This is a genomic window from Sporosarcina sp. SAFN-015, assembly GCF_051966875.1.
Classification (GTDB): Bacteria; Bacillota; Bacilli; order Bacillales_A; family Planococcaceae; genus Sporosarcina.
The window spans coordinates 144488-255704 of the sequence record NZ_JBQCKP010000003.1 but is presented as its reverse complement, the minus strand read 5'-3'; the positions used below and the strand labels follow the sequence as shown (position 1 = coordinate 255704).

Here is a 111217-nt window from a genome sequence, read left to right as displayed (position 1 = left end):
TCGCCGTTTCGCAGATCTGCCTTATGCCTGTCGAAGCTAAACGCCGCCCTCCGCTTTTGTTTACGTCTAGACTCCGGGCGGCAGCTTCTCGGGTCATAATGCAGATCTGCTATACGGCAAAGATCGCCGTTTCGCAGATCTGCCTTATGCCTGTCGAAGCTAAACGCCGCCCTCCGCTTTTGTTTACAATCCTTGACATGGCAAATTTTCATAGATACAATTAGAATTGTATAATTTCACACCAATGAAATCATTATGGCAGTATGTTGAATGTTAATATACGAGCCGACTGAAAACGAAAAGAATAGCAGGAGGAGGTGACCTGGATGCCAGATGGAATCATCGGAAACATCATCTCCGCTTTGCTCGGTCTGTTCGTCGGTGCAGTTGTTATCTATTTAGTTATCAAAAAGGTGAATGATTCAAGAGTGACGGGTGCCAAAAACTCTGCAGAACAAATCGTCGAAGATGCGAAACGTGAAGCGGAGGCTATGAAAAAAGAGGCACTGTTAGAAGCGAAAGATGAAAATCACAAACTGAGAATTGAAGCGGAGTCAGAAGTCCGTGAACGAAGAGCGGAACTGCAAAAGCAGGAAAACCGCCTTTTACAACGGGAAGAAAATCTTGACCGCAAGGATGATGCTCTCAATAAAAGAGAAGCAGGACTGGAACGCAAAGATGATGCGCTTTCCAGTAGACAACAGCATATTGAACAAATGGAACGCAAGGCGGAAGATCTTGTTGCCATGCAACAGACGGAACTTGAAAGAATCTCGGCCCTCACACGGGATGAAGCGAAACGAATCATCTTGGATGACGTCGAGAAAGAGCTTTCTACAGATATCGCCGTAATGACAAAAGAATCAGAACAGCGTGCAAAAGAAGAATCCGAAAAGAAAGCGCGCGAAATCCTTTCCCTTGCATTACAACGTTTCGCTGCAGATCATGTTGCAGAAACAACCGTGTCTGTCGTAAACTTGCCGAACGATGAAATGAAAGGCCGAATCATCGGAAGGGAAGGTCGTAATATCAGGACATTGGAAACATTGACTGGTATTGATCTAATCATCGACGATACTCCAGAAGCGGTCATTCTATCAGGCTTCGATCCTGTCCGTCGTGAAACTGCACGTCTTGCACTTGAAAAACTTGTACAAGATGGCAGAATACACCCGGCACGTATTGAAGAGATGGTAGATAAGGCGCGCAGGGAAGTGGACGAACTAATCCGTGAAAAAGGGGAACAGACTACATTTGACGTAGGAGTTCATAACTTGCATCCGGATCTAATCAAAATCCTTGGAAGATTGCATTTCCGAACAAGCTACGGCCAAAACGTCCTGAAGCACTCCGTTGAAGTTGCTTATCTTGCAGGACTGTTGGCAGCCGAGGTTGGCGAGGATGTCACCCTTGCAAGACGTGCAGGTCTTCTCCACGATATCGGTAAGGCGATCGACCACGAAGTCGAAGGAAGCCACGTTCAAATCGGGGTAGAGCTTGCTACGAAGTACAAAGAGCACCCTGTTGTCATCAATAGTATCGCATCCCATCATGGTGATGAAGAAGCGACGTCTGTCATCGCAGTATTGGTTGCTGCAGCAGATGCATTATCAGCAGCAAGACCAGGTGCACGAAGTGAAACTTTAGAAAACTATATTCGCAGGTTACAAAAACTTGAAGAAATTTCGGAATCATACGAAGGCGTAGAAAAATCATTCGCCATCCAAGCGGGCCGCGAAGTCCGAATCATTGTTCGACCAGACCAGATTGATGATATTACTGCGCATCGACTGGCTAGAGATATTCGAAAACGGATCGAGGAAGAACTCGATTATCCGGGTCACATCAAAGTGACGGTCATTCGTGAAACGCGTGCAGTCGAATATGCAAAATGATAAAATGACTCCTGTCCAGCCATGGTTCAGGAGTCATTTTCTTATCGTTACATTTGAAGTTCGTATAAGTAGAAAGAGGTTACAATCATGAAGGTAATTTTTATTGGTGATATTGTAGGATCAATCGGCAGAGAGATGGTGTTCGATCATATCGCACGATTGAAAAGAAAATACAAAGCGGATGTCGTCATTGCCAACGGTGAAAATGCCGCTTCGGGCAGGGGAATTACAAAAGCAATTTTTGACGATCTTCTCCGTTCAGGCGTCGATGTCGTGACGATGGGCAATCATACGTGGGATCAAAAAGAAATATACGATTTTATCGATGATACCGATTATTTGATCCGTCCTGCAAATTTTTCAGATGAGGCTCCGGGAAAAGGCATGACGACGATTACTAAAAATGGAGTGACGTTATCAGTAATTAATTTGCATGGCCGAACATTCCTTCCGCCGCATGGCGATCCGTTTGAAAAGGCGGAGGAATTGATTGAAGAGGCAAGCGAAATTTCTCCACTTATTTTCGTTGATTTCCATGCTGAGGCGACAAGTGAGAAAATCGCTATGGGGTGGCATTTGGACGGAAAAGCATCTGTTGTCGTCGGGACGCATACACATGTTCAAACGGCAGATGACCGTATTTTGCCAGGCGGTACAGCCTATTTGACGGACGCCGGAATGACTGGCCCCTATGACGAAATATTAGGGATGAAGAAAGAGGATGTCATCTATCGATTCCGTACGAATTTGCCGACTCGCTTTGAAGTTCCGAAACGAGGCCGCGCCCAATTGAATGGGCTGTTTGTCGAGTTAAACGACCAAACAGGTAAAGCTGTCGCGATTGAACGTATTATGATCAATGAGGATCACCGATTCGAAGTATGAAGTGAGTCTATTCATCTCCTTCTTTTCATAAGATGACGTATGGATAAATACATTCCATAGACATCGTGAAAACAAGGAGGAAACATGGTGAGTCCATTGAAGGTATCATCCCGCTCTAATCCAAATTCCGTCGCAGGAGCACTCGTAGCGGTAATCAGGGATCAAGGGTATGCGGAAATGCAGGCGGTCGGCGCCGGCGCATTGAACCAGGCCATCAAAGCGGTCGCAATTGCACGCGGCTTTGTCGCTCCAAGCGGCAGCGACCTCGTTTGTGCCCCGGCATTTACCGATATTGAAATTAATGGTGAGGGACGAACAGCGTTGAAGCTGTTAGTTGAGAAGAGAAAAAGAAGTTAAAAACGTATTTGACAATAGCAATAAAATCCAAGGGGGCTATCCAGCAAGTCAGTGAAAACTGATTTTCTGCGATAGCCCCTTATTGTTGCAACGCCTATATAAGGTCTAATGTCCAAAGCAGATGGTTGCGCGTCCAAAGTAAGCCGTCTCGCGTCCAAAGCAGGTGGTCGCACGTCCAAAGCAAGCCGTCTCGCGTCCAAAGCAGGTGGTTGCGCGTTCAAAGCAAGCCGTCTCGCGTCCAAAGCAAGCCCACTCGCGTCCAAAGAAACCGCCAGTTGTCACACAGTTGCCTAAAACTGCTGAATTCCAGATGTGAAAAAAATCACACTACTTCAAAGTGGTAAGAAGTTCATGTATAATGGAATCGAATCTGTTCAATTCCCGCAAGGTTTGAAGAAAGGGGCTGTTTAAATGAATGAAGAACAACGCCTGGAAGCCGGGCTTGTCAAACCGGATACAGTGAAAACTGCATCTGCAACGGAAAAGGACTATAGTAAATATTTTGAAACAGTCTATACACCCCCATCCTTAAAGAATGCAAAAAAGCGCGGTAAAGAAGAAATCGCCTATCACGACGATTTCCAAATTGAAAAGCGTTTTATTGGCATGGGTGCTGGACGTAAATTTTATATCCGTACATATGGTTGTCAAATGAACGAGCATGATACTGAGGTAATGGCGGGCATCTTTACCGGTTTAGGATACGAAGCGACAAACATGGTGGACGATGCAGATGTCATTCTACTGAATACGTGCGCAATTCGAGAAAACGCCGAAAACAAGGTGTTTGGTGAATTGGGACATTTGAAGCCGTTAAAGCTTGAAAAACCTGATCTGCTCATAGGCGTTTGTGGCTGCATGTCACAAGAAGAGTCAGTCGTTAATAAAATCCTGAAAACATACGATCAAGTCGATATGATCTTCGGAACGCATAACATCCACAGATTGCCAAATATCCTTCATGAAGCATATATGTCCAAAGAAATGGTCGTCGAAGTTTGGTCTAAAGAAGGGGATATCATTGAAAACCTTCCAAAAGTCCGACATGGCAATATAAAAGCTTGGGTCAACATCATGTACGGCTGCGACAAGTTCTGCACATACTGCATCGTTCCGTATACCCGTGGAAAAGAGCGCAGTCGACGCCCACATGACATTATCCAAGAAGTTAGGCAGCTAGCCGCTCATGGATATAAAGAGATCATGCTGCTCGGCCAAAACGTTAATGCTTATGGAAAAGACTTCGATGATATTGAATATCGCCTAGGGGATTTAATGGATGACCTTCGTCAAATTGATATTCCGCGCATACGTTTTACAACGAGCCACCCAAGGGATTTCGATGATCATCTCATTGAAGTTCTTGCTAAAGGCGGGAACTTGCTCGATCACATACATTTACCTGTCCAATCAGGTTCAAGCGATATTTTGAAGATTATGGCGCGAAAATATTCCAGAGAACAGTTCTTGGAGCTTGTCGGTAAAATAAAAGCCGCCATTCCAAACGTCACGTTGACAACGGATATTATTGTCGGATTCCCGAATGAAACGGACGAGCAATTCGAAGAAACACTTTCTTTATATAAGGAAGTCGGCTTCGAAATGGCTTATACGTATATTTATTCTCCACGTGAAGGGACGCCAGCCGCCAAGATGGTGGACAATATCCCAATGGAAGTGAAAAAAGAACGTCTTCAACGTCTCAATAAGCTCGTAAATGATATGTCCGCAGAAGCGATGAAGCCTTATAAAGGTAAAATTGTAAAAGTGCTTGTAGAGGGAGAAAGTAAAAGGAATCCCGAAGTGCTTGCCGGTTATACAGAGAAGAATAAACTCGTTAATTTCAAAGCGCCGCGTTCAGTGATCGGCGAAATTGTGAATGTAAAAATTACAGAGGCCAAAACATGGTCGCTCGACGGAGAATTTATCGGTATCGTAAAAGAGGAAAAGGTGATGTCATAATGGAAAAGTTTTATACTAAAGAAGAGATCATTGCAAAAGCACGCGAAATTGCACATATGATTGCCAATACAGAGCAAGTTGAATTTTTCAAACGTGCTGAAGAACAAATTAATGAAAATCAAAAAATCCGTGAAAAGATTGCTAGCTTGAAATCATTGCAAACACAAGCTGTCAATTTTCAAATGTATGAAAAGGAAAGAGCCCTCCAAATTATTGAAGGGAAAATCGAGAAGATTCAATCTGAGATTGACGATGTTCCGATTGTACAGGAATTCAAACAATCACAGCTTGACGTGAATGAACTGCTTCAACTGGTCTCAAATACGATTTCCAACAGTGTTACAGACGAGATCATTGAATCGACTGGCGGGGATGTTCTACGCGGGGAAACTGGATCATACGTAAGAAGTACGAAACATAAGCCATTATCATAATCAAAACCGGTGAGGATAATTTCCTCATCGGTTTTTTCACTTTCTGGGCTTCTGGTGCATAGGATAAATAGACGTCAACGAAGGAGGAAACGAACTGAAGAATCTACGGCAAATTGTGACGAAGGCAGTCATTGCTAAAGGGAAACTAAGGACGGAATCGAATGTCTCTCTGAAGCCGCCGAATAATCCATCGAGCATTCTGGGCTGTTGGGTGATCAACCACACGCATCAAGCAAAAAAAGTGGGACGATACATTGAAGTGACAGGGAAATTTGATGTGAATGTCTGGTATTCGCATCACGATCACTCAAAGACTTCCGTCTATTCGGAATCGGTGCCGTATAAGGATAAGATACGGCTCCATTATCGGGATGAGCCGGTGTCCGGTCAGGAAGAAATTATCGTCAACGTCGTCCAGCATCCAAATTGCACCGAGGCACTCATCTCAGAATGCGGTGAAAAATTTATTATTAAAGTGGAAAGAGAATTGGTAGCGGAAGTTGTCGGGGAAACAAAAGTATGTATCACTGTTCATCCGCATCAATTTGAAGAGGAATGGTCATTCAATGATGAATCGTCTTCCCATCAAGAACATGACCATGACCATCACAAAGCAGATGAAGAGAAGCGTCATGACGATAGAGGAAAGGATTCACGTCCATTTTAAGCCGGATAAGCTTCCGGCTTTTTTTAAATTCGGGATTTTCCGCTTTGTACCTGTGAGGCTTCATGTTTTGATATAATAAAGAAAACGACAGATATTGCGAGGTTCTGGAATGACTACATATACACCAATGATTCAACAATATTTACAAGTGAAATCAGAATATGAGGATGCATTTCTATTTTTCCGTTTAGGAGACTTCTACGAAATGTTTTTCAACGATGCAATTGAAGCATCCAATATTCTTGAAATTACTTTGACGAGCAGGGACGGAGGAAGTACTGACAAAATCCCGATGTGCGGTGTGCCTTTTCATTCAGCTGAAGGATATATTGAGACGTTGGTCCAAAAAGGCCATAAAGTGGCAATCTGTGAACAAACGGAGGATCCACGGGCGGCTAAAGGGATTGTGAAACGGGAAGTCGTCAAAGTAGTAACACCGGGAACAATTATAGAAGGCAAATCTTTAGATGCCAATGCGAATCATTTCATCGGGGCTGCCGATCAGTTGGATGAACGACGGTATGCTTTGGCGTATGTCGATCTAGCAACGGGTGAAGGAAAGGCTGAAATTATTAAAGGTGATGAACGTACATTGATTGGCGAGATTGAAGCGCTCGGAATGAAGGAGATCGTCGTCCGGGAACGGTTGCATCTTACATTAAATGAATGGATGGCGAAAAGGGATATCGTCCTTTCGATGGAAAATGGGGAGGACATGCACTCTAAAACTGCTCAGCCGCATGTTCCAAGTGAATTGAATGAGGCATGCGATATTTTAGTTTCTTATTTGAAACGCACTCAAAAAACATCTTTGGATCACCTGCGTCCTTTTGAATATATCCAAAAATCCGGAAAGCTATCAATCGATGCCAATTCAATGCGCAATCTCGAGCTTGTCCAATCCATCCGGAGCGGAAGCAAAGAAGGAACGCTTTTCTGGCTGCTTGATGAAACATCGACAGCGATGGGTGCAAGGAAATTGAGAATTTGGATTCATCAGCCTCTGGCGGACAGGGTTGCGATAGAGGATAGATTAACGATTGTTTCCGACTTGATTGAAGATTACTTTCTTCGAGATGAATTAAAAACAGCTTTGAAGGAAGTTTATGACCTTGAACGGTTATCAGGAAGAATTTCCATGGGAAGTGCAAGTGGTAGAGATCTTGCACAACTTCGAAATTCCCTTCGACGGGTGCCGCATTTAAAAAATGCTTTACAACAATCTGGCCACGAACGACTCCAACGATTTTCTGAACAAATCGATCCGTGTCCGGAAGCGCTTGATCTTTTGGAAGTGTCTATTGCAGAAAATCCTCCGCTCTCTGTCAAGGAAGGCGGCATTATCAAAGATGGTTACCACGAAAAGCTGGACCAGTATAGAGATGCTTCGAGAAACGGCAAGGAATGGCTAGCTGGGCTCGAACGCGAAGAACGGGAACGTACGGGCATTAAAAACTTGAAAATCGGCTACAACCGCATTTTCGGCTATTTTATCGAAATTACTAAATCCAATATCCATCTTGCGGATTTGAGCCGTTATGAGCGCAAACAGACGCTTGCCAATGCGGAGCGCTATATCACTTCCGAACTGAAGGAAAAGGAAGACCTGATCCTGAATGCCGAAGCGGAAGGGCAAGAACTGGAATATACACTTTTTTGCACTGTGCGAGACGAAATGAAAAAATATATCCGCAAAGTTCAAAGGTTGGCTAGCGTCCTGTCCGAGTTGGACGTACTCTTATCATTCGCCGAAGTATCCGAGAAGCAAAGATTCGTCAGACCGCAATTCCATGACGGACGGGCCTTGGAAATTAAAAATGGAAGACATCCCGTCGTCGAGAAGATGATGGATCATTCATTATACGTGCCGAATAGCTGCAAACTGACCGAGGACGCAAACATGCTGCTCATAACAGGTCCGAACATGTCTGGTAAAAGTACATTTATGCGGCAAGTGGCATTGACAGTCATCATGGCTCAAATCGGCTGCTATGTGCCTTGCGAGTCCGCAACTCTTCCTGTGACAGATCAAATATTTACGAGAATCGGAGCGGCGGACGACCTGGCATCCGGTCAAAGTACGTTCATGATGGAAATGATGGAATCGAAATATGCAATTGCGAATGCAACTAGCAATAGCTTGCTCCTTTTCGATGAAATTGGAAGAGGAACGTCGACATACGACGGAATGTCACTTGCCCAGGCAATGATGGAATTCATCCATAATGAAATCGGTGCTAACACATTGTTTTCAACGCATTATCACGAGCTGACCAAATTGGACATCGAATTGGAAAGACTAGCGAATGTACATGTGGCTGCTATGGAGCAGGAAGGAAGAGTCGTCTTTCTCCATAAAGTGATGGCGGGTCCGGCGGATAAAAGTTATGGTATCCATGTTGCGCAGCTAGCAGGACTTCCGGACACAATCGTCGTCCGTGCTAAGGAGCTCCTTGACGCTTTTGAAAATGCAGAACAGGCGGCTGCCGCGCCTTCGGCATCCGAGCAATTGACGTTCTTTGATTTGCAGGAAGATCCTGACCCGGTGTCGGAAGTGGACAAGTCCGTTTTAGAGCAGATGAAACAGACAGACCTCTTGAACTTGACACCGATGCAGGCGATGAACTTGATCTTAGATTGGCAAAAACAATTAAGTACGGCTACGAAAGCGGATTGATGATTTACGACCAGCTTGCCTATTGCTATTCATTTTCATAACCAAAAGACATAAGGAGGGATTCAATGGATATCATTTCAGTCATGGATGATTCATTATCGAATAAAATCGCTGCAGGGGAAGTCGTTGAGCGACCAGCTTCGATTGTAAAGGAATTGGTCGAGAACTCGATTGACGCGGATAGCACATCGATTGAAATTGCGCTTGAAGAAGCGGGCCTTACATCCATTCGGGTGACCGATAACGGAAAAGGGATGTCACGTCACGATGCTGTCCTTGCGTTTGAGCGCCACGCAACGAGCAAAATATCGAATGAACATGATCTGTTCCGGATCAGGACTCTTGGATTCAGAGGGGAGGCGCTTGCCAGTATCGCTTCCGTATCCAAGGTCAGCCTCTTCACGTCTGATGGTGAAACGGAAGGGACGGAAGTGCAGCTTGACGGCGGCATCGTTCTGAAAGAATCCAACGCAGCATTCAGAAAAGGGACCGATATGACAGTATCGCAACTATTCTATAACACGCCGGCTAGGTTGAAATATATGAAAACAATCCAGACTGAGCTAGGACATACAATCGATCTCGTCAACCGTCTTGCGCTTAGCCATCCCCATATCTCTTTCAAGCTATCCCATCATAGCCAGACAATCCTGCATACATCAGGCAGCGGAGATCGGCGTAAAGTCCTTACAGATATTTACGGTATGGCGGTCGCGAAGAAAATGGTTCCGTTCAACGGGGAAAACTCCGATTTTAAAGTGGATGGATACGTTACTCTACCTGAAATGACAAGGGCATCCAAAAACTATATGACTCTTATCGTCAACGGAAGATGGGTGAAGAGCTACACAGCAAATCAAGCAGTGCTCGATGGATTGCACACCTATTTGCCGATCGGACGCTTCCCGATTGCAGTCATCAACGTTGAAACAGATCCGTTTTTAACAGATGTCAACGTGCACCCGTCCAAACAGCATATTCGCCTTAGTAAAGAGGGTGAACTGTTTGCCCTTATCAAATCATCAGTTCGCGAAGCGGTGAAAAGATCTATTATCGTTCCGGATGCTGTGAAACGTGAGCCTGTCAAAAGAATGCCTTCTGAGCAGGTAAGCATGTGGAATGAATTCCAGCCTTCAAATATTCGGAAGGAAACGACAGTTGAACGAGAGGAATTAGAAACGAAACAGGTAGTGGCTCAGTTTGAGAAGGAAAATTCTAAACCAGAAATGGAACTGTTCGAAAAGAAGCCAATCCAAACTGTTTACGAACCTATCGCCAAGCAGGAATATGTGCAAGCAGACTTGCCTGAGAAAGTGATGGAAGAACAAGAGGTATTGGATAATCTTGAAGTACCTGTTACCGAAACAATTGAAGTGAAGGAAAAAAGATTCCCTTCACTCGTTCCGGTCGGTCAAGTCCACGGCACGTATATCGTCGCTCAAAATGAAGACGGATTTTATATGATTGATCAGCATGCTGCTCAAGAACGCATCAAATATGAATTCTTTAGAGATAAATTGAGTAAAGTGGAACAGGATGAAAGGCAAATGTTGTTAATGCCGCTCATTTTCCATTATTCAGGCGATGAAATGGTGAAAATAGAAGAGAATCGGGAAGCGTTAAATGAGGTAGGCGTCTTTTTGGAGGAGTTCGGCCCTTCCTCTTATACAGTTAAGGAATATCCAGCGTGGTTTCCGGCAGGAGAAGCGTCGACGCTTATCGAAGAATTAATAGAGCAAGTGCTGACGAACCGGAAGACTGATATCGGCAAACTACGGGAAGAGACTGCAATTATGATGAGCTGTAAACGGTCCATTAAAGCGAATCATCATCTATCGATTGCAGATATGGAAAGATTGCTGAATGACCTGTCGCTTGCGGAAAATCCGTATACATGCCCTCATGGACGACCAGTCTTGGTACATTTTTCAACTTATGAAATTGAAAAGATGTTTAAGAGGGTAATGTAAAAAATGAATAGTCTCTTATATTGAACGAGGGGGAGGAATGAGGATGGGTGAGTTCATATTAACGATTGACCAAGGCACGACGAGTACGAGGGCAATACTGTTTAATCGGAAAGGCGAGATCGTTCATACGGCACAGCGGGAATTTAAGCAGATTTTTCCGAAGCCCGGCTGGGTCGAACATAATGCGAGTGAAATATGGGGTTCTGTCTTATCCGTCATCGCCTCAGTCTTGACTGAAAGCGGACATCAGCCAAAAGATATTGACGGAATTGGAATTACAAATCAACGAGAAACGACAGTTATATGGGATAAGAAGACTGGACAACCTGTCTACAACGCGATTGTTTGGCAATCAAGACAATCACAGCCGATTATCGATGAATTGAGGAATAGTGGTAAACAAGAAAGCGTCCGTCAAAAGACTGGGTTGCAACTTGATCCTTATTTCTCAGGTTCAAAAGTTAAATGGATTCTCGATGAAGTAGAAGGCGTTCGGGAGCGGGCGGAAAAAGGCGATCTGCTTTTTGGAACGATTGATTCGTTCTTAATTTGGAAGCTTTCGAATGGAGCCGTCCATGTCACCGACTATTCCAATGCATCAAGAACGATGCTTTTCAATATCCATGAGCTGCAGTGGGATAAAGATCTATGCGAAATGTTGGATGTCCCGATGAATATGTTGCCTGAGGTGAGAATGTCCTCTGAAATCTATGCTAATACCGACCCATCTGTTTTCTTTGGGGCTTCCATCCCGATTGCCGGGGCAGCGGGAGATCAACAATGCGCCTTGTTCGGGCAAACTTGTTTCCATAGAGGCATGGCAAAAAATACGTATGGCACTGGTTGCTTCATGTTGTTGAATACGGGCGAACAGCCGATGATTTCCGAAAATGGGCTTCTTACAACGATTGCATGGGGTCTGGACGGCAAGATTACATATGCACTAGAAGGAAGTGTGTTCGTCGTGGGCTCTGCCATACAATGGCTTAGAGATGGGTTGCGTATGATCAATAAGGCTGCGGATTCGGAAATGTACGCGAAGCGTATTGCATCCACGGATGGTGTGTACGTAGTTCCAGCGTTCGTCGGTCTAGGAACTCCGTATTGGGATTCGGATACGAGAGGGGCTGTATTTGGATTGACACGCGGAACGGAAAAAGAGCATTTCATCCGGGCTACAGTCGAATCGCTCGCCTACCAAACGAAAGATGTGCTTCTGACGATGGAAAAAGATGCAGGCATTGACATCGATATTTTGCGAGTTGACGGAGGGGCTGTCGCCAATACATTCCTTATGCAATTCCAAAGCGATTTGCTTCAAATCGAAGTGGAGCAATCGGCTTATTTAGAGACGACGGCACTTGGAGCGGCTTACCTTGCGGGACTTGCAACAGGCTTTTTCGAATCTTGCGAGTCTGTCGAAGCATTATGGGCAAAGGAAAAGACGTATTCACCAATAATGGAAGTGGAAGAGCGCGATGCCCTATACAACGGATGGATAAGGGCGGTTGAAGCGGCGCGGACTTTTAAATCTTGACTGGAGGAGAGCGAATGATGTTATCATCGATCACAAGGCCGAAAGTGAAACAGTTCATGCGCGACTATCAGTTTGACTTGCTCGTCATTGGCGGTGGAATCACCGGTGCAGGCATAGCATTGGATGCGGTTACAAGGGGATTGTCCGTTGCATTAATTGAGATGCAGGATTTTGCGGCAGGAACGTCGAGCCGCTCAACAAAGCTCATCCATGGCGGGTTGCGGTATTTGAAGCAGATGGAGTTAAAGATCGTTTCAGAAACTGGCAGGGAAAGAGATATCGTCTATCAGAATGCTCTTCATGTGACGGAGCCTGAGCGAATGCTGCTCCCTTTCCATAAAGGAGGCTCTTTTGGAAAGTTGTCAACTTCCGCAGGCCTCTTCGTCTATGATAAATTGGCAGGCGTCAAAAAAGAGGAGCGCCGTGAAATGCTATCCGCCGAAGAGACGCTAGCTATGGAGCCGTTATTGAAGGAAGATGGCCTGCTTGGCGGGGGACATTATGTGGAATACCGGACGGACGATGCGCGACTCACTATTGAAGTAATGAAAAAAGCTGCTCAAAAAGGTGCGCTCTGCTTAAATTACATGAAGGCAGAGCAATTTAACTATGATGACGGAAAAGTAAAAGGCGTGTTAGCTCGTGACATGCTCACTGGAGAAGAGATTGACATCAGTGCCTCAGTTGTCGTCAATGCGACGGGTCCTTGGGTAGATGAAATACGGGCGAAAGATGAATTGTCTAACGACAAACGATTACGGTTAACGAAAGGGATCCATATTGTCATCGATCAGTCGATTTTTCCTTTACGTCAAGCAATCTATTTTGATTCTCCCGACGAACGGATGATTTTTGCCATTCCAAGAGGCAACAAAACATATATAGGCACGACAGACACATTTTTTGATGGCGACCGTTCCAATCCGATTGCGAGCGAGGAGGACATTTCATACTTACTGGATGCCATTCATTACATGTTCCCGTCTGTTAAAGTCGAGCGAAAAGACGTTGAATCGACTTGGGCAGGTGTACGGCCGCTCATTTACGAGGAAGGGAAAGATGCATCCGAAATTTCGAGGAAAGATGAAATTTGGGAAGCGGGAAGTGGATTGATTACAATTGCAGGAGGCAAATTGACTGGATATCGTAAAATGGCCGAAACTGTCGTAGACCATGTAGTGAAGCGTCTACCAAAAACGTCGTTTGGTCCGTGTATAACGGAGCATCTACCGTTATCTGGCGGAGACTTTGGAAGTGAAGAGCAGTTCACTATTTTTACTGAAAGTAAATCGAATGAAGCGGAATTATACGGAATTTCGAAGCAAGAAGGTGAGATGCTCGCTTCCTTGTATGGCACGAATGTTGACCAAGTCTTTAATTATGTCAGTGCCGTTTCGACAGAGAATTCCATTTTACCAGCGATTTGGAAAGCGGAAATCCTCTATGCGATCCATTACGAAATGGCAATGACGCCTTCAGATTTTTTCATAAGAAGGAAGGGAGATTTATTCTTCAATATTTCGTATGTCAAGCTGTATAAAGAGGCGGCAACCGATTATATGGGAGCCATCCTATCCTATACAAAAGAAATGCGAGAGCGCTATCTTCACAAGTTGGAAGAACATATAAAAGAGGCTGAGGGGAAGGTTGGTGAACGAGTTTGAATGAACAAGCGTTGATGATGTCCGATCGTGTTTGCATCCATACGGTTTACGCGCAGCCTGATGTGAATCCAATCGCTCACATCCATATTATGCATGGGATGGCCGAGCATATAGGACGCTACGAACAGTTCATAGCATATCTCGTAAACGAAGGCTTCGCCGTATCCGGGCATGATCATCGAGGGCATGGCCAGACAGCCTCATTAAACGGGAAATTGGGACATTTCGGCGATTCGGTCGGCTTTGATCGGATTGTAGAAGATGCGCAAGAAATCATCGACTTTTACAAGGCTAAATTCCAAGCACCCCGAATGATACTGTTCGGCCATAGCATGGGCTCATTCGTAGCTAGAAGATATGCCCAGAAATTTGGCAGTGAACTTGATAAGCTTATTTGTTCGGGCACAGCAGGCGACCCTGGTGTAAGCAGAGTCGGAGGACAAGCGTTAGCGCATTTGAAGGGCAAAACAACGACATTCAGCGAGCCTGACTATTTTATTAATAAATTAGTATTCGGCGGTTTTAACAAAACAGTCGGCACGCAGAAAACACCATTCGATTGGTTATCGAGAGATAAAGAAGCCGTAGAAAAATATATTAATGATCCATTATGTGGATTCGTGCCGACTACCCGTTTTTTCATCGATCTGTTCGAAGGTCTTGAAAAAATAAATGATCATTACAACATAAGACAAATTCCTAACAGCTTGCCGATCCTTCTTCTTTCTGGATTAGATGACCCTGTTGGCAATAAAGGAAAAGGCGTCTGGCAGGCTGCAAGGCAATTTACCGATGTAGGCATCGAGGATGTAACGGTCATGCTATACGAAGGCGGACGGCACGAAATGTTGAATGAAGTGAATCGGGAACAAGTATTTAAGTTTATAAAGGATTGGATAATATAAGAATGAAACAAACAAATAAAGTCATTGCAATTGTCGGTCCGACTGCATCAGGTAAAACGGCATTAAGCATTGAACTTGCCAAAAGACTGAATGGAGAAATTATAAACGGGGATGCGATGCAAGTATATAAAGGCTTGAATATCGGTACTGCGAAAATCACCGAAGATGAAAAGGAAGGGATTCCCCATCATCTGTTCGACATTAAGGAACCGACCGATTCATTTTCCGTAGCGGAATACCAGTCTACTGTTAGAAATTGCATCGAAGAAATCCAAAATCGCGACAAACAACCGATCATCGTCGGAGGAACAGGATTATATATACAGTCAGTCCTATTCGATTTCAGATTTACCGATGAGGCAGGCGATGAAAAGATCAGAGCCGAGTTGGAAGAAGAACTGAAAACGGAAGGCGGGGCCGAGCGTCTATACAACCGTCTTCAGAAACTGGACCCTGCAAGTGCAGAAAAAATCCATCCAAACAACCATAGACGTTTAATACGCGCGCTTGAAATAATTGAAGTGACCGGTAAAACGAAAAACGAGCACGAGCAAGGGGCAGGTGCAGCGCCTAAATACGACCACCTCATTGTCGGTTTAGATTTGGAGAGGGAAGTCCTCTATGAAAGGATTAACCGAAGAGTGGATCTCATGATGGAGGAGGGTTTGCTTGAAGAAGCGAGAGGCCTATGGGAAAATGGCATCCGTGATGTCCAGTCAGTTCAAGCAATTGGATATAAGGAACTGTATCAACATTTTAAAGGCTTCCTCTCTTTGGAAGAAGCCATCGAGTTAATCAAAAAACATACTCGCCATTATGCGAAACGTCAAATGACATACTTTAGAAACAAGGTAGAGATTTCCTGGTTCGATGCACATTCAGACAAGGGAAAAATTATAGATGGAATTTTATCGATTTTAAAGGGTTTTGAAGAGGCTGAATCGAATAAGTAAAAAGGCAAGAGAAATATAGAAGCAATTGGAGGCTGGGGTGTATGTCACAAGGCAATATGCAAGAAACTTTTTTGAACTCATTACGGAAAAATAACACGTTTGTCACTGTATTTCTATTGAATGGTTTTCAGTTGAAAGGTCTTATCAAATCTTATGATAATTACACCGTTCTTTTGGAATCGGATGGCAAACAGCAATTAATTTACAAACACGCAATTTCCACATATGTACCTGCAAAACCAGTCGTGTTAAAGGACGAAGAATAACAAGCATATGTCCCAATGAAGGAACAGGTTCAACATACCTGTTCCTTTTTCTATTTGTTATATTCATTTTCGCCACGCGGCAATTCCCAGTGAAAACGATAAGAAAGAATACGTAAAGCCGCGACTACAACGAGCAGTGCGTATAATGCCCAATCGTAGCTATGAAGTCCGATGCCCACAAAAAAACCTGCTCCAGCCGCCCATATTGCATATATATCTTTCTTGAAGATAAGGGGGCGTCTGCCTGCAAGCAGATCCCTGATCACACCTCCGCCTGCACCGGTCAAAACGGCAGCAACCATAACCGCATAAAGTGACATATTCATATTGACTGCTAACATGGCCCCTTGAATTGCAAAAGCGGCTAGTCCGATGGCGTCAAAATAAGTGCCCCACCGATTCCAATGCCTAATAATAGATTTCGAAAAAAAGAAAATGAATGTAATTAATATCGAAGCGACGATGAAAAGAAAGTTCTGGTTCCATAATACAGTAGCCGGAATTCCGAGAAGAACATTTCGAACTGCACCTCCACCGAACGCCGTTACCATCCCTAATATATAGACACCGAATATATCATATTTTTCTTCTTGCGCAACTAATGCTCCGGAAACGGCGAAAGCTGCCGTACCGATAAAACTGAATACTTCCCAAGCCAATCATGTTCCTCCTAACTTCAAACAAAACAATTGTATATCAAAATACGTACTCCGCCAATACCAATCGTTTTTCATTGACCTATTCCATGAGACTGATAAGATATTATAGTGACTATTTGTAGGAATGAGGAAATTGAAATGATGATACATGAATTTGCTTCCGAAATCGAAAAGAAGGCGGAAGAAACGGAACAAACACTTGCCCCTTATTTTAAAGACGTGGAAAAGACAGCTTTTTTCAATCAAAGAAAAGTGCTGGCAGCATTCCGAAAAAATATGGTGAGCGATTTTCATCTAACCGGCTCGACAGGCTACGGATATGATGATAGCGGCAGGGATGTGCTTGAACAAGTATATGCAGACACTTTTGGCGCGGAAGCATGTCTCGTCCGCAATCAGATCATCTCAGGGACACACGCAATTTCTTTAAGCTTGTTCGGCGTATTAAGACCAGGTGATGAACTTCTCTATATAACAGGAAAACCATACGACACGTTGGAATCAATCGTATCCGGCAATGGTGAGGACACTGGGTCGCTCATTGATTACGGAATTACATACAAGCACATCGATTTGAAAGAAGACGGCACAGTAGATTTCGAAGAAGTAAAGAAGAATATCCATACCAAGACGAAAATGGTCGGTATACAACGTTCAAAAGGATATTCGGACCGTCCTTCTTTCCGTGTAGATGAAATCGGTGAAATGGTACAATTCATCAAATCGGTGAACCCTCACATTATTGTATTTGTAGACAATTGCTACGGTGAATTTGTCGAGACGAAAGAGCCGGTAGAAGTAGGGGCCGATTTAATGGCAGGATCGCTCATCAAAAATCCAGGAGGAGGTCTTGCAAGAACCGGTGGATACATTGCGGGACGTGCCGACCTTGTAAAAAAATGCGCTTATCGTATGACGTCGCCTGGAATTGGTGCGGAGGCAGGTGCATCACTTGATACGCTGCTGGAAATGTATCAAGGCTTCTTCCTTGCTCCCCACGTCGTTAGCCAAGCAGTGAAAGGCGCTCTTTTTACAGCTGGTTTCCTCGATAGCTATGGATTCGATACGACACCACATTATTCGGCTAAGCGAACAGATTTAATACAATCCGTAAATTTCGGCAACGCTGAGCAGATGATCGCTTTCTGTCGAACAATCCAAGAAAACTCGCCGATCAATGCGCATTACGCTCCCGAACCATCGTATATGCCGGGTTATTCCGATGACGTCATTATGGCTGCAGGAACATTCATACAAGGTTCCAGTATCGAGCTCACAGCAGACGGTCCGATCCGTCCGCCATACACGGCTTATGTACAAGGCGGTTTGACGTACGAACATGTGAAAGCGGCAGTCATGTCTTCTGTAGATAAGTTATTAAAAGATAAGATGATGTAAGGTAGTTAATGAAATAAGATAGGGCTGTCCGGACAGGTTAAGTATAATCTACCTTCTGGATAGCCTTTTGTATATTTGATTATAACAATCATCAAGCGCTCAACTATTCCGATAAGCGCTCAACAATTCGATAAAGCGCTCAACAAACGCGGCAAGCGCTCAACAATCCTGATAGTGCTCAAGAAACGCAGCAAGCGCTCAACAATTCGATAAAGCGCTCATAAGACGCAGCAAGCGCTCAACAATCCTGATAGCGCTCAAGAAACGCAGCAAGCGCTCAACAATCCTGAAAAGTGCTCATGAAACGCAGCAAGCGCTCAACAATCCTGAAAAGTGCTCATGATACGCAGCAAGCGCTCAACAATCCTTGAAAAGCGCTCATAAATCGCAGCAAGCGCTCAACAATCCGTAAAAGCGCTCAAGAAACGCAGCAAGCGCTCAACAATTTGATAAAGCGCTCAAGAAACGCAACAAGCGCTCAACAATCTAGAAAAGCGCTCAAGAAACGCAACAAGCGCTCAACAATCCAGAAAAGCGCTCAAGAAACGCAGCAAGCGCTCAACAATCCAGAAAAGCGCTCAAGAAACGCAACAAGCGCTCAACAATCCGTAAAAGCGCTCATGAAACTCAATAAGCGCTCAAAAGGCGCAACTCAATAGAAAAAAGACTGTCTCGCAAAGTCGAATCGACTTTCCAGACAGTCTTTATCAATTTATTTCATTAATGAATCTGACGATACACGCCTACGACTTTACCTAGAATGGAAACTGAATTGACGATGATCGGTTCCATCGATTCATTTTCCGGCTGCAAACGGAAATAATCCTTTTCTTTGAAGAAACGTTTCACTGTCGCCTCATCTTCTTCAGTCATTGCGACTACAATTTCTCCATTATTAGCTGTATGTGTCTGTTTTACGACGACATAATCCCCATTTAATATCCCAGCTTCTATCATACTATCTCCTACTATTTCAAGCATGAACAGCTTATCATCAGACGTGCCATATGTATCCGGCAACGGGAAATACTCCTCAATGTTCTCAATTGCAGTAATCGGCAATCCAGCGGTAACTTTTCCGACTAACGGAACATGCACAACACCAGATTTAAGCGCAGTCAAACCTTCCGGATCTAGTATCTCGATTGCTCTTGGTTTTGTCGGGTCTCTGCGGATATAACCTTTACTTTCTAATCTAGCTAGATGTCCATGCACGGTTGAACTTGAAGCTAGTCCGACAGCCTCTCCAATTTCACGAACGGAAGGCGGGTATCCTTTAAGTTTCACTTCATCTTTTATAAACGTTAGGATATCCTGCTGTCTTTTTGAGATTTTTTTCATTTTTCCACCCCTCCAATTAATAGAATCAATAATTAGCAAATGTGCGAACGAACGTCCGTATCCACAATTGTTTCTTACAAAGAGTATAACAGGTGTTCGGGCAATTGGCAAACAAAGGTTCGAAAGTTTTGTTGACTTCTAAAAATTCGTGTCCTATAATGGGAACAAGTATTCCGAACAAACATTCTTGGAGGGGTTTTTTTATGGCTTTCATTCAAAAATATGGCTTTATCCTTTTGATTCTACTTCTGTGCACTGCTTTTACAATTGCAGGCGTCATGAAAGAAACGAAGTCTGCTTCAGATTCGTTCATTGAAATTACAATATCGGAGGGCGATACTCTCTGGGGGTTAGCTAGAAATTATTCTGAACAAGATCACCCGAAAAAATGGATTGCAAAAGTAATGGAAATAAACGATATGGAATCCACGACGATCAAATCAGGAGAAACATTGAAATTGCCGCAATTGGATCCGCTCATGCATGATACAATGTTGACTGAATTGGCAGGAGAAGAATAAGGGGGGGAGAAAATGAAGACATGTGTCATTTATTGCCGTGTCAGCACGGAAAAAGATTCACAGGAAGTCTCACTAGCGAGACAAGAAGAGGAACTGAACCGGCTTGCGGACGAACTTAGTCTGAAGGTTGTACATATATTTAAGGAAAAGCATAGCGGCTATGATATGGAACGGGAAGGGCTGCTTGACTTATTAGATTGCATACGTGACGAAAAGATAGATGCAATTCTCATCCAGGACGAAACAAGACTGGGCAGAGGGAACGCTAGAGTCGCTATCTTGCATTTGCTTGCAAAGACAAACACCGAAGTCATTACAAACCACGATAACGGGGCATTGAAATTGAACGAAATGGACACAATGCTGCTAGAAATACTGGCGATCGTCGAAGAATATCAACGAAAATTACATAATGCCAAGATTCGCAGGGGGATGAAACGGGCGGTCCGCGATGGATACAGGCCAGAACGGAATTTAAAAAATAAAGGCAACCTAGAAGGACGCGAACGGAAAGAAGTTCCCGTTAGTGAAATCGTCTCATTACGGCAAAAAGGCCTCACTTTCGAAGAAATCGCAGGCGTATTAAGAGGCCTCGGCCATAACGTAAGCAAAGCAACGGTCCACCGCCGATATAAAGAATATGAACAAGAGCAGGAAGGCTGATTTGTTGCACTTCCTGCTCTTTTTGTATACCTTCAAAGTATAGTTTTAATGAGTTTCACTTCAATTGTTAATGGTATTATTGTTATTATTATTAAAGTTTTATTAGGATTGAAGCGGAAAGCGTCCGCCTGAAGCGTAAATCCGGTGTACAATTGCATGTGGACAACACAACTGGAGGAATTCGATGTTATCAAAAGATAAAATTAAACGTATCAACGAACTATCAAAAAAGTCGAAAACAATCGGCCTATCAATCGAAGAAGCAAAAGAACAAACACAACTGCGCAAAGAATACCTAGAAACATTCCGTTCATCCATGCGTGACACAATCGAAAACGTCAAAGTAATCGACCCCGAAGGCAACGACGTTACACCCGACAAAGTGAAAGACGCACGCAACAAGAAGTTCCTCAACTGAACATCTGGACATAGAATGGATTGTATTTCATCTATGAATTGACTACACTATAGATGGTATAACAATTGCAACTACAAGATAAAGCACGGGAAAGGATGTTCTGAATGACCGAAAAGATTGACCAATTAGCAATAAACACAATACGAACGTTATCCATCGATGCGATCGAAAAGGCGAATTCCGGCCACCCGGGATTGCCAATGGGCGCTGCTCCGATGGCTTACACATTATGGACGAAGCATATGCACCATAACCCTTCGAATCCTGAATGGTTCAACCGCGACCGTTTTGTCCTCTCGGCAGGTCACGGCTCCATGCTGTTATATAGCTTGCTCCACTTAAGCGGCTATGGATTGCCTATGGAGGAATTGAAATACTTCCGCCAATGGGGATCGAAAACACCTGGGCATCCTGAATACGGCCACACAGTAGGTGTTGAAGCGACAACAGGGCCGCTTGGTCAAGGAATCGGTATGGCAGTCGGTATGGCAATGGCTGAAAAGCATTTGGCAGCAACGTATAACCGTCCAGGTTTCGACGTCGTCGACCACCATACATTCGCTCTTTGCGGCGACGGAGACCTTATGGAAGGCGTGGCGGCAGAGGCGATTTCCCTTGCAGGTCATTTGCAATTGGAAAAACTAATCGTCCTTTACGACAGCAACGACATCTCCTTGGATGGAGATCTAGATATGTCATTCACGGAAAATATCCGTAAACGTTTCGAATCATACGGCTGGAACTATATCCGCGTGGAAGACGGCAATAATATCGGTCTGATTTCAAAAGCGATTGAAGAGGCTAAAGGTAATTCAGGAGGCCCGACAATCATCGAAGTGAAGACGGTTATCGGATACGGTGCGCCGAATAAATCCGGAAAAGCCGATGTTCATGGAGCTCCCCTTGGAGAAGACGAGATGAAGTTGACGAAGGAATACTACAAATGGACATACGAAGAAGATTTCTGTGTTCCTGAAGGCGTCTATGAGACGTTCAAAGAGGCGACTGATGAGTTGGGCGTTAAGAAGGAACAGCAGTGGAATGAGCTGTTTTCACAATATGAAAGCGAACATCCTGAGTTAGCTAATCAATTGAAAGCTGCCATCAAAGGTGAAATGCCTGAAGGACTTCAAGAAGCGCTTCCTACGTATGAAGCCGGATCATCCCATGCAACTCGATCAGCTTCAGGAGACGCAATCAATGCCATTGCTAACGTATTGCCTTCATTCTTCGGAGGCAGTGCAGACCTTGCTGGTTCAAACAAGACGACAATCAAAGGTGCAGGGGACTTCCTCCCAGGCGATTTCTCAGGCCGTAACATTTGGTTCGGCGTCCGTGAATTTGCGATGGGTACTGCTTTGAATGGTATGGCGCTTCATGGTGGTTTACACGTGTTTGGCGGAACGTTCTTCGTATTCAGTGACTATGTAAGACCTGCAATCAGGCTTTCTGCTCTTATGGGAATGCCTGTCACATACGTGTTTACACATGATAGCGTAGCAGTTGGTGAAGATGGTCCGACGCATGAGCCGATCGAACATCTGTCTTCCCTTCGTTCAATGCCAGGATTGACAGTCATCCGCCCAGCAGATGGCAATGAAACTTCAGCTGCATGGAATATTGCGGTTTCATCGAAAAACAGACCGACAGTTCTAGTGTTATCCCGTCAAAACTTGAAAGTATTGCCGAAATCGGGCGAACTTGCAATGGATGGCGTGAAACGCGGTGCTTATGTAATTTCTCCTTCCGAAAAGGAAGTGGCGGATGGGATCTTAATTGCTACAGGTTCAGAAGTGAATCTTGCTGTTGCAGCACAAACAAAACTACGGGCAGATGGAATCGACGTTGCAGTCGTTTCAATGCCTTCATGGGATTTGTTCGAGCAACAGGATGAGCAATATAAAGAAACTGTACTGCCGAAAGCAGTGAAAAAACGTCTATCTATTGAAATGGGTGCATCTTTAGGCTGGCATAAATATGTTGGCGATGAAGGTGGAGTCATAGCAATCGACACGTTTGGCGCAAGTGCTCCAGGGGAAAAGGTTATTGCGGAGTATGGCTTCACTGAAGAGAATGTAGTTCGTGAAATGAAAGAAATCCTAGGTCGTTAATTATTGCCGCTTCGAAATGTCATAAGACTACTATTTCGAAGCGGCATTTTTTTAATATCATTTAGACTCATTATTAAAAACCTTTCGACAACATTAGTGTCTTTCTTTACCGTGTTTTGACAAACTTTTTACTTTAGTTGGGATAGACTATGTAAAAGGAGGGAACAGTCGTGAGAACTTATGATATTTATAAAGTTAAGAAAAGATACCAATCATTTATTCTAGGCAGAGAAGGCCTTCTCTATGATTTGCTAAAGGATCATGCGCAAGAAGAGCCGATGCAGGAAGTTAAGTATTTATGTGATGAAATTGAAGAATCCGCGATTGACCAAGCAATCCTCAGCAATTTGGGAAAAAGCTTTACGACAGTCGAAAGTGATGATGGAGAATATAAATTATCTCATCCGATGAAAGGGTCGATCCATATCTCGCTGACCCCGTATTCTCTTCAAGCGTATTGCGATGGTTCACGCATGCTCGATCTAGACTTGTTCGTTGCATTATCTGGAGCGGATGATCGTTTTTTTGCCGTGATGGACGAGCATGGCGAATGGGGCTGGCTGAAGCCTATTAAACAAGAAGCTCAGCTCGGGAACAATCGAACATTCCTGTTTTAAGATTCAATTCGACATTATATATAATTATTTACTCCCAGTCATTGCTATCCTCCGTCCCTTTGTTGTATAATCCATCATGGTAGAGTATTCTCGAATCACGGTAGTGAAGGAGGTAAAGCGGATGAGCACGATTTGGGTAATCCTCATTGCCGTCGTCGCGTTAATCGCAGGTGTGGCCCTCGGATTTTTCATTGCACGTCAATATATGATGAAATATTTGAAGGAAAACCCGCCGATCAATGAACAAATGTTACGTATGATGATGATGCAAATGGGACAAAAACCTTCACAAAAGAAGATTAATCAAATGATGGCGCAAATGAACAAAGTAAGTGATAATGCAGGCAAGAAAAAATAAGCTAACTTATCTTCATTTGAAGTTTCGGACAAGCTATCGAAATCTCGATGTAATCGACAAAAACCACTTTTTACTGATCAGATCAGGAAAGTGGTTTTTTATATTGCCTTATTTTCTTCATTTGCTCTTTAAATAGCCAGTTGTACGTTCTGGTTGTGATGCAAATAGCTTTTATGTAATTGCGAATCCTGTTGATTGTGATGCGAAATGGTTAATTTTCGTTGCAGGCGGTTTTCTTTGTGTTGCAATCATTTCATTGTGTTATGGCACGCTTTCGTTTCATTGCACCATATGCAATCGGATAACCGGCTTTCTCAATACAATTTCCAACCACTCCTATCTATGAAAGGTACAGCGCAACTTTTTAAGATATGAAACGTATTACTAATAATCGGAAAATTATTATGTGCACTGTAAGAATCAGACCAGTTAGTAAAAAATAAAGGAGATGCAATATGAATAACTTTATGTATACATTATATGCCTTAATTTTAGGCATCATTTCTTTCTTTACTGGTGAAATTGTTACCTTTATAATGCTCGGGTTTATTTTAATCGCCCTGATTAATATCAATACAACTCTTAAAAAAATCACTACGAAAAAAGATGAATAGAAAAGTTAATGAAACCGCGGAAACGTTATATGCTCAGTTTACAAATCGCTCTACTAAAAATCGGCCTCTAATCGTCGGGATAGATGGACTAGGAGGCGCAGGTAAAACTAGTTTCATCGCAGAGTTGAGCCGAGAGTTAAAAGGTTATAACTGTGAAATCGATATGTTTCACCTGGATGATCACATTGTTGAAAGGAATAAACGTTATCAAACGGGTTACGAAGAGTGGTACGAATACTATTATTTGCAATGGGATATCGAAGGATTAAAATCGAATTTACTACAACCTTTGCATATTCGCGACCAACTCAATTTGCCACATTATGAAAAGTCTACTGACGTAATTTCCACTAGGCAGGTTGATGTGTTAAAGGACAGTATCGTACTAATTGAAGGTATATTTCTACAAAGGAAAGAATGGAAATGCTTTTTTGATTTTGTTATTTTCCTGAATTGTCCCTTTGAATTAAGGCGAGAAAGGGTATTGCGTCGTGATTCTTACTTAGGGGAATACCAAGCGAGATTGAAGAAGTACAAAGATAGATATTGGTTAGGAGAACAATACTACATGGAGACAGTCAACCCTCTCAGCACTGCGGATTTAGTAGTAAACTATTAAGGGGGAGAAAAGTGAATAAAAAGGAAGGTATTAACGGAAAAGCACTCGTATCTATAGTATTAGGGATTCTAGCATATGTAACGCCGTTAATTGGATTTGTTTTAGGGATTATTGGACTTTTTCTATCCATCGTAGTGATAAATGAGATCATTGGAACAAAAGTGAGTGGCGCTGGTATTGCAACAATGGGTTTAATTATTTGTATTGCAGGCATGGTACATCAATCACTTTCAGTCCTAAAATTAATTTGTTAAGTCGCTGATCGAATACAAGTCTAATGTAATAGGGAGGGGAACAAACTTTTGCTCCATAAAATCATTTATCCAATATTAATATTCCTTATTTCCATATTAGTGGTCCTTGTTATGTATTTGAATCACCGAGATATCCAAAATGACTATTATTACTTAAGACTCTCAGGAGAAAGCACACATTGGAAGCTAACTGATTATCAGATAGAAATAGATCCGAAAAACACATTTTCAGGAAACGGGATATTATATTTCAAATCAGAGAACGGTGATCATACTACCCAGTACTATAACTTGAGTATGCGCGCTATCATAAATAACGAAGAAACGTCATTACATGGTCAAATAGTATCAGGACCCGAATATTTTCAGAACGGAGTTAAAATAGGGAGTATCGAAGGTCCTTCTCCTATTACGAAAAGTGGAGATTCCTTAACGTTTAAAGATATAGATGAAATATACACAGTGATTCGATGGGATGAAACAGGTAGTGGAAATACGCAAGAAGAGACTATCCTATTATATTCTAAAGAAGTAAAAGAATAAGCGCGCGCAATATTAAACAATTTGACTGTCCATCAAATGAGTGCGATTTATTTCAGGCAATGCGGTAATTTAAATAGAGATGTAGAGAGGATGATTTAGATTCAGGGATTCCACCCTTGATACTGCGATAAATATTATATCTAAATGTTGCTTTACTCTAAGAGCATTCAGCTGCAAAGATGATTTTTTTCTTATTCATCTAACGGGGGAGTTTAGCAACTCATTTTTTATATCTAAAATATTTTTTCAATGGAAGGAAGAGTAGGGAAGATTACTAGAAAAAAACGCTCAAACATTAAATTTCTGAGCGTTTTTCTCTCTGTTTACCTAAACCGTTAAATGGACGACACAATCTTGTTATATCAGTACGCCAACCTAACTTCTAAATCCATTTCAATTTCACTCATAGAAAAGAAGGTTGTTAGTCTTCTTGTAATAGATTCAACCAACGCCTCCGCCATTTCATCTGGAATCGGCTTTTGATAAATCATCGTGAATCCGATAAAGCAGTCATCGATCGGATTAAAGGCCGTCCCACCTTCGCCTTCCCCTTTGCTAACGACTTCCACGAAGCCTGCGAGGACAATTGTATTCAGAATCCCTATATGCAGAATGTTTTTCTCCCGTTCAGTTAATCCTGTACGGTCTTTAATTCTAATGTGAATACCTTGTTTCAATTCTCCAACTCCCTTTGTTCGACTCTTCACAAGTTTACAATAGCATCTTTGGGAAGTACATACTTTTTCCAATTTTTCGCAACTATAGTCATACTGCCGCTTAACTTTTGAAGTTAAAATAAAAGCGGGGGAATGGGAGCATAAGTTTCGCAATGGAAATTTATTATGATTTCTAAAAACCTTTTTCCTAGTTGTAGGTCTAATAAATAGAGGCAAAGTAAAAGAGGTGACATTTTGAGTGAGGAAATACTAGTTCAGAAAGCAATTAAAGGCGACCAAGAAGCATTTCTTGCATTAATGCATTTATATGAAGAAGCATTATATCGAACAGCTATATCTTATATGAAAAATGAAGGAGATGCACTGGAGGCCATCCAAGAGGTGACCTATAGGGCCTATCGAAGTATAAAAACGGTAAAGCAGCCTGCCTATTTTAAAACTTGGCTGATCCGAATCATGATGAATTATTGTCAAGATATCCTCAAGAAAAGCAGGAGGGAAGTGTTGGAGGAAACACTACTTATGAAACATGGAATTATCGAAGACTTTACATTTTTGGAAGTTGAAGAGGCACTTTTAAACTTATCAGACTACGAGAGAGAGTTATTGCACTTGAAGTATTTCGAAGATGTAAAGATAAAAGATATAGCGATTATGTGGAATACCCCTGAAGGAACGATTAAAACACGTTTACATAAGGCATTGCGTGCTCTTCGGGCAGTATTTGAAGAGAAGGGGGAGATTAAGCGTGTTTGAGGAGGAAGAAAGGAAATTGGAGCAGAGAAGGAAATCCATTGAACAAATCGAAGTACCAAAGGACAAGCTGCATTCTGCCGTACAAAATGGATTCGAGAAAGCCAAAAAGGAACAGTTGTTAAAAAGAACGAAATTAAGGAAACGAAGTTCATGGTCAATCGTAATTGCTGCAATCCTTCTCGTCTCTTTTATTACAAGTATCTCTGTATCACCTGCATTCGCCAACAAGATCGCATCTATACCAGGGATGGAACGCATTGTTGGTTTAATATATCATGATAGGGGATTAACCGCTGCAGTTGAAAATGACTTTTATCAACCTTTGAATCTCTCTCAAGAAAAGAATGGTATTACAGTGACTCTTGATGGGGTAATTGCGGACAAAAAGGGTATGGTTATTTTTTACTCAGTCCGAACAGAAGATATGGACGTAGGCTCGCTCGAACTAACATACCAAAGGCTAAGGTCAAAAATGAATTTTTTATATAGTTATGAGTTTATAACTTCCACCTTTCCCTTAACCCCAAATACAGATGAAAAAGTTTTCAGCGGATCTGAATATATTGAGAAAATAGTACATGATAAAGACTTATCTTGGGCGATAGGATTAAAGAATGGAGAAAAAATTGAGCATTTCAATATTCCTTTCGCATATGAAAAGACGGAAGTTGACAGTAAGAATTTTATTGTGGATAAAGAGTTTGAAATTGAAGGTCAGCGTTTTAAAGTGAAAGAATTAATAGTAGATCCAATACGTACAGTTGTTCAAATAGAGGAAAATCCTAATAATACGAAGAAACTTCTTGCTCGTCCGTTTGATGAGTTAGAACTGGTGGACGAAAAGGGTAGGAAATGGTCTGCTCTTCCGGGAAATGCATATAAACCAATACCGACAAGTAATATCTGGGTAGTCCCATTAAAAGAAAGCTTTTACTTTTATGAACCACAAAAGTTATCATTATCGGTTGGGAAAGTATCAGCGATGGACAAAGAGGAAGCCCATATTTTAATTGACACGGAATCCGAAAAATTTATAGATCAACCTTCTCAATCGATATTTTCAAATTTACAGGTAAAGGATAATACTGTAAGTTTGTCAGTGAAAATCGATAAAGAGTACGATACGAATATGGTTAGGTTTATAAAATTTATAGATGCTAATGAAAAAGAATTTTATATACACTACGGTGGACGCACACCACCCCCTTCTAACTATGTAAAAGGTTCAAGAATGATCTCCCCGGGAGAAGTGAAAATCGAATTTGAGCTTCCAAACAAAGCGCTTTCTAATTTTGCAAGTCCAATCCGGTTGGAACTCGATTTTTACCCATCTTGGATAGAAGAGGACGTAAAAGTTGATATCAAACAGTGAAAAAATTCACGGAATCATAACAATACACCTTCCATGGGTAGAGGACGGCATCTAAGACTGGTGAAACGCCGTAATTGCAAACGGCAAAAAACCACTTTCAACTGATGTGAAAATCAGGAAAGTGGTTTTTATATTGATACGAAGGATATTAGCGACTATTTTCCCCATCCTATAAAAACACAATATTTAGGATGAAGGGATGGTGGAATTTTGAATTTCTATAAAAAGGTTTCTTTCCTGTTACTGATTTTTTTGGTTCTTGTAAATGTGAAGGGTAATGAAGGAATCGCTGCAAATGGTGAAGTTACGTTAAAAGAAGCGATTGACATTGGATTCCAGAGAGCAAAAGAATGGAATGTAAACGCCACTCTTACAGGAGCGAACAGTGTGGATGAAACGATGGGAGGATCCAGAGGCGAAACAGGAAAACGATTCAAATGGTTTGTAACCTTTATGGTTCCAGACACAGAGGATCATTTAATCATTGGTATCTCCGAAATGAAAATAACTGTGTTTGAACCAATTAAGCAATCTCCAAATCCGACAATACCTCACGGTGAGATAAAATTGGATAGCACTGATGCTCTCCAAATAGCAAAAGATAAATACAAATTAAAACAGGGAAAAGATTGGGCGACCGGTTATCATTTTACATTGGATAGTATCGAGGGTGAGCCTATTCTAACAGTGGTTGGAAATGATCGAGATAACCGTTTTACCCGGATTTCGATTAATGCTAAAAATGGAGATGTGGTCAGTGCCATTCATAAAGTACCGTACGGGGGAGGATTGCTATCCATACGTAATGGCTCGGAACATATTTCTAAAAAAGGGATGGCGATTACGGGAGTGGTTGCTGGAAATAACAAGTTAGTCGTATGGGGTGACAAAAAGCCAACACAATTTAGTACAACCAAGAAGCCATTTATTGAAATGAGTGATGGCAATGGAGAAACATGGAAAGTTCTGGAAGCTGGGGGGTATGTAACACATGCTTGGTTTGATAGGAATGATCGGTTATATGCAGCAACGGAAAAGGAGTTATGGACGGATATTACCTCAAAAAATAAAGGTTCGAAAATCCTTTCTTTAGACCAGGCGATTGAGCACGTAGATTATTCAAGTAATAACCATATAGCTGTGCTATCAAATGAAACTATTTATTATACAAAAAATCAAGGGGAGAGTTGGAAAGAGGCTCTTGTTCCTAAACCATTTTATGTAATTCAAATATCGGATAACGGTGATTTGATAGGACTCACCGAAGAAAGAAAGATCTTGCAAAAGAAAAAGGATGGGTGGAGCGAGATTCCCCTCCCGGATCTTAATGAAGCACCTTATGATATGAAGGTGATTCATAATAGGCTCTACATCACAACAAAGAGTGGAATTTGGTCCCGAAACTTAAAAGAGGAAACATGGAGTGAAATTCCAGCTGACGAAATGGTCGTTAAATTTATTAAAAAAGGTGAAAAACTATTCGGATACGGTCAGGGTGACGCAATTTATTCCATCGACACAAACGATGAAAGAAAACCTAAAAAAGTATTTGATGCGGTTGATCGTATCGTTTATGACATTGACTTCATGGGGGATACGTTATGGGTTGCAACCGTACCAAATTATTCGTGGGAAGAAATGACGGTGCCAAATGAATAAAACAATACTATGCATAACCATTCTTACTTTTCTTATCTTAAGTTTTAATGCAACACATTAAGAGTAATCGGTTTCGAAGGGGCACATAGCCCGCCATACCAGTTAATACGTATGACGATACTTATACCCGATGACAAAGGGAATGCCGGATATAGAGTTTTATCGTATTCTCATCGACATATCACGGATAAAGAATTTGAGGAGTTAACTAAATTTGCTAGGTATGACTAATGAAAAAGAAGAAACAGAGTTCAGGGACACAATTCTCATATGAATTGGTGTCCCTGTTTTGCTTGCTAATTGGATATTGGGTGGAAAAGTATAGATGGGAGATGAGAAATCTATAAACTGGTAAAAGGGGTTGAAGCGCAACCTATCGCTGAATAAGGAAATGGAGTAGACTAAATTATCAAGAACCTATAGAATACAACGGTTTTCTAAAAAATAAAAACTTTATTGAACGAAATGAAGAAACGCTGCGTCTAATGAAGGAAGGAGGCGAGAAGGATGGAATTTGAAATCGTGCAGCGTGCTATTCGTGGGAATCATCAAGCGATACTTTCACTTATTGAAATGGATGAAGAGATTTTATATCGCATGGCTTTTACATATATGAAAAATGAACAAGACACGTTGGACGTTATGCAGGAGCTTATTTACAAGGCACTAAAAAAAATGCATACCGTTAAAGAGCAAGAATATGCCAGAACATGGCTCGTCCGAGTTTTAATCAATTGTTGTAAAGATCATTTAAGAAAACGACAACCAACTGTTCCAATTGAGGAACATCACTTATCTGGATGGGCCATCTATTCTGATTTGGAGCGACTACTTGAACAATTATCTTTGTCGGAGCAGCAACTCGTCTATATGAAATATTTTCAGCAATTAAAAAACAAAGAAATTGCTGAGCTAAATCAAATTCCTGAAGGTACTGTAAAGTCTAAGCTTCACCACATATTAAAGAAGCTTAGAAATTACGCTGGAGAAAGGGAGGACTGGCTATGAGTAAACTACCGATTGACGTTCCAAAGGAGAAACTTCAACAAATCCGAATGAATACTTTTCGTAAAGTTCAGCGGGAAAAAAGAATAAAGAAGCGCATTGTACCAGTTGCAATTGTTGCTATGTTTTGCATAAGTATTTTATTTTCAATTCGTGTTTCTCCTACTTTTGCTGGTTATGTTGCAAAAATACCTGGCTTTTATGCACTTGTATCAGCGGTTAGACTCGATGCTGGGATAAAAGACATTGTGGATAATCAATACTTTGAAGAGATAAATGTAACGGAGTCTAAAAATGGCCTATCGTTAACATTACAAGGCGTTATTGCAGATCATTCGGGCTTTGTACTCTTTTATGACGCCGATGCTCTATTTGATATGGCAAAATTAGAGTTGAATGACGTTCAATTGTTCCAAGGAGACGACGAAATACCTGGTCCAAGTAGTTTTACCATGAATGCAGATAATCAAGAATACATTTCTTCTTTAGTAGAATATAGCTTTTCAGAACCAATCGTTTATACTTCGAAGGATTTTAAAGCTGTTTTTCATTTTAATGATATCGATAAGGGGAATATTGAAATTACGATACCGTTTACACTACAAAATGAAATAGCGCAGGAAAAAGTTATTGATACGAATCGTACTGTAGATGTTGACGGTCAGAAATTTACGATTACACAAATTCGCCGTTCTCCATTAAAAATGGCCATAGATATTGAAATAGAAGAAGCGAATACAATGCAAATATTAGCTTTTGATGATATTGCAGTCATGACGGATAGCGGTGAGCGTAGATACAGTATCATGAATGGCAGTGCACAACATGGGGACATTCGCGACGGCAAAATTACTCTCTATGTGCAAAGTAATTATTTTCATGAGGCAGATTCACTCATGATTAATATTGGTGGTGTTCAAGCCGTTCCGAAGGGCGAGGATTTTATTGAAGTTGATTTTGGCGCAAAAGAAGTACTCACGAAACCTGAGTTTTTCGATTGGGACATTTCCGTAACGTCTCAAGGTGTATCAGTTGCTATAAAGAAAGGGGATAATCAAGGTAGAGATCTAAGGCTATGGAATGCAGTAAAAGAAGATGGTACACCACTAGAATTTACACGCAGCACATTTTCACGAGATGGGCAGTACGAAATTGAGACGACGCAATTTCAAGATTATGATGGCAAAGCAAAAATATATTTCAGCTATTACTTCAATCCTATTGGAAAAGATATAGAACTGAGTATTCCATTGCAATAAAGTAGAGAATGTAATTTTATGGATGAATGAAGTGAAAACCGGAAGTCTACCAGTAGTTATCATGAAATACGATATAATTGAATTACGAGAAAGGGAAATCATCAATTGATGGTCTCCCTTTGTTTAACCAGAATAAAAGTGGATTCCTATTAATTATACTTGTAACCTTTATTCGTTCCGAACGTATGCAATAGTAAGGAACTAAGTCGTCTGTAGATCTAAATAAGACAACATTAAGGAGGGGTAGCTATTCCTAAGATTAATAAAAGGTTTTTACCTTATGTAATGTATTTTTCTTTGGTAACAATACTTTTGCTGGTAACAATGAAAACCAACTTCAATTTGACTGGTTATAATTACTACTTGTATTAGTTATTAAACCATTGATACCTCGAAAAAACATAAAATTGTATGTTGCAATATTCATTTTATTTCTTGCCGCCTTTATTATTTGGGATGTTTTTGTTCACATAGGAATTATAGAGGATATATCAAATGCTCTAAATAGTTGATAAAGTTAGAATGACCCATGCCCCTTGTTTTAGCTAACTTTTTTATGGGTATTTAGATCTATTTTAATTTATTGTCGATGTTGAGTATCCCTTTTGACCCCTCCCTTCTATATAGAGGGCAAAGGGGGAATTGTAAATGACACACTATCTGAAAGAATACTCACGATTTAACACGATCGAGGAAATGGACGCTGCAGCTGAACAACATGTGATGACCCACTGGGACGATTTAACGAAATCAGAACGCCTAGTGCTAGACGTCATCCGTCGATACTCTGTAAAGTATGGGGCTGCTCATTTGAAACATGGAACGATCGAAGAAGCGATTGGGAAATCCAACATAACGGTAAGACGCGCAATCCGAAAACTCGTCAACTTAGGCATCATTGAGAAAGTGCACTACATCCGCCCAGTAATGAGCGGGCTAGGCGCCAACATTTATATCATTTTACCTTTCGATGACCAGGGGAAAATGAACGGCCGGGATGATGACGAAAAACCGCATGAGGACGAGGAAAACGAGCAATTTCCAGCAGACGAAGCTCCTCTTTCTAAATCTCTATTAAAATCTAAAGATCTTAACTACACGTCTCCTACGGAATCGCCAAGGTTATCCACTAGTCTATTTAGTCGAATGAAAGATTTGCTTGCCACGACAATCGGCGAGATTAAACTAGCTCGTGAATTTTATGGAATTCATAGAGCCATATCGGGACGCATGTTGAAGTACGAAATCTACAAAGACGATCGTCATGTATTCGAGGATCTTGCATATCGTGCTTTGATGATCACTGTCATGGCCACAAAGAAGAAGGCAATACGTAATTTGCCGGGGTATTACAAGGGAGTGCTGGACAAGTTGGTTGATGAAACGTATTTCAAAGATATCTTCATGCTGTTTGATAAGCCGGTGGAAGGGTTTTATTGTCCTTGAGTATTATCCACTCAAAAAACACCTTTGTACAACAAAGTCACATTCGATGTGTCCATTTATTATACAAAGGTGTGAATTGCAACATACTTTATTTGGTTTCCGGGAAAAATGCTTGAGATGTCTGGATGTCCACGAGGGCCGGGGCTTTTGTTTTTAGAGCGGATTCTAGTACGGATTCAAGCTCCTGATCTGTTGCGACGTGGAATCCCTTCCATCCGCATGCTTCAGCGATTTTGATGAAATCAGGGTTTGTAAGATCAACTCCAACTTCTTTTTTGTCCATGACGTTGATCTTGTCCCTTTCCATTTGAAGTGAGCCATTATTTAATACAATGACGGTAATGTCAAGTCCATAGCGAGTCGCAGTCGTCAAATCGGCGAGCGTCATTTGAAGGCCGCCATCTCCAACGATTGCAACGACTTGTTTTTCCGGTTGTTCTAGCTTTGCCGCCATTGCTGCAGGAAGACCGAACCCCATCGTTCGCCAGTATCCGGAGAAAACTATTCTTTGCTGTTTTTGCCTAAAATTGCGATTCAACCACACTGTCCCGTCGCCTGTATCTACGCAAAGAACTGCATCTGCATCGACTGTTCTGTCAAGGGCACGCATAATACGGGAAGGATGCACGGGAGACCCCGCAGTATTGCCTTCCTGCTCATTTTGCTCAGCCCATTTCTGTTTAGCTTCCCGGCAACGGTCAACCCAGTCTTCAGCTCGGGTAAATCCTTGCAGGCTCTCCCTTAACAGTGGAAGAACTTCTTCTGTTGATCCTGTGATGCCAAGCTTCACAGGGATGCTCTTTTCAATTTTGTCGAAATGGGTGTCTATCTGGATAATTTGTGCGTCAGATGGGACATATCCTTCCGGCCACCATGCCGTACCTGCAAGAAGGACAACATCAGCTTCTTTCAAGACATCGGCGGCGTACGGATTGCCACCTTCGCCAATGCCTTGCAGCAGGAAAGGTGAAGATTCATCCAACAAACCTTTTCCGCCTAAACTAGTTAAGATGCCAGCTCCCCATACTTCAGCAAGTTTCTCAACCTCAACTGACGCAGCGGCTGCTCCGGATCCTGCAAGAATCATCGGACACTTTGCCGTCTTCATCATTGACGTTGCCTGTTTTAAGCTTTCCGTTGTGAAAGAAGAAAAGCCCTCTATCTGTTCAGGCAAAGCTCGCGGCACTGCAGAAGTCGATTCCATGAAAAGATCCTTTGGGATGGACAAATGAGTGACAACCCGCTGATCAAGTGATTTGCGCGCTGCTCTATGCAGAAGTTCGACTGTTGCATCCTGGTTGGCAAGAGTAGCGGAAAACGATGCGAAAGGTTTCATCAGCTCTTGCTGATCCACATATTGCGGAAAGTCTGTTCCGATTTTATCCGTCGGTGCTTGGCCAGTGATTGCAAAGACAGGTGCTTTGTCTGCATATGCGTCACCCAACCCATTAAGCAAGTTGGCTGCCCCGGGACCCATCGTTGCTGTACATACTGCAAGCCGACCTGTCAGCTTCGCTTCTGCAGAAGCCATGAAAGCAGCAGTCGATTCATGTTTAACTGCGATGAATTGAATTTGGTCTTGTTTTGCAAGTGCGTCAATGAGACCGATAATCGCATCACCAACTACTCCGTAAATCCGTTTAACACCGAATAACGACAGTTGATCGAGTACCAATTCTGCAACTGTCCGTTCACTTTTTTCCATGACTCAAACCTCCTCGATAGTTCTTATATGTGCTACTAGCTGTGTAGCAGTTAAGTTCACTCTTATAGTTCTTCCTCTATAAAGCAGTAGATAAACTTGAGGGGTAGACGCCTAAGAAAAGGACCTATTCAGGTCCTTTAGGTTTGCCATATCATTTTTAAGTAAACACACGTCCCTTAATACGTGTTTTTTGTGGAATCCCACCGTATCCATAATTGAAGACATCAACGAATGCTATTATTTGTTTTACCATTCTCCCCCTTTTTATTTGTTATCTTTTTAATGACATAAGTAGCAAACACACCCATTAGCCAAATTGCAATTACACTTCCTACCAACATTCCTATAAAAGCTAAAACTTGTTCTGGTGATCTAAAAAACATAAATACCAACCCCTTTTTCTTAGTTTTTTATCTCCTTCTCATTACGCATAACATATCTATTGGAATGTTTTTCAAATTAAGCTTTACCGTTAGTTGGGTAACAACAGCCTTAAACTTGATACGTTATTAATGGATGGAAAGTTTCAGTAATTTGTAATAAACAGAAAATGTCAACGCAGTGAAAGAAGGAGTTTTAGCGGGAAATATAGAAAAGGTTACGTATGATATTTCTTTTTGCGTATGTAATACTTGGATGAAATTTTAATAAAATATGGATAATAGGCATGTCAATTTTGGAAGGAGTGGATATAAATAAAGGATTTTCAGAAGCTATTGTTTGCTGCCTTGTTTGTAACTTCAACTGCTCTTCTTGTTATTATGTTATATCAGATTCAGAAACTGACTTCTAAAAAAGAAGAGGTTGAAAGTTTATTAATTCAAAAAGAATTATTTACAGCTGAAATAGAGAATCTACAGAAGGAAAATAAAGAGCTAGGTAAACGACTAGAAATGAATAATAAAAGTGGTTCTTCTCCGAAAATATCATATACTCAACCAGGATTTTTACAAGTTGAATGGGATGAAGTGATGCTTGAGGCTGAGGACGAAAAGGTAGTTATTGATTCAAAGCCAATCGTTGAGGCGTTTCGGGGGCAATTTATTGGTATTACACAAACAGAGAATCCTTATCCAGCAGGTTTTCCAATAGGTTTTACCTTTCACATCTTTTCAGGCGATCTTATGGAGACATATAACACGATATCTACTTAAAACTTAAATGAATTATTAGAAAAGTATAATTGTTTTCTGGTATAATCGCCTTGAGAGTACTAGATAAAATCAATAGAGAAAAGGGGAATTGAAAATGGATGTTACATTTCCGATTGGAGAATTACAAGTACCAGAAAAAACAACACTCGCAAATGTTCAAGAATGGCTTAAAGACATCGAAACGTACACGACTCGCTTACGACAAGTCGTTGACTCATTAACTGATGAAGAATTAAGCAAAACCTATCGGGATGGTGCGTGGACCGTCCTTCAACTTGTACATCATATTGCAGATTCCCAGTTGAACATGTACCAACGTTTGAAGCTGGCATTGACAGATGATACCCCTACAGTTCCTGCATTTGATCAAGATAAGTGGGCGGTTCAGCCTGATACACAACTTCCTGCGGAAAGCTCCATCAAAATGCTGGAAGGCATCAATGAGCGCATCGTATTTTTAGGAAACAATATCACTGAAGAGCAATTAGTTCGTACTTTTACACACGAGGAAATCGGAGCAATAACTGTAGCTGCAAAACTTGCAAAATTAGCTTGGCACGAAAATCATCATTTGGAACATATAAAGATTGCGTTAAAAACAGACATAAAATAAGATTGCTCTGTCTATGAAAAATGAATATAAGTAAAAGTTTTAATCTGATACACCTTCCTAAAGAGTAGGGGGTGTATTTTTTTGTTTGACTTGGATGAATAGTACGAAATTACATGCTGCCTTCATGATATAATTGACTTAGGTAGTACTAATACTTGCTAAGTAATATTTTTAGTAATACTTCTTTGTTGGAGTTGAGCATATTTGAAAAAACATTTAATAGTGAATAGCTTGTTAAAGAAGTTGATCGGCGCTAGCTTCTCTATATCCATATTTTTATCAGCATGTTCGTGGGGAGTGGCTTTAATTTATTTCAATTTCACCATACGGTGACAGAACCGGCAATATGGATCGTGTTTTTTGGTTATGGAATTGTTAGTTCTCTTATTATTGATGTTATCGGTAAAATCTTGCCTTCTTTTTCTTTGGCTAAACAGATAGTGTTTTATATATTGTTCGGCTACATTATTTTTCTTGTTTTTATGCCTATCGAATTTGCATTACTGGCGGGAACGATTGGCGCATTGTTCTCTCTCCTTTTTTTACTTGGGAAAGAAAAGTTAAAACCTTCGAAATGGTATAGCTGGATGGTACTTGCTGTTCCACTTGTTTGCTTAGGGATGATGCCTTTCGATCATACAAGTAAGGCCGGATGGCACGAGATGGTAGGTGATTCATCTGTGGAGGTAGAATACGAGTATTTTAATGGCGAGCACTTGATTCCCATTCATGGAGCGCAAGGTGAAAAGATTTACTTTGCTGTCGAGCATCTATTTAGTACCGGCGATAGCTATGGAATATCTGTTTATGATCAGGATGGAGATTTTGTAGGGATGAGTGAAGAAAGTAATGACGTATACAGCATGGAATTTGAAGAGGATTCAACAAAATATATTGTTATAGAAGCGATTGATGGAAAACGAGGGGGATTTCAGGTGAAATGGTGGAATGAGGAGTGATCAGCCTGGTTCTATTGGGCTCAACACATCGTCTTCCGTATTTTGGTTATTCACTAGTATTGCGAGTAAAATGTAGTGATCGTATTTTACGACTCATTATTTCTTTGATTTTTATTTCGCTGACAATACAAATCATTTTACTTTTTCGTAATCAAATGAAGGGAAAAACAATGTTCTCTGAGTAACAGGGAGGAGGAGTTTGAGGTGGGTTTATTAACTTTACTAGCCATTATAGCACTCGGATTTACAATCTTATTGTCATTTCTCTCACTATTCTATGCCGTGATTAAACAATCATGGAAAGCCATGTTAATTTGTTTTATCGCGAGTCTTCCTATTTGCATGTATTTCGTTGGTGGTAATTCGCCAATATCTTTTTTAGGTTTATTGCCTCTCTTCTTTTTATTGTTAACCGTTTATTTCCGCAAGCGTTCTAACAAAGCAATTATCCAATAAGATAATTGTTTAGGCACAAGAGTAGGAAATTAGTGTGCTAGTCAATCATGTAAGGAGTTGTTCGAAATAATAACGAAAGTCAATTATCCATTTGTTTATTTTTTTATAGAGCCTGAAGGAGTATTGGTTTATCAAATCAAAACACAAAAGTATGTAACTGTTTTAGATGTAAATGAAAATGGGGACTGGCAAACGTTTGAAGTGGAACATGAAGATGCTTTTGAAGCTTTTAATCACGAAACAGGCAATCTCCTCGAAGGCCAAGGATTTGTGATGGATCAAAACGATCTGAACCAAATAGTAGATATCATAAATGAATCTATTCAAAAGCACCGACAATCTTATTCACGAAGCCCGATCGACGAGTTTGAAGTTATGCCTGTACATATTGTTTCTTCAGAATCTGCAGCTGGCTCCTTACAAGTAGGGCTAGATAGGCCAAAGATTGTTATCGGTTTTCCCGATTCCTTTTCGATTGGTCCATTGTATAACTTACATGAAAAAGCGGGGCAAACGTTTCGCAATGAATGGATATATGAACATATTAATTATGAACAAGATGATTACATATATGAAAATAAATTTTCCAGTACAGTGCGGGAGATAGACGATATTCCTAGTCAATATCCTATCTACATTTGGTATGGCGATAATGTCGATGAACAAATCGCTCTTCGGTTTCTTCTTTTTTTACTGCGCGACAAGGCAAATGATATTTTTCTCTTGAACTCAACTGAACTCTACGCAAAATACATCACTTCCCAAGGTGAAAATCGAAAAATATCATATACAAGTCAAATCGAGTCAAACGATTTACGTATCCTTTTTGTTAAGGGAAAGAAGGACGCACCTCTATCCGAACAGTTAAGAAGTCAGCTACTAGAAGAGTGGCTGTTCTTGGCGCAAACGAAAGAAGACCTTCGTATATGGGAGAAGGATGAAATAAAGGGTGTCAATGAAGATTACTTCGACTCCCTGATCATAGATACCCTTGAAATGCTGCATCGCAAGCAGGAGAAAAAGGATTTTATCATGGCTGGAATGGTGATTGGGGAAGTCTTAGCAGAGACAAAAGAATTGATAAATGTTTTCTTCTTAGAATATAGAATCCGGAATTTACTATATAGCGGATTTCTTGAATTTAAAGGAATCCCCAAATCAATGAGACATTATAGTGTTAAATTGCGGTACTGACTTCAACAAATTCTGGAATAATTAATAGGATAGGTGCGTTGCATGAAGAGTTTTAAAAAGTTCATTGAACTCCTAAATAGACTAAAAAAAGTTGATATTTGGGGGGATAAATATGAAGGTCTTTCTGATAAAGAAAAAGAATATATGGACAAAGTTCCAACACAAAATCCCTATGGACTAATAGGATTGATATTTGGAGGAATTGCATTTACTTTCGGACCGAAATACGGAATTATCCCAGTGATGACTTTAACATTTTGCGTGGTGACACTATATACATTTGATAAAGAAAAAGAAGACAATCCTTGGCCATTTTACTTGGGTATCGCACTTTCCGTGATCGGTTTGGTTATGTTTATCATAGGAGAGGCGCACGATCTTATTTTCTAACTTAAGGGCAATGAATTTCTACAATCATGCAATTAATTGGAGAAAACGTTTTTTGGAGGAAGTCAACCATGCAAAAGAATAAATCCTTGAAAATAGTATGTTCAATAATTTTTATCAGTTTTCTCTTGGTCGGTTGTACAGCCGATCAAACAAACTTAAAAAAGACAAAAAGCGACGGTTTAACATTTAGTGAGTACTTTCGTGCATTCGATAGGCTGGATGAAAGACGAAACAGTAAATTTTATAAACCGCTTTCGATGGATGAAGTGCAGTCGACGTCCTTGCCTGATGAAATGAAAAAAGTTATACATCCAGTCGATTTGAAAGATCTGCCTTTTAAGGTTGATGAGGAGAATGTCTATTTCGTCACTTCGAAAAGTAAAGAAGGAAAAGATATTAACCAAGTCCAAGTCAGTTATCTTGGCAAAAACGAGTATGGCAGCATCGAACGGTTTTTTATCATTTCCGTTACCGAAAGCGATCGAAATCCACTGGAGGCTCATGACATTTCAGATGAAGTGGATTTGGTTGGAAACAAATTAAAGAAAGAACACCTGACGGATAACTTCCCGATCTACCAGCAGGTCCTCACAACAAATAGCGCCTTGCTGTATAGGTATTACAATTATGATGAATCGGATAACAAAATAACAATCGCCGGCACTTCTGCAAATGAGTTTTACGCTTACTATAATGGTTACATTTATCATGTCGGCTATTTGATAGACAGGGAAAAGAATGATGAAGAAATGCAAGAGAAGATGCTGCAAATTACAAGGGAATATATTTTGGGAAGTTCGCAAATTAGATGAAAAGATTTTCCTGTAAACAAGAAATAAGAATGCTGGGGGAATGGGCTAATGAAAAGCTGGACAGGTTCAGCGGGTATTTGTATTAATGAACAAATGGAAGTCTTGATGGTTAAAAGTTTCGATTCAGAGCAATGGGCAATACCTTCAGGTGGAGTTGAAGAAGGGGAGACTCCAGAAGAATGTTGCGTCAGGGAAGTGAAAGAAGAAACAGGTTATGATGTGAAAATCATTAAACAGCTAATGGTTAAAGAAACTGTCATCCAAGGTATTCAAGTAACAACCTATTATTATAGAGTAGACAAATTCGGCGAAAGCAGCGGAGTGAATGATCCAGATAACCTCATTGCTGAAGCTGCATGGAAGTCGATCACGGAATTAAAACAATTGAAACACGTCTATCCTGAAGATTTAGAACTTTTGCTAGAGCAATTAGATAACAGCCAGAATCAAATCGATACTAATACGAGGTGAACACATTATGAAACGATTGAAAAAAGGAGATGCGATTGGCATATTTACGCCATCCTCTCCCGCATCGGTTACGGCAAAACAGCGCTTTAAACGGGCAAAAACTTTTTTGGAAGAAAAGGGATTTGAGATTATCGAGGGTAAATTAACTGGACAAATGGATGGATATCGGTCGGGAACACCGAAGGAGCGCGCTGAAGAATTGAATGAATTGCTACGAAATCCAAATATCCAGATGATCATGTCCACGATTGGTGGGACAAATTCGAACAGCATGTTGCCCTATATTGATTATGAAGCATTTAAGAATAACCCTAAATTGGTAGTAGGCTATTCAGATGCAACTGCCATCTTGCTTGCCTTGTATGCAAAAACAGGCATTACAACATATTATGGCCCTGCGCTAATTCCTTCCTTTGGTGAATTTGAACCGTTAGTTAATGATACATACCGATATTTTGAACATTATTTTATGGACAATAATGAGCTCCCGTACGAAATTCCAATGCCGCCATACTGGTCTGACGAGCCGGTAAATTGGTTGGAAAAGACAACGGAGAAAAAACTGAATGAAAATGAATGGACGACTGGACATAGTGGGTTTGCTGAAGGAAGACTGATGGGCGGCAATGTGAATGCTATGTACGGATTCATCGGCTCACCTTACTATCCTGAAATTAAGAAAGGCGACATCTTATTATTGGAGGATTGTATGAAAACCGCTTCCGTTGTGGAAAAAAACTTTGCGATGTTAAATGTACACGGCGTTTTCGATAAGGTGGGGGGCATTATCTTAGGGAAGCATGAGCAATATGATGACTTGGGCACAGGCAAACAGCCTCTGGATTTATTGCTAGAACAATTGGATGGGAAGGAAATCCCGATCTTAGCTGAATTCGATACATGCCATACTCATCCGATGCACCCACTGGCGATTGGGAAAACAGTGAAGTTAGATGCCGACAGAAAAAAAGTATTTTGTACGGAAGATTGGATAGGGAAAATCTAACAATCATATTCGGGGGAAATCAACATTCCGTATTGCAGAATGCAATTCTTTGATAGATGCATCGCTTGAAATACAAGTTACTATTCTTCCACCACTTAGTAACAGTAATATGTTCGGCAAATGAGAAATGAAAATGACTAGTTGCAGTATAATACACCTTTCTTTGTTAGAAAGGTGTATTTATTTTTATTTAGAAGAATAGTTAGAAAACAACCTATGCCATCGTGTTATAATTGAGTGTATTGAACAAACACCATTAGAAGGAACAATTTATTTTATCGAGTTTATTAGGGAGAAGAGGGATGAACATCAGTATTTCAAAAATATACCCTAACTGTGAAACCACTACAAGGATAGTCGAGGTAGGGGGTCTTACCAAACCACAGCTTATCGATAAAATGCAGCAGGAAAATATCTTGCTGAATGAACTTGGTAAAAAACTATTCGCTGCTGATATTTTTACAACTTCTATTGATCCGTATGTATTGAAAACGGTTGAGCTTTCGATACAAGATCTAGGATTGTCAGAGGGAGGGACGATAACTGAGATTTATAGGAGGGCGGATCAACTTGGTTTGGAATTATGCCCATTGGAACTTGGTCCTTTTTTGAGACTTGGCTATCTGGATCAACCGGAAGGCTTCTTGGATAGTCAACAGCAAAACCAAGCTCCAAACGGATCTGTTTCTGTAGCATCAAAAATATTAACTGAGGATGATAACTTTCCCAAAGGTTTTTACTTAAGAAAGATCAATGGCGTACTTTGGCTTCGTGGTTATGTGTGTGACGATCAGCACGTTTGGGATTCTAGTGATCGCTTTATTTTTGTTAAGTAAGATTGAGATATTAGGGGAGGGATTGCATGAATTATATTCAAGATATGAGAAAGCTGATTGGTCACGAAACCCTCTTTACTGTGGGCTGTGGTGTAATTATAGAAAAAGAAGGCCGTATATTACTGCAGCATCGTACTGATGAGGATAATTGGTGTATTCCTGGCGGCGTAATGTAGATAGGAGAAACGTTTGAGCAGACAGCTAAGAGAGAAACTTACGAGGAAACGGGATTGGATGTTGGTGAGCTGAAGTTATTCGGTATGTATTCAGGAGAAAGCTGTTTTGTTCAATATCCAAATAACGATCAGGTGTATAGTGTTCAAATCATCCTTACGACATCTACATATAGCGGTGAACTGAAGCAGAAAGGAATCGAAAGTAAAGAGCATCGATTTTTCAAGAAAGAAGATTTACCCGAAAACTTAAACCAGCGCCAAGAACAGTTTATTCGTCATTGGGCTGAAAATAAAACTTTACCGGTAATTCGTTAAGTCTGCAATCGGGCGTACTCATAGATCGCCAACCGTTTGGGTTCATTTAATATTAAACTAACGGGGCAGTTTAGTACAACAAGAATGTTGGTTATTTGCCTGTTTAAACGAACATACTCTTTATCAGGAGAGGTGTTTGTATGAAAAAAAATGTTATTTACATCGTAGGCATTTCGATCCTTTCGTTGGCTTTTATGTTTAGTTATTTACAGGAATCTAAAGCAGATGAAAAACCTCAAATTTTAACTGAGGAGGAACAAAAGGAATTAGTTGAATTCAATAATTTTCTTTTTAAAGAGGGAGGATTCTTTTCCTCGGTAGGGGAAGAATTGAGCAAAGCAGGTTACAACTATCAATCTTTTGGAACTATTTATTCAATGGATGATATTAGGATTTATGTAATTGTGCCAAATAACGAAGTAATTACTGTTGAAAAACAAGCAGAAATAACTAATATATATCAAGACACGGTAAGTAAGCACAATCTTAATTGGGAAGCATTTATGATTGAAGTTGTCAATGAAATAGAGTAACTAACGGAGCGTTGGTCCAAAAGGATTAACGCTTTTTTTGTAGAACTTATTTAACTAACGGGGCAGGTTAGTTGAACAAGAAATATATGTATTGGAGGACGTCTGATGAAAAAGGTATTGATGTTGTTTTCCATATTAATATTTATGACTACTTCAGTACAGGCACTAGATTGGGCGTATTCTTTTGTTGTTTGGAAAGGGAATGTTTACGAAGTCACCAAGGAAAAGATATCGGAAAATGAAATTGGTCGTTTTTTAGGAAAAGTAAGGACGAAATCAAATGATATGACTGGCAGTTACTATGGAAACGCTTCAAATGCATATCCCATAGGAACAAAATATTTCGAGATAAATGGGGAGTTGCCTGAGAATTCAATTGCAGTCGAAATTGAAAATAACCAATGGTTAAAAGCTATCTATGTCCATAAAGCATCTTTTCATTGGATGAATTTATTTACGAAAATTCTGCCTGTATTAATTATCTTAGTAGCTGTCATAGCTTTAATTATGTATAGAAAGAATCGAAGAACTCAGTTTCACTAACGGGTAGCTTTAGTTCAATGAGAAAAGTAGAATATTTCGCCAAAAGTGCTCAAATTTTGTGAGCGCTTTTAATTTTTTTATATAGCTATTTCACTGTTGAATTATATACTGATTAAACTGTTATGTCGTTAATTGTACTTTTCTCCCCATAAACCGTACCTGTTAAGCTGCTTCGACGGCTCATTTTTCTTGTTCAATATAAAAGGCAGGATTATTGAATAAACAAGAGGTGGGATTTATTAAGGTAGATATTTCTACATCGTAAAGTTTTGGCAGGTCAAACAGGCTTTCTTGTCGAAACTTAGACATATGAAATTCATTGAATTGGAGGAAAAACGATGGCAGAAGTTTTGTTGTTACACCATGTTTTAGGAAGAACGAAAGGGATTGAAGCAATCGCTGATCAACTGAGAGATGCAGGGCATACTGTGCACGTGCCGGATTTATTTGACGGCCGCATGTTTTCCTCGCTGGAGGAAGGCTTGGTATTTGTTAAGGAAATCGGATTTGAAGAAGTGACGGCGCGCGGCGTTCGGGCGGCCAGCGAGCTTTCACACGATGTCGTCTATGCTGGTTTCTCACTCGGTGTCCCGGCAGCACAGGAGCTCGCCCAAACTCGTGAAGGCGCTAAAGGTGCCCTGTTTTTTCATGCCTGCCTCCCGACCTCGGTGTTTGAATCACAGTGGCCGGCGGACCTGCCTGTTCAAGTTCACGCTATGAGTGCAGATCCTTTTTTCGTTGAAGACGGCGACATCGACGCGGCCCGTGAGCTTGTGGCGACGGCCAATCAAGCTGAACTCTTTCTGTACGAAGGCAAGGAACATCTCTTTACCGACAGCAGTTTACCTTCTTACGATGCTGACGCTACGAAACTTGTGATCAAGCGGGTTCTCGACTTTCTCGCATAATTGTTAACGAATATTTTCTGCAGCTGGATCAAACCTGTCCAATTAAAGTCAATTGATTTTTGCAGAACTAGCCAGTCATTTAGTATATCTTGATAGACCACATACGGTAATAGATGCCATATCAAGAATGGATGATAAATGTAAAAGAGCAACCTAATTTAAGTATAATTCTCGTTGTAGAAACGGGTGCTTTAATTGAAGATCGTTGAGTTGCTTAAACGGCTTTTTTCCTTTTCAACTAACGCGGCAGGTTAGTTTTAGTAGAAAAGTGAAAGTATATAACGGGAACTAAATTGGTACTAACATTAGCGTGTGGAGGTGAAGAAAGAATGAAAGGAAAGGTCTTTTTTAAAAACGCCATTCTACTATTTACTTTTGGACTGATATTGCTAAGACAGTATCAGAAATCTTTAGGGTTCTAAAGCCAGAAGGAGTTGTAATCCTTATTTTTTCTGACGGGAAAGAAGAAGAAACTTGGGAAGAGATAAGAGGCATTACTGAAAATCAAGTACTTCCGTATATGAAGTATGCAGGATTTAAGCACGTTTCTTTATTTAAAGGCCCAGATTCAAGGGGATATCATACCGTTGCAGTGAAGGGGACTAAATAACCTTTTAGTCTTCAGCTAACGGGTACATTACTCAAGGATCAGAGCTGCTTAGACGGCACTTTAAAAGTCGGACATCAAAATAAAGGAGATTATCAATGGATGCTTTTCGTGGTTTTCATGTAGATATGTCAAATTATCCAAGTGTACTCGCAGCCTTTCTAATCGTGAGGTTGATCTTAACTGTATTACTGAATGACAAAAAACAACTAAAAGAAATAGTGACCGTAGTCTGGGACCTGCTATTATTTATATTTATTTGCTACTTTACGTTTAAATATCGTGAATATATGCTGGACGGTTTTGGTTACAAAGTACATTTTGTTTGGTTGCTTATGATAGGGCTGTTTGTACTTCATGTAAAAGATATTTATTCGCTAATCAAATCTAAAAGTACAAAAGAAGAAAAGCAAATACTATAATGCATTTTTTTTGCTTCGGGTGCTTTACTTGATGATCGTTGCACTGCTGGGGGCTCATTTCTTATTGGACTAACTCGGCAGGTTAGTTCAAGCGTAGAAAAACATTTCAGTCCTAAATAAGAATAGGCATTCTGTTTTAGCATAAAGGAGGATAATATGAGCGGAAAACGAAAATTGGTATTGTATATTGCCATGAGTTTAGATGGGTATATAGCTACAGAAGACGAGTCTTTAGATTGGTTATTTAATGTTGAGGGTGAAGGAGATAACGGATACTTAGAATTTTATGAAACAGTTGATACAATTTTAATGGGCAATAAAACGTATGAATGGATAAAAAAACATGAAACAAGAGAATTCCCCTACAAAAATAAAGATTGTTATGTATTTACAAGATCTTCACTTGAAGATACCGAAGACGTCAAATTCATTAATGATAATGTAGGTAGTGTAATTAATGAATTGAGGAATCAAGAGGGAAGAAACATTTGGATTGTTGGCGGAGGAGAGTTGTTGCAATTCTTGTTGAAAGCAAAATTGGTTGATGTAATTATTTTAATAGTCGCCCCAGCTATAATCGGGAAGGGAATTCCGCTATTTAAAAAAGGGGATTATCAATTAGATTTAACGCTGCAAGGAACGAGGAACTTCAATCAATTCGTGGAATTACGTTATAGCGTTAAAAAATAATAATAATATGTTAACTAAACATCTGGATGTCTCAAGTTGAGTTTGAGTGCTCTTTATTAACCTGAAAAGAAGACCTTCTTTCTGAATTCACAGAAATAGAAGGTCTTGTTTTATTCACGAAGTCGCAAAGCCGTAATGATGTAAGAAGTGCAACACTTCCTTTTCATATTCCACTGGGTTTTCATTGAACGACTTTGCATGGGCACCCTTTTCGAATAGCTTCAACATCTTCTTGTCTTCCTTCAGCTCATACAATTCCTTCGTCATCTGTGGCAAAATGAAATCATCTTCCATGCTATGAATGAACAGCATTGGTTTTTTGATATTCCCGATGGCCTCCCTTGGTGAAATGAGACCCGTTGTATAGCCGTCTCTTATTTTCAAGAACAGATTCGCCGCTCGTAATGTCATCGAAGAGCGAAGGGGTGTATTCGTCCGTAAAATATGAAGGATTTGCTCGGTAAAATCAGAGAAGGGGCAATCGACAATATAAAAATCAGCTTCGTCTTCAAACTCTCCCGCGTACAGGATCGTTGTCGCCGCTCCCATCGATTCGCCATGGATGCCAAGCAATGCGCGGCCGCCAATCCGGTCGCGTACAGCGGAGACTAACGCATTCAAGTCGATCTTTTCATAAAATCCGAAGCTCGTCGTCTTTCCGCCAGAATCGCCATGCCGCCGATGATCATAAATGACGGAATTGAATCCAAGTCGCTCGAATAATCGGGCATACTTGATCGAGTTGATCTTATTTTCTGTGACCCCGTGGCAAATGATCATCGTTCGCGTCGTTTCAAGTGGTTGCAAAAAAACGGCACGTAGTGGATAGCCATTTGGGGTATCGACCCAAAAATCCTCTTTCCGCACCGTTTCATACCAATGTTCATCGAATCGCTTTGCAATGATTTCACGCTTTACGATCAAATCATGGTCTTTCAGCTTCATAAACATTAACCGATTCGCCGCATAAAAACCGAGAATTGTAAGAATGGCGGTATATATGCTTCCAATAATGCCTGTAATGTATAGGAAGCGCCGTTTCAATCAACTTCAACTCCTTCAACAGCTGCGATTTTTGTACAATTTGTACATTCCTGTTTCAATAGGATGCGAAACATGAGGAGCTATCATTCCAACAGCTTCACAAATCTTTTCCACATCGATGCCTGTTTTAATTCCTAACGAATCCAGCATATGCACGACATCTTCTGTCGCTACATTTCCAGTCGCGCCGGGGGCAAAAGGGCATCCTCCTAGGCCGCCTGCAGACGTATCGAAACGATCGACGCCTGCCTGCATTGCCGCGAAAATGTTGGCGATTGCCATTTTACGTGTATCGTGGAAGTGGGCTGTCAATAACACTTCAGGGAATTGTTCTTTTAACAGCTTGAACAGCTCATAGCTTTCGACGGGATTTGCCATCCCAATCGTATCGGCTACACTTAACTCATCCACTCCCATTGAAACAAATCGGCTGCATAGATTACTAACTTCCTCTTTCTCTATCTTCCCTTCAAACGGACAATAAAACGCGGTTGAAATGCAAGCCCTTACGAAGATGCCTTCGCTTTTCAATTTTGCGATGACAGGTTCTAGTGCATCCATGCTTTCCGATGTCGTCCGATTGATATTTTTTTTATTGAAACTATTGCTGACTCCGACAAAGACGGCGATGTTTTCTGCGCCTGCTTCGATAGCAAGTTCTGCCCCTTTTTCATTCGGCGCTAATACGAATTGACGTCCAATTTTCTCTGTTTTTTCTACGATGTTTTTGGCATCCGCCATTTGCGGCACCCATTTTGGAGAAACGAAAGAAGTAAGCTCCATTTCCGTAATGCCTGCCCCTTGTAATAAATGGATGAATTCCAATTTTTCTTTCTCATCCACGTGGCTTTTTTCATTTTGAAGACCATCCCTCGGTCCTACCTCGATAATTGTGACGTTCTTTGGTAAAATGAACATATCATCCCTCCTGTATATATTGTACTGAAGGGGTGGGATAAAGGGAAACGCAGAATGCACAAATCTACGTAATTATGAAAATGCAAATAAGGGATAGGGGGAAACGACATGTCAAATGAAGTAGTGATCGTAAGTGCAGTACGTACGGCAATCGGATCTTTTTTAGGGTCTTTGAAAGATGTTTCTGCACCGGAACTTGGCGGAATCGTTATTAAGGAAGCTCTTTCGCGGTCTGGCGTAAAAGCGGAAGATGTTGATGAAGTAATCATGGGGAATGTGCTGCAAGCAGGGCTAGGTCAAAATCCGGCTCGACAAGCGGCAATAAAAGCTGGATTGCCCGAGACAGTTCCAGCGATGACGATTAATAAAGTATGTGGATCCGGTTTGAAGGCGGTTCACTTGGCGCGACAAGCGATCCTTGCAGGCGATGCGGATATCGTCGTTGCAGGCGGGATGGAAAATATGAGCCAAGCGCCATTTTTGCTTAAAAATGCAAGGGAAGGCTTCAAAATGGGGGATCAGAAAGTCGTCGACAGTATGATTTCTGATGGGCTTTGGTGTGCTTTCAATGATTACCATATGGGCATTACTGCAGAGAATCTTTGCGACCGCTATTCGATCACGCGAGAAGAGCAAGACGCATTTTCAGCGGCATCCCAAGAGAAGGCGGCAACTGCGATTGAAAAAGGAATGTTCAAAGATGAAATCGTCCCGGTTGAAATTCCACAACGTAAAGGCGATCCTATCGTGTTTGACACGGATGAGTATGTAAAAGCAGGAACAACTACCGATAAACTGGGTAAATTGCGTCCTGCGTTCAAGAAAGATGGCAGTGTCACTGCAGGAAACGCTTCAGGCATTAACGACGGTGCGGCTGCATTCGTCATTATGTCTCGTGCGAAAGCTGATGAGCTTGGCATTGAACCGTTAGCAATATTGACAGCAAACGCAAATGCTGGTGTCGATCCTGCTGTCATGGGAATCGGACCTGTCCAAGCAGTGAAAAACGTACTCGCGAAATCAGGAATGGAACTTGCGGATATTGATCTGATTGAAGCAAACGAAGCATTCGCGGCCCAATCCCTCGCTGTGGACCGTGAACTTAATTTCGATAAAGAGAAATTGAATGTCAACGGAGGAGCGATCGCTTTGGGTCACCCAATCGGTGCTAGCGGTGCGAGGATCCTTGTCACTTTATTGCATGAAATGAAGCGACGCGATGCAAAAACTGGCCTCGCTACATTATGCATTGGCGGCGGACAAGGTGTTGCGACAATCGTTCAACTTCCTTGATATGAAAGAAGGTGGATGGAATGGCAAAGAAAAAATCGAGAACAGCAACTCCTGTAAAACAGGAAAATGATAAAGCAACACTGTCTGAAGCACTTGATAATGATGTTTTATTAAAACTGAAAGCTGCCAAAAAGGAATTGACAGCAAAAATCGAAGCTGAAGAAGAGGAGCGTCAAGAAAAGCTCCGTCGTGAACGAATAGAACGTGAAAAGAACAAAAGCTTCGCAGAATTGCTTGATGAATATGGCGACAGCGGCAAGAAATATTGAAACGTTAACCGGATGGAATTTTTCATCCGGTTTTATAATGCATAAAAAATGAAACAAGTCGAATAGAAGAGGAAATGTTACACATCCTATCGATATCATAAAACAAGGAGTGAACATCAATGAAAAGATTATCGATCTTTCCGCTTGCGTTGTTGCTCATACTTTCTTTAGTAGGGTGTGCAAACAATAACGACACAAACAATGGGAATGGAAAAGGCACGAACGATCAAAACAATACATCTACTAATACAACAACCGGCGAATCAGCTAGCGGTACGAATGATGTCAATAACAATGACACAATGAATAACAATGGAGAATCGAAAGTAGAAGTGGCGGATGACGCAGCAGATAAAATTGCAGCTTTGGATGAGGTAGACAGTGCCAACGTTCTTGTGACAAATAATAATGCTTATGTCGGTGTTGTTTTGAATGAAGGCATCAAGGAAAATGACGAATTGAAAAATAAAATAGCGGATGAAGTGAGAAGTGTCCATTCCGAATTCAACAACGTTTATGTATCATTCAATCCAGATGTTGCCAACCGGTTCACAGAGTATGGCAATCAAATCCGTTCCGGAGAACCCGTTGAAGGATTTTTCGATGAATTTATGACGAGCATTAATCGTATGTTCCCAGAAGCGAAATAGTATAAAAAGTACGTAAATTTTAAATTTAGTGTTTATGTATGAAAGGGAAGGGGTATATATTTTTATCTCTTCCTTTCAATTGTGACGGATTTATGACAAGTGTGTTATTTTGCAAATTACACACACAATTCGACATTTTTTTCAAACGGTCTACATTATGATAGGCAAGGGTATAAAATTTGACGGAGGAAATGCGATGCGATTGATTGGCAAACAACTTTTATCTTTTAAGATCCATATGAAAAGATCTAAGATGGTCAAGATAGCAAAGGACCGGGGGTTTACTCATCCGGCAGTAGTAGCATGCAGCCAAGAATTAGATTCTCTATTGAATCGTTACCAAAATATAGCATAAAAAAGACATACCGAGCGACGGTATGTCTTTTCTAATTAAGCTAATTTCGCTAGTTCACTCTTCATTTCAACGACCCAATTGAAAGGATCTTCTACCTTACCGTTTTGGATGTTGCTAAGCGTGTCGAATAAACGTGTTGCCAATGGCCCAGTTTCGCAATTATTGACAACCATTTTATAGCCATCCCAATTTAATTCACCTACTGGAGAAATAACAGCTGCTGTGCCAGTTCCGAAAACTTCTTCAAGTTTTCCTTCATCATAGGCTGACCTTATTTCATCCATCGAAATTTTTCGTTCAGAGACGGGGATCTCCCAATGACGCAGCAACTGTAAAATCGATTTCCGCGTGATGCCTTCCAAGATACTGCCGTTGATAGCGGGGGTAATGACTTCACCATCTATTTTGAAGAAAATATTCATGCTTCCCACTTCTTCGACATATTTCCGTTCGACGCCGTCCAGCCATAGCACTTGCGAATATCCTCGCTGATCTGCAACTTCCTGTGCTTTCAAGCCCGCTGCATAATTGCCTGCAGTCTTTGCACCGCCCGTACCGCCTTTTACCGCTCTCACAAACTCGTTTTCGACAAGAATTTTTACTGGATGGATACCTTCTTTGTAATAGGAACCAACCGGTGAGAGGATGATGAAAAATTGATATTTTTTCGCGGGAGCAACACCTAAAAATGCTTCATTTGCTATAACGAAAGGCCTTATGTACAAAGAGGTGCCTTCCAAAGTAGGAATCCAGTCTTTTTCAATATGAATGAGCTGCGTCAAAGCATGCAAGGCTGTTTCTTCATCAATGCGAGGCATGCAAAGCCGGTCCAATGAATGGTTCATCCTTTTCATATTTTCCTCAGGGCGGAATAAACGAACAGTACCATCTTCAGCCGACCGATAAGCTTTCATTCCTTCAAAAACGGTTTGACCGTAGTGGAATACAATCGATGCAGGGTCCAAAGAGACTGGCGTGTAAGGGATAATTCGATGGCTATGCCAACCTTTTCCTTCGTCGTAATCTGCGACGAACATATGATCCGTGAAGGTTCTGCCAAATATGAGATTCTCGGGATTCGGTTTCTCTTTTTTCGAATCGCTTAGTTTAATCTGGATGGGTAGTCTTGTCATTCCGATCAATCTCCTCGTTAAATAGTCAAAAAGACCATGTAATATTGAATAAAATAATTATACTGCTTTTTTAGAAAAATGGAAGAGTTAAGTTGTTTCATTATTATTACGATTTTGAAAACGTTTACAACATGGCTATGTTTGTATGTATGATTTTTCGCTTGTACAATAGACCTAAAATGTAGAAAAGGTGTTTGATATGGAACCAATCATTATTATTGGTGCTGGAGTACTTGGCGCATCGGCAGCTTACCATTTGGCGAAACTAGAGACTGAAGTAATTGTCATCGATCGAAAAGATAAAGGGCAGGCAACTGATGCTGCAGCAGGAATCATTTGCCCTTGGATTTCCCAGCGTAGGAATAAAGCTTGGTACGCTTTGGCAAAAGGAGGAGCTTCCTATTATCCCGAATTGATACGACAATTAGAAGAAGACGGTGAGACTGACACGGGTTATCGGAAAGTTGGAGCGATTAGCTTGCAACGTGATGTGGACAAGCTTGAAAAGATGGAAGTTCGCGCTTTAGAAAGAAGAAAAGAAGCTCCGGAAATCGGACAAGTGAGTTTGCTTACTGAAGACGAAACTTCAGATCTTTTTCCACTGTTAGCTGAAGGTTTTTCATCAGTCCATGTAGAAGGCGCGGCAAGAGTAGATGGAAGAGCGTTGAGAGACGCTTTGCTCAATGCATCTGAAAAACATGGGGCGACGATTATGCATGGTTCCGCATCGCTTGTTATTGAAGAGGGTGAACTTTTAGGAATCCGTGTTGGTGAGGAATCGATTCAGGCATCGAAAGTGATTATCGCCGCTGGTGCGTGGGCACCGGAATTATTAGAGCCACTCGGTTTGCATATCCAAGTGACCGGGCAAAAAGCGCAAATTGTCCACTTGCATATGGATGGACATCATACAGAAAAGTGGCCTGTTGTCATGCCTCCGACAGATCAATATATTCTGCCTTCTGATAATGGCAAGGTCGTCATAGGAGCGACACACGAGGATGAGGCAGGCTTTACGCTGCACCCTACAGCGGGGGGAATCCATGAAGTGCTGGATAAAGCATTGAATATCGCGCCAGGTTTGGAGGTAGCCGAATTTCAAGAAATACGAGTTGGCTTTCGTCCGTTCACACCAGGATTTCTGCCTGTTATCGGAGAAGTGCCGGGACATCCTACGTTGCTTTTCGCAAACGGGTTAGGTTCTTCGGGGTTAACTGTCGGTCCATATCTCGGTAAACAATTGGCTAGTATGGCTCTTGGGTTAGAAGTCGACATTGATCTAACTTTATATGAAGTGAAAAAAGCGATTAGTTTGTAAAAAAAGATTGTTTTAAAGGATATATTTTTCTGTTGCAATCGGCAAAACAAAAGTTTACAATTAAAACAAATGTTTAAAGGGTGATGGAATTGAATGAAAAGGAAAGGGCTGTTCTTGAATTAATTCGAGCCAACCCTTATTTATCACAACAGGAAATGGCTGATGCCCTCCGGATTTCCAGACCCTCCTTGGCAAATATCATTTCCGGTTTGATTAAACAAGGAAAGATTCAAGGACGGGCATACATCCTTCCTGAGGAAAAGGAAATCATCTGTATTGGCGGAGCCAACATAGACCGGAAATTCCATCTGAATGAACAAACCCAACTTGGAACTTCCAATCCGGCTTCGATGTCCGTTTCTGTCGGAGGTGTTGCTCGGAATATAGGGGAAAACTTAGGTCGCCTCGATCATCATGTTCGACTATTGACAGTTGCGGGCAATGATAGTGATTGGGATGTGATCGTCAGGGAATCCTCATCATTTATGGATGTTTCGGACGTTGGCCAATTGATCGGAAAATCGACAGGTTCATACTCGGCTGTTTTGGATCCGACGGGTGAGCTTGTGATCGCGTTAGCGAATATGGAGATTTATGATTACTTGACTCCTGTCTATTTGGAGGAAAAGTCGAGAATCATTTCAAACGCATCTATGATTATCATCGATTTGAACTGCCCGAAGGAGTCTGTCGATTATATTAAAAACTTGGCAAACCAAAAAGGGAACCCACTCGTTATCATTCCTGTTTCTTCTCCGAAAATGAACAGGATGCCGACTGATTTGAAAGGCGTTACATGGTTCATCTGCAATCGCGATGAAGCGGAGACATATACCGGCCTGATAATCGACAATGAAGAGGACTGGAAGCAAGCTGTTCAAAAATTGCTTGCATTTGGTGCGGAAAATGTCGTCGTTACTTCCGGATCAAAAGGGATCATGGCAGCGACTGCTGGCGGGGAAGCGATCCGTTTCCCCGCAGTGCAAAATGTGCATGTCGAGGATGTAACAGGAGCAGGGGATGCATTTGTATCTGGATTGCTTCATGGCCATTTGATTGGCGAGCCATTTGAAGAGAATATCCGAATGGGATTATTGAATGCAGCAAAAACGTTGGAATGCTCTTCTACGGTAAGACCAGAATTGACACGAGATCTTCTTAAAAAAGAATTGGAGGAATTACAATGAAACAATACCTAACGTATTCACAAGAAGTACAAGAAGCAATGGCGGCAGGAAAACCAGTAGTCGCTTTAGAATCAACAATCATTTCTCACGGTATGCCTTATCCGCAAAACGTGCAAACTGCTCGCGAAGTAGAGCAAATCATCCGTGATAACGGCGCTGTTCCTGCAACGATCGCCATCATTGATGGAAAGATCAAAATCGGCCTTTCAGACGATGAGCTTGAAATGTTCGGCAATAGCCAAGGAGTTGCAAAAGCGTCAAGACGTGACCTCGCGTATTTAGTAGCAACGAAACAATTAGGGGCTACAACAGTTGCCACGACAATGATTGCTGCATCACTTGCGGGCATTAAAATCTTCGTTACTGGCGGAATCGGCGGTGTCCACCGTGGTGCTGAAACGACAATGGATATTTCTGCTGACTTGGAAGAGCTTGCACAAACGGATGTTGCTGTCATTTGTGCGGGTGCGAAATCTATTCTCGACCTTGGCCTAACACTCGAATACTTGGAGACAAACGGTGTACCAGTCGTTGGTTATGGTACGGATGTCCTTCCGGCATTCTTTACACGTGAAAGTGATTTTAGTCTCAATATCCGTGTAGACAACCCAGAGACAGTCGCTGACATTCTTCGTGTGAAATGGGACCTTGGCTTAAAAGGCGGCGCGGTCATCGCAAATCCAATTCCGGAAGCTGATGCAATGGACAAGTCCTTCATCGACGGAATTATTAATGAAGCACTAAAAGAAGCAGATGAGCAAAATATCGCTGGAAAAGACGTTACACCATTCATGCTAGGCAAAGTAAAAGATCTTACTGAAGGACGCAGCCTAGAAGCGAATATTGCATTAGTTAAAAATAACGCAGTCGTTGGTGCAAAAATTGCTGTTGCATTGAATGCGTAATAATTTTGAATGGGCTGTCCGGGAAGTCATCCGGACAGCTTTTTTATTGAAATGATAAATTCAGTGCTCAAGAATGTCCGTCTCGCGCTCAAGAATATCTGTCCGCGCTCAAGATCTCCGTCTCGCGCTCAAGAATGTCGTTCCGCGCTCAAGATAGACCGTCTCGCGCTCAAGAATGTCGTTCCGCGCTCAAGATAGACCGACTCGCGCTCAAGAATGTCGTTCCGCGCTCAAGATAGACCGACTCGCGCTCAAGAATGTCGTTCCGCGCTCAAGCATATCCGTCCGCGCTCAAGATCTTCGTTCCGCGCTCAAGATAGACCGTCTCGCGCTCAAGAATGTCGTTCCGCGCTCAAGATAGACCGTCTCGCGCTTAAGAATGTCGTTCTGCGCTCAAGATAGACCGTCTTGCGCTCAAGAATATTCATTCCGCGCTCAAAATAGAACGGCCCGCGCTCAAAGCAAGCCATCCCACAACTATTATTCTTTGAAGACACTCCCTTTTCTAGTACAATGAAAAGTATTGTGTTTTAATGAAGGAGTTTTTAGCATGAAATTGATCTCATGGAATGTTAATGGCTTGCGAGCTTCTGTAAGAAAAGGGTTTCTGGACTATTTCAAAGAGCAGGATGCCGATATTTTCTGCGTTCAGGAAACGAAATTGCAAAGCGGGCAAATCGAGCTTGAGCTTGAAGGGTATCATCAATATTGGAACTATGCGTTAAAGAAAGGTTATTCGGGAACAGCCGTCTTCACGAAAGATGAGCCGATTGCTGTAACATATGGGGTTGGCGAATCGGCAACTGAAGAGGAAGGCCGGATCTTAACGCTGGAATTCCCCCTATTTTATTTGGTCAATGTATATGCGCCGAATGCGCAAAGGGACTTGGCTCGCCTTCCTTTTCGCTTGGAATGGGAAAGAAAATTGAGAGATTACTTGAGCCGGTTGAAAAGCACAAAATCTGTAATTTTCTGTGGGGATCTAAATGTTGCCCATCAGGATATTGATATACGTAACTACAAATCAAACGTAGGGAATTCAGGTTTCACACTTGAAGAAAGAAGAGAATTTACGGCTTTATTAAATGAAGGTTTTATTGACACTTTCCGTCATTTATATCCGGACAAAGAAGGGGCATACACTTGGTGGTCTTACATGCGAGATGTCAGGGCGCGGAATATTGGTTGGCGGATCGACTATTTCCTCATATCGGATTGTCTTCTGCCGTCTTTGAAAACAGCTGATATACATGCGAGTACGATGGGAAGTGACCATTGCCCGATCGTTTTGGAGATGGATTTCACGTGAAAACAGCTGGAGAAGGTTGATAAAAACCTGCTCCAGCTGTTTTATTCAGATTGTTAACAGGGAAGTAGTCGCCTATTAACGGTTGTTGTTGTTGTCATTTTGTTGAGCGCGGGCTTCTCCGCCTTTGCGACCGATTTCTTCGTAGAAATCTCTGTCATGATTTTTCGCAGTAGCTTCTCCGCCTTTGCGACCGATTTCCTCGTAGAAATCTCTATCATGATTTTGTGCAGTAGCTTCTCCGCCTTTGCGACCGATTTCTTCGTAGAAATCTTTGTCGTGATTTTTTGCAGTAGCTTCTCCGCCTTTACGGCCTGCTTCCTCTAAAGACATTTTTCCTCGGTTGTTATTGTTGTTGTTTTTGTTATTAGCCATAATAAATATCTCTCCTTTTCGTTTGATATATTTGTAGTGGCCTACAGTCCATCTATAGCCCGTCATACGGAATGATAAACTAGATGTCGTGGTAATTAATACTATTGAAACATTATTAACTTTATTGAGATAATAGTTATAAAAAAGTAATGGTAAACTACTATATTATTTCTCGAATTACCAGATAAATCAATTTGTAAGCACTATCTTCCTTTGGTCCCTTAAAAAGCATTTCTGTTCATCAATTTAACATATTTAAATGAAAAAAATCCGTTGAAAACTGGTTTATGCGTGATATAATAAGACCCTAAATAACACATCCACTCATATAATCGCAGGGATATGGCCTGCAAGTTTCTACCGGTCCACCGTAAATGGACCGACTATGAGAAGCAAAGTAAAAAAGGTACATGCATATGCATGCCACTTTTTTATTCATTCGGCGATTGTAAACCCCGAATGGCCTTGCTCCACTCATGTCATGAATGGATGCACGGTCATATGGGGTTTTTTTATATTCAATTGATCGTGACTAAAAAGGAGGAACATCAGGTTGAAGCAGTTACAGGAGAAAATCATGCAGGATGGTAAAGTGTTATCCGATCAAGTGTTAAAAGTGGATTCGTTTTTGAATCATCAAATCGATCCTCCGCTTATGAAGGCGATCGGAGAGGAATTTGCGGAGCGTTTCAAAGAGGGCGGGGTAACAAAAGTGCTATCCATCGAATCTTCCGGAATTGCGCCTGCTATGATGACCGGATTAGTATTGGGCGTTCCTGCAATTTTTGCTCGTAAACGCAAATCGTTGACGATGAGCGAGCATTTATATACAGCCGGCGTTCATTCATTCACGAAAAATGAAACGAATGAAATATCCGTCTCTAAAGATTTCCTGAAAAAAGGGGACAAGGTTTTAATTCTAGATGATTTTCTTGCGAATGGACAAGCGGTTCTCGGACTACTTAATATCGTTGAGCAGGCGGAAGCAGAACTTGTAGGTGTAGGGATTGTCATTGAAAAAGGATTCCAGCCCGGAGGAGCAATGATTCGGGAAAAAGGAATCCGCGTCGAATCTTTAGCGATTCTTAAATCACTTGCAGAAGGTAAAGTCGAATTTAAGGAAGAAGGTACCTCAATATGAAATCGGTTGTATTAGGATTTCAGCATTTACTTGCCATGTACGCAGGCGCGATTCTAGTCCCTCTCATTGTAGGGCAAGCAATCGGCTTAACTTCCACTCAGCTGACGTATCTCGTGTCGATTGATATTTTGATGTGTGGGGTTGCTACGATTTTCCAAATTATGAGCAATCGATTTTTCGGAATAGGGTTGCCAGTCGTTTTAGGATGTACATTTACAGCAGTAGGTCCGATGATCTCCATTGGGGATAAATACGGAATATCAGCAATTTATGGCTCAGTTATCGCATCAGGATTAATTATTATTCTTATTAGTACGTTTTTTGGGAAGTTGATCAAGTTCTTCCCGCCTGTCGTAACGGGTTCTGTAGTCACGATTATTGGTATCACTTTAATTCCTGTCGCTTTGAATAATATGGGCGGGGGAATGGGTGCGCCTGATTTCGGATCCAGTACAAACATTCTTCTGTCGTTTGGAACACTTCTATGCATTATCCTCTTATATAGATTTACAACAGGTTTCCTACGATCGATTTCGATTTTACTTGGGATGGCAGCAGGCACGGTAGCAGCGATGATGATGGGCGTCGTGGATTTCAGTGCTGTGAATGAAGCTTCTGCATTCCATATGGTAATGCCTTTCTATCTTGGCGCACCGACGTTCCATCTCTATCCGATTTTGACAATGACATTAGTCGCGATGGTTTCATTAGTGGAATCAACTGGCGTGTACTTTGCATTAGGTGATATTACGGAGAAGGATATTAAAGAGAAGGATTTGGAGAAAGGGTATCGTTCTGAAGGATTGGCTTCGTTGATCGGCGGAATCTTCAACGCATTCCCATACACGACATTCTCTCAAAATGTCGGTTTAGTACAAATGTCTGGTGTTAAATCACGCAAAGTCATTTTAATAACAGCGATCATGCTTGTATCATTGGGCTTCATGCCAAAAATCGCAGCAATGGCAACAGTCATTCCGACTTCTGTGTTAGGTGGGGCGATGGTGGCGATGTTCGGTATGGTTATTTCACAAGGAATCAAAATGTTAAGTAAGGTTGTAGCTGAATCGCAGGAAAATGCGATGATCATCGCTTGTTCAGTAGGTCTCGGTCTTGGCGTATCCGTCGTTCCTGATATTTTCGCAAACCTTCCTGAAAACTTCCAAATGTTAACGAGCAACGGCATCGTAGCTGGCAGCTTGACTGCAATTGTGTTAAATATCATGTTTAATATGCTTCCTTCGAAAAAGCGCAAGAGAGCAACGCAGGTACAGTTAACAGAGCAAGAGGTATAAAGATTAATAGAACAAACAAAAACGAGACTCCTTCGCAGAGTCTCGTTTTTGTTTCGTTTATTGGCTGCTATCGTCAGTATCCGTGTCAGTACCGGTATCAGTGTCCATATCAGCATCGGTACCATCATCTACATCAAGATCCACATCAGTATCTGTGCCGTCGTCTACGTCAGCAGGTGGATTATTGACATCTACATCCGTATCATCTTCACCGTCTGCACATGCAGCTAGAAGCCCTACGGAAAGGAATGTTGCTGCTCCAAGCTTCAACCATTTCTTGTCTTCAGTAAGTAGTTTCATTGAAATCTCCTCCAAGGTGTAATCTTTAATTGTTGCCTATTTGTTAGATACCCTTGAAAGAGTTTCCTAATCATTACAGATTTATTGCAAAAATATTACAGACTTATGATCGATGCTGTTCGTACCGATGTGCTTCGGTCAATTGGGGAACGGAGGATAGTTCGGATTGCTCCACTTCCTTTTCATACGCAACAATCGAGTCAAGAAGCTGTTCCTTTGAGCTTGCACCGATTAATGCGGATGCGATTGCATCTTCCTTCAAGTTGAATGCTAGTGCTAGCGCATGCATATCTTTGGCAGATTCATGCAACTTGTCGACTGTACTTTTCAGCGCTTCAGAATCATAGGCGACAAAGCCGTCCATCTTCCTAACCCGAGTGAGGCCTTCATCCGTCAATAATCCTTTTGCTAAAGTCCCTCTAGTGATAACGGATGCGCCCGCTTCACGGATCATCGGGAACCATTCCTCTGGCCGTCGATCTAACAGGCTATATTGCATCATGACGGAAATGGCGGAGCTGTTCATTAAAAAGCGTTTGATGACATTCGGTCGAATTGACGAAATTCCATACTGTCTAATGACGCCTTCCTTTTTTAATGCCTCGAACGCTTCGATCGTTTCGGACACATTATCCTCCATCGTTCCGCCATGCAACTGATAAAGATCGATGTAGTCAGTGCCAAGACGTCTCAGACTGTCCTTTACAGCTTCCATTATATAAGCTTTCGAAGCATCCCAATGCCAACCGTCTTCTCCAGGTGAACGTCGGTTGCCGACCTTCGTTGCTAGAATGATTTTATCCCGTCGGCCTTTCATTACATCACCGACCAAAGATTCATTTTTGCCGTCAGCATATAAATCTGCAGTATCAAAGAAATTGATGCCTGCTTCTAATGCTACGTCGATAATATTTTTCACTTCATCCAAGTCATCAGGGAATGACATGCACCCGAGTCCTAGTTCAGATACATAAATGCCGCTATTGCCAAGCTCTCTCTTTTTCAATGGCGCACCTCCGCTATTGTTTTCATCTACAATAAATAAACTGTACAATGTAGAAGTTGATAGGGAAAGTTTGTTGCTTGAGTGAATGATAAGGAGTGTTGGCGAAATGAATCGTTTTGAGGAAAAAACCGTTTCATCTAATCTTTTGTTTGAAGGAAAAATCATCTCCCTCCGTATCGACGAAGTCGAATTGCCAGATGGGAAAAGAGCGAAGAGGGAACTCATCGATCATCCCGGAGCTGTTGCAATTATCCCGATTACAGATGATGGAAAGATAATTCTTGTTGAGCAATACAGGAAGGCGTTGAATCGTTCCCTTATTGAAATTCCTGCAGGCAAGATTGAGCCTGGTGAGGATATTAACGTTACGGCGCTCCGTGAATTGGAAGAAGAAACGGGTTATGGGGCTAATCGATTTGAATACTTACAGTCATTTGCCACATCACCTGGTTTTGCAAATGAAATCATTCATATTTTCGTAGCGCAAGGACTATATAAAATAGACAAGCCTGCTGCGGGTGATGAGGACGAATTCATCGAGCTTTTCGAATGTACAATCGAAGAGGCTGAAGAGATGGTGCTGGATCAACGGATTTATGATGCGAAAACAGCTTTTGCGATTCTTCACGCAAAAAAACTTCTAAAAGATTGAGCTATTTTGGAACGGACAAGCATACGTTATAGTAACGATGCGGAGGTGAAGCCTATGGTCCGTTCCTTATCTTTTATCCATCTTTTTATCATACTAGCCGTCGGATATATCGGCGGGGCATTGTTGTTCAGGGAAATTCCGATAGCTGCATCCGAAAAATGGATCGGCTTTTTCGATTCAAGGGTCATTTCAACTGCCGATGGGTCAATATGGAAACCTCTTCTAATATTGCTAGTGTTTTTTGCTGTGACATTCCTTCTATCAATTAATAGCAAAACAAGACACGCGATATTATTTTTTGGTGCAGTTAAATGTGTTGTTTTCGGATTGTCATCTTCCTTCCTCCTTTATTCAGGAATGAGTATTTGGCAATATGCAATTTGGTGGTTCCCGTTCCAATTCATTTCCTGTTTACTTTTTCTAATCTATTGTGTCGTATTAAGTCCGCCTTATTTCAATAGAGTATCGAGGAAAGCTAGGAATCTACAAGCCATACCCGTATTAGCGGGACTATCTCTATTCATTTTTTTATTGGAAATAACAATATTCCATTTTCTCATACGCTGACCGGAATAGTAGTCTACTATTTCCTTTCTGTTGTCACATAGAACGCCTCTTTGGTATAATGGTATCAGTGTTGAGGGGGGCGTCATATGGAGAGCCGGATTGAACGGATTAAAAAGCAATTGCACGGGGCCAGCTATAAGTTGACGCCTCAGCGGGAAGCTACGGTCTTGGTCCTTCTTGAGAATGAAGAAGATCATTTAAGTGCTGAAGACGTTTTTTTACTTGTTAAAGAGAAAGCTCCCGAAATCGGCCTTGCCACTGTCTATCGGACATTGGAATTGCTGACGGAGCTGAAGATTGTCGATAAGATCAATTTTGGTGACGGAGTCTCCCGATATGATTTGCGTCAAGAAGGAGCGTCACGTTTTCACCATCATCTCATTTGTATTGAATGCGGAAAAGTTGCTGAAATACAGGAGGACCTTTTGGGCGACGTTGAGAAAATTGTCGAAAGCCGATATGGATTCAGTGTGAAGGATCATTGGTTGACCTTCCATGGAATTTGCGAGAGCTGCAAATCCGCTGGTAATGATAGTAAAAAGTGAAATGGGGATGGCGAGATGCTGTCCCTTTTTGTCATTTGAGAGGTGGATTCTATGAAAGATAGTAAATTTGCGTTGGAGGATTATATCCACTTTCTGAAAGTTGAACGGCAGCTGTCGCAAAACACGGTTGCTTCTTATAAGAGAGACCTTTCCGATTATATTCATCAGCTCGATAAGGCGGGGGTTGAATCAATCGATAATATCGATCGTTCCGCAATTCTGCAATATTTACATCGATTAAAAGAGCAAGGAAAGTCGTCAAGGACGGTCGCAAGGCATATCTCCTCAATACGTTCATTCCATCAATTCCTTTTACGGGAGAAAGTGACGACTCAAGATCCGACCGTTCATTTGGAAATGCCAAAGCTTGAGCAAAAGCTGCCATCTGTTTTATCCGTAAACGAAGTGGACAAATTGATATCCATGCCTCAAAGCTGCAAGCCGCAAGGAAAAAGAGATATTGCGTTGCTTGAACTGCTATATGGAACAGGGATGCGTGTCAGTGAACTCATCGGTCTAAATGTAGATGACATTCATATTTCAATGGGGTTCGTTCGTGTGTTTGGTAAAGGCGGCAAAGAAAGGATTGTCCCGCTAGGCGGAGGTGCAATGAAAGCGTGCTCAATATACATACGGGATGCTCGCCCGACCTTCATTGCAAAAAAGCCAGGGACGGACGCGCTTTTCGTCAATATGAGAGGGACACGCTTGACTCGGCAAGGCTGTTGGAAAATAATTAAAGGATATGCATTGGAAGCAGGTATACAAAAAGTGCTGACCCCTCATATTTTGCGTCATTCTTTTGCGACTCACCTCATTGAAAATGGGGCGGATATTCGAGCGGTACAAGAAATGCTCGGCCATGCTGATATTTCAACAACACAAATTTACACGCATGTGAGCAAATCAAGGCTGAAAGATGTATATGTGAAATTCCACCCTCGTGCTTGAAAACATAGAGGACATTTTGGAGAGTATGAATCTTGGAGGTATGGATATGAAAGAAACAAAATTTAAGCGCGTACATTTGATCGTCCTTGACTCTGTCGGAATAGGCGAGTCACCTGACGCCCACCTATTTGGTGATCAAGGAGCGGATACGCTCGGCCATATCGGCGAACAGATGGGTGGCTTAAAAATGCCGAATATGGGGCGACTTGGCTTATCGAACATTAAAGAAATCAAAGGTATCGAAGTCGAAAATAATCCCCAAGGCTTGTACGGAATGATGCAAGAAGCTTCTGTTGGTAAAGATACGATGACCGGTCATTGGGAATTGATGGGATTGAATATCGATAAACCATTCAAAGTCTACCCGGATGGATTTCCTAAAGAGCTTATCGATGAGCTGGAAAAACGGACGGGAAGAAAAGTGATCGGCAATAAGCCGGCAAGCGGAACTGGCATCATTGATGAGTTAGGCGAGGAGCATATGAAAACAGGCGCTATCATCGTCTACACGTCTGCGGATCCTGTCTTGCAAATTGCTGCGCATGAAGGAATTATTCCGATTGAAGAACAATATCGCATATGTGAAATCGCTCGTGAACTAACGTTGAAGCCTGAATTCCTTGTCGGTCGTGTTATCGCAAGACCGTTTATCGGAGAGCCTGGCAACTTTACACGTACAACTAACCGGCACGACTATGCATTGAAGCCTTTTGGCAGGACGGTCATGAATGAATTGAAGGACGCTGGGAAAGCGGTTGTTGCAGTCGGTAAGATCTCAGACATTTTCAATGGCGAAGGTGTGACGGAAGCTGTACGGACGGTTAGCAATATGGACGGCGTTGACAAATTGATCGAGGTTATGAATACCGATTTCACTGGCATGAGCTTCACAAACCTAGTTGATTTTGATGCTCTATATGGCCACCGAAGAGATCCAATCGGCTACGGAAACGCTTTGCAAGATTTTGATGCTCGCATGCCGGAAATCCTTAATTCATTGAAACAAGATGATTTGCTCATCATTACAGCGGATCATGGAAACGACCCTGTGCATAGTGGTACAGACCATACGAGAGAATATGTCCCTCTACTTATATACTCACCGTTATTCAAAGCAGGCGGAGAATTGCCGTTGCGACAAACATTTTCAGATGTTGGCGCGACGATTGCGGATAACTTCAATGTAAAGTCACCAGAGTTTGGGGAGAGCTTTTTACGTTCATTAATTGAAAAGGTGTGATGATTGTGTTCAGGATGGTTGATATCATCGAGAAAAAAAGAGATGGGGAAGTGCTTTCCAAGGAGGAAATATCGTTTTTCATCAACGGATATACGGATGGTTCTATTCCTGACTATCAGGCGAGCGCTCTATTAATGGCAATATACTTTAAAGGTATGACTGCAGAAGAGCAAGGTCATTTAACGATGGCGATGGTTGAATCTGGCGATCAGATCGATCTATCGGCTATTGAAGGGCTTAAAGTCGACAAGCATTCAACGGGAGGCGTTGGCGATACGACAACGTTGATACTTGCTCCGCTCGTTGCAGCGTGTGGCGTTCCAGTCGCCAAAATGAGTGGCCGCGGCCTTGGTCATACTGGCGGTACTCTTGATAAGCTGGAAGCGATTGAAGGGTTCCATATCGAGCTTACAGAGGAGCAGTTCGTCAACCAAGTAAATAATTTGAAAGTAGCGGTCATTGGCCAAAGCGGCAATTTGACACCTGCCGATAAAAACCTTTATTCCTTACGGGACGTGACGGCAACTGTCAGCAGCATCCCACTCATTGCGAGCTCTATTATGAGCAAAAAAATTGCAGCTGGTGCAGATGCAATTGTCTTGGATGTGAAAACAGGCGATGGCGCATTCATGAAAACGTTGGAAGATGCTGAAGCGCTAGCACATTCCATGGTGGCAATCGGTCGACAAGTCGGAAGAAACACGATGGCAGTCATTTCAGACATGAGCCAACCGTTAGGCTTTGCAATCGGAAACGCGCTCGAAGTAAAAGAGGCAATTGAGACGCTACAAGGCCAAGGTCCTGAAGACTTAACGGAGCTTTGCCTTGTTCTAGGAAGCAAAATGATTGTAGCCGGCGAAAAGGCAAAAACGGTTGAAGAAGCACGCGCTATGCTAGAAGCAGTCATTAAAGACGGTTCAGCATTGAACCTATTTGCGCAATTGATTGAAGCGCAAGGTGGGGACGCTAGGATTGTCCAAGACCCATCACTGCTTCCTACAGCGAAGTTCCAAATCGAAGTCCCTGCTTTATCGTCCGGAACGATTTCCAAGATGGAAGCAGATGAAATCGGTGTCGCAGCAATGCTTCTAGGAGCTGGAAGAGCAACAAAAGAAGACGAAATCGACTTAGCGGTCGGCATTGTCCTAAAGAAAAAAATCGGCGACAAAGTAACCGTCGGCGAACCAGTTGCAATTATCCACTCCAACCGTGAAGACGTCGCAAAATCGATCGACTTGATCCAGAAACACATACACATATCAGACCAAGAACAACAAAAACCAGCCTTGATTCATGAAATGGTTACAGGCTGATATTAATTAACATGGGACGGCCATAGAAAGTCGAAAAATCGACTTTCTATGGCCGTCTTTTTCTATGTAGGATGACCCGCGTCCAAAGCAAGCCTTCCCACGTCCAAAGCTAGCCTCCACGCGTCTAAAGTAAGCCTTTGCGCGTCCAAAGCGAGCCATCCCGCGTCCAAAGCAAGCTACGTATTGGTATCTATTTATTCCTAACATGTGTAAACCGTCCTAAAAATGGATAGACTTTTTCAGGTAGAATGCTTTGTCGAAACATAGGAAAAATACAAAGTTAATGACTAGTTATGTCAGGTGAAAGGGTTTTCCCTGCCCGATGTTGAATGGTTCCGCAAGAAGGAGGGATTCAGCATGGCTGAAATTAATCAAATTGATAGCATTGTGGTCGTAACATTGGCAGGGGAGTTGGACAATCTTGAAGCAAACAGGATCCGTTCCACGATCTCTTCTTCCATTTTCACAGGAAAAGTGAAAGGGATCGTCTGGGATTTGAGCCGCCTTGGATTCATGGATAGCGCAGGCATCGGGCTCATACTTGGCAGGATGAGAGACTTGGCACCATTCAACGGCGAAACACTTATCTTGAATCCATCCCCAACAATGGAGAAAATCTTCAATTTTTCCGGCTTAGGTTCCAACATCAGACACGGCTCGGTCGACAGTGTACTTGGCGAAATCGGAGGGGTCTTACATGAGAAATGAAATGACATTATCATTTGTTGCAATTGAAGAAAATGAAGCGTTAGCGAGGATGGCGATGACGTGTTTTATCACACCGTTGGATCCTACCCTTGAAGAAATCTCGGAATTTAAGACAATCGTTTCAGAAGCAGTCACAAACGCCATTATCCATGGATATGAAAGCGATGGGACGAGCTTGGTGACAATCCATGCTGTAATGGATGAAAACAAAGTGACGATGACAGTCGAAGACAAGGGCAGTGGAATATTTGACGTACAGCAGGCGATGGAGCCGATGTTCACGACAAAACCGCTCATGGAGCGATCGGGTATGGGATTTACGATTATGGAAAGCTTTTCGGACAATCTCTCAGTGGAATCGTCCATTGGAAATGGAACAGTAGTAAGATTCGAGAAAACGTTTTCTCCGGTCACGGAAGCAAGCAGAATGAGGTGACCGATGGATACATCAGTTGAACGGCAAGATGCCCTATTGTCACAGGATAGAATGAGAGTGCTCATTCAACAATCTCAAGATGGCGACAAAGATGCAAGAAGAATGATGGTGGAAGGGAATACAAGGCTCGTCTGGTCCATCGTTCAACGATTTGCGTCGAGAGGAGCCGATCTAGAGGATCTGTTTCAGATCGGCTGTATCGGCCTCATGAAATCGATTGATAAATTCGATTTGTCATATGATGTGAAGTTCTCAACCTATGCTGTACCGATGATTGTCGGGGAAATTCAGCGCTTCCTGCGAGATGACGGCATGGTTAAAGTGAGCAGGTCGATTCGTGAATTGAGTTTCAAAATCCGGCACGCGACGGATGACTACATTAAGAACCATGGGAGATCACCGTCCGTATCTGAAATTGCCGAAGTGTTGGATGTCTCGATCGATGAGGTCATTCTCGCTTCAGATGCTTTACGAGACCCGGCATCCCTGCATGAGCAACTGTACGAAAACGAAGGGGATAGTTTGACGCTGATGGATCAGTTGAGAGATGACCGATCAGAAAGGTTTTTCGATCACATACCGTTACGGGACGTTGTTTCAAAGCTGAATAAACGAGATCAGACAATCATTTATATGCGGTATTATTTGGATTATACACAGAGTGATATCGCCGAACGTATTGGTATTTCGCAAGTGCAAGTATCCCGCTTGGAAAAAAAGATATTGGCCCAGTTGAAAAATTGGATGAGCGCACAACCAGAGGAAAGTGACAGTAAAGTGAGGACGGAATAATACATGGCTAATTTATTCACATCTTTGAAAGACGGAGAAGAATGGTTCCATAGTAAATTCGGGGTGAACGAAACATTCGATGCTACGGCGAAGACCGTGCATTTATGGGGAATGCCTGCATTATTGCTTTATATTAACGGACTCGTTGATGGAGGAATTTTGACGACACTGTTAACAGAAATGCAAGAAGGGATGCAGCCTGAGAAGGATAACTTGGATGATCCCGAATGGTTCCTTACGTATTTTCCTTATTACGCTCTTTCGGATGTCGATGAGAAAGAGAAATTTCTTAATAACATATTAAGCGGACAAGTAGGCTTCATACTCCCCGATGGCTTTGCGTTCATCGGGGATATTCGAAGCTATCCGGGCAGGTCGCCTGAAGAGCCCGACACAGAAAAAGTCATTCGGGGATCTAGAGATGGCTTTACTGAAAATATCATTACGAATACGGCTCTAGTAAGAAGACGTTTGAAGACGGAAGATCTTCGTTTTGAAATGCATCAGACGACTGTTAACGGCAAGACGGACGTTGCAATCACGTTTATGAAAGGGGCTGCAAGTGAAGAGCACCTATCCTATATTCGTGGAAGGCTAAATGACATCAAACATGATGGACTTACAATGACTGATAAATCATTGGAAGAATTTCTATTCAAGCAACGCTTTCATCCGATGCCTTTCGTCCGTTTTACAGAACGTCCTGATATTTGTGCCGCCCATCTTTTGGAGGGCCACATTGCAATCATTGTGGATACGTCTCCATCCGTAATTTTGGTTCCTGCAACGATTTTCCATCATTTGCAACATGCGGAGGAATACAGACAAGCGCCTTTCATCGGGACCTTTGTCCGTTGGCTCCGTCTTTTAGGAGCGTCGCTCAGTCTGTTATTGCTTCCATTTTGGTATTTGCTTTCAACATACCAGCAATATTTGCCGATTTCCCTAAGTTATATCGGGCCAAATGATCCGGGATCAGTCCCTCTTCTCGTCCAATTATTAATCGCGGATATTGGCATAGAAGTATTGCGGATGGCCGCCATTCATACCCCTTCACCGATGACGACGGCAATGGGCCTCGTTGCTGCAATTGTAATCGGCCAAGTGGCGATTGATGTAGGTCTTTTCACAGGAGAAGTCATATTATACGTCGCTGTTAGTGCGATTTTCACTTTCGCCATACCATCGTTTGAATTGAGCATTACAACGAAAGTGTTCAGGATCTTTATTCTAATATTGACGGGTCTACTCGGGGCACCGGGTTTCTTCTTAGGAATCGCTTTCCTCTTTTATTATTTGGCATCCCTCAAACCGATGGGCATTCCTTATTTATGGCCGGCTGTACCATTCTTCCCAGAGGCTATGAAGCGTGTATTGATCCGCTATCCAATGACGATTGATGCACCGAGACCCTTTATAACGAAAGCGCCAGAGCGTAATAGGCTTTCGTAGAGGATTGATAACATGCTTCCAGTTATGATAAAGTTTTAACAACATGACTTGGAGGAATGAATATGCATCTATATGGAACTCAATCGGTGAATAATTTAGGCCACTTGACGATAGGCGGAGTAGATACTGTAGATTTAGCTCATATATATGGAACGCCTTTGCTTGTTTATGATATTGCTCTCTTCAAAGAACGTGCTACTGCCTTCAAGGAAACTTTTTCCAAGGCGGGGATAAAAGCACAAGTAGCATATGCAAGCAAAGCTTTTTCTTCCATTGCCATTTATGAGATTGCTAAGCAGATGGATCTCTCGTTGGATGTTGTATCTGGCGGGGAACTTTATACGGCGGCTGCTGCCGATTTCCCACGTGAAAAAATTCATTTTCACGGGAATAACAAAAGTTATACAGAATTGCAATTTGCATTCGATGAAAAAATCGGTTGCATCGTAGTAGATAATTTCTTGGAAATTGAAATGCTGAAGGAGATTTCAGAGTCACGCAAGGAAAAGATGAACGTACTTTTGCGTGTCACTCCTGGTGTTCATGCGTCAACCCATGACTATATTACAACGGGGCAAGAGGATTCGAAATTCGGTTTCGATTTGAAGAACGGTCAAACGGACGATGCGTTTTTGAAGCTGTATAACCATCCTTACATTAACATGCTCGGCATGCACTGTCATATCGGCTCCCAGATTTTTGAAACAGACGCATTCCGCTTCGCTGCGGAAGCGCTCATGGAAAAAATGATCGAATGGCGGGAGAAATTCAAATTTGTTTGCACGGTACTCAACTTGGGCGGTGGTTTTGGCATTCGGTATACAGAAGAGGATACACCGCTTCATCCTTCCGCTTACGTGGAAGAAATGGAGGACGTCGTGCTTTCAATGACACGTAAGCATAATTATCCATTACCGGAAATTTGGATTGAACCGGGTAGATCATTAGTCGGGGATGCTGGTACAACGTTGTACACTGCGGGGAGTAGTAAAGAAGTTCCGGATGTTAGGACTTATATAGCTGTCGATGGCGGGATGTCTGACAATATCCGTCCAGCCTTATATGAGGCAAAATATACAGCGGCGACGGCAAACAGAATGTTGGATCCTCACGCGGATAAAGTAACAATAGCGGGTAAATGTTGTGAATCCGGGGATAAATTGATTGAAGATGCTTATATTGCAGAACCTGCTGACGGAGATATCATTGCGGTTTTCTGTACAGGAGCATACACATACTCTATGGCTAGCAATTATAATCGACTTCCCAAACCAGCAATCGTATTTTGTGAAAACGGTCAACATCAATTAGTTGTTCGCAGAGAAACATATGAAGACGTGATTAGGCTAGACATCCCATTACAAAGGACTGAACAGGAAATTTCATCATGAAAAAACGGAATATAATACTTTTCTTGTTCATACTTTTAGCTGCAATCATTTGGGGAGGAGTTTACTGGTACTTTATTGCCCCTTTTGCCGGCCCGAATAAATGAACTTTCTCTATCATTGAAAAAGCCCTGGCTATCATGTACGATAATGAGAAACTTCACTCGGTGGTCTATCTTCCTCCACAGAGTATTAGTTGAATCATATCGTGCATTTACTGGCAGTTTAGCTTTCTGAATATGTGGAAGTTGTTGTGCTAATGAATGCGTGATAATTGTAATTCGGAGGCAATCCTTTTACCGGGATGACAGCTTAGGATTTTGAAAAGAAGGGATTTCAATGATGCTTTTACGATACAAGAAGGCGTATGAGAAAATCGCAATGGGCTTGCTTTCTTATATGCCCGGAGAAAAGTCTGTTAAAAAATTGCAGGAAACGATTCAACAGTACGAAAATGATGAAGACTGGCAGTTATTTCTTTTAAAAATAGACGAAGATTTTATCGGCCTCGCCGGCATCATGTTGGATGAAGATTCATACACGGTCATGCACCTATCTGTGAATCCATCGTTTCGTGGAGAAGGAATCGGTAGCAAGATAATCGAAAAACTAGGTGATTTATTTCCCGACTTGGAATGTAAGAGTAATGAGTATACAGAATCGTTCATGAAGAAATGCCGTCAAAAGGAAGAGCAACAACAATCCGAATAGAAAAAGAGTGTAGACAAAGTTAATTTTCGACTTTGTCTACACTCTTTTTGGGGAAGTTATGATGAATAAGGATTTCCTCAGCCTGATTGAAAACGCTTGCCAACAGGCTGGGCGCAGATCATTGTGGTCTGCGCCTTTTCTTTTCGCGTTCTGCAAGTATATTGGAACGATCCCGCAGCATATGTTTATGAATGACAGCATCACTTCCCGCAGGGAGAAGTTCCATTGTTGCGGCCATCTCATCGACAGAGCGTTGAAGGACTTCCGATGTGAGTAGGATAAGGAACGGAGAGAACGATTTCCCGTTATGTAGTTCGTGGATGGATCTCTCTATATCCTGGACAAGCTGTCGAAAATCGATATCTTCCGTATAACGCGCGTCATTCTCACCAAAGTCGAGCATCCTATTTTTCGCTTTTATGATCGTTCGGTATGCTCCTTCAATATTGTCCCTTCTCCAATGATAAAGACCGGTTGATAATAGGATAAAGGCAGTAAGCGGGTGATCTTTCGAATATCCAGGTATAGATTTCCAATACTCTTCAAGCACTTCATGACACTCAAAGTAGTCTTGATTCCTATTGAAATAAACAATAAAATTTAAGAATAACGGATGATGATACGGATGCATGAAATCATTCCTTTCTGCAAAAGATGCAAACATACGTAATGGAGGAGTCAGATTGACTTACAAAGTTAAATTAGAGGCGTTTGAAGGACCTCTTGATCTATTATTACATTTAATCAACCGACTTGAAATCGATATCTATGATATTCCCATGGCGGAACTGACACATCAGTACATAGAGCATCTCCACACGATGCGTGTTTTAGAATTGGACGAACTAAGCGAATACTTAGTATTAGCAGCCACCTTAATTGAAATCAAAAGCAAAATGCTATTGCCTGTCCATGAAGGCGAAGTATTGGATGAGGACAATGAATACCATCTAGAAGAAGACCCACGGGATGAATTGGTTGCCCGTCTCATTGAATATAAAAAATACAAAGAAGCTGCACATTCATTAAAAGAATCAGCCGATGATCGTGCAGGACATTTTACAAAACTGCCAGCAGACTTATCCGAATATGGTGAAGTGGCTGTAACAATGACTGAAGAAAAGATGAACGTCTTTGACCTGATCGGCGCATTCCAAAAAATGCTCGAACGAAAAAAGTTACGCGCTCCGTTAACCGCCAAAATCGCGAAATCGGAGCTTTCGGTAAGTGAAAAGATGGATAAAATCATGACATCACTTGAGAGAAGAGGCGGCAGTTGTGACTTTGAAAATTTATTCGAAAAAGATGATGTTGAAGATTTAGTTGTAACATTTTTGTCATTGTTGGAATTAATGAAACGGCTAGACATTATAGTTAAACAAGAAAGCAATTTCGGTAAAATGATGGTCATGGTCGGAGGGGTGTGAATTATGGAAACGATTAATGAACGACTTACTGGAATGTTGGAAAGCTTTTTATTCATCGCAGGTGATGACGGTCTGACATTAAGCCAAATCGCTACGTTGCTCCAAGTTGAGACAGATGCTGCCGCAGCGATCGCTGAAGGGTTACGTGTGAATTATGAAGATAGGCCAGACTCAGGTATCACTTTGCGTCTGTACGGTGGGCATTACCGGCTCGTGACGAAAGCCGAGTTCGCGGATGACATTCTACGTATGCTTGAAAATCCGACTCGAAACTCAATTACACAAGCCTCCATGGAAGTGTTGGCTATTATCGCGTACAAGCAGCCCGTTACTCGGGTCGAAATCGACGATTTACGCGGTGTGAAATCCGACGGTCCAATCCAGACGCTCGTTGCAAAAGGATTTATTATGGAAAAAGGACGTATGGAAGCAAGCGGCAGACCAATACTTTACGGGACGACTGATTTATTTTTGGATAGATTCGGATTGGAATCAATCGAAATGCTCCCTCCATTGGTTGAAGGCGATCAGGAGGAGTCATTCGGGGATACAGATCTGTTCATGACGAAATTCCAAGAAGCATTTGAAATGACAGAAGAAGGAGGAAACAATGATTGAGGCAGGCGATAGCCATTGTTCTGTTCCTATCGGTTTTATTGACTGCACTTCCAAAAGAAGCGGCGGTAGGTGGAAGTGCCTGGGTGGTCATAGACGCGGAGACAGGGCGTCTATTGGACGGGTCCAATGAAAATCTCCAATTGCCAATTGCGAGCTTGACAAAAATTTGGACTGCATTGACGTTCATTGAAAGCGGGAATGTAGATGGCGAAATTGTCATTTCGCCCGAAGCTGCTTCTGCTGAAGGCTCTTCTATCTATTTGGAGCAAGGCACTAAAATGGATGCCGATGCATTGTTGTATGGCCTCATGCTTCGATCTGGAAATGATGCTGCCTACGCACTCGCGGAGCATGCTGGAGGTTCGGTTGAAGGTTTTGTCGACTTGATGAATAAGAAAGCTGAATTGCATGGCTTGGAGAGGACAACTTTTATCAACCCATCAGGGCTTCACAATGATGAGCATCTGTCAACGGCTTACGAGACGGCATTAATGCTCTATTTTGCAATGAAGAATGAGAAATTCAAAAAAATCGCCTCTGCAGAAAACTTCGTCTATCGCAAAGGGGATGAAGTAAGAAGTTGGAGGAATAAACATCGCTTAATCCATACGAATGACAATGTCAAAGCCGGAAAAACAGGTTTTACAAAAGCTGCTGGAAGAACGCTTGCCACCTATTTTGAGAAGGACGGTAAAAAAGTGATAGTCGTTACGTTGAACAATGGGAACGACTGGAATACGCATGAACAGTTGGCGAATGAGACGTTCCGCAAGTATGAAAATGTTACGGTTGCGAAAAAAGGTAAATACCGTATCCTTCCCGGGGTCAAAGGTGAATTAAAAAGACCGATCGTTTTGCTATTGAACGAAGACGAAGTGGAAAGAGTCTCTCATGTCGTTTATATACCGAGGAAGAACGACCGGAAAGTGAAAGGGACTTGGACGGTATCGCTTGATAATGAATTGCTGATTACAGCGGAAATTGATATTGATAAGTAACATTTCATTGATCTGAACATGAAACATTTAGGGAAGACTGACTGAATATAGGTCGGTCTTCTTTTCATTTGCAAGGAAATATGACATAATTTTTTGAGGTAGAAGGAAGGTGACGAATTGGAAAGATTACAAAAAGTATTGGCACAAGCGGGCGTAGCGTCGCGTAGAAAAGCGGAAACACTGATCGTCGAGGGGAAAGTGAAAGTAAACGGGAAAGTTGTTACAGAATTAGGGACAAAGGTGACACGCGCAGACCGAGTGGAAGTCGAAGGCGTGGAGCTTGTCAAAGAGCAATTTGTTTATTATTTGCTATATAAACCTAGAGGCTATATATCGACTGTCAGTGATGAAAAAGGCAGAAAAACGGTGTTAGATCTCCTACCAATGGTTGAGGAAAGAATTTTTCCTGTAGGTAGGCTTGATTTTGACACGTCCGGAATCATCATCATGACGAATGATGGAGATTTCTCATATCTTATGACCCATCCGAAATTCGGTATTCAGAAAAAGTATGTTGCAAAAGTGAAAGGAATACCAGAAAGAGACGCATTGAAAAAATTGGAACGGGGCATAGAGCTTGAGGATGGTATGACAGCGCCTGCCCGAGTGAAAATGCAGTCGTTTGATAAGAAGACTGGCACAGCGATTGTTGAAATCACCATTCATGAAGGACGCAATCGTCAAGTCCGTAGAATGTTCGACGCGATTGGCTGCCCGGTCCAAAAATTGAGACGTGAGACATTTGCAATGTTGACGACACAAGGTTTAAATGCGGGAGAAGCGCGTGAATTAACAACCCATGAAGTAAAACAACTACGAGTGCTTGCTGAAACTGGGAAAATCGGATAATTGTCACAAACCTATCACGACTTCACAAATACTTCACTACTTGTTTTGCTATAATTAAAATCGGAATCTTATTACGTTAGGGGGCTATCAATTGTCCAAGGCGAATAAAAAGCGATCGCGCCTCATTTTCAGAGGGGTAGTTTTACTTTTGCTTGCTTCAGCCATTCTATTTTCCATTTTCTCGAAAGACAAAGTCAAAGTCCTGGCAGTCGGTGACAAAGCCCCGGATTTTGAACTCGTCGATCTTGAAGGGAACAAGCATCGGTTATCCGATTACGCAGGAGAAGGCGTTTTTCTAAACTTTTGGGGAACGTGGTGCCCTCCTTGTAAACGGGAAATGCCTTATATTGAAGATCAATACAATGCCTTCAAGGAAAAAGGTGTCCATGTTTTGTCCGTGAATATCGCCGAGTCTGATTTGAAAGTGGATACATTCCGTGATCAATACGGTCTTACGTTTCCAATCGTTATCGACAAAAAGAAAGATGTAAAGGAACTTTACAATATTGTTCCTTTACCGACGACATTTTTGATTGATAAAGAAGGGCGGATTACGAAGGTTATCACGACAGAAATGACTGAGGATGAAATCATTTCGTACATGGAAAGCATCCAACCTTGATAAGGAGTTCGAACAGATGAGTAAAATCAAATGTCAATGCGGTCATGACAATCCATTCGGAACAGTACTTTGTGAAAAATGCGGCCGACCATTGACCGAGGAAGCAAAAAATAGTGAAGTTGTCGATATGCGTTACGAAGGATCTGCCCGTAGATCTCAGACGTATAAACGATCGATCATCGACAAGATTTGGAATTTCTTTTCGAGTGTAAAAATTGGGGTAAGCATTATTATCGCGGTGCTTGCCACCTCAGCGATCGGTACGCTTTTCCCGCAGAAATTTTATGTGCCGGTGAATCAGGACTCACCAGCGGAATTATTAGCATATTATGAACGCCTGTATGGAATTGTGGGAACGCTCTATTTTAAATTAGGCTTCTATGATATGTATAATAGCTGGTGGTTTAAAATACTGATCGGCATGCTCGGAACTTCCATTATCATTGCGAGTGTCGATAGGGTGATCCCGCTTTATAAATCATTGAAGAAGCAGCGAACGAAACGACATACTTCTTTCATGAAGCGTCAACGGATTTACGGTACAGGCCCGTCTGACGATGCAGATTCATCTCTTGCAAAAGCGGAAGAACAACTTAAGAAAATGAAATACAACGTAAAAACGGAAGATGGAGCAATTTTAGCTGAAAAGAACCGTTTTTCGCGTTGGGGTCCATATGTTAACCATACCGGCTTGATCATTTTCTTATTCGGTATCCTATTGCGAGGTATTCCAGGATTCTATGTCGACCAGACGATGTGGATTCGGGAAGGTGAATTACGATCGATTCCTGGTGCTCCGGACTATTATTTAGAAAGTAATGATTTCAGCATTGAGACGTATTCGAAGGAAGAAGCCGATGAAGTTTTTGGTAAAGCGATCGATCGTGTCGGTACAATTGTGAAATCCTATCAGACGGATGTTTCGTTATACAAAAAGAAAGAAGGCAGTTTGCCGGGATCAACAGATCTAGAGCATGTCAAAGACTATCCAATCATCGTCAACAAGCCATTGAAGTTTGATGGATACAATATTTTCCAAATGGATTATCGTTTGGACGAGTTGAAATCGATGACAATGCAGTTGATCGAAAAGAAAAGTGGAAAGTCGTTCGGACAATTTACAATCGATCTGGATGACCCAGAAGGAGTATATGAACTGAACGATGGAGCAAGAGTCGATTTAATCGGGTATTATGCGGATTATGACGGTGTCGAAAATGGCGAGCCTGTTTCCAAATCACCAATTCCGAACAACCCTGCATTCATCTTCAACATGATTACTCCCGAAAAACCAAAAGGAGAAAAAAGCTTTGTCGCAATAAGACAAACGCTTGAAACTCAAGAAAATGCATATCAAGTAAAGTTTGTCAGTGCTGAAACTCGGGATATTTCCGGCTTGACGATTCGCAAGGATAAAACATTGTATGTTCTTCTATTAGGTGGAATCATTTTCATGATCGGTGTTATCCAAGGATCTTATTGGAACCATAGACGGATTTGGATCCAGAAAGGTGAAAGCGACGAATTGCTTGTCGCTGCCCATACGAACAAAAACTGGTTCTCATTGAAAAAGGAATTGGACACGGTTAAAGATTATGCAGATCTGCCGGGATATGAAGACAGATTGGACAAAGAGTCGTCACCTGCGGAAGAGGAAGGAGAAAAATAATTATGGGATTAGCATCGTTAAGCGCTAACCTGCTATTCGTTTCTTTCGTTGCTTATTTAGTAGCCACTCTTTTTTTTGGCGGAGCAGTGAAAGGCGCTAAATCGGAAGCATCCTATAGAAACCATAGATGGGGCAATGTCGGCATCACGATTACGATCATTGGATTCATCACGCATCTCGGTTATTTCATTACGAGATGGATGGCTTCTGGCCATGCTCCGGTCAGTAATATGTTTGAATTTACGACAGCGTTCGGCATGATGCTCGTAGGGGCATTCATTCTACTGTTTTTCTTATATCGCACGCCATCCTTAGGATTGTTCGCATTGCCGATTGCAATTATAATCATCGGTTACGCAAGCATGTTCCCTCAGGACATTACACCGCTTATACCGGCGCTGCAAAGCCACTGGCTGACAATTCACGTCATCACTGCCGCGCTTGGTGAATCAATTCTTGCAATAAGTGCGGTTGCGGGTCTCATATATTTAGTGAAGAATGTCGATATGACAAAACCGTCTAGACAGCGATTTTGGATAGAAGCCGTTATGTTCACTCTCGTTTTAGTTCTTGGTTTTGTCATATCTTCGACAACATTCAAGCTAACAGGATATGAAGCGCATTTTACGTATATTGATAAAAACGAGGCACCTGCGAAAATCGAGTATAATTACCCACCGTTATTTGGGATGAACGAATATGAAGCACAAACACCTGGAGCGATGAAGCCATGGGCGGAAATGCCAGCGATTGTTAATGCAAAAACGCTGACTACATTTGTTTGGTCTGTCGTGACAGGAACGATTCTTTATATTATATTACGACTTATCTTCCGCAAACCGATCGCTGCCTTATTCCAGCCATTTGCGAAGAAAGCGAATTCACAGCTCATGGATGAAATCGGCTACCGTTCCGTTTTGATCGGCTTCCCGGTCTTCACACTTGGAGCTCTAATCTTTGCGATGATTTGGGCGCATGAAGCTTGGTCCAGGTTCTGGGGTTGGGACCCGAAAGAGGTTTGGGCCCTAATTACATGGTTGTTTTATGCGGCATTCCTCCATCTCCGTCTTTCAAAAGGATGGGAAGGAGAGAAATCTGCCTGGCTTGCGGTTATAGGATTTGTCATCATCATGTTCAATCTAATCGCCGTGAATCTCATCATAGCAGGCCTGCATTCATACGCGTAATCCGATTTAGGACTGCACAAAGCCGTAAAGGTGCTGTGCAGTTTCTTTTTTTATATGCTACTTGTACAATAAGAACAGAAGTGTAGTTGAAAGGGGACTTGGATGATGGAAGAGACTGTTAGGTTATTAGTGGTGGATGATGAGGACCGGATCCGCCGTCTTCTCACTATGTATTTATCCCGTGAAGGCTTCGAAATTGATGAGGCAATAGATGGAGCCGAGGCGATTGAAAAAGCGCTTGCGAATCATTATGACTGTATTTTGCTGGATTTAATGATGCCTGAAAAAGACGGTTTAGAAGTATTGCAGGAACTTCGAGATGAAAAGAAAATGACACCTGTCATCCTATTGACTGCGAAGGGCGAGGAATCGGATCGAGTGACAGGTTTTGAAACGGGTGCAGATGATTATATCGTCAAGCCGTTCAGTCCGCGTGAAGTTGTATTGCGCGTAAAGGCGATTTTGAGAAGATCGGTCACTTTCCCAGATTCAACAGCTGCGAACAGTTCAAAGGATCTCGTTGTCTTTCCGCAATTGACGATCGATCATGACGCACACCGTGTGACGGCGGAAGGGAAAGAAGTGAACTTGACACCGAAAGAATACGAATTGCTCTATTTCCTTGCAAAATCACCAGACAAGGTGTTTGATCGCGAGCAATTATTGAAGGAAGTATGGCACTATGAATTTTTTGGAGATTTACGCACAGTCGATACACATGTAAAAAGGTTGCGCGAGAAGCTGAGCCGTGTATCGGAAAGCGCTGCTAAAATGATTGTTACAGTTTGGGGTGTCGGCTATAAGTTCGAGGTTCCGAATGAATAGGATATGGCATTCAATCGTCGGGAAGCTATGGGCAACCATATTGCTTCTCGTTTCCTTTGTTCTCTTTATCGTCACTGTCCTACTACTTGAATTTCTAGACAATTTCCATACGAATCAGGCTGAGGATTCATTGCGCAGGGAAGCAACGACAATCGGAAAAATCGTTCTTGATCACGAAAACGAATCTGCGATGCGGCTTATCATTCAGGACATATTGGATAATGAAACGAATGCGATGATCATTGATTCAGACAAAGAAGTCCATTATTCATTTCATAAAGGATTGAATCAAGAAAAGATCGTGAAGAAAATTTTATCGGAACCAAAATTTTTCTCGAATATTGAAATCAATAAAAAAGTAGTAAAAGAAATGATTCTCCCATCTCTTGGAGATGAGAACGTCATGGAACAATTTCTTGTTCTCGTGTATCCGTATGATGAAGTTGACGGTAAAATCCAATCAATTGTCATGTACCAAAGCCTCGATGCCGTACACCGTACGACGAAAAGGACGACGAATATCGTTTTCCTATCAGCTTTCATCGCTTTCATTTTAACGACTATATTCGCTTTCTTCCTTTCCACGAAAATTACTTCTCCATTGCGCGGAATGAAGCAAGCCGCCTTTGAATTATCTAAAGGAAACTTTGAAACACGTCTACCGGTCATGCAAAATGATGAAATCGGCCAGTTGGCGACTGCATTCAACCAGATGGGCAGACAGTTGAAATACCAAATGGAATTGATCAAGCAGGAAAAGGAACAATTATCAAGTATCCTCACATCAATGACAGATGCAGTCATCACTTTCAATCGAGACTATTCGATTCTTTTAAGCAACCCGCAGGCAGAACGTTTATTGCAGAAATGGTATTTTGCCAATGGGGCCGATGATAAAGTGTTGCCGAAGGAAATTTTTCATATGCTGGAGCACGCAATCACATTTGCGGAGGAAGTCGAGGATGAGCTTGAAATAGGCGGCCAGTTTTACGGTATCTCGATAAGCCCCCTCTATAGCGAAAATAGCATTCGTGGTGCAGTAGCCGTGTTGCGGGATATGACTGATCAGCATAAGCTTGATAAGCTGAGATCCGATTTCATAGCAAATGTGTCTCATGAATTGAGGACGCCAATTTCCTTACTGCAAGGGTATAGCGAAGCGATCATTGATGATGTAATGACGAGTGACGAGGAACGAAATGAAATGGTGCAGATCATCCACGATGAATCGAAACGGATGAGCCGTCTCGTAACAGATCTGCTCGACCTCGCAAGGATGGAATCGGGCCATATGCGACTATACAAATTGAATTTCCCTCTCATTCCTTTCTTGGATAGAGTTCGAAATAAATTTATGCAAATCGCCCGTGATTCAAATGTGATGCTTACATTGGATTTTGATGAGAAAGACAAGGATATTGCCCTTTTTGCTGATGATTTCCGTTTGGAACAAGTGTTCACAAATTTGATTGATAATGCAATCCGCCATACGCCAGATGGAGGAAAAGTGACAGTTGGTGTCGAAAGAAAAGGGGATATGGTTGAAATTTCCGTCGCCGATACGGGGAGCGGCATACCGAAAGAGGATCTCCCGTTTATTTTCGAACGTTTTTATAAAGCTGACAAAGCACGGACGAGAGGTAAAGGCGGAACCGGTCTAGGGTTAGCGATTGCGAAAAACATCGTTGACTCGCATGAAGGACGGATTACTGCGGAACTAGGTGATACATCAGGTACCATCTTTAAATGCGTATTGCCAATCGGTCCGAAAGATTCAAATGCTGAAGAGTAAGCGACGGGAAAAAACGTCAGCAGGAAAAGTAAACGGGGATGAAACTTTTCATCTTGAATTACGACTAATGTATTGAACGGGGGGATTTTGTGGATGACTCCGTTTTCCACAGGCTATACGAGCAATATCATCAGGATGTTTTCAATTTCCTCATCTATATAACAGGAGATCGACATTCATCCGAAGATCTTATGCATGAAGTGTATGTCAGAGTGCTGAAAGCCTATGCTGGTTTTGAAGGGAAGAGCTCTGAAAAGACATGGCTCTTTTCCATCGCGAAAAATGTCGCCATTGACCACTTCAGAAAGAAGAATGTACGGCAAAAACATCAATTCGATAAGTTCGACTGGGAGCAAAGTGAGTTGCCTTCTACAGGAAATACTCCCGAAGAAATTGCATCGTTAAATGAAGAGATGAGACAGTTGCTTCGAATATTAGATACGTGCACAGGCGACCAAAAGATGGTGATCGTTTTGCGTTATTTCCAAGAGCTCTCTATAGCAGAAACGGCAGACACTCTTGGTTGGACCGAAGGAAAAGTGAAAACGACACAGCATCGAGCAATTAAAGCATTGCAAAAGAAATTGAATGCTCTTTCGGCAGAGGAGGGAAGATGAATGACAAACAATCAATGGGATGACGACAAACTGGAAAACCTTCTTCATTCCATGCCGAAAATTGAAGATAACCGTTCAAAAGAACAAATTTTGGAGCGGCTTAAACAAGATGAGCGCATGAAAAAAACGCGCCGAATGAATCCAAAGAAATGGATGCCTGTCATCGTGGCAGCAGCTGCATTGCTTCTCTTTAGTTTTATTATCCCTTCCATGCTTAACAGTAACAAGAATGATGGGGCAATGGAGGATTCGGGTGCTCCTCGTGCATTTAAAGCCGAACGGGCGATAGACTCCTCAACTGAAAATGAAGCAGCGGTGGAATCTGCAGATCCCTTTAATGCTTCTGATGCAACGGAGTCAGCAGCGCTGTCATCAGCAAATGTTGAAAGCCATGTCGTACTTGCAGACGAGTTTTTTGATTTTACTCCTTTTCAAATTGGATTAGTGGAATCTGCAAATGTTGTTCCTATCACATTCTTGATTCCTGATTCGCAGATCCGTTCTGATTTTCCTGATGGAAGTCCGTCAAGCATCGAGCTGTATAATAAATATGCAGCTGAATTTCCGGAAGAGGAACTTGGTTTCGACGACTATCATCCGTATAAAGGCAAGGTATATGAGGAAAATGGTATACTTCATCATCAAATCCCTGCCGAGCATTCGTATGATCTGTCATCTGCTATAGTAGATTTTTATTTCAATTCAATGAAAGAAACTTTTCTTGAATTTGAAAAGCTGCAGCTCGTCGATGAAAAAGGCAATCCGACTTCTTTTGAGAGTATTGGTAAATCCAATGCTGTCGACTTGAATAATCCGTTTCCTTATTATCGATATACAATGCCTTCCGGTAAAGTCTATTTAGCTCCATATGAGCCAGCTGGCACTGTTAATACAGTAGCGGAAGGACTCCTCGAAATGAAAGAAGTCAATGGGGATATTGTACAATCACTAATTCCCGATAATATAGACTATGAAGTACACATGGATGATGAAATAGCTGTTATTACGTTCAAAGAGCAATTGGATGTCACTGCTTTTGATCAAAATATTATGAATCAGATGATAGAAGGATTCATGCTTACGGCAAAAGGTTATGACAAGCAAGTCCGTCTCGAGAATGTAACCGAAGATAGCTTTGGCAAGTATGATCTGACAAAGACATTGCCAATGCCAATCGGCGGCAATCCAACATGGTTCACTCCATAATTAGGTAGGCAAGCGTTTTGTAAACAGAAGAGTTTACAAAACGCTTTTTTCTGGATACAATAGAGTTGTAATATAATATTGATTCATCTTCGGGGCAGGGTGTAATTCCCGACCGGCGGAAATGGAAGTTCAACTTCCTAGCCCGCGAGCGTAACAGCTGATTCCGGTGAGATTCCGGAGCCGACAGTATAGTCTGGATGGGAGAAGGTGAAGGTGCAGCCGTCTTTTTGTGTTGTCTACAAAAAGGGTGCTTATTTAAGTATGGGAATGTGTAAAGGGAATTCACCTTTATTGCAAACCTCTATTTAATGTTGCCTTTTAAAACTCTCCCTAAAGCTCAGTTGCTTTAGGGATTTTGTTTTGGACAACAAAAAGCGGTTAGACCTTTCCTCTTTTGAAGTGAATCGCAAAAGGAGAGAGGAACAAAATGAACAATAAGAAATTACGCAGGATGATTCTCATCGCAATCCTGGGAAGCATTTCAACGGTATTGATGCAATTGAATTTCCCGCTGCCTGCATTGCCAGCATTCCTGAAAGTCGATTTCAGTGAAATTCCAGCTGTATTGGCGATCATGACGATGGGTCCTGTGGCAGGTATCGCAGTTGAATTGCTTAAAAATGTATTGCATTGGTTTTTATCGGGAAGCCCTACAGGTGTACCGGTAGGCGAGCTTGCAAACTTTGTAACTGGCGTCCTTTTCATTATGCCAATCTACTTCATCTTTAAGAAGGTTCAAAATACAAAAGGCCTGACAGCTGGCTTAATTACCGGAACGGTTATTATGGCTGTCGGAATGAGCGCATTGAATTATTTTGTGTTCTTGCCAATGTACACGTACTTTTTGAATATGCCTGCTTATACAGGAGAGGCAATGTTCAATGTTATCGTACTAGGGATTCTTCCTTTCAATTTAATAAAAGGCATTATGCTGATGGTTATTTCGTTGCTGCTGTATAAGAGCATGAGCAAATGGATCGACCAACAAAACCGTCAGTTGACGATGTAATAACTATAGATTTCATGGGTATGTGAACAGATAATTGTTCACATACTCTTTTTTTATACTTCTTGAATCTCCTTATAACTTGCAGATATTACTAATATTATCGATTATAAAGTGTTATACTTGTTGTACAAATTCGAATACTTTTAACAGGTGAAAAGGACAGATACTAAATTATATTACGAGAGTTAGACAACTTAAAGGGAGCAAAACAATGTTTTTCTTATCACGTGAACGACAGGAAGTTTTTGAGGCAGCACATACATATCCGTTTGAGGAAGAGATCGATGGTGAATTTGAAAAATATTTATATGAAAATTTAGTGCACTACATAGATGTCTTTCCACAAAATTTTCAATCTCAAATTATAGAACGAACATTATTTCGAAATGATACGTCAATGCATGAATTTAAAGAATGGTGTAAAGAGATTATTGAACAGTTCATAACTAAGAGCAATGCGATTTATGAAACGCGTGATTCAATAGTAGAACGCTTTCATCCATCTGCACAAACCGTTTTTTCTCAGTCATTTCATGACGGTGAGATTATTAATGCTGAGGAACAAGGAACTGAATTTACGCTTCTATTAGATATGAGAGGCGGCTTTTCAGTTGAGTCAATTGTGCAGTTAGTGTTTCATGGTGCACAAACTGAGGGCGAGCTTGAAGGCTACTATGTATATGACGAGCTAATAAAAATTGAAGATAGATTTGGATTACGAGTTTTGTCTAGCTTTGGAAGTTCTTATAGCGAATGGACGATTTATTTCAAAGAAGTCACAGCAAATTACTTATACCGTCCTGCTGTTTATATTGAACCGGGAGAAATTGTTACGTGGGATGATTACGTTTCTGCGCTCAATCAAGACGACAAATATTATATTATAAAAGACATGCGCTTTATAGAGATTGATTTGGGTAGTCTCTCACAAACGAAGAATGGTATTTTCGCTGGAGAGATTTTCGTAGGAGAAAATTTTAATGAGGCAAGAGAGCGAATTTACTGCGCAACTTACGAAGATCCTTATGCACATTTGAGTGAGCCGATTCCGACTGATGAATTGATAGTTGCTATGTTTGATCCTGACCAAAATATTCGAGTACGTGCCTTCAATACGATTTTTGCACTAGGAGAAGATGTAGCATATATCGTTAATATGGCGCTTCGTAAAGCGAATGTAAGTCCAGATGAAGATATGTATTTTGACATTCTAGCAAGTCATTTTAATCAACTTGGTTGTTTAGAGGATGATGTAAAACTGAAATGGCTTATGAAATAAGAAGAGAGATGTTAAATAAAACAAAGAGGTGTGACTGATGAGCGATCGATTTGAATTAAGTTTTAAAAACAAGGTAGTGAGAATGTGGTTGCTTCTTATGATACCGACTGTCATTGTACAAATATGTCTCACACAGTTTACTGCACTACCGAGAGAAATCCCTGCACTAATTCCTGCCATTCCATTGACGATCTTTTTTATATGGCTTTATCTGCATAAAAGGAAACAAAAGAAAGAGCATTTTGTTGTCTAATTGTTTATTTTCAATAATCGGATTGGTACTGGCACAAATGAAGCATAAAATTAGTAATTTCAAATCGTTTCCAAATACGCAATATGCTTTTTCTATTAACGGAGTTCTTATTGAATAAGTAGGTGCGCCTTTTGGTGTGGTAGCTTTGCTGTTTAGGGTGGAAGGTGAAAGTAATGACAATAGAAATTAGACCAATCCAACAAACAGATCTCATGGATGTAGTCGGATTGATGGGTGAATTAGGTTATCCTACAAATCTCGAAGAATTAACGAAGCGGTTCGGGTTACTTCAAAATCATCTAGATTATGAAGCGTTAGTAGCTGTTCAAAACAATCATGTTATAGGTTTTGCGGGGGTATGTAAGGCACTTGCATTTGAGTTTACAGGTATATATGTGCGTATTATTGCGTTTGTTGTAAGTTCCAAACAACGTCAGCAAGGGATTGGAACAAAGCTATTAAAAGCATGTGAAGAATGGGCAATTCAACAAGGTGCAGTAGCTATAACTTTAAATAGTGGCAATCGAGAAGAGCGTCACGCGGCACATCATTTTTACTCTAGCAATGGCTATGTAGGGAAAAGTACAGGATTTTCAAAAAAGTTAATTTGAGATCAAGTGGTAGGAGGGAGCAATAATGTTCACTGATTTTTATGGTGATTTCAATTCAGTAGTTGTTGCTTTGTTGTGTTGGTGGATAGCTTTGCTTTTTTTTCAAAGGGTTGCGTATCGTTATCCTAAAAATAGTAGTTGGAAGAAAGATGTTGTTTTCACTTTTTTCCAAAGCATATTTGTCATACTTTCTCTTCCTATCTTTGCCTATTTCATTGGCCCTTAATAAATATGTCATTGAATTAAGACTCAATTTTTACTCCATAGCAACTTACTTAAAAAGAAAGAGACAAAGATATACTTTGGGGGAATTCAAATGAAAAAGCCAGTAATAGTAATCCTAACCATGTTAATAGAAATGGGATTGTTGTGGGCTATATCCATATTGATCAAATGGAATCTTATGGAGTTTCTTTTCATAGGGAGTTTATTACTATTTGCTATACCATGGTTGTTTCTATATTTTAATAATCAAAACCAAAACGTATATAACGCAAGTGTAAGAGGAATGACGGGGCAGGATGCAGGAGGAGTTAAATTGTTCCGATTTCGTTTTTCACCAATCATTCTAGGTTTAGTCTTGTTTATGGTTTTAAGTTTTTGTTTGACTGTTTTCTATTACTACGAATACTTTATCGAACTGACATTGTTTATACATGTAGCAAAGGGATAAAATCGGCGAAAAGTGTCCACCTGTAACGAAAGCAACGATTGATAGACTGGGTATACAACAAAAAGAGGCTATCCGGATTACATATCTCCGGCAGCCTCTTTGATTGCTTTACGTCCAGCTTCAGGCGCTATTAGGGTGCCTTAATTTTTGCCAAAAACGCAGAAATACGGCAAATCGAACCCTTCGCAGTTCCATTTGCTCAGGTCATAAGCCAGCCCTGCTGCAAGGCAAATTGCGCCGTTTCGCATGTGCGTCTTATGCATGTCGCATCTGAGCGAGCGCCCTCGGCTTTTGCTTATTTAGTCTTCATATTTTAATGGATCGCCATCGAACGGTGCGTCCGCGACTTTGATCGAATCAGTCGGGCAGCCGTCAAATGCGTCTTCCATATCTTCCAATAGTTCTTCTGGAACTTCTGTAACGCCCGTGTTATCATCAAGAATAACGTAGGCAATCCCCTCATCGTCATAATCGTAGATGTCAGGTGCAGCAGCGCCGCAAGCTCCACATGCAATACATGTGTCCTGGTCAACGATGGTGTATTTTTTGCAAGTCATTGACGTTCTCTCCTCTTTTCTCCGCACTATCTGATTAGTTCCCTTATCATTCTAAAGCTGTTTTCATTTGTTTTCAACAAAAAAACATACTTTTCAGGGGGGCATGTCATGAATTTGTCAATAATTCTACTATTTATCATAAGCAAAATGAATGGACAACGGACTTTGAATGCTGGACTCCATTTGCTTCGTGGAAAGAAATCCGGGCAAACTTTGCAAGATGTTGACTATTTCAACGTCAAACATTTATTTGGCATCTTGCCAAAATTAGACGAAGCAACCTATTTGGAAGTTGCAGATGAATTAAAGGACATGGGATTCATTGTCCAAGTTGAAAAGTTTATTCGTATCACTGAGGCGGGGGAAAAGGCATTAAAAGGGATTCCCGAATTCCACTTCAGCGGATGGGATTATAGAGGACGGGAAATGATCTTTTTCAGCAGACTTTCATTGCTCGTCCAAACCCTATCTTATATGCGTGAAAGGGACACGTCATTCATACCGATTCAAAAAGATCGGGAAATCCAGCTTTTCGTTAAGAGACTCTTAGATAGACAACCGGTTACAGATCCTAGTTTTGCTAAATACATAGGTTATGAATTAAAAAAAGCTCTTAAGATTAGCGGAATGACAAATATACAAAAATATATATTCGCTTGCCGGTTAACTGGAAGATTAGAAACTGCGAAGACGTGGGAGCAATTGTCGATCGACCTAGATGAGCCGACCGATACGCTTCGTCTGCTATTCATCGAAAGCTTACATAGACTTTTACGTGCACTTGAACAATCGGATGATTTTCCGTATCTTAAACAAATTGCCTACGATATCAAAGTGCATACGTATTTGACTGATTCCGCTTTGCAAACGAAACGGTTATTTGAACAAGGGTATTCCATGGAAAGCATCGCGACCATACGAAAATTGAAAATGAGCACGATTGAAGACCATATTATCGAAATAGCAATGGATGATAAGAATTTCCCACTAACACATTTCGTTGCAGAGGAACAAATCCGCGCGGTAGTTTCGAAATCGGCTGAAATGGGGACGAAGCGACTAAAACTTTTGAAAAATGAATTTGAAACACTTTCCTATTTTAAAATCCGTCTCATTTTGGCAGCTAGTAACGAAGGGAGGGTGGATGAATGATGGATTTGAAGGAGATTTTACAAGAGCGATTTGGATATGAAAACTTCCGCCCGGGACAAGAAGAAGTGATTCGTCACGTTTTGACCAAAAAGGACACGATTGCCATTTTGCCTACAGGGATGGGTAAATCTCTTTGTTATCAGTTGCCAGGGACTCTTATGGAAGGCGCTGTCCTCATCATCTCTCCGCTCGTCTCATTAATGGAAGACCAGACGATGCGGATGCGGCAAAGTGGCGAAAAACGTGTAATCGCATTGAATTCTTTCCTTCATTACCCTGAACGGCAAAGAATCGTCGCCCAGCTTCATCACTATAAATTTATCTTTATTTCTCCTGAGATGCTTTCCCAAGAATCATTTGGACGACAATTAAACCGATTACAAATTTCGTTAGTTGTTGTCGACGAAGCACACTGTATTTCCCAATGGGGTTTCGATTTTCGTCCGGATTATTTACGCATTGGAGACTTCTTGAACGAAATGGGCCGTCCTCCAATATTAGCTTTGACTGCTACGGCAGATGAAAAGGTGTTGAACGATATTCAGCAATATCTTCGAATGGAGAAGCCCTATGTAGTACGTCATTCATTGGACCGTCCGAACATTTCCTATTCAATTCACGAAGTGTATTCAATTGCTGAAAAAACTGCTTGGATCAAAGATAGGGTAATGCAAACGGCAGGACCTGGAATCATTTACGCGTCCTCGAGAAAACGTGCAGATGAATTGGCTTTCGAACTCCAGTTGGAAGGTGTAGCTGTACAATCCTATCATGCTGGGAAGGACCAAGATGACCGAGCCATCATTCAAGATCAGTTTCTCAATGGCACTCTTGAATGGATATGTGCAACGAATGCATTTGGAATGGGGGTCCATAAAGACGATATCCGACAAGTGATCCATGACCACCTTCCCCCCACAGTTGCCGCATATATGCAAGAAATCGGTAGAGCGGGAAGGGATGGCCGTCCGGCTGCAGCAACGTTGCTATATATGCCGACTGACGAGCATACGACAAGTTTCATCATTCAATCAGACATGCCTAGTGAAAACGAAATCCGTCATTACTACAAGTTGATGGATGAAGGACACACTTCTGAGAAAGCAGCCGAGTTAGCTAGTTTGACAGAGACGGGAAAACGGGTAATTGATTATTATACGGAGCGATATTCACTGGATGAAATACTGTTACGATTTGAGGGGCTTTCAAATGAAAAGAACGTACAACTTCAGCAAATGACCCATATAGTCAAATGTGGAGAATGCATCCGGCAAGCTGTTCTATTGTATTTTGGGGAAATATGTCGGAGTAAACCTGACGAATGCTGTTCGAATTGCGGGCTCAGTCCAGTTGGTTGGCTTACGGAAAAAGTAATTAGGAAGAGTAGTAAGGAGAGAGTTAGCTGGGATGAAAGAATTACGATTCTACTTGGATAACAGGTCTGATTCCCGTTTACTTTTACGACAATATTCGTCATAATATAAAGAAGAGCACCACTGAATAGGAGAATATGTCGATGAAAAATAATGATTACAAAGTTGAATTCGAAGAGCATCGAAGAGAGATTGAGCTTGATCGCGATGAAGAGGCGATTTTGCCATCGCGAGCAGAACGGCATGGAAAACGCCGCAAGCAGAAGACTGCTTCCAGTCATACGACAATCAATGTAATCCTAGGCATTTTTACATTCATTCCGATTTTAATTTTTGTCTATGTCATTTATAACTTTTACTTTGGATCAGATAGCGGATCCGCAAAGGTCGATAACCCGGAATATTCTGTAGAGTATGGTATGAATACATCTTCTGGGAATAGTGAGAAACCCAGCTCGATTGTAGCGGATTCTGAAGAAGAAAAAGAGGATGAGCGCCAGTCCGAAGGGGATACTGACAAAGCAACTGCGGAAGAGTCGACAGCTGATTCCAATAAAAAGCCTGTAACTGTTACTCCGCCTACCGTTGAGAAAAAAGAAACACCGAAAGTTACGGAGAACCCAAAAGCGGAAGAAAAACCAAAATCCGAAAACAAGACAGAGACAAATACGAGTAGAACGCATATTGTAGCAGCGAATGAAACACTTTATCGAATTTCCGTGAACTATTACGGTTCCGATGCAGGTATCGATAAGATTAAAAAAGCGAATGGACTTTCATCCAATGATATAATGGCAGGGCAAAAGCTAATTATCCCGTGAATGACTCCAAAGAAATGAAAGAAAAGGCAAAGTCGGTTCTTTGCCTTTTTCTTATGGCAGGTGCGAAATGAAAATTGTGTTAACGAGTTTAGCGAGTGTTTTTGGGATATTCGTAAGTATACTTGCATATATGTTCTTTTATGCAAACCGTAAAAATGTCATCCACCACTCTTTTTCTGTTCGAAAAAAAAGCGGGGAAGGCAAGGAGTTGTCCGTTTTTTTTATTTCGGATATTCACAGACGACGGATCGATAGACAACTGTTGAAAAAAATTCAATTACATGGAGTAGTTGATATTGTAATAATAGGCGGAGATCTTGCGGAAGGTGGGGTTCCGCTTTCGACGATTGACCGTAATGTAGAAAGACTTTCAGAGATTGCTCCGTTATATTTCATTTGGGGAAACAATGATCGTGAAGTCGGTGAAAATGTAATTCGAGATATTATTAAAAAGCACGGCGGTACGATACTGGATAATTCAAATGCAAAAATTGAGAGTCACCCGCTATGGGGGATTTGTGGGACAGATGATCCTTCGAGCGGCAATGTCGACGTTGAGGCGGCTCTGCAAGACGCTGAAAATTATTCTTACTTAATTGTCGCGACCCACACGCCATCCCTATTCCGGAAAGTGGAGAGAATTTGTACACCTGAATTGATGGTTGCAGGTCATATGCACGGGGGGCAAATTAGACTCGGCAATATTGCTATGCATCCATTAGGTCAGTTTACAGAAGCCGATGGAAAGGCGAAACTAATAAGTAATGGATATGGCACATCTATAGTCCCGCTACGTTTGGGGGCGGCTCCGGAAAGCCATGTCATTACGATAAAATATTAAATGACGAAGCAAGCCGCGTTTGATTGTAAGGAGAATGATGAAATTGATTTACAAAGATGCAATTGTGATTGGCGGCGGGCCATGTGGGCTATCCGCTGCGATTGAATTGAAAAATATAGGTTTGGATGTATTAATAATTGAAAAAGGAAATATCGTCAATTCGATTTACCGTTATCCGACACACCAGACATTTTTCAGCTCAAGCATCAAGTTGTCTATCGGGGATATTCCATTCATTACAGCGAAGGAAAAGCCGAAAAGGAACGATGCACTAGTCTATTATCGAAAAGTGGCGGAGCTGAAGGAGCTTCCGATTAATAGTTTTGAAAAAGTTGAAACGGTAGAGAAAATGGATGGACATTTCACTGTGAAAACGGATCTGGCTAGCTACAAAGCGAAGTTTGTTATCGTCGCGACAGGATACTATGATAACCCGAACACGTTAGATGTTCCTGGAGCTTCGTTGCCGAATGTGTTCCATTACTTCAAGGAGGCTCATCCTTACTTCGGTAGGAAAGTCGTTGTCATCGGAGGCAAGAACTCTGCGGTAGATGCTGCCATCGAATTGGCAAAAGCCGGTGCGTACGTGACTGTTATTTATAGGGGTGCCGAATATTCCCCTAGTGTTAAACCATGGATTCTTCCTGGCTTTGACAGTTTGGTTCGAAGCGGGGAGATCGATATGCATTTCAATTCGCAAGTCGTAAATATTACTACTAACTCTGTAACATTTGAAAATGATGGAGTTTGCACAACAATTGACAACGACTATGTATTCGCGATGGTCGGTTATCACCCTGACCATAGTTTTCTGAAAGGGATGGGCATCGCGATAGACGACGAGACTGGCAGGCCATTCTTTGATGAAGAGACGATGGAATCGAATGTGGAAGGGCTGTATATTGCGGGTGTCATTGCTGCAGGCAATAACTCCAATGAGATTTTCATAGAGAACGGGCGCTGGCATGGTAATTTGATTGCCAAACATATTCAACTGACTTCCAATTCTCAAAAATAACGGTTGCGATCACATCGCACGGAAGGGGGCGTGAGGGTTTGATCATATTGCTGACTGTAGCGATTGCGCCGGGCTTGGCGTTATTCAGCTATTTTTACTTGCGAAAACAGATTGCAAAAGAACCTTCACGCACATTATTTCATACGTTCATTTATGGAGCGATGATGACCTTTCCGATTATGTTCATACAGCACGTCTTTGAAGAGGAAAACATCATTCCGAATGATTTCTTTCGTAATGCAATCTTTACTAGTTGGATTGAAGAATTTTTCAAATGGCTTATCTTATTAATTGCGATTTTCAAGCATGTTGAATTCGAAGATGCATACGATGGCATCCTGTATGGTGCAAGCGTGTCTCTCGGATTTGCAACAGTCGAAAATATACTATACTTATTCATCTTCGGCTTAGACACGGCGTTTATAAGGGCTCTTCTACCCGTATCAAGCCATGCGCTTTTCGGAGTTGTTATGGGGTATTACTTAGGAAGGGCAAAGTTTACTACGATCTCCAATCGAAAAGGCATGCTGTTCTTCGCCTTTTTTGCGCCATTCATTCTCCATTTCATATACAATGGCATATTAGGTGTGAGTGACTTATCACTCTATTTAATAATTCCATTTATGTTCTATTTATGGTGGTTCGGATTGACTCGTGTTAAACGCGCTCATACATTTGCGATGCAACAATTCAGGAACAAGGCCCAAATAGAGATGAAATGAATTGCATTTGAAAAGAATAATAGAAGAATTTTTTTTTATGAAGATCCGGCGAATCAGCTGGATTTTTTTTTATGCCCTCAAGATAATAAAAAGATTTTGTTTGGACAAACTGAGAGAAAGGAGGGCATGAAATTGAAGAAATTAGTAATGCGATTAGTGGCTATAGTGTTATTGCTTGGAACAGCATATGCAACTTCCCCGGTTACTATCGATGCATTCAGTGCGCGCGATCTTGCTAGAGGGGCAACAGGGGATGATGTTATCGAACTACAGGCGAGACTTCAATACATCGGATTTTATAACGGGAAAATCGACGGTAAATTCGGTTATGGGACCTATTGGGCTTTACGTAATTTCCAAGAGAAATACGGTTTGCCGATAGATGGTATTGCAGGCTCGACAACAAAAAAGAAACTGACTGCAGCATCCTCATACGATGAAAAATTTGTTATGGATAACTTGAAACAAGGAAATCAGTTCACCCACTATGGAGGGACAGCGCTTTCCGCACAGGTGAAGAAAGGGGGAGGTGCAAACGAAAACGTCCATCTACCTTCCAAATATACTGAGCAAGACTTAAAGCTATTGGCAAATGCCGTTTATGGGGAAGCGAGGGGAGAACCTTATGAAGGGCAAGTAGCCGTTGCGGCCGTCATCTTGAATCGGGTGGAGCATCCCGATTTTCCAGACACGGTCAGTGGCGTCATCTTTCAACCTTTAGCTTTCACTGCGGTAGCTGATGGTCAGATTTGGCTGGAGCCGAATGAACGGGCGAAGGAAGCGGTTCTAGATGCATTGAATGGCTGGGATCCTTCTGAAAACGCCATTTATTATTTTAACCCAGTCACTGCGACGAGTAAGTGGATTTGGTCGAGGCCACAAATTAAAAAGATCGGCATGCATATCTTCTGCTATTGATGTTATGTGAAAGGTGGATTGAAAATGGCTCTGTAAGGAAGGGCTGTTATATTAACTATGAAAAAAATAATATTTGTGCTTGCCTATGCGTTAGTCGTCGTTTCCGTCTTCGCTTTTACGGAAGCGAAAGAAAATCAAAAGTTAGCCATCGTATTGTCCAACCAATATGCAAACCAAATGGCGGAAGCTTCGGAAAAGCTGGATGAACTTAATTCCGCAGTGAAACAAACGCTTCTATTCAATAATTCAGAGGGATCGAAAAAGGCGAGGGAGAATATTTGGAGACTCTCTTCCGATATTAAGAGCTCTGTTGCATCGCTCCCATTAGATTCGAGTTTTTCGACATCTTGGATGAACTATCTTGGGAGGGTCGGTAATTATGCAAAAGAAGCGGATCGACTATCGGACCCAGATGAATATTACAATGTAATGTCACAAGCCTCAAAAAATTTAGGAGTAATGCAAGATGAATGGAGAGTAGCGACAACAGGGCTTATTGACGGTCAATATTCGATGAAAGAATGGACGAATCGGTTGAGTTCGGAAAAAAATGATTCCAATTGGTCAGGTATGGGTGCTTCCGTTAAACAATATTCAGAAGCGGACTTCCCACTCACAGCTAGTGAGTCGGATGCTATGAAAAAGAAGGAATTAAAAAATATTGATGAAGCGAAAGTAACGCAAGCAGAAGCGGTAGAGCGGTTCAAGACTTTGTTTCCCCAAGTATCTAACGATGTGATTGGTGTGGAAAAGAGTAAGCCAGGATCTCCGTATCCGTTCTATCATATACGATTCTCCGATGGTGAATCCATCGGCTATATCGACATTACCGAAAAAGGCGGTCATGTTCTTTCTTATCTTTCCGAAAGGCCATTTGGCAAGAAGGCTCTTCCATTTGAAGACATTAAACAAAGCGCGTCGGAATTTCTAAAGGCTGCTGGTTATAAAGACCTCGTCTATGAAGAATCGAGAGAGAACAGCACATCATGGCATTTTGTATTTGTAAGGAAAGATCCGTTTTACGATGCAAAAGTGTTTTCAGACGTTATCCATTTGAAACTTGCAAAGGATACAGGAGATATTATCGGCTTGAACGCTGCAGAATACATCCGGAAAGAGAAATTGCATAGACAGTCCATCAAGAAAATTGACTGGAATGAATTCTTCCATAAAGATGTACAAATCGTACAAGATGAGTTCGCTTATGTGGAAAATGAAAGACTAGAACAAAGACTGGCTCATTATTTAAAAGTCACTCGTGATGAACATGGCCATACTGGAACATACAATGTTATCGTTGATACCGAAACTTTCGAAGTGATCAAAACGGAAAAGCTTGAATGATACGAACGTAGTTCAAATGGTCTGAAATTCAATATTGGAATTTATGCCTACTCATGACATAATAGATATATCTATTTAAAGGTAGGTGTAATCCAATGCGGCTTTCAATTGGTGCGACTTTAACAATCGATAAGGATTTCACCGAACGCGGTGACAAGTTTAAAAGTAAAGTGGTCGATTTTGGAGATGGCTTTGTCATGATCGATTACCCGGCCCATATCGATTCGGGCAAAACCGCATTCTTCATGGATGGGACTCAGTTACTAGTCTCCTTCATTGAGAATAAAATGTCTTATGCTTTTCGTGCTGAAGTGACAGGTAGGGTGAATAATGGAATTCCGATGTTGAAATTGACGTATCCGGGTGATGACCAATTAATCAAAATACAAAGACGTGAATTTGTCAGAGTGGAAACTGCCATTGATGTCGCTGTCGATTTTGGAGGCTTCTTTCAACAATTCGTAGCGGAAGATATAAGCGCTGGCGGTGTTGCACTGAATATCGGTCAAGCGGATTCTTTTGACGAGGTTGAAACTGTTGAGTTGACAATTGTATTGCCATTTGTCAATGATGATATTAAGTATATTCGAACTGAAGCGAAAGCGGTGCGAATTTGGGAAAAGGATGAAAGGCGGATTGCCTCTATGCAATTTTCCGGAATCGATACGACAGATAGGCAGAACATCATCCGATTTTGCTTTGAAAGGCAATTGCAGGCAAGAAATGCAAAGTAAAGGATTACTTAGGGGAAAGACCTGTTTGTTCAGGACTTTTCCCTTTTCTATTAAAAAGCTGAATATGGTACAATGTTTTCGAATTGAATTCGGGGGTAGATGATATGTTAAAAGGTTTTATCATTGCAATTGACGGACCTGCAGCTGCAGGTAAAAGTACGATTGCAAAAAAGATTGCACAAAAATTACATTACACCTATATCGATACAGGGGCGATGTATCGCGCTTTGACGCATAAAGCAATTCAGTCTGGCATAAATATGGATAGTGATCACGATTTGGCGAAGTTACTCGAGGAAACTGAAATTCTTTTAATTCCCGATAATAATGGCGGCCAAGCTGTATTGATCGACGGAGTAGATTGTTCTGACGAAATTAGATCACAGAAAGTGACTGCTTCCGTATCCAAAGTAGCTGCACATTCAACAGTCCGGAAATTAATGGTGGATAAGCAGAGGGACCTTGCGAAAGGTACAAGTGTCGTCATGGACGGTCGTGATATTGGCACAGCAGTTTTACCCGACGCTGATTTGAAAATTTTCATGACTGCTTCAGTCGATGAAAGGGCGGAAAGGCGTTTTCAAGAAAATGAAAAGCGTGGAATCCATTCATCGCTCAGCCGTCTGAAAGAAGAGATCGAACAGCGCGACCGTGCTGACAGTGAACGGAAAGTGTCTCCTTTGAAGAAAGCGGAGGATGCAGTCCTACTCGATACGACGTCGTTGTCCATCGAAGAAGTCGCCGACAAAGTGATAGAGCTCGCGGAAATGAGGATGGAACGATGAATCTATATCCATTTGGAAAATCTCTCGTTAGTACGATATTCTATCCCCTTTACAGGATCAAAGTAATAGGCAAAGAGAATTTCCCTACAAAAGGTGGGATACTTCTCTGCACGAACCATATAGATAATTTTGATCCACCTGTTGTCGGTATTACTTGTCCGAGAACTGTTCATTTCATGGCGAAGGAAGAACTTTTCAAAGTTCCTATCTTGAAAACTATTCTTCCTCAAGTAAACGCATTTCCCGTAAAACGGGGGATGAGTGACAGGGAAGCATTCAGAACCGCTTTGAAATTATTGCGTGGCGGCGAAGTTGTCGGCATGTTTCCTGAAGGGACAAGAAGCAAGACTGGAGAGCTTGGAAAGGGGCTTGCTGGTGCGGGCTTCTTTGCGTTAAAAGGCGATGCAGACGTAATGCCTTGTGCAATCATAGGGCCGTATAAGCCATTCCGTAAGTTAAAGGTAGTCTACGGCAAGCCGATAGAGATGGCTCCTTACCGCGAAAGGAAGGCATCTGCGGAGGAAGTGACGGAAGTGATCATGAACGAAATCCGCAACCTTTTGGAGCAACATAAATAAATTGATAAGGGTAATTTTTTGTTTTTATGCATCGATTCGAATAATATAGAGATAGGATTCATTATGGAGGAGGACTACATATGACTGAAGAAATGAATTTAGATGAATTGAACGGATATAAAGAAGGTGACCGCGTCACTGGAAAAGTCACAAAAATCGAAGACAAATCCGTTTTAGTCGAAATTACTGGAGCGCCTTTTGATGGTGTCATCCCCATCAGTGAACTATCGAGTCTGCACATTGAAAAGGCTTCTGACGCAGTACAAGTCGGTGATGAACTTGAATTGATCATCACGAAAGTGGAAGATGAAAATTATGTCCTTTCCAAACGGAAAGTCGATGCGGAAAATGCATGGGATTCCTTGGAGGAAAAATTCAATAATCAAGAAACTATTGAAACAGAAGTGAAGGATGTCGTAAAAGGTGGACTTGTTGTCGACCTCGGCGTTCGCGGTTTTATCCCGGCATCACTTGTAGAAGATCATTTTGTTGAATCATTTGAAGATTATAAAGGCCGCACGATGGAATTTAAAATCGTAGAAATGGACAAGGAAAAAAATCGTCTTATCCTTTCTCATCGTGCTGTCCTACAAGAGGAAAAGGCGAACAAGAAAGAAGAAGTGCTTGAACAACTGAAAGAAGGTCAAGTGCTTGAAGGAACAGTTCAGCGTATCGCTTCTTTCGGAGCTTTCGTAGATATCGGCGGAGTCGATGGCTTGGTTCATATTTCACAACTTTCCCATGAGCATGTCGAAAAGGTGTCCGATGTCTTGAAAGAAGGCGAAAAAGTGAAAGTGAAAGTCCTTTCGGTCGATCGCGATTCAGAACGGATTTCATTATCAATTAAAGAAACATTGCCTGGACCGTGGGAAAACATCGAAGAGAGAGCGCCAAGAGGCTCAATACTTGAAGGTACTGTGAAACGTCTCGTTTCCTACGGCGCATTTGTCGAAGTATTTCCTGGAGTGGAAGGCCTTGTCCATATTTCTCGAATTTCCCATCAGCATATCGGTACGCCGCATGAAGTGTTGGAGGAAGGTCAAAAAGTTGATGTGAAAGTTGTCGATGTGAATGCGGAAGAGAAGCGCCTTTCCCTTAGCATCAAAGATCTTCTCGAGAAGGAAGAAACCGAGTCATACGGTGATTATGAAATGAAAGAAGAAACAGGTTTCTCCTTGAGCGATGTCATCGGAGATCAGTTGAAAAAGTTCACTGAGTAATATTTGTCAAATTATCGAACAAACGAATGAAACACAACTGTATGGGTGATGGTGCTTACATAGGCATCATCCCTTTTTTGTGCGTCTAGACTCCGTGCGTCAGAGTCTCGAGTCGCTTGGGCCCGCACGATGCGGGTCATGCAGTCGTTGTCGCAGGAAGCGACGGTCTTAGACTGCCTTCCTGCCGCCAAAAAGGCAAAGTGCGCCTTTCCGGCATGTCCTCCAGCTCTTGTCGGGACTAGGCTGGCGCCCTGCGCTTTTGTTCTGTATAATACACAAGAGATATACTGGAAGGGTGTTTTAATTATGAATAAACCAACCGTAGCGATCGTTGGAAGGCCGAACGTAGGAAAGTCTACCATCTTCAACCGTATCGTTGGAGAACGAATTTCGATTGTAGAGGACGTGGCCGGCGTAACGAGGGACCGGATATATAGTTCGGCAGATTGGCTCTCGCATGATTTTAATTTGATTGATACTGGCGGTATTGATATTGGGGATGAGCCATTCCTGGAACAGATTAGGCTCCAGGCGGAAATTGCGATTGACGAAGCGGATGTCATCATCTTTTTGACGAATGGACGAGAAGGTGTGACGGATGCAGATGAGCATGTTGCTAAAATTCTGTACAAAACGAAGAAGCCGATCGTGTTAGCGGTGAATAAAATCGATAATCCGGATATGCGTGATATGATCTATGATTTTTATTCACTCGGTTTTGGCGACCCGTATCCAATTTCAGGCTCTCATGGAATCGGCCTTGGTGATTTGCTCGATGCTGTTGCTGCAAGTTTCCCGGAACCGGGTGAAGAAATCGAAGAGGATGATGTCATCCGCTTTTCACTGATCGGTCGGCCGAACGTAGGTAAATCATCGCTCGTTAACGCACTTCTTGGAGAAGACAGGGTTATCGTAAGCGACGTTGCCGGAACGACTACGGATGCTATTGATACTTCTTATGAGTTCGAAGGTCAGAAATACAAGATCATCGACACAGCAGGCATGCGGAAAAAAGGCAAAGTGTATGAGAATACGGAGAAATACAGCGTGTTGCGTGCGTTGAAAGCAATCGACCGGTCTGATGTCGTCTTGATCGTCATTAACGGAGAGGAAGGGATCCGCGAACAAGATAAGCGTATTGCTGGCTATGCAGAAGAGGCTGGGAAAGGCATCATGTTTGTAGTGAATAAATGGGATGCTATCGAGAAAGACGATAAAACGATGAATCGTTTTACGGAAGATATCCGTAAAAACTTCCTCTTCCTTGATTACGCGCCAATTGCCTACGTATCAGCAAAAACGAAGCAGCGTGTCACAACATTGTTCGATCAAATTAAAATGATTAGTGAAAACCATGCAATGCGCATCCAATCGAGTGTTTTGAATGAAGTAATCGAAGATGCAGTCGCACGCAATCCAGCCCCTTCGGATAAAGGTCGCAGGCTGCGTATTTATTATGCGACGCAAGTGGCGATTAAACCACCGGTCTTCATTGTGTTTGTCAATGAACCGGAATTGATGCATTTTTCTTATGAACGTTTTCTACAAAATCGTCTAAGAGAATCATTCGGGTTTGAAGGGACACCAATCCGACTTATAACACGAGCTAGAAGTTAAATGAGGTGAAGATATTGGAAAGAGTGTCAGTAATCGGGGCAGGAAGCTGGGGGACCGCAATTGCGTTTGTCCTTGCAGAAAATGGACATGATTGCCTGCTATGGACGAGAAGGGCTGAACAAGCCGCTGAAATCAATGACCAGCATACGAATGCTTCGTATTTGCCAGGCATAACATTGCCAGCTAATTTGAAAGCAATCTCGGACTTGGAAGCGGCAGTCAATCATTCCGATATGATCGTCATTGCAGTTCCGACGAAAGCGATTCGGGATCTTTGTACAGATATTGATAAGATTGTCAGTAATCCAAAGTTGATTGTCCATGTTTCTAAAGGAATTGAGCCGGATTCATTAAAACGAATCTCCGAAGTGATTGAAGAGGAAATCTCCTCGGACAATCGACAGGCAATCGTCGCACTTTCAGGACCAAGCCATGCCGAAGAGGTTGTCCTTCGCCATCCGACGACAATTACGGCTGCCTCCTTCGATAGTGAAGCAGCAAAGCGCGTACAAGACCTATTCATGAATCAATATTTCCGGGTTTATACGAATGATGATCTGATTGGTGTTGAAATAGGGGCTGCATTGAAGAATGTCATCGCCCTTGCTGCAGGAATCTCAGATGGCATCGGCTATGGGGATAATGCCAAAGCAGCGCTTATTACGCGTGGGTTGGCAGAGATCACAAGACTCGGCATGAAGATGGGAGCGAATCCGCTAACGTTTTCGGGTTTGACAGGTCTTGGGGACTTGATCGTAACTTGCACAAGCGTCCATTCGCGGAATTGGAAGGCCGGCAATCTATTAGGTCAAGGAAAGTCATTGGATGAAGTGATTTCAGGTATGGGAATGGTCATTGAAGGGGTCCGTACCACAAAAGCTGCCCATCAACTTTCCGAGCGATACGGTGTGTCGATGCCGTTGACCGAAGCACTGTATTCAATCCTTTTTGATAATGTACCGCCGAAGGAAGCTGTCGATCAGCTTATGAGCCGGATGAAAAAACAGGAAATAGAGGATATATTTTTTAAATAACGTGTTCAGAGACATGAAAGGATGATTCGTTTGTCCTCATTAGATAAAATGTGGCTGTCGTTTTACGCAATGGGTTTCATGGCAATTTCCATGGGACTCATTTATTTGAGCAGACATAAGCTATCAAATAGATTAGTAAAATTCCTATTTGCCCTTATCGCTTATTCTTTATTGATATTCTCATTTTTTGCAATGGTATACCTTGTGTTTAGCGGGCCGACTGGGGGAGCAAGATGAAAATGATCCGAAAAAAAATCACTTTGTTTTTCTTGGTATCAGCCATTTCCCTTGTGCTTTCGGGATGTTTGTATCCGGAAGATGAAAAAGCAGCACAAGAAAATCCATATGAAGAACAAATTGATGCTGTTCAAAAAGCAGTCAATTCATTTAAGGAAAACACCGGTGGACTTCTTCCAATCAAGACGAGGGAAAATGAAACTGATATGTACATAAAGTACCCGATCGAATTTTCCAAGATCGTACCGGCATACACTGAAAAAATCCCCTCCAACGCCTATGAAACAGGAGGTATTTATCAATATGTTCTTATGGATGTCGAGGAAAACCCGACTGTTAAACTTGTCGACTTGAGAATAGCCGAACGCATACGTGATTTGAATCTAAGAAGACATATTAATGGGAAGCTCCCTTTCAAAGATCCTGTAGGGGAAAACGTGTATGAAATTGATTTTGAAGCGATGGGATTCAAGGAGCCTTTGAAAGTTGAAAGCCCCTATTCAGACGCTTTGCTTCCGATTGTCGTAGGTGGGGACGGACATTTTTATGTTGACTATTCCATCGACTTGAACAGGATTTTGCAAGAGCAAAAACCGGATGTAAAAGAAGGAGAGGACATCCGTTATCTTTTAGCGGATTCGAATCCGATTTTGCCAGCTTATTCCTTGCCATACACAGTAAATGAAAAAAACGAACCGATTTTTATGAAGAAGAAATAATAAACATCATAGGGAAATCAAAACGTTTCATGCATTTTTAGCATGAAACGTTTTTCGTTTACATAAACTAATATGCGCGAAAAAAGGAGGGCTAAGTATGAAAGAGGAGTTATATGAAAATCTGGCTAGGAGAACGGACGGGGATATTTATATAGGTGTGGTCGGCCCTGTTCGTGTGGGAAAATCGACTTTCGTTAAAAGAGTGATGGAGGAGGTCGTCATACCGAATATGACGGATGCAGGTGATAGGGCAAGAGCACAGGATGAATTGCCACAAAGCTCACCAGGTCCGATCATCATGACGTCTGAGCCGAAATTCGTTCCAGCACAAGGCACCCAAGTTTCGATCGGGGAGGGGGAGCTATCATTCCAAGTAAGGCTTGCGGACTGCGTCGGTTATGTGATTGATGGAGTGAAAGGATATGAGGATGAGGATGGTCCAAAATATGTCCATACTCCTTGGCATAATGAACCGATTCCTTTTGAGGAAGCCGCACGCATCGGAACGGACAAAGTGATTCGAGACCATTCCACAATCGGCATCTTAGTAACGACGGATGGGACAGTGAACAATATTCCAAGAGCGGCTGCGGAGGTGGCTGAAGAGGAAATCGTCGGAAAGCTGAAGGAAATCGGCAAACCGTTTGTCATTGTCTTAAACTCCAAAATGCCTGCTCATGAAAAGACAGCTGCCCTGAAGGAACAGCTGCATGAAAAACATGGAGTACCCGTCATAGCAATCAGTGCCGACCAACTGAATGCACAAGAGATTCAATTAATTCTAAAGGAAGCACTTTATGAATTCCCAATTACGGACATCGAAGTGCAAAAGCCTGATTGGATGGACGTGCTGGGGTCCGACCACGAATTGAATTCAGCGATTGACAATGTCATTAATGAAGGGTTTCTCGTTGCATCGAAAATCCGGAAAGTACAAGAGCTTGCCGAGCGGTTGAAAGATGAAAAATACGTCAGACATGCAGAAGTCGTCGATGTAGACGCAGGGAAAGGGAAAGCGACTGTCAATATTGAAATGGATGAACAGGCATTCCGTGAAGTTTGCGAAAACATCATGCAACAAGAATTGAAAACGAAAAAAGATTGGCTCCTGTTTGTCAAAGATGCTGTCAAAGCGAAAAAATCATATGATATGTATTCGGAAGCGATCGAAACCGCCAAGAAGAGCGGTTATGGAGTCGCATTGCCGACAATCGATGATTTCCAACCATCGCCGCCGGAACTCATCAAGCAAGAGAATTTCTATGGCGTCCGCATGAAGGCGTCGGCACCATCCCTTCATATTATCCGCATTGACATGGACGCAGAATTCTCGCCGTTAATCGGCTCTGAATTCCATAGTCACCACTTGTTGAAGGAATTGAAGAACGCTTATCTGCATGATAGAGATGCCCTTTGGCAAACGCAGCTCTTCGGCACGCCATTGCACGAAGTGATGAAAGAGAGTATCCGATTCAAAACGTCTTCAGTTCCGCCAAACGCAAGGAAAAGACTTAGAGAAACGATTGAGCAAATGGTTAATGACGGCAATAAGGGCATGATTACATTTATCGTGTAAGATAGATTTTTTAGGAGTATGCCATCGACCTGTTTTAAGAGGCGTAAAGCTTGAAATGTCAAGTAAAATACAACGTTTTCTTAGAAAAAGATCCGTTTTTGACGGGTCTTTTATTTTTTTGCTAAAATTAACCGAAAAACCCTTATAAACGTTGATAATATTGTTGCACCGCGGTTTTGAGTGTGTTACTCTTTGTACAGTAAAGAAAAGCGGAGGGCGCCTGCCTAGAGGCGACAGGCATAAGGCGGAGATGCGTCGTGGCGCTTTTTGCCACAGAGCAGCTTTGACTTATGACCCCGAGCCTTTGGCGCCCGTAGCTGGACCTTAAAAAGCGGACGACATCCTTTGAGAGGAGGTGAATGGTGTGAACAAAACAGAATTGATCAACTCAGTTGCCGAAGCGGCAGGTTTGACGAAAAAAGACGCTACTAAAGCGGTTGAAGCTGTATTCGATACAATCCAATCGACACTTGCTAATGGTGATAAAGTACAATTGATCGGATTCGGTAACTTCGAAGTACGTGAGCGTGCTGCTCGTAAAGGGCGTAACCCACAATCTGGTGAAGAAATCGAAATCGCAGCAAGCAAAGTTCCTGCGTTCAAAGCAGGTAAAGCGCTTAAAGATGCTGTTAAGTAATCTTTAAGTTTACATAGGAGCCCCTCCGCAATGTCTCATGACATAAATGTGGACGGGCTCCTTTTATGTTAGCACTCAATATCTGCGAGTGTTGCCATAATTCTTGCTCGCAACGCTGCGCTTGTGCTCGCAAACGCCGTTCTTCGTAACGGCGTTTACTGTACGTATTCGTACGAGTATGCTACTATCTTTGAAGGTATAGGATTAGATTGCGATAAGGAGGAAGTCTGTATGACTGAAGTGGATCTCGGTAAAATAGAAAAAGCCGTTTCGATGATCCTAGAAGCAATAGGGGAAGACACCGAACGGGAAGGGTTGCTCGACACCCCGAAACGGGTCGCGAAAATGTATGCAGAAGTTTTTGATGGACTACATAAAGATCCCAAGCAATATTTTGAAACGGTATTCCATGAAAACCATGACGAAGTGGTTCTAGTGAAAGATATTCCGTTCCATTCGATGTGCGAGCATCACCTTGTTCCATTCTTCGGACATGCACATATCGCATACATACCACGTAACGGAGTCGTTGCGGGACTTAGCAAATTAGCTAGAGCTGTTGAAACAACTGCGAAACGTCCACAACTACAGGAAAGAATCACATCCAGCGTTGCGAACGCCATGATGGACATGCTGAATCCAATAGGAGTCTATGTCATTATTGAAGCGGAACATATGTGCATGACGATGAGAGGCATTAAAAAGCCGGGAGCTAAAACAGTAACAACAGTCGCTCGTGGAATTTATGAGCATGACGATGTGAAAAGAGCAGAAATTCTGTCTCTTCTGAAGTGATCTGATGCCTTTGCGGATCAATTCATTTCTATGATATGATGGGATGTATATGGATGACAGGAGATGAAAACATGTCACAACCTGATTTTATCATGATCAAAGCACAAGAAGACGGAGTGAACGTCATTGGGCTGACTAGAGGCAATGATACGAAATTCCATCACACCGAAAAATTGGATCGTGGGGAAGTGATGATTGCCCAATTCACTGAGCATACATCCGCCATGAAAATTCGCGGAAAAGCCGAAATCCACTCGGCGCATGGTATTGTCTACAGCGAAGGGAAAGAATAGTCATACTGGACCACTATTCACTTGGTCTTTGAATGGAGAACCGTAGATGGACAGACAAACTATCAATCGATATATTCAAAATTATATAAGCGAAGTCGAATGTTCCATACAAGAGCCTGTTGTGAATCGGGATCTTGGGAAGATGCCACTTGACGAAGCGAAGGCGTTCTTCCTCCTTTTACCGTTTTTAAATGATGAGGAATGGACCTCCGAGCTGAATATATCTGCGATTGCAGTGGGCGCTGTACACGCGGCCTTCGACATGCATGACAGAGTGGACATCTTGGACGCCACTTCAAGAAAACAGCAGCTAATGGTCCTTTCAGGGGATCATTTTAGCGGCATTCACTATCGTTTATTATCATCGCTTCCAGATTTCAATTTCATTACATCATTGTCAGAAATGATCGGATACATTAACGAGACAAAAACGAATCTGTTAATGGAGGAAACTGATGGAATTGAAATGCTGATCGACTCGAGGATTTGCATAGAATCTGGATGTATCGTTGAATTCCATAGAACATATGGTTTTTCAAGATATTCAAAAATTACAGAAACAGCTTTGGGGCTCATTTGGTTTTTCAGGAAGTTGAAAAAAGATCCTGCGATTGATCAAGCTTCTACAGGAAAAAGGATTAAAAAGGCTGATATGGAATATGCTATTTCTGAATTATCAACGAGGTTGCATAAACAGCTTGCGGAAGCTGAGTTTCTGAACCCGTTTTTAAGACAGGAAATCCATAGGTTTGCAGCTCCGCTTTTAGGCAAGCCTATTTAGAGAAAGAAGGGAAGACTCATGGGGACATCAAAGGAAGAGAAAGTCCATCACGTCTTTGAGAAAATTGCTGTTGATTACGATAAGATGAATTCTGTCATTAGCTTCAATCAACATAAAAAATGGCGAAATGATATTATGATTCGAATGAATGTGCAAAAAGGATCGAGTGCTTTGGATGTTTGCTGTGGCACAGCGGACTGGACAATTGCATTAGCCGATGCAGTCGGGCCGGAAGGGAAAGTTGTCGGACTTGATTTCAGTGAAAGCATGCTTGCATCCGGTAGACCTAAAGTCGCCGCTTATCCTATGATCGACCTTATCCAAGGGAATGCGATGGAATTGCCTTTTCCTGATAACAGTTTTGATTATGTTACGATAGGATTCGGGCTGCGCAACGTTCCTGACTATGGACAAGTTCTTAAGGAAATGAACCGCGTATTGAAACCAGGTGGAATGGCAGCTTGCTTGGAAACATCACAAACTGAAATTCCGGTATACCGTCAATTATTCCGTTTTTATTTTAAATATATCATGCCTTTCTTCGGGAAGCTCTTTGCGAAAAGTTATAAAGAGTATTCTTGGCTTCAAGAGTCGGCAGATGATTTCCCAGGAACGAAGCAGCTTGCACAAATGTTCGTAGATGCAGGTTTTCGGGAAGTATCTTATAAGAAGTATAGCGGTGGAGCTGCAGCAGGGCACATCGCGTTCAAATAATTGCAAGTAGGGGAAGGTAATCGTCTTGGAGAAATTGAAGTTAATGTCGCTTTACGCAGATTTCCGAAAAGATCTGTCATTCATTGAAAAGGAACTTGAAAGATCCGTCGACTCCTCTTCCCCGGTCATTCGACAAGCTTCCCTCCTGCTATTAAGGGCAGGTGGAAAAAGGATCCGCCCTATATTTGTCATACTTTCATCCAAGTTCGGTGAATATTCAATGGAGAATGTGGCGAAAGTAGCTGTATCCTTGGAATTGATCCATATGGCATCGTTAGTACATGACGACGTCATCGATAATTCGGATTTTCGTAGAGGTTTTGAAACGGTAAAGGCAAGATGGAATAACCGGATTGCTATGTATACAGGCGACTATATCTTTTCGCGTGCGCTCGTTTCCATCGGAGAAATTGAAATATCTGCAGTACACCAACTACTTGCTAAAACGATGTTGGAGATTTGTAAAGGTGAAATTATTCAATTTGAATACCAACAAAAAACAGATCAAACATTCCGTGACTATTTGCGGCGTATTAAAAGGAAAACAGCATTATTGCTCTCTTCTAGCTGTGAATTAGGTGCCCTCGTCTCTAACGCTAGTCCTGATGTCGTGGGCAAGTTAAAAAGGTTCGGCTACTTTGCAGGGATGGCATTCCAAATCGTTGACGATATTTTGGATATTACGTCGACAGATGAAAAGCTCGGTAAACCTGCAGGCAGCGACTTGTTGAATGGGCATTTGACTTTGCCGACATTATACATAAAAGATGAACCAGAATTCCAACCCTTTTTGAAACGTTCTTTCGCAGGAACGTTAACGGAAGATGAGCGCGTTAAGATGCTCGCCTACATTCGCAAATCCGGCGCTATCGAAAAATCACAGCAAGTGAGTGATATGTATTTGAGGAAAGCGATTGCGGAAGTGGAATCTTTGCCGGATAATGATGCGAAGAAAGCACTTTTGCAAATTGCTGACTTCCTTGGAAAAAGAAAGTTCTGAGCATAAGGATACTAGTTGAAAGATTGTGATCCGAGTGGTACGATCAGTAAGGAGAAAATTCCATACATATGTGAAGGAGTGTTTATAAATGGAAAGAACATTTTTAATGGTTAAACCTGATGGCGTTCAACGTAACTTGATCGGTGAAATCGTAAGCCGTTTTGAAAGCAAAGGATACACATTGGTCGGTGGTAAATTGATGCAAATTAGCCAAGAACTTGCTGAACAACATTACGGCGAACATAAGGAGCGTCCTTTCTTTGGGGAGCTTGTAGACTTCATTACTTCTGGACCAGTTTTCGCAATGGTTTGGGAAGGTGAAAACGTTATTTCAACAGCACGTTTGATGATGGGTGCGACGAATCCTAAGGAATCTGCTCCTGGAACAATCCGTGGCGATTTCGCTGTAACTGTCGGCAAAAACATCATCCACGGTTCAGATTCACCAGAATCTGCAGTCCGTGAAATCAATCTTTTCTTCAAAGAAGAAGAGCTTGTCAGCTATGACAAATCAATCGTAAGCTGGATCAACTAATAAATTCTCACAAACAGCCTCGCAGTCAAATGCGGGGCTGTTTTTTTAGTAAATCAAAATATCAGCAATGTGGTTTCGC

At 41.8% G+C, this 111217-nt stretch carries 120 protein-coding genes, 1 pseudogene and 2 riboswitches; of the genes and pseudogenes, 107 read left to right on the top strand and 14 right to left on the bottom strand.

Annotated elements, in window-relative coordinates:
* Positions 1-326 precede the first annotated feature (326 nt).
* The 3 genes from rny (at position 327) to ACTHPA_RS07070 (ending at position 3137) form a co-directional block, all read left to right on the top strand.
* Positions 327-1895 carry a ribonuclease Y gene (gene rny, locus ACTHPA_RS07080; protein ID WP_440499457.1) on the top strand — a complete coding sequence of 523 codons (1569 nt, stop codon included), beginning with the start codon at positions 327-329 and terminating at the stop codon, positions 1893-1895.
* Between the two features lie 87 nt (positions 1896-1982).
* A complete protein-coding gene (locus ACTHPA_RS07075) occupies positions 1983-2780 on the top strand; it encodes a TIGR00282 family metallophosphoesterase (protein WP_440499456.1) in 798 nt (265 codons plus the stop codon).
* 87 nt (positions 2781-2867) lie between these two features.
* Positions 2868-3137 carry a stage V sporulation protein S gene (locus tag ACTHPA_RS07070; protein WP_153010004.1) on the top strand — a complete coding sequence of 90 codons (270 nt, stop codon included), beginning with the start codon at positions 2868-2870 and terminating at the stop codon, positions 3135-3137.
* On the opposite strand, the gene ACTHPA_RS07065 is transcribed toward ACTHPA_RS07070, so the two are convergent.
* Positions 3134-3400 carry a hypothetical protein gene (locus ACTHPA_RS07065; protein WP_440499455.1) on the bottom strand — a complete coding sequence of 89 codons (267 nt, stop codon included), beginning with the start codon at positions 3398-3400 and terminating at the stop codon, positions 3134-3136. The genes ACTHPA_RS07070 and ACTHPA_RS07065 overlap by 4 nt on opposite strands.
* A gap of 148 nt (positions 3401-3548) precedes the next feature.
* On the opposite strand from ACTHPA_RS07065, the gene miaB reads away from it, so the two are divergent.
* From miaB to hfq, 10 genes are all read left to right on the top strand, one after another.
* Entirely contained in the window at positions 3549-5099 is a 1551-nt protein-coding gene (gene miaB / locus ACTHPA_RS07060; protein WP_440499454.1) for a tRNA (N6-isopentenyl adenosine(37)-C2)-methylthiotransferase MiaB, read from the top strand.
* Positions 5099-5533: a RicAFT regulatory complex protein RicA family protein gene (locus tag ACTHPA_RS07055; protein WP_440499453.1), complete on the top strand. Its 435-nt coding sequence runs from the start codon at positions 5099-5101 to the stop codon at positions 5531-5533. Before miaB ends, ACTHPA_RS07055 begins: the two co-directional genes overlap by 1 nt.
* Before the next feature lie 115 nt (positions 5534-5648).
* Entirely contained in the window at positions 5649-6200 is a 552-nt protein-coding gene (gene cotE / locus ACTHPA_RS07050) for an outer spore coat protein CotE (protein WP_440499452.1), read from the top strand.
* A gap of 109 nt (positions 6201-6309) precedes the next feature.
* Entirely contained in the window at positions 6310-8877 is a 2568-nt protein-coding gene (gene mutS, locus ACTHPA_RS07045; protein WP_440499451.1) for a DNA mismatch repair protein MutS, read from the top strand.
* Between the two features lie 65 nt (positions 8878-8942).
* Positions 8943-10847, top strand: a complete 1905-nt coding sequence (mutL, locus tag ACTHPA_RS07040; protein ID WP_440499450.1) for a DNA mismatch repair endonuclease MutL — start codon at positions 8943-8945, stop codon at positions 10845-10847.
* 43 nt (positions 10848-10890) lie between these two features.
* Positions 10891-12384 carry a glycerol kinase GlpK gene (gene glpK, locus ACTHPA_RS07035; RefSeq protein ID WP_440499449.1) on the top strand — a complete coding sequence of 498 codons (1494 nt, stop codon included), beginning with the start codon at positions 10891-10893 and terminating at the stop codon, positions 12382-12384.
* Between the two features lie 14 nt (positions 12385-12398).
* Complete coding sequence (locus ACTHPA_RS07030) at positions 12399-14048, top strand: glycerol-3-phosphate dehydrogenase/oxidase (protein WP_440499448.1); 1650 nt, start codon at positions 12399-12401, stop codon at positions 14046-14048.
* Positions 14045-14953: a lysophospholipase gene (locus ACTHPA_RS07025; RefSeq protein ID WP_440499447.1), complete on the top strand. Its 909-nt coding sequence runs from the start codon at positions 14045-14047 to the stop codon at positions 14951-14953. The genes ACTHPA_RS07030 and ACTHPA_RS07025 overlap by 4 nt, the downstream gene beginning before the upstream one ends.
* 2 nt (positions 14954-14955) lie before the next feature.
* The gene (gene miaA, locus ACTHPA_RS07020; RefSeq protein ID WP_440499446.1) at positions 14956-15906 is read left to right on the top strand and encodes a tRNA (adenosine(37)-N6)-dimethylallyltransferase MiaA; all 951 of its coding nucleotides are present in this window, start codon (positions 14956-14958) and stop codon (positions 15904-15906) included.
* 41 nt (positions 15907-15947) lie between these two features.
* Positions 15948-16172 carry an RNA chaperone Hfq gene (gene hfq, locus ACTHPA_RS07015; protein ID WP_251694746.1) on the top strand — a complete coding sequence of 75 codons (225 nt, stop codon included), beginning with the start codon at positions 15948-15950 and terminating at the stop codon, positions 16170-16172.
* 50 nt (positions 16173-16222) lie between these two features.
* On the opposite strand, the gene ACTHPA_RS07010 is transcribed toward hfq, so the two are convergent.
* On the bottom strand, positions 16223-16831 hold the full coding sequence (locus tag ACTHPA_RS07010; protein WP_440499445.1) for a trimeric intracellular cation channel family protein: 609 nt from the start codon (positions 16829-16831) through the stop codon (positions 16223-16225).
* A 138-nt stretch (positions 16832-16969) separates the two neighbouring features.
* Here ACTHPA_RS07010 and ACTHPA_RS07005 point away from each other — a divergent pair, with 138 nt between their 5' ends.
* Positions 16970-18229 (top strand): aminotransferase class I/II-fold pyridoxal phosphate-dependent enzyme, encoded by a 1260-nt coding sequence (locus ACTHPA_RS07005; RefSeq protein WP_440499444.1) that lies wholly within the window; start codon positions 16970-16972, stop codon positions 18227-18229.
* A gap of 720 nt (positions 18230-18949) precedes the next feature.
* Here ACTHPA_RS07005 and lexA read toward each other — a convergent pair.
* On the bottom strand, positions 18950-19570 hold the full coding sequence (gene lexA / locus ACTHPA_RS07000; protein ID WP_440499443.1) for a transcriptional repressor LexA: 621 nt from the start codon (positions 19568-19570) through the stop codon (positions 18950-18952).
* Between the two features lie 203 nt (positions 19571-19773).
* Between lexA and yneA the strand changes: the two genes are divergently transcribed.
* The 9 genes from yneA to ACTHPA_RS06955 all read left to right on the top strand — a co-directional run bounded on the left by yneA (position 19774) and on the right by ACTHPA_RS06955 (position 26288).
* Positions 19774-20091 carry a cell division suppressor protein YneA gene (gene yneA / locus ACTHPA_RS06995; RefSeq protein ID WP_440499442.1) on the top strand — a complete coding sequence of 106 codons (318 nt, stop codon included), beginning with the start codon at positions 19774-19776 and terminating at the stop codon, positions 20089-20091.
* 12 nt (positions 20092-20103) lie between these two features.
* Positions 20104-20754, top strand: coding sequence for a YneB family resolvase-like protein (locus tag ACTHPA_RS06990; RefSeq protein WP_440499441.1), 651 nt, complete (start codon positions 20104-20106; stop codon positions 20752-20754).
* A gap of 184 nt (positions 20755-20938) precedes the next feature.
* Complete coding sequence (locus ACTHPA_RS06985; protein WP_440499440.1) at positions 20939-21172, top strand: DUF896 domain-containing protein; 234 nt, start codon at positions 20939-20941, stop codon at positions 21170-21172.
* A 104-nt stretch (positions 21173-21276) separates the two neighbouring features.
* Positions 21277-23283, top strand: coding sequence for a transketolase (tkt, locus tag ACTHPA_RS06980; RefSeq protein WP_440499439.1), 2007 nt, complete (start codon positions 21277-21279; stop codon positions 23281-23283).
* Positions 23284-23453: 170 nt separating this feature from the next.
* Positions 23454-23900: a sporulation inhibitor of replication protein SirA gene (gene sirA, locus ACTHPA_RS06975; RefSeq protein ID WP_440499438.1), complete on the top strand. Its 447-nt coding sequence runs from the start codon at positions 23454-23456 to the stop codon at positions 23898-23900.
* Positions 23901-24021: 121 nt separating this feature from the next.
* Complete coding sequence (locus tag ACTHPA_RS06970) at positions 24022-24258, top strand: YneF family protein (RefSeq protein WP_060208743.1); 237 nt, start codon at positions 24022-24024, stop codon at positions 24256-24258.
* A gap of 606 nt (positions 24259-24864) precedes the next feature.
* Positions 24865-25491, top strand: a complete 627-nt coding sequence (locus ACTHPA_RS06965; RefSeq protein ID WP_440499437.1) for a kinase — start codon at positions 24865-24867, stop codon at positions 25489-25491.
* An 11-nt stretch (positions 25492-25502) separates the two neighbouring features.
* Positions 25503-25745: a DUF4190 domain-containing protein gene (locus tag ACTHPA_RS06960; protein ID WP_440499436.1), complete on the top strand. Its 243-nt coding sequence runs from the start codon at positions 25503-25505 to the stop codon at positions 25743-25745.
* Positions 25746-25793: 48 nt separating this feature from the next.
* Positions 25794-26288 (top strand): hypothetical protein, encoded by a 495-nt coding sequence (locus tag ACTHPA_RS06955; RefSeq protein WP_440499435.1) that lies wholly within the window; start codon positions 25794-25796, stop codon positions 26286-26288.
* A gap of 362 nt (positions 26289-26650) precedes the next feature.
* Here the strand turns inward: ACTHPA_RS06955 and ACTHPA_RS06950 are convergent, their stop codons facing one another.
* Positions 26651-26965 (bottom strand): hypothetical protein, encoded by a 315-nt coding sequence (locus ACTHPA_RS06950; RefSeq protein WP_440499434.1) that lies wholly within the window; start codon positions 26963-26965, stop codon positions 26651-26653.
* A gap of 234 nt (positions 26966-27199) precedes the next feature.
* Here ACTHPA_RS06950 and ACTHPA_RS06945 point away from each other — a divergent pair, with 234 nt between their 5' ends.
* From ACTHPA_RS06945 to ACTHPA_RS06920, 6 genes are all read left to right on the top strand, one after another.
* Positions 27200-27721: a sigma-70 family RNA polymerase sigma factor gene (locus tag ACTHPA_RS06945; RefSeq protein ID WP_440499433.1), complete on the top strand. Its 522-nt coding sequence runs from the start codon at positions 27200-27202 to the stop codon at positions 27719-27721.
* Positions 27714-29093, top strand: a complete 1380-nt coding sequence (locus ACTHPA_RS06940) for a DUF4179 domain-containing protein (protein WP_440499432.1) — start codon at positions 27714-27716, stop codon at positions 29091-29093. The genes ACTHPA_RS06945 and ACTHPA_RS06940 overlap by 8 nt, the downstream gene beginning before the upstream one ends.
* A gap of 210 nt (positions 29094-29303) precedes the next feature.
* Positions 29304-30752, top strand: coding sequence for a hypothetical protein (locus ACTHPA_RS06935; protein ID WP_440499431.1), 1449 nt, complete (start codon positions 29304-29306; stop codon positions 30750-30752).
* Between the two features lie 507 nt (positions 30753-31259).
* Complete coding sequence (locus ACTHPA_RS06930; RefSeq protein ID WP_440499430.1) at positions 31260-31760, top strand: sigma-70 family RNA polymerase sigma factor; 501 nt, start codon at positions 31260-31262, stop codon at positions 31758-31760.
* Positions 31757-33016, top strand: coding sequence for a DUF4179 domain-containing protein (locus tag ACTHPA_RS06925; protein WP_440499429.1), 1260 nt, complete (start codon positions 31757-31759; stop codon positions 33014-33016). The genes ACTHPA_RS06930 and ACTHPA_RS06925 overlap by 4 nt, the downstream gene beginning before the upstream one ends.
* Before the next feature lie 648 nt (positions 33017-33664).
* Entirely contained in the window at positions 33665-34462 is a 798-nt protein-coding gene (locus ACTHPA_RS06920; protein ID WP_440499428.1) for a helix-turn-helix domain-containing protein, read from the top strand.
* An 88-nt stretch (positions 34463-34550) separates the two neighbouring features.
* On the opposite strand, the gene ACTHPA_RS06915 is transcribed toward ACTHPA_RS06920, so the two are convergent.
* Together ACTHPA_RS06915 and ACTHPA_RS06910 are read right to left on the bottom strand one after the other, a co-directional pair.
* Positions 34551-36167: a thiamine pyrophosphate-binding protein gene (locus ACTHPA_RS06915; protein ID WP_440499427.1), complete on the bottom strand. Its 1617-nt coding sequence runs from the start codon at positions 36165-36167 to the stop codon at positions 34551-34553.
* Positions 36168-36391: 224 nt separating this feature from the next.
* Positions 36392-36550: a hypothetical protein gene (locus ACTHPA_RS06910; RefSeq protein ID WP_440499426.1), complete on the bottom strand. Its 159-nt coding sequence runs from the start codon at positions 36548-36550 to the stop codon at positions 36392-36394.
* A gap of 333 nt (positions 36551-36883) precedes the next feature.
* Between ACTHPA_RS06910 and ACTHPA_RS06905 the strand changes: the two genes are divergently transcribed.
* The 16 genes from ACTHPA_RS06905 (at position 36884) to ACTHPA_RS06830 (ending at position 48252) form a co-directional block, all read left to right on the top strand.
* Complete coding sequence (locus tag ACTHPA_RS06905) at positions 36884-37321, top strand: hypothetical protein (RefSeq protein ID WP_440499425.1); 438 nt, start codon at positions 36884-36886, stop codon at positions 37319-37321.
* Positions 37322-37415: 94 nt separating this feature from the next.
* Complete coding sequence (locus ACTHPA_RS06900) at positions 37416-37934, top strand: YfiT family bacillithiol transferase (RefSeq protein ID WP_440499424.1); 519 nt, start codon at positions 37416-37418, stop codon at positions 37932-37934.
* A 290-nt stretch (positions 37935-38224) separates the two neighbouring features.
* Positions 38225-38893 carry a hypothetical protein gene (locus ACTHPA_RS06895; RefSeq protein ID WP_440499423.1) on the top strand — a complete coding sequence of 223 codons (669 nt, stop codon included), beginning with the start codon at positions 38225-38227 and terminating at the stop codon, positions 38891-38893.
* A 579-nt stretch (positions 38894-39472) separates the two neighbouring features.
* The gene (locus tag ACTHPA_RS06890) at positions 39473-40543 is read left to right on the top strand and encodes a DUF1835 domain-containing protein (protein WP_440499422.1); all 1071 of its coding nucleotides are present in this window, start codon (positions 39473-39475) and stop codon (positions 40541-40543) included.
* Positions 40544-40585: 42 nt separating this feature from the next.
* Positions 40586-40933 carry a cell division protein FtsK gene (locus ACTHPA_RS06885; protein ID WP_440499421.1) on the top strand — a complete coding sequence of 116 codons (348 nt, stop codon included), beginning with the start codon at positions 40586-40588 and terminating at the stop codon, positions 40931-40933.
* A gap of 68 nt (positions 40934-41001) precedes the next feature.
* Complete coding sequence (locus ACTHPA_RS06880) at positions 41002-41745, top strand: hypothetical protein (protein WP_440499420.1); 744 nt, start codon at positions 41002-41004, stop codon at positions 41743-41745.
* A gap of 48 nt (positions 41746-41793) precedes the next feature.
* Positions 41794-42216 carry an NUDIX hydrolase gene (locus tag ACTHPA_RS06875; RefSeq protein ID WP_440499419.1) on the top strand — a complete coding sequence of 141 codons (423 nt, stop codon included), beginning with the start codon at positions 41794-41796 and terminating at the stop codon, positions 42214-42216.
* 7 nt (positions 42217-42223) lie between these two features.
* On the top strand, positions 42224-43222 hold the full coding sequence (locus ACTHPA_RS06870) for a S66 family peptidase (protein WP_440499418.1): 999 nt from the start codon (positions 42224-42226) through the stop codon (positions 43220-43222).
* Positions 43223-43524: 302 nt separating this feature from the next.
* Positions 43525-44058, top strand: a complete 534-nt coding sequence (locus ACTHPA_RS06865; RefSeq protein WP_440499417.1) for a helicase — start codon at positions 43525-43527, stop codon at positions 44056-44058.
* A gap of 26 nt (positions 44059-44084) precedes the next feature.
* Positions 44085-44234 carry a hypothetical protein gene (locus tag ACTHPA_RS06860; protein WP_440499416.1) on the top strand — a complete coding sequence of 50 codons (150 nt, stop codon included), beginning with the start codon at positions 44085-44087 and terminating at the stop codon, positions 44232-44234.
* Entirely contained in the window at positions 44235-44549 is a 315-nt protein-coding gene (locus tag ACTHPA_RS06855) for an NUDIX domain-containing protein (RefSeq protein WP_440499653.1), read from the top strand.
* Between the two features lie 140 nt (positions 44550-44689).
* A complete protein-coding gene (locus ACTHPA_RS06850; RefSeq protein WP_440499415.1) occupies positions 44690-45082 on the top strand; it encodes a hypothetical protein in 393 nt (130 codons plus the stop codon).
* A gap of 105 nt (positions 45083-45187) precedes the next feature.
* Positions 45188-45625, top strand: a complete 438-nt coding sequence (locus ACTHPA_RS06845; RefSeq protein WP_440499414.1) for a hypothetical protein — start codon at positions 45188-45190, stop codon at positions 45623-45625.
* Between the two features lie 338 nt (positions 45626-45963).
* Positions 45964-46533: a dienelactone hydrolase family protein gene (locus ACTHPA_RS06840; protein WP_440499413.1), complete on the top strand. Its 570-nt coding sequence runs from the start codon at positions 45964-45966 to the stop codon at positions 46531-46533.
* 705 nt (positions 46534-47238) lie between these two features.
* Complete coding sequence (locus ACTHPA_RS06835) at positions 47239-47562, top strand: hypothetical protein (protein WP_440499412.1); 324 nt, start codon at positions 47239-47241, stop codon at positions 47560-47562.
* A gap of 156 nt (positions 47563-47718) precedes the next feature.
* Entirely contained in the window at positions 47719-48252 is a 534-nt protein-coding gene (locus ACTHPA_RS06830; protein WP_440499411.1) for a dihydrofolate reductase family protein, read from the top strand.
* Between the two features lie 114 nt (positions 48253-48366).
* Here the strand turns inward: ACTHPA_RS06830 and ACTHPA_RS06825 are convergent, their stop codons facing one another.
* A complete protein-coding gene (locus ACTHPA_RS06825; protein WP_440499410.1) occupies positions 48367-49296 on the bottom strand; it encodes an alpha/beta hydrolase in 930 nt (309 codons plus the stop codon).
* Positions 49297-49311: 15 nt separating this feature from the next.
* On the bottom strand, positions 49312-50214 hold the full coding sequence (locus ACTHPA_RS06820) for a hydroxymethylglutaryl-CoA lyase (protein ID WP_440499409.1): 903 nt from the start codon (positions 50212-50214) through the stop codon (positions 49312-49314).
* A gap of 108 nt (positions 50215-50322) precedes the next feature.
* On the opposite strand from ACTHPA_RS06820, the gene ACTHPA_RS06815 reads away from it, so the two are divergent.
* From ACTHPA_RS06815 to ACTHPA_RS06800, 4 genes are all read left to right on the top strand, one after another.
* On the top strand, positions 50323-51507 hold the full coding sequence (locus ACTHPA_RS06815; RefSeq protein WP_440499408.1) for an acetyl-CoA C-acetyltransferase: 1185 nt from the start codon (positions 50323-50325) through the stop codon (positions 51505-51507).
* A 20-nt stretch (positions 51508-51527) separates the two neighbouring features.
* On the top strand, positions 51528-51776 hold the full coding sequence (locus ACTHPA_RS06810) for a YqkE family protein (protein WP_440499407.1): 249 nt from the start codon (positions 51528-51530) through the stop codon (positions 51774-51776).
* A 119-nt stretch (positions 51777-51895) separates the two neighbouring features.
* The gene (locus tag ACTHPA_RS06805; RefSeq protein WP_440499406.1) at positions 51896-52426 is read left to right on the top strand and encodes a YhcN/YlaJ family sporulation lipoprotein; all 531 of its coding nucleotides are present in this window, start codon (positions 51896-51898) and stop codon (positions 52424-52426) included.
* A gap of 157 nt (positions 52427-52583) precedes the next feature.
* A complete protein-coding gene (locus tag ACTHPA_RS06800) occupies positions 52584-52781 on the top strand; it encodes an aspartyl-phosphate phosphatase Spo0E family protein (protein ID WP_440499405.1) in 198 nt (65 codons plus the stop codon).
* Positions 52782-52816: 35 nt separating this feature from the next.
* Here ACTHPA_RS06800 and ACTHPA_RS06795 read toward each other — a convergent pair whose 3' ends face one another.
* Positions 52817-53914 (bottom strand): branched-chain amino acid aminotransferase, encoded by a 1098-nt coding sequence (locus ACTHPA_RS06795; RefSeq protein WP_440499404.1) that lies wholly within the window; start codon positions 53912-53914, stop codon positions 52817-52819.
* A gap of 199 nt (positions 53915-54113) precedes the next feature.
* On the opposite strand from ACTHPA_RS06795, the gene ACTHPA_RS06790 reads away from it, so the two are divergent.
* The 4 genes from ACTHPA_RS06790 to ACTHPA_RS06775 all read left to right on the top strand — a co-directional run bounded on the left by ACTHPA_RS06790 (position 54114) and on the right by ACTHPA_RS06775 (position 58633).
* Positions 54114-55232, top strand: a complete 1119-nt coding sequence (locus ACTHPA_RS06790) for an NAD(P)/FAD-dependent oxidoreductase (protein WP_440499403.1) — start codon at positions 54114-54116, stop codon at positions 55230-55232.
* 89 nt (positions 55233-55321) lie between these two features.
* Positions 55322-56419: a carbohydrate kinase gene (locus tag ACTHPA_RS06785; protein WP_440499402.1), complete on the top strand. Its 1098-nt coding sequence runs from the start codon at positions 55322-55324 to the stop codon at positions 56417-56419.
* Positions 56416-57324: a pseudouridine-5'-phosphate glycosidase gene (locus ACTHPA_RS06780; protein WP_440499401.1), complete on the top strand. Its 909-nt coding sequence runs from the start codon at positions 56416-56418 to the stop codon at positions 57322-57324. The genes ACTHPA_RS06785 and ACTHPA_RS06780 overlap by 4 nt, the downstream gene beginning before the upstream one ends.
* 550 nt (positions 57325-57874) lie before the next feature.
* Complete coding sequence (locus tag ACTHPA_RS06775) at positions 57875-58633, top strand: exodeoxyribonuclease III (protein ID WP_440499400.1); 759 nt, start codon at positions 57875-57877, stop codon at positions 58631-58633.
* A gap of 87 nt (positions 58634-58720) precedes the next feature.
* Here the strand turns inward: ACTHPA_RS06775 and ACTHPA_RS06770 are convergent.
* A pseudogene (locus ACTHPA_RS06770) lies at positions 58721-59005 on the bottom strand (KGG domain-containing protein); the annotation flags it as partial.
* 304 nt (positions 59006-59309) lie between these two features.
* Positions 59310-59411, top strand: a riboswitch (purine riboswitch).
* Between the two features lie 147 nt (positions 59412-59558).
* On the opposite strand from ACTHPA_RS06770, the gene ACTHPA_RS06765 reads away from it, so the two are divergent.
* A complete protein-coding gene (locus ACTHPA_RS06765) occupies positions 59559-60146 on the top strand; it encodes a xanthine phosphoribosyltransferase (RefSeq protein ID WP_440499399.1) in 588 nt (195 codons plus the stop codon).
* Complete coding sequence (locus tag ACTHPA_RS06760; RefSeq protein ID WP_440499398.1) at positions 60143-61441, top strand: nucleobase:cation symporter-2 family protein; 1299 nt, start codon at positions 60143-60145, stop codon at positions 61439-61441. The genes ACTHPA_RS06765 and ACTHPA_RS06760 overlap by 4 nt, the downstream gene beginning before the upstream one ends.
* 57 nt (positions 61442-61498) lie before the next feature.
* Here the strand turns inward: ACTHPA_RS06760 and ACTHPA_RS06755 are convergent, their stop codons facing one another.
* Together ACTHPA_RS06755 and ACTHPA_RS06750 are read right to left on the bottom strand one after the other, a co-directional pair.
* Positions 61499-61741, bottom strand: a complete 243-nt coding sequence (locus ACTHPA_RS06755) for a hypothetical protein (protein ID WP_440499397.1) — start codon at positions 61739-61741, stop codon at positions 61499-61501.
* A 103-nt stretch (positions 61742-61844) separates the two neighbouring features.
* Positions 61845-62747 carry an aldo/keto reductase gene (locus ACTHPA_RS06750; RefSeq protein ID WP_440499396.1) on the bottom strand — a complete coding sequence of 301 codons (903 nt, stop codon included), beginning with the start codon at positions 62745-62747 and terminating at the stop codon, positions 61845-61847.
* A 106-nt stretch (positions 62748-62853) separates the two neighbouring features.
* Here ACTHPA_RS06750 and ACTHPA_RS06745 point away from each other — a divergent pair, with 106 nt between their 5' ends.
* From ACTHPA_RS06745 to ACTHPA_RS06695, 11 genes are all read left to right on the top strand, one after another.
* A complete protein-coding gene (locus tag ACTHPA_RS06745) occupies positions 62854-63399 on the top strand; it encodes an NUDIX domain-containing protein (protein WP_440499395.1) in 546 nt (181 codons plus the stop codon).
* Positions 63400-64052: 653 nt separating this feature from the next.
* Positions 64053-64511, top strand: coding sequence for a ferric iron uptake transcriptional regulator (gene fur, locus ACTHPA_RS06740; RefSeq protein WP_440499394.1), 459 nt, complete (start codon positions 64053-64055; stop codon positions 64509-64511).
* Positions 64512-64562: 51 nt separating this feature from the next.
* A complete protein-coding gene (xerD, locus tag ACTHPA_RS06735) occupies positions 64563-65462 on the top strand; it encodes a site-specific tyrosine recombinase XerD (protein ID WP_440499393.1) in 900 nt (299 codons plus the stop codon).
* A gap of 46 nt (positions 65463-65508) precedes the next feature.
* Positions 65509-66702, top strand: a complete 1194-nt coding sequence (deoB, locus tag ACTHPA_RS06730; RefSeq protein WP_440499392.1) for a phosphopentomutase — start codon at positions 65509-65511, stop codon at positions 66700-66702.
* 14 nt (positions 66703-66716) lie between these two features.
* A complete protein-coding gene (locus ACTHPA_RS06725) occupies positions 66717-68015 on the top strand; it encodes a pyrimidine-nucleoside phosphorylase (protein ID WP_440499652.1) in 1299 nt (432 codons plus the stop codon).
* 357 nt (positions 68016-68372) lie between these two features.
* Complete coding sequence (locus tag ACTHPA_RS06720) at positions 68373-68723, top strand: anti-sigma factor antagonist (RefSeq protein ID WP_440499391.1); 351 nt, start codon at positions 68373-68375, stop codon at positions 68721-68723.
* Positions 68713-69159 carry an anti-sigma F factor gene (gene spoIIAB / locus ACTHPA_RS06715; RefSeq protein ID WP_440499390.1) on the top strand — a complete coding sequence of 149 codons (447 nt, stop codon included), beginning with the start codon at positions 68713-68715 and terminating at the stop codon, positions 69157-69159. The genes ACTHPA_RS06720 and spoIIAB overlap by 11 nt, the downstream gene beginning before the upstream one ends.
* Before the next feature lie 3 nt (positions 69160-69162).
* A complete protein-coding gene (locus ACTHPA_RS06710) occupies positions 69163-69951 on the top strand; it encodes a SigF/SigG family RNA polymerase sporulation sigma factor (protein ID WP_440499389.1) in 789 nt (262 codons plus the stop codon).
* A 3-nt stretch (positions 69952-69954) separates the two neighbouring features.
* The gene (locus tag ACTHPA_RS06705; protein ID WP_440499388.1) at positions 69955-71403 is read left to right on the top strand and encodes a spore germination protein; all 1449 of its coding nucleotides are present in this window, start codon (positions 69955-69957) and stop codon (positions 71401-71403) included.
* 62 nt (positions 71404-71465) lie between these two features.
* Positions 71466-72794, top strand: coding sequence for a diaminopimelate decarboxylase (gene lysA, locus ACTHPA_RS06700; RefSeq protein WP_440499387.1), 1329 nt, complete (start codon positions 71466-71468; stop codon positions 72792-72794).
* Positions 72795-73130: 336 nt separating this feature from the next.
* Positions 73131-73502, top strand: a complete 372-nt coding sequence (locus ACTHPA_RS06695; protein ID WP_440499386.1) for a GNAT family N-acetyltransferase — start codon at positions 73131-73133, stop codon at positions 73500-73502.
* Positions 73503-73620: 118 nt separating this feature from the next.
* Here the strand turns inward: ACTHPA_RS06695 and ACTHPA_RS06690 are convergent, their stop codons facing one another.
* Positions 73621-74133 carry a DUF309 domain-containing protein gene (locus tag ACTHPA_RS06690; RefSeq protein ID WP_440499385.1) on the bottom strand — a complete coding sequence of 171 codons (513 nt, stop codon included), beginning with the start codon at positions 74131-74133 and terminating at the stop codon, positions 73621-73623.
* A gap of 52 nt (positions 74134-74185) precedes the next feature.
* Between ACTHPA_RS06690 and ACTHPA_RS06685 the strand changes: the two genes are divergently transcribed.
* The 17 genes from ACTHPA_RS06685 (at position 74186) to ACTHPA_RS06605 (ending at position 89137) form a co-directional block, all read left to right on the top strand.
* Entirely contained in the window at positions 74186-74929 is a 744-nt protein-coding gene (locus ACTHPA_RS06685) for a segregation/condensation protein A (protein WP_440499384.1), read from the top strand.
* A gap of 3 nt (positions 74930-74932) precedes the next feature.
* Positions 74933-75547 carry an SMC-Scp complex subunit ScpB gene (scpB, locus tag ACTHPA_RS06680; RefSeq protein ID WP_440499383.1) on the top strand — a complete coding sequence of 205 codons (615 nt, stop codon included), beginning with the start codon at positions 74933-74935 and terminating at the stop codon, positions 75545-75547.
* A complete protein-coding gene (locus tag ACTHPA_RS06675) occupies positions 75544-76545 on the top strand; it encodes a D-alanyl-D-alanine carboxypeptidase family protein (protein ID WP_440499382.1) in 1002 nt (333 codons plus the stop codon). The genes scpB and ACTHPA_RS06675 overlap by 4 nt, the downstream gene beginning before the upstream one ends.
* Positions 76546-76662: 117 nt before the next feature.
* Positions 76663-77394: a pseudouridine synthase gene (locus ACTHPA_RS06670; protein ID WP_440499381.1), complete on the top strand. Its 732-nt coding sequence runs from the start codon at positions 76663-76665 to the stop codon at positions 77392-77394.
* 91 nt (positions 77395-77485) lie between these two features.
* Positions 77486-78016 carry a thiol-disulfide oxidoreductase ResA gene (resA, locus tag ACTHPA_RS06665; RefSeq protein WP_440499380.1) on the top strand — a complete coding sequence of 177 codons (531 nt, stop codon included), beginning with the start codon at positions 77486-77488 and terminating at the stop codon, positions 78014-78016.
* A 16-nt stretch (positions 78017-78032) separates the two neighbouring features.
* Positions 78033-79685 carry a cytochrome c biogenesis protein ResB gene (gene resB, locus ACTHPA_RS06660; RefSeq protein ID WP_440499379.1) on the top strand — a complete coding sequence of 551 codons (1653 nt, stop codon included), beginning with the start codon at positions 78033-78035 and terminating at the stop codon, positions 79683-79685.
* A gap of 2 nt (positions 79686-79687) precedes the next feature.
* Positions 79688-80872 carry a c-type cytochrome biogenesis protein CcsB gene (gene ccsB / locus ACTHPA_RS06655; protein ID WP_440499378.1) on the top strand — a complete coding sequence of 395 codons (1185 nt, stop codon included), beginning with the start codon at positions 79688-79690 and terminating at the stop codon, positions 80870-80872.
* 105 nt (positions 80873-80977) lie between these two features.
* Positions 80978-81697 (top strand): response regulator transcription factor, encoded by a 720-nt coding sequence (locus tag ACTHPA_RS06650; RefSeq protein ID WP_440499377.1) that lies wholly within the window; start codon positions 80978-80980, stop codon positions 81695-81697.
* Positions 81690-83489 (top strand): ATP-binding protein, encoded by a 1800-nt coding sequence (locus ACTHPA_RS06645; protein ID WP_440499376.1) that lies wholly within the window; start codon positions 81690-81692, stop codon positions 83487-83489. The genes ACTHPA_RS06650 and ACTHPA_RS06645 overlap by 8 nt, the downstream gene beginning before the upstream one ends.
* Positions 83490-83578: 89 nt before the next feature.
* The gene (locus ACTHPA_RS06640; protein ID WP_440499375.1) at positions 83579-84106 is read left to right on the top strand and encodes an RNA polymerase sigma factor SigX; all 528 of its coding nucleotides are present in this window, start codon (positions 83579-83581) and stop codon (positions 84104-84106) included.
* Positions 84107-85312 (top strand): hypothetical protein, encoded by a 1206-nt coding sequence (locus ACTHPA_RS06635; RefSeq protein WP_440499374.1) that lies wholly within the window; start codon positions 84107-84109, stop codon positions 85310-85312.
* Between the two features lie 81 nt (positions 85313-85393).
* Positions 85394-85525, top strand: a riboswitch (FMN riboswitch).
* Positions 85526-85739: 214 nt separating this feature from the next.
* Positions 85740-86321 (top strand): ECF transporter S component, encoded by a 582-nt coding sequence (locus ACTHPA_RS06630; RefSeq protein ID WP_440499373.1) that lies wholly within the window; start codon positions 85740-85742, stop codon positions 86319-86321.
* 211 nt (positions 86322-86532) lie between these two features.
* A complete protein-coding gene (locus ACTHPA_RS06625) occupies positions 86533-87600 on the top strand; it encodes a DUF4085 family protein (RefSeq protein ID WP_440499372.1) in 1068 nt (355 codons plus the stop codon).
* Between the two features lie 37 nt (positions 87601-87637).
* Positions 87638-87853 carry a hypothetical protein gene (locus ACTHPA_RS06620; protein ID WP_440499371.1) on the top strand — a complete coding sequence of 72 codons (216 nt, stop codon included), beginning with the start codon at positions 87638-87640 and terminating at the stop codon, positions 87851-87853.
* Positions 87854-88026: 173 nt separating this feature from the next.
* Positions 88027-88464 (top strand): GNAT family N-acetyltransferase, encoded by a 438-nt coding sequence (locus tag ACTHPA_RS06615; RefSeq protein WP_440499370.1) that lies wholly within the window; start codon positions 88027-88029, stop codon positions 88462-88464.
* 25 nt (positions 88465-88489) lie between these two features.
* Positions 88490-88690, top strand: coding sequence for a hypothetical protein (locus ACTHPA_RS06610; protein WP_440499369.1), 201 nt, complete (start codon positions 88490-88492; stop codon positions 88688-88690).
* A 90-nt stretch (positions 88691-88780) separates the two neighbouring features.
* A complete protein-coding gene (locus tag ACTHPA_RS06605) occupies positions 88781-89137 on the top strand; it encodes a hypothetical protein (protein WP_440499368.1) in 357 nt (118 codons plus the stop codon).
* Between the two features lie 299 nt (positions 89138-89436).
* On the opposite strand, the gene ACTHPA_RS06600 is transcribed toward ACTHPA_RS06605, so the two are convergent.
* On the bottom strand, positions 89437-89694 hold the full coding sequence (locus ACTHPA_RS06600; protein WP_060207861.1) for a ferredoxin: 258 nt from the start codon (positions 89692-89694) through the stop codon (positions 89437-89439).
* 108 nt (positions 89695-89802) lie between these two features.
* Here ACTHPA_RS06600 and ACTHPA_RS06595 point away from each other — a divergent pair, with 108 nt between their 5' ends.
* The 24 genes from ACTHPA_RS06595 (at position 89803) to ndk (ending at position 111138) form a co-directional block, all read left to right on the top strand.
* Positions 89803-90846, top strand: a complete 1044-nt coding sequence (locus ACTHPA_RS06595) for a helix-turn-helix domain-containing protein (RefSeq protein WP_440499367.1) — start codon at positions 89803-89805, stop codon at positions 90844-90846.
* Positions 90843-92282, top strand: coding sequence for a RecQ family ATP-dependent DNA helicase (locus tag ACTHPA_RS06590; RefSeq protein ID WP_440499366.1), 1440 nt, complete (start codon positions 90843-90845; stop codon positions 92280-92282). Before ACTHPA_RS06595 ends, ACTHPA_RS06590 begins: the two co-directional genes overlap by 4 nt.
* A gap of 80 nt (positions 92283-92362) precedes the next feature.
* Positions 92363-93040, top strand: a complete 678-nt coding sequence (locus ACTHPA_RS06585; RefSeq protein ID WP_440499365.1) for a LysM peptidoglycan-binding domain-containing protein — start codon at positions 92363-92365, stop codon at positions 93038-93040.
* A gap of 67 nt (positions 93041-93107) precedes the next feature.
* Positions 93108-93881 (top strand): metallophosphoesterase, encoded by a 774-nt coding sequence (locus ACTHPA_RS06580; protein WP_440499364.1) that lies wholly within the window; start codon positions 93108-93110, stop codon positions 93879-93881.
* Between the two features lie 34 nt (positions 93882-93915).
* Positions 93916-94899, top strand: a complete 984-nt coding sequence (locus tag ACTHPA_RS06575; protein ID WP_440499363.1) for a YpdA family putative bacillithiol disulfide reductase — start codon at positions 93916-93918, stop codon at positions 94897-94899.
* A 38-nt stretch (positions 94900-94937) separates the two neighbouring features.
* Entirely contained in the window at positions 94938-95621 is a 684-nt protein-coding gene (gene prsW / locus ACTHPA_RS06570; protein ID WP_440499362.1) for a glutamic-type intramembrane protease PrsW, read from the top strand.
* Between the two features lie 147 nt (positions 95622-95768).
* The gene (sleB, locus tag ACTHPA_RS06565) at positions 95769-96539 is read left to right on the top strand and encodes a spore cortex-lytic enzyme (protein WP_440499651.1); all 771 of its coding nucleotides are present in this window, start codon (positions 95769-95771) and stop codon (positions 96537-96539) included.
* 57 nt (positions 96540-96596) lie between these two features.
* Entirely contained in the window at positions 96597-97883 is a 1287-nt protein-coding gene (locus tag ACTHPA_RS06560; protein WP_440499361.1) for a PepSY1/2 domain-containing protein, read from the top strand.
* Positions 97884-97978: 95 nt separating this feature from the next.
* On the top strand, positions 97979-98617 hold the full coding sequence (locus tag ACTHPA_RS06555; protein ID WP_440499360.1) for a flagellar brake protein: 639 nt from the start codon (positions 97979-97981) through the stop codon (positions 98615-98617).
* Positions 98618-98721: 104 nt separating this feature from the next.
* On the top strand, positions 98722-99402 hold the full coding sequence (gene cmk, locus ACTHPA_RS06550) for a (d)CMP kinase (RefSeq protein WP_440499359.1): 681 nt from the start codon (positions 98722-98724) through the stop codon (positions 99400-99402).
* Positions 99399-99980, top strand: coding sequence for a lysophospholipid acyltransferase family protein (locus ACTHPA_RS06545; protein WP_440499358.1), 582 nt, complete (start codon positions 99399-99401; stop codon positions 99978-99980). Before cmk ends, ACTHPA_RS06545 begins: the two co-directional genes overlap by 4 nt.
* An 80-nt stretch (positions 99981-100060) precedes the next feature.
* Entirely contained in the window at positions 100061-101200 is a 1140-nt protein-coding gene (gene rpsA / locus ACTHPA_RS06540; RefSeq protein WP_440499357.1) for a 30S ribosomal protein S1, read from the top strand.
* A gap of 306 nt (positions 101201-101506) precedes the next feature.
* Positions 101507-102817: a ribosome biogenesis GTPase Der gene (gene der, locus ACTHPA_RS06535; protein ID WP_440499356.1), complete on the top strand. Its 1311-nt coding sequence runs from the start codon at positions 101507-101509 to the stop codon at positions 102815-102817.
* Between the two features lie 14 nt (positions 102818-102831).
* Positions 102832-103851, top strand: a complete 1020-nt coding sequence (locus ACTHPA_RS06530) for an NAD(P)H-dependent glycerol-3-phosphate dehydrogenase (protein WP_440499355.1) — start codon at positions 102832-102834, stop codon at positions 103849-103851.
* Between the two features lie 30 nt (positions 103852-103881).
* Positions 103882-104088, top strand: a complete 207-nt coding sequence (locus tag ACTHPA_RS06525; protein WP_440499354.1) for a DUF2768 domain-containing protein — start codon at positions 103882-103884, stop codon at positions 104086-104088.
* Complete coding sequence (locus tag ACTHPA_RS06520) at positions 104085-104807, top strand: hypothetical protein (RefSeq protein WP_440499353.1); 723 nt, start codon at positions 104085-104087, stop codon at positions 104805-104807. Before ACTHPA_RS06525 ends, ACTHPA_RS06520 begins: the two co-directional genes overlap by 4 nt.
* Positions 104808-104904: 97 nt before the next feature.
* Entirely contained in the window at positions 104905-106383 is a 1479-nt protein-coding gene (gene spoIVA / locus ACTHPA_RS06515; protein WP_440499352.1) for a stage IV sporulation protein A, read from the top strand.
* Positions 106384-106747: 364 nt separating this feature from the next.
* A complete protein-coding gene (locus ACTHPA_RS06510; protein ID WP_037561579.1) occupies positions 106748-107020 on the top strand; it encodes an HU family DNA-binding protein in 273 nt (90 codons plus the stop codon).
* A 231-nt stretch (positions 107021-107251) separates the two neighbouring features.
* Positions 107252-107815: a GTP cyclohydrolase I FolE gene (folE, locus tag ACTHPA_RS06505; RefSeq protein WP_440499351.1), complete on the top strand. Its 564-nt coding sequence runs from the start codon at positions 107252-107254 to the stop codon at positions 107813-107815.
* A 71-nt stretch (positions 107816-107886) separates the two neighbouring features.
* Complete coding sequence (mtrB, locus tag ACTHPA_RS06500) at positions 107887-108108, top strand: trp RNA-binding attenuation protein MtrB (RefSeq protein ID WP_440499350.1); 222 nt, start codon at positions 107887-107889, stop codon at positions 108106-108108.
* A 46-nt stretch (positions 108109-108154) separates the two neighbouring features.
* Positions 108155-108889, top strand: coding sequence for a heptaprenyl diphosphate synthase component 1 (locus ACTHPA_RS06495; RefSeq protein WP_440499349.1), 735 nt, complete (start codon positions 108155-108157; stop codon positions 108887-108889).
* An 18-nt stretch (positions 108890-108907) separates the two neighbouring features.
* Positions 108908-109603: a demethylmenaquinone methyltransferase gene (locus ACTHPA_RS06490; RefSeq protein ID WP_440499348.1), complete on the top strand. Its 696-nt coding sequence runs from the start codon at positions 108908-108910 to the stop codon at positions 109601-109603.
* Between the two features lie 25 nt (positions 109604-109628).
* Positions 109629-110603, top strand: a complete 975-nt coding sequence (locus tag ACTHPA_RS06485) for a polyprenyl synthetase family protein (protein WP_440499347.1) — start codon at positions 109629-109631, stop codon at positions 110601-110603.
* 88 nt (positions 110604-110691) lie between these two features.
* The gene (gene ndk, locus ACTHPA_RS06480) at positions 110692-111138 is read left to right on the top strand and encodes a nucleoside-diphosphate kinase (protein ID WP_440499346.1); all 447 of its coding nucleotides are present in this window, start codon (positions 110692-110694) and stop codon (positions 111136-111138) included.
* The last annotated feature ends 79 nt before the right edge of the window (positions 111139-111217 follow it).

Bases quoted from the DNA above. Each gene is read 5' to 3' on its own strand.
- rny (WP_440499457.1), top strand. From the start codon at position 327: ATGCCAGATGGAATCATCGGAAACATCATCTCCGCTTTGCTCGGTCTG.
- ACTHPA_RS07075 (WP_440499456.1), top strand. From the start codon at position 1,983: ATGAAGGTAATTTTTATTGGTGATATTGTAGGATCAATCGGCAGAGAG.
- miaB (WP_440499454.1), top strand. From the start codon at position 3,549: ATGAATGAAGAACAACGCCTGGAAGCCGGGCTTGTCAAACCGGATACA.
- ACTHPA_RS07055 (WP_440499453.1), top strand. From the start codon at position 5,099: ATGGAAAAGTTTTATACTAAAGAAGAGATCATTGCAAAAGCACGCGAA.
- mutS (WP_440499451.1), top strand. From the start codon at position 6,310: ATGACTACATATACACCAATGATTCAACAATATTTACAAGTGAAATCA.
- mutL (WP_440499450.1), top strand. From the start codon at position 8,943: ATGGATATCATTTCAGTCATGGATGATTCATTATCGAATAAAATCGCT.
- glpK (WP_440499449.1), top strand. From the start codon at position 10,891: ATGGGTGAGTTCATATTAACGATTGACCAAGGCACGACGAGTACGAGG.
- ACTHPA_RS07030 (WP_440499448.1), top strand. From the start codon at position 12,399: ATGATGTTATCATCGATCACAAGGCCGAAAGTGAAACAGTTCATGCGC.
- miaA (WP_440499446.1), top strand. From the start codon at position 14,956: ATGAAACAAACAAATAAAGTCATTGCAATTGTCGGTCCGACTGCATCA.
- hfq (WP_251694746.1), top strand. From the start codon at position 15,948: ATGTCACAAGGCAATATGCAAGAAACTTTTTTGAACTCATTACGGAAA.
- ACTHPA_RS07005 (WP_440499444.1), top strand. From the start codon at position 16,970: ATGATGATACATGAATTTGCTTCCGAAATCGAAAAGAAGGCGGAAGAA.
- lexA (WP_440499443.1), bottom strand. From the start codon at position 19,570: ATGAAAAAAATCTCAAAAAGACAGCAGGATATCCTAACGTTTATAAAA.
- yneA (WP_440499442.1), top strand. From the start codon at position 19,774: ATGGCTTTCATTCAAAAATATGGCTTTATCCTTTTGATTCTACTTCTG.
- ACTHPA_RS06990 (WP_440499441.1), top strand. From the start codon at position 20,104: ATGAAGACATGTGTCATTTATTGCCGTGTCAGCACGGAAAAAGATTCA.
- ACTHPA_RS06985 (WP_440499440.1), top strand. From the start codon at position 20,939: ATGTTATCAAAAGATAAAATTAAACGTATCAACGAACTATCAAAAAAG.
- tkt (WP_440499439.1), top strand. From the start codon at position 21,277: ATGACCGAAAAGATTGACCAATTAGCAATAAACACAATACGAACGTTA.
- ACTHPA_RS06970 (WP_060208743.1), top strand. From the start codon at position 24,022: ATGAGCACGATTTGGGTAATCCTCATTGCCGTCGTCGCGTTAATCGCA.
- ACTHPA_RS06965 (WP_440499437.1), top strand. From the start codon at position 24,865: ATGAATAGAAAAGTTAATGAAACCGCGGAAACGTTATATGCTCAGTTT.
- ACTHPA_RS06930 (WP_440499430.1), top strand. From the start codon at position 31,260: ATGGAATTTGAAATCGTGCAGCGTGCTATTCGTGGGAATCATCAAGCG.
- ACTHPA_RS06925 (WP_440499429.1), top strand. From the start codon at position 31,757: ATGAGTAAACTACCGATTGACGTTCCAAAGGAGAAACTTCAACAAATC.
- ACTHPA_RS06920 (WP_440499428.1), top strand. From the start codon at position 33,665: ATGACACACTATCTGAAAGAATACTCACGATTTAACACGATCGAGGAA.
- ACTHPA_RS06915 (WP_440499427.1), bottom strand. From the start codon at position 36,167: ATGGAAAAAAGTGAACGGACAGTTGCAGAATTGGTACTCGATCAACTG.
- ACTHPA_RS06910 (WP_440499426.1), bottom strand. From the start codon at position 36,550: ATGTTTTTTAGATCACCAGAACAAGTTTTAGCTTTTATAGGAATGTTG.
- ACTHPA_RS06900 (WP_440499424.1), top strand. From the start codon at position 37,416: ATGGATGTTACATTTCCGATTGGAGAATTACAAGTACCAGAAAAAACA.
- ACTHPA_RS06885 (WP_440499421.1), top strand. From the start codon at position 40,586: ATGAAGAGTTTTAAAAAGTTCATTGAACTCCTAAATAGACTAAAAAAA.
- ACTHPA_RS06880 (WP_440499420.1), top strand. From the start codon at position 41,002: ATGCAAAAGAATAAATCCTTGAAAATAGTATGTTCAATAATTTTTATC.
- ACTHPA_RS06875 (WP_440499419.1), top strand. From the start codon at position 41,794: ATGAAAAGCTGGACAGGTTCAGCGGGTATTTGTATTAATGAACAAATG.
- ACTHPA_RS06870 (WP_440499418.1), top strand. From the start codon at position 42,224: ATGAAACGATTGAAAAAAGGAGATGCGATTGGCATATTTACGCCATCC.
- ACTHPA_RS06865 (WP_440499417.1), top strand. From the start codon at position 43,525: ATGAACATCAGTATTTCAAAAATATACCCTAACTGTGAAACCACTACA.
- ACTHPA_RS06860 (WP_440499416.1), top strand. From the start codon at position 44,085: ATGAATTATATTCAAGATATGAGAAAGCTGATTGGTCACGAAACCCTC.
- ACTHPA_RS06850 (WP_440499415.1), top strand. From the start codon at position 44,690: ATGAAAAAAAATGTTATTTACATCGTAGGCATTTCGATCCTTTCGTTG.
- ACTHPA_RS06845 (WP_440499414.1), top strand. From the start codon at position 45,188: ATGAAAAAGGTATTGATGTTGTTTTCCATATTAATATTTATGACTACT.
- ACTHPA_RS06840 (WP_440499413.1), top strand. From the start codon at position 45,964: ATGGCAGAAGTTTTGTTGTTACACCATGTTTTAGGAAGAACGAAAGGG.
- ACTHPA_RS06835 (WP_440499412.1), top strand. From the start codon at position 47,239: ATGGATGCTTTTCGTGGTTTTCATGTAGATATGTCAAATTATCCAAGT.
- ACTHPA_RS06830 (WP_440499411.1), top strand. From the start codon at position 47,719: ATGAGCGGAAAACGAAAATTGGTATTGTATATTGCCATGAGTTTAGAT.
- ACTHPA_RS06820 (WP_440499409.1), bottom strand. From the start codon at position 50,214: ATGTTCATTTTACCAAAGAACGTCACAATTATCGAGGTAGGACCGAGG.
- ACTHPA_RS06815 (WP_440499408.1), top strand. From the start codon at position 50,323: ATGTCAAATGAAGTAGTGATCGTAAGTGCAGTACGTACGGCAATCGGA.
- ACTHPA_RS06810 (WP_440499407.1), top strand. From the start codon at position 51,528: ATGGCAAAGAAAAAATCGAGAACAGCAACTCCTGTAAAACAGGAAAAT.
- ACTHPA_RS06805 (WP_440499406.1), top strand. From the start codon at position 51,896: ATGAAAAGATTATCGATCTTTCCGCTTGCGTTGTTGCTCATACTTTCT.
- ACTHPA_RS06800 (WP_440499405.1), top strand. From the start codon at position 52,584: ATGATAGGCAAGGGTATAAAATTTGACGGAGGAAATGCGATGCGATTG.
- ACTHPA_RS06795 (WP_440499404.1), bottom strand. From the start codon at position 53,914: ATGACAAGACTACCCATCCAGATTAAACTAAGCGATTCGAAAAAAGAG.
- ACTHPA_RS06790 (WP_440499403.1), top strand. From the start codon at position 54,114: ATGGAACCAATCATTATTATTGGTGCTGGAGTACTTGGCGCATCGGCA.
- ACTHPA_RS06780 (WP_440499401.1), top strand. From the start codon at position 56,416: ATGAAACAATACCTAACGTATTCACAAGAAGTACAAGAAGCAATGGCG.
- ACTHPA_RS06775 (WP_440499400.1), top strand. From the start codon at position 57,875: ATGAAATTGATCTCATGGAATGTTAATGGCTTGCGAGCTTCTGTAAGA.
- ACTHPA_RS06760 (WP_440499398.1), top strand. From the start codon at position 60,143: ATGAAATCGGTTGTATTAGGATTTCAGCATTTACTTGCCATGTACGCA.
- ACTHPA_RS06755 (WP_440499397.1), bottom strand. From the start codon at position 61,741: ATGAAACTACTTACTGAAGACAAGAAATGGTTGAAGCTTGGAGCAGCA.
- ACTHPA_RS06745 (WP_440499395.1), top strand. From the start codon at position 62,854: ATGAATCGTTTTGAGGAAAAAACCGTTTCATCTAATCTTTTGTTTGAA.
- fur (WP_440499394.1), top strand. From the start codon at position 64,053: ATGGAGAGCCGGATTGAACGGATTAAAAAGCAATTGCACGGGGCCAGC.
- xerD (WP_440499393.1), top strand. From the start codon at position 64,563: ATGAAAGATAGTAAATTTGCGTTGGAGGATTATATCCACTTTCTGAAA.
- deoB (WP_440499392.1), top strand. From the start codon at position 65,509: ATGAAAGAAACAAAATTTAAGCGCGTACATTTGATCGTCCTTGACTCT.
- ACTHPA_RS06725 (WP_440499652.1), top strand. From the start codon at position 66,717: ATGGTTGATATCATCGAGAAAAAAAGAGATGGGGAAGTGCTTTCCAAG.
- ACTHPA_RS06720 (WP_440499391.1), top strand. From the start codon at position 68,373: ATGGCTGAAATTAATCAAATTGATAGCATTGTGGTCGTAACATTGGCA.
- spoIIAB (WP_440499390.1), top strand. From the start codon at position 68,713: ATGAGAAATGAAATGACATTATCATTTGTTGCAATTGAAGAAAATGAA.
- ACTHPA_RS06710 (WP_440499389.1), top strand. From the start codon at position 69,163: ATGGATACATCAGTTGAACGGCAAGATGCCCTATTGTCACAGGATAGA.
- ACTHPA_RS06705 (WP_440499388.1), top strand. From the start codon at position 69,955: ATGGCTAATTTATTCACATCTTTGAAAGACGGAGAAGAATGGTTCCAT.
- lysA (WP_440499387.1), top strand. From the start codon at position 71,466: ATGCATCTATATGGAACTCAATCGGTGAATAATTTAGGCCACTTGACG.
- ACTHPA_RS06695 (WP_440499386.1), top strand. From the start codon at position 73,131: ATGATGCTTTTACGATACAAGAAGGCGTATGAGAAAATCGCAATGGGC.
- ACTHPA_RS06690 (WP_440499385.1), bottom strand. From the start codon at position 74,133: ATGCATCCGTATCATCATCCGTTATTCTTAAATTTTATTGTTTATTTC.
- scpB (WP_440499383.1), top strand. From the start codon at position 74,933: ATGGAAACGATTAATGAACGACTTACTGGAATGTTGGAAAGCTTTTTA.
- resB (WP_440499379.1), top strand. From the start codon at position 78,033: ATGAGTAAAATCAAATGTCAATGCGGTCATGACAATCCATTCGGAACA.
- ccsB (WP_440499378.1), top strand. From the start codon at position 79,688: ATGGGATTAGCATCGTTAAGCGCTAACCTGCTATTCGTTTCTTTCGTT.
- ACTHPA_RS06650 (WP_440499377.1), top strand. From the start codon at position 80,978: ATGGAAGAGACTGTTAGGTTATTAGTGGTGGATGATGAGGACCGGATC.
- ACTHPA_RS06645 (WP_440499376.1), top strand. From the start codon at position 81,690: ATGAATAGGATATGGCATTCAATCGTCGGGAAGCTATGGGCAACCATA.
- ACTHPA_RS06635 (WP_440499374.1), top strand. From the start codon at position 84,107: ATGACAAACAATCAATGGGATGACGACAAACTGGAAAACCTTCTTCAT.
- ACTHPA_RS06630 (WP_440499373.1), top strand. From the start codon at position 85,740: ATGAACAATAAGAAATTACGCAGGATGATTCTCATCGCAATCCTGGGA.
- ACTHPA_RS06625 (WP_440499372.1), top strand. From the start codon at position 86,533: ATGTTTTTCTTATCACGTGAACGACAGGAAGTTTTTGAGGCAGCACAT.
- ACTHPA_RS06620 (WP_440499371.1), top strand. From the start codon at position 87,638: ATGAGCGATCGATTTGAATTAAGTTTTAAAAACAAGGTAGTGAGAATG.
- ACTHPA_RS06615 (WP_440499370.1), top strand. From the start codon at position 88,027: ATGACAATAGAAATTAGACCAATCCAACAAACAGATCTCATGGATGTA.
- ACTHPA_RS06610 (WP_440499369.1), top strand. From the start codon at position 88,490: ATGTTCACTGATTTTTATGGTGATTTCAATTCAGTAGTTGTTGCTTTG.
- ACTHPA_RS06605 (WP_440499368.1), top strand. From the start codon at position 88,781: ATGAAAAAGCCAGTAATAGTAATCCTAACCATGTTAATAGAAATGGGA.
- ACTHPA_RS06600 (WP_060207861.1), bottom strand. From the start codon at position 89,694: ATGACTTGCAAAAAATACACCATCGTTGACCAGGACACATGTATTGCA.
- ACTHPA_RS06595 (WP_440499367.1), top strand. From the start codon at position 89,803: ATGAATTTGTCAATAATTCTACTATTTATCATAAGCAAAATGAATGGA.
- ACTHPA_RS06590 (WP_440499366.1), top strand. From the start codon at position 90,843: ATGATGGATTTGAAGGAGATTTTACAAGAGCGATTTGGATATGAAAAC.
- ACTHPA_RS06585 (WP_440499365.1), top strand. From the start codon at position 92,363: ATGAAAAATAATGATTACAAAGTTGAATTCGAAGAGCATCGAAGAGAG.
- ACTHPA_RS06580 (WP_440499364.1), top strand. From the start codon at position 93,108: ATGAAAATTGTGTTAACGAGTTTAGCGAGTGTTTTTGGGATATTCGTA.
- ACTHPA_RS06575 (WP_440499363.1), top strand. From the start codon at position 93,916: ATGATGAAATTGATTTACAAAGATGCAATTGTGATTGGCGGCGGGCCA.
- sleB (WP_440499651.1), top strand. From the start codon at position 95,769: ATGCGATTAGTGGCTATAGTGTTATTGCTTGGAACAGCATATGCAACT.
- ACTHPA_RS06560 (WP_440499361.1), top strand. From the start codon at position 96,597: ATGAAAAAAATAATATTTGTGCTTGCCTATGCGTTAGTCGTCGTTTCC.
- ACTHPA_RS06555 (WP_440499360.1), top strand. From the start codon at position 97,979: ATGCGGCTTTCAATTGGTGCGACTTTAACAATCGATAAGGATTTCACC.
- cmk (WP_440499359.1), top strand. From the start codon at position 98,722: ATGTTAAAAGGTTTTATCATTGCAATTGACGGACCTGCAGCTGCAGGT.
- ACTHPA_RS06545 (WP_440499358.1), top strand. From the start codon at position 99,399: ATGAATCTATATCCATTTGGAAAATCTCTCGTTAGTACGATATTCTAT.
- rpsA (WP_440499357.1), top strand. From the start codon at position 100,061: ATGACTGAAGAAATGAATTTAGATGAATTGAACGGATATAAAGAAGGT.
- der (WP_440499356.1), top strand. From the start codon at position 101,507: ATGAATAAACCAACCGTAGCGATCGTTGGAAGGCCGAACGTAGGAAAG.
- ACTHPA_RS06520 (WP_440499353.1), top strand. From the start codon at position 104,085: ATGAAAATGATCCGAAAAAAAATCACTTTGTTTTTCTTGGTATCAGCC.
- spoIVA (WP_440499352.1), top strand. From the start codon at position 104,905: ATGAAAGAGGAGTTATATGAAAATCTGGCTAGGAGAACGGACGGGGAT.
- folE (WP_440499351.1), top strand. From the start codon at position 107,252: ATGACTGAAGTGGATCTCGGTAAAATAGAAAAAGCCGTTTCGATGATC.
- mtrB (WP_440499350.1), top strand. From the start codon at position 107,887: ATGTCACAACCTGATTTTATCATGATCAAAGCACAAGAAGACGGAGTG.
- ACTHPA_RS06495 (WP_440499349.1), top strand. From the start codon at position 108,155: ATGGACAGACAAACTATCAATCGATATATTCAAAATTATATAAGCGAA.
- ACTHPA_RS06490 (WP_440499348.1), top strand. From the start codon at position 108,908: ATGGGGACATCAAAGGAAGAGAAAGTCCATCACGTCTTTGAGAAAATT.
- ndk (WP_440499346.1), top strand. From the start codon at position 110,692: ATGGAAAGAACATTTTTAATGGTTAAACCTGATGGCGTTCAACGTAAC.